Origin of the sequence: Haloarcula limicola, assembly GCF_010119205.1 — an archaeon.
GTDB classification, from domain to species: Archaea; Halobacteriota; Halobacteria; order Halobacteriales; family Haloarculaceae; genus Haloarcula; species Haloarcula limicola.
Genome location: NZ_WRXM01000001.1, coordinates 330,914 through 443,532 on the forward strand (window position 1 = coordinate 330,914; position 112,619 = coordinate 443,532).

Annotated in this window: 105 protein-coding genes, 4 tRNA genes and 1 pseudogene (2 of these 110 running past the window's edge); 51 read left to right on the forward strand and 59 right to left on the reverse strand. The window is 66.4% G+C overall.

From position 1 onward, the window contains the following. Positions 1-642, forward strand: the final stretch of a protein-coding gene (locus GO488_RS01775; protein ID WP_162316093.1) for an ABC transporter substrate-binding protein. It extends 765 nt beyond the left edge of the window; only the last 642 of its 1,407 coding nucleotides appear in the window; its start codon lies off the left edge, out of view; it ends in the stop codon at positions 640-642. Between the two features lie 33 nt (positions 643-675). Here GO488_RS01775 and GO488_RS01780 read toward each other — a convergent pair whose 3' ends face one another. From GO488_RS01780 to GO488_RS01795, 4 genes are read right to left on the reverse strand one after another with little or no spacing between them, the layout of a single operon-like run. Continuing rightward, positions 676-1,431 (reverse strand): ABC transporter ATP-binding protein, encoded by a 756-nt coding sequence (locus tag GO488_RS01780; protein WP_162316094.1) that lies wholly within the window; start codon positions 1,429-1,431, stop codon positions 676-678. Next, positions 1,428-2,270: an ABC transporter ATP-binding protein gene (locus GO488_RS01785; RefSeq protein WP_162316095.1), complete on the reverse strand. Its 843-nt coding sequence runs from the start codon at positions 2,268-2,270 to the stop codon at positions 1,428-1,430. The genes GO488_RS01780 and GO488_RS01785 overlap by 4 nt, the downstream gene beginning before the upstream one ends. Next, positions 2,263-3,549: a branched-chain amino acid ABC transporter permease gene (locus GO488_RS01790; RefSeq protein ID WP_162316096.1), complete on the reverse strand. Its 1,287-nt coding sequence runs from the start codon at positions 3,547-3,549 to the stop codon at positions 2,263-2,265. The genes GO488_RS01785 and GO488_RS01790 overlap by 8 nt, the downstream gene beginning before the upstream one ends. Further along, positions 3,546-4,661, reverse strand: coding sequence for a branched-chain amino acid ABC transporter permease (locus tag GO488_RS01795; protein WP_162316097.1), 1,116 nt, complete (start codon positions 4,659-4,661; stop codon positions 3,546-3,548). Before GO488_RS01795 ends, GO488_RS01790 begins: the two co-directional genes overlap by 4 nt. A gap of 205 nt (positions 4,662-4,866) precedes the next feature. On the opposite strand from GO488_RS01795, the gene GO488_RS01800 reads away from it, so the two are divergent. The 4 genes from GO488_RS01800 to GO488_RS01815 all read left to right on the forward strand — a co-directional run bounded on the left by GO488_RS01800 (position 4,867) and on the right by GO488_RS01815 (position 10,100). Continuing rightward, positions 4,867-7,974: an FAD-binding and (Fe-S)-binding domain-containing protein gene (locus GO488_RS01800; protein WP_162316098.1), complete on the forward strand. Its 3,108-nt coding sequence runs from the start codon at positions 4,867-4,869 to the stop codon at positions 7,972-7,974. Between the two features lie 49 nt (positions 7,975-8,023). After that, complete coding sequence (locus GO488_RS01805) at positions 8,024-9,157, forward strand: helix-turn-helix transcriptional regulator (RefSeq protein ID WP_162316099.1); 1,134 nt, start codon at positions 8,024-8,026, stop codon at positions 9,155-9,157. Between the two features lie 67 nt (positions 9,158-9,224). After that, positions 9,225-9,299: transfer RNA gene (locus tag GO488_RS01810), tRNA-Glu, on the forward strand. Between the two features lie 228 nt (positions 9,300-9,527). Further along, positions 9,528-10,100: a DUF21 domain-containing protein gene (locus GO488_RS01815; RefSeq protein ID WP_162316100.1), complete on the forward strand. Its 573-nt coding sequence runs from the start codon at positions 9,528-9,530 to the stop codon at positions 10,098-10,100. A gap of 12 nt (positions 10,101-10,112) precedes the next feature. Here GO488_RS01815 and GO488_RS01820 read toward each other — a convergent pair whose 3' ends face one another. From GO488_RS01820 to GO488_RS01835, 4 genes are all read right to left on the reverse strand, one after another. Next, positions 10,113-10,298, reverse strand: a complete 186-nt coding sequence (locus GO488_RS01820) for a DUF7576 family protein (RefSeq protein ID WP_162316101.1) — start codon at positions 10,296-10,298, stop codon at positions 10,113-10,115. A gap of 63 nt (positions 10,299-10,361) precedes the next feature. Further along, complete coding sequence (gene glmU, locus GO488_RS01825; protein ID WP_162316102.1) at positions 10,362-11,543, reverse strand: bifunctional sugar-1-phosphate nucleotidylyltransferase/acetyltransferase; 1,182 nt, start codon at positions 11,541-11,543, stop codon at positions 10,362-10,364. Between the two features lie 234 nt (positions 11,544-11,777). Further along, positions 11,778-11,852, reverse strand: a tRNA-Glu gene (locus GO488_RS01830). 244 nt (positions 11,853-12,096) lie between these two features. Then, the gene (locus GO488_RS01835) at positions 12,097-14,061 is read right to left on the reverse strand and encodes a 3-hydroxyacyl-CoA dehydrogenase/enoyl-CoA hydratase family protein (protein WP_162316103.1); all 1,965 of its coding nucleotides are present in this window, start codon (positions 14,059-14,061) and stop codon (positions 12,097-12,099) included. Between the two features lie 114 nt (positions 14,062-14,175). On the opposite strand from GO488_RS01835, the gene GO488_RS20040 reads away from it, so the two are divergent. From GO488_RS20040 to epsC, 3 genes are all read left to right on the forward strand, one after another. After that, positions 14,176-14,469: an acyl-CoA dehydrogenase family protein gene (locus tag GO488_RS20040; protein WP_162316104.1), complete on the forward strand. Its 294-nt coding sequence runs from the start codon at positions 14,176-14,178 to the stop codon at positions 14,467-14,469. Between the two features lie 126 nt (positions 14,470-14,595). Beyond that, the gene (locus tag GO488_RS01845) at positions 14,596-15,036 is read left to right on the forward strand and encodes an Hsp20/alpha crystallin family protein (protein WP_162316105.1); all 441 of its coding nucleotides are present in this window, start codon (positions 14,596-14,598) and stop codon (positions 15,034-15,036) included. A 217-nt stretch (positions 15,037-15,253) separates the two neighbouring features. Next, positions 15,254-15,832, forward strand: a complete 579-nt coding sequence (gene epsC, locus GO488_RS01850; RefSeq protein ID WP_162316106.1) for a serine O-acetyltransferase EpsC — start codon at positions 15,254-15,256, stop codon at positions 15,830-15,832. Positions 15,833-15,878: 46 nt separating this feature from the next. Here epsC and GO488_RS01855 read toward each other — a convergent pair whose 3' ends face one another. The 4 genes from GO488_RS01855 to GO488_RS01870 form a co-directional block, all read right to left on the reverse strand. Next, positions 15,879-16,469 (reverse strand): DNA-3-methyladenine glycosylase family protein, encoded by a 591-nt coding sequence (locus tag GO488_RS01855; protein ID WP_162316107.1) that lies wholly within the window; start codon positions 16,467-16,469, stop codon positions 15,879-15,881. Between the two features lie 243 nt (positions 16,470-16,712). Further along, the gene (locus GO488_RS01860) at positions 16,713-16,934 is read right to left on the reverse strand and encodes a hypothetical protein (RefSeq protein WP_162315763.1); all 222 of its coding nucleotides are present in this window, start codon (positions 16,932-16,934) and stop codon (positions 16,713-16,715) included. After that, the gene (locus tag GO488_RS20175) at positions 16,888-17,361 is read right to left on the reverse strand and encodes a restriction endonuclease (RefSeq protein WP_162316108.1); all 474 of its coding nucleotides are present in this window, start codon (positions 17,359-17,361) and stop codon (positions 16,888-16,890) included. Before GO488_RS20175 ends, GO488_RS01860 begins: the two co-directional genes overlap by 47 nt. Then, positions 17,312-17,497 carry a hypothetical protein gene (locus GO488_RS01870; protein WP_162316109.1) on the reverse strand — a complete coding sequence of 62 codons (186 nt, stop codon included), beginning with the start codon at positions 17,495-17,497 and terminating at the stop codon, positions 17,312-17,314. The genes GO488_RS20175 and GO488_RS01870 overlap by 50 nt, the downstream gene beginning before the upstream one ends. Positions 17,498-17,681: 184 nt before the next feature. On the opposite strand from GO488_RS01870, the pseudogene GO488_RS20145 reads away from it, so the two are divergent. After that, positions 17,682-17,810: pseudogene (locus GO488_RS20145) on the forward strand (DNA-3-methyladenine glycosylase family protein); the annotation flags it as partial. A 747-nt stretch (positions 17,811-18,557) separates the two neighbouring features. Then, a complete protein-coding gene (locus tag GO488_RS01880; protein WP_162316110.1) occupies positions 18,558-19,223 on the forward strand; it encodes a helix-turn-helix domain-containing protein in 666 nt (221 codons plus the stop codon). A gap of 247 nt (positions 19,224-19,470) precedes the next feature. Here the strand turns inward: GO488_RS01880 and GO488_RS19540 are convergent, their stop codons facing one another. The 3 genes from GO488_RS19540 to GO488_RS01890 all read right to left on the reverse strand — a co-directional run bounded on the left by GO488_RS19540 (position 19,471) and on the right by GO488_RS01890 (position 22,284). After that, the gene (locus GO488_RS19540) at positions 19,471-19,638 is read right to left on the reverse strand and encodes a glycine zipper domain-containing protein (protein ID WP_164509601.1); all 168 of its coding nucleotides are present in this window, start codon (positions 19,636-19,638) and stop codon (positions 19,471-19,473) included. A 205-nt stretch (positions 19,639-19,843) separates the two neighbouring features. Then, positions 19,844-21,202 carry a RimK family alpha-L-glutamate ligase gene (locus tag GO488_RS01885; RefSeq protein ID WP_162316111.1) on the reverse strand — a complete coding sequence of 453 codons (1,359 nt, stop codon included), beginning with the start codon at positions 21,200-21,202 and terminating at the stop codon, positions 19,844-19,846. A gap of 158 nt (positions 21,203-21,360) precedes the next feature. Further along, on the reverse strand, positions 21,361-22,284 hold the full coding sequence (locus tag GO488_RS01890; protein ID WP_162316112.1) for a manganese-dependent inorganic pyrophosphatase: 924 nt from the start codon (positions 22,282-22,284) through the stop codon (positions 21,361-21,363). Between the two features lie 130 nt (positions 22,285-22,414). Between GO488_RS01890 and GO488_RS01895 the strand changes: the two genes are divergently transcribed. From GO488_RS01895 to GO488_RS01920, 6 genes are all read left to right on the forward strand, one after another. Then, complete coding sequence (locus tag GO488_RS01895; RefSeq protein ID WP_162316113.1) at positions 22,415-23,446, forward strand: succinylglutamate desuccinylase/aspartoacylase family protein; 1,032 nt, start codon at positions 22,415-22,417, stop codon at positions 23,444-23,446. 280 nt (positions 23,447-23,726) lie between these two features. Then, complete coding sequence (locus tag GO488_RS01900; RefSeq protein ID WP_162316114.1) at positions 23,727-23,969, forward strand: HalOD1 output domain-containing protein; 243 nt, start codon at positions 23,727-23,729, stop codon at positions 23,967-23,969. A gap of 107 nt (positions 23,970-24,076) precedes the next feature. Continuing rightward, positions 24,077-24,472: a succinate dehydrogenase, cytochrome b556 subunit gene (sdhC, locus tag GO488_RS01905; protein ID WP_162316115.1), complete on the forward strand. Its 396-nt coding sequence runs from the start codon at positions 24,077-24,079 to the stop codon at positions 24,470-24,472. Further along, a complete protein-coding gene (locus GO488_RS01910) occupies positions 24,472-24,837 on the forward strand; it encodes a succinate dehydrogenase hydrophobic membrane anchor subunit (protein ID WP_162316116.1) in 366 nt (121 codons plus the stop codon). Before sdhC ends, GO488_RS01910 begins: the two co-directional genes overlap by 1 nt. Positions 24,838-24,840: 3 nt before the next feature. Further along, entirely contained in the window at positions 24,841-25,725 is an 885-nt protein-coding gene (locus tag GO488_RS01915) for a succinate dehydrogenase/fumarate reductase iron-sulfur subunit (protein ID WP_162316117.1), read from the forward strand. A gap of 29 nt (positions 25,726-25,754) precedes the next feature. Beyond that, positions 25,755-27,581, forward strand: coding sequence for an FAD-binding protein (locus GO488_RS01920; protein ID WP_162316118.1), 1,827 nt, complete (start codon positions 25,755-25,757; stop codon positions 27,579-27,581). Positions 27,582-27,591: 10 nt separating this feature from the next. On the opposite strand, the gene GO488_RS01925 is transcribed toward GO488_RS01920, so the two are convergent. Beyond that, positions 27,592-27,912, reverse strand: a complete 321-nt coding sequence (locus tag GO488_RS01925) for a cupin domain-containing protein (protein WP_162316119.1) — start codon at positions 27,910-27,912, stop codon at positions 27,592-27,594. Between the two features lie 85 nt (positions 27,913-27,997). Between GO488_RS01925 and GO488_RS01930 the strand changes: the two genes are divergently transcribed. Next, positions 27,998-28,098, forward strand: a tRNA-Trp gene (locus GO488_RS01930). A 735-nt stretch (positions 28,099-28,833) separates the two neighbouring features. Here the strand turns inward: GO488_RS01930 and GO488_RS01935 are convergent. Further along, positions 28,834-28,918: transfer RNA gene (locus GO488_RS01935), tRNA-Leu, on the reverse strand. A gap of 132 nt (positions 28,919-29,050) precedes the next feature. Between GO488_RS01935 and GO488_RS01940 the strand changes: the two genes are divergently transcribed. The 3 genes from GO488_RS01940 to GO488_RS01950 are packed head-to-tail and all read left to right on the forward strand — an operon-like array spanning position 29,051 to position 31,331. Continuing rightward, complete coding sequence (locus GO488_RS01940; RefSeq protein WP_162316120.1) at positions 29,051-29,557, forward strand: helix-turn-helix domain-containing protein; 507 nt, start codon at positions 29,051-29,053, stop codon at positions 29,555-29,557. A 57-nt stretch (positions 29,558-29,614) separates the two neighbouring features. Then, positions 29,615-30,748 carry an acyl-CoA dehydrogenase family protein gene (locus GO488_RS01945; protein WP_162316121.1) on the forward strand — a complete coding sequence of 378 codons (1,134 nt, stop codon included), beginning with the start codon at positions 29,615-29,617 and terminating at the stop codon, positions 30,746-30,748. Positions 30,749-30,788: 40 nt separating this feature from the next. Further along, positions 30,789-31,331, forward strand: coding sequence for an HAD family hydrolase (locus GO488_RS01950; protein ID WP_162316122.1), 543 nt, complete (start codon positions 30,789-30,791; stop codon positions 31,329-31,331). On the opposite strand, the gene GO488_RS01955 is transcribed toward GO488_RS01950, so the two are convergent. Continuing rightward, complete coding sequence (locus GO488_RS01955; RefSeq protein ID WP_162316123.1) at positions 31,310-31,537, reverse strand: DUF5822 domain-containing protein; 228 nt, start codon at positions 31,535-31,537, stop codon at positions 31,310-31,312. The genes GO488_RS01950 and GO488_RS01955 overlap by 22 nt on opposite strands. Before the next feature lie 88 nt (positions 31,538-31,625). Here GO488_RS01955 and GO488_RS01960 point away from each other — a divergent pair, with 88 nt between their 5' ends. The 7 genes from GO488_RS01960 to bioU all read left to right on the forward strand — a co-directional run bounded on the left by GO488_RS01960 (position 31,626) and on the right by bioU (position 36,694). Next, positions 31,626-31,832 (forward strand): DUF8149 family protein, encoded by a 207-nt coding sequence (locus GO488_RS01960; RefSeq protein ID WP_162316124.1) that lies wholly within the window; start codon positions 31,626-31,628, stop codon positions 31,830-31,832. A gap of 22 nt (positions 31,833-31,854) precedes the next feature. Beyond that, complete coding sequence (locus GO488_RS01965; protein WP_162316125.1) at positions 31,855-32,346, forward strand: GNAT family N-acetyltransferase; 492 nt, start codon at positions 31,855-31,857, stop codon at positions 32,344-32,346. 60 nt (positions 32,347-32,406) lie between these two features. Then, a complete protein-coding gene (gene panB / locus GO488_RS01970) occupies positions 32,407-33,216 on the forward strand; it encodes a 3-methyl-2-oxobutanoate hydroxymethyltransferase (RefSeq protein WP_162316126.1) in 810 nt (269 codons plus the stop codon). Between the two features lie 61 nt (positions 33,217-33,277). Beyond that, on the forward strand, positions 33,278-34,111 hold the full coding sequence (locus GO488_RS01975) for a formate/nitrite transporter family protein (RefSeq protein WP_162316127.1): 834 nt from the start codon (positions 33,278-33,280) through the stop codon (positions 34,109-34,111). A gap of 81 nt (positions 34,112-34,192) precedes the next feature. After that, positions 34,193-34,414 (forward strand): DUF1328 family protein, encoded by a 222-nt coding sequence (locus GO488_RS01980; protein WP_162316128.1) that lies wholly within the window; start codon positions 34,193-34,195, stop codon positions 34,412-34,414. A gap of 73 nt (positions 34,415-34,487) precedes the next feature. Next, complete coding sequence (bioB, locus tag GO488_RS01985; protein ID WP_162316129.1) at positions 34,488-35,603, forward strand: biotin synthase BioB; 1,116 nt, start codon at positions 34,488-34,490, stop codon at positions 35,601-35,603. 2 nt (positions 35,604-35,605) lie between these two features. Further along, complete coding sequence (gene bioU, locus GO488_RS01990) at positions 35,606-36,694, forward strand: (S)-8-amino-7-oxononanoate synthase BioU (protein ID WP_162316130.1); 1,089 nt, start codon at positions 35,606-35,608, stop codon at positions 36,692-36,694. 32 nt (positions 36,695-36,726) lie between these two features. On the opposite strand, the gene GO488_RS01995 is transcribed toward bioU, so the two are convergent. Then, positions 36,727-38,046, reverse strand: coding sequence for a class-III pyridoxal-phosphate-dependent aminotransferase (locus GO488_RS01995; RefSeq protein WP_162316131.1), 1,320 nt, complete (start codon positions 38,044-38,046; stop codon positions 36,727-36,729). Between the two features lie 84 nt (positions 38,047-38,130). Between GO488_RS01995 and GO488_RS02000 the strand changes: the two genes are divergently transcribed. Further along, positions 38,131-39,354, forward strand: coding sequence for an aminotransferase class I/II-fold pyridoxal phosphate-dependent enzyme (locus GO488_RS02000; RefSeq protein WP_162316132.1), 1,224 nt, complete (start codon positions 38,131-38,133; stop codon positions 39,352-39,354). Beyond that, a complete protein-coding gene (gene bioD, locus GO488_RS02005) occupies positions 39,351-40,040 on the forward strand; it encodes a dethiobiotin synthase (RefSeq protein ID WP_162316133.1) in 690 nt (229 codons plus the stop codon). Before GO488_RS02000 ends, bioD begins: the two co-directional genes overlap by 4 nt. A 205-nt stretch (positions 40,041-40,245) precedes the next feature. Here bioD and GO488_RS02010 read toward each other — a convergent pair whose 3' ends face one another. Beyond that, positions 40,246-41,322, reverse strand: coding sequence for a phosphotransacetylase family protein (locus GO488_RS02010; RefSeq protein ID WP_162316134.1), 1,077 nt, complete (start codon positions 41,320-41,322; stop codon positions 40,246-40,248). Next, positions 41,319-43,421 (reverse strand): acetate--CoA ligase alpha subunit, encoded by a 2,103-nt coding sequence (acs, locus tag GO488_RS02015; RefSeq protein ID WP_162316135.1) that lies wholly within the window; start codon positions 43,419-43,421, stop codon positions 41,319-41,321. Before acs ends, GO488_RS02010 begins: the two co-directional genes overlap by 4 nt. 213 nt (positions 43,422-43,634) lie before the next feature. Between acs and GO488_RS02020 the strand changes: the two genes are divergently transcribed. Next, positions 43,635-44,033 (forward strand): DUF8048 family protein, encoded by a 399-nt coding sequence (locus GO488_RS02020; protein ID WP_162316136.1) that lies wholly within the window; start codon positions 43,635-43,637, stop codon positions 44,031-44,033. Positions 44,034-44,259: 226 nt separating this feature from the next. Next, the gene (gene dpsA / locus GO488_RS02025; RefSeq protein ID WP_162316137.1) at positions 44,260-44,808 is read left to right on the forward strand and encodes a DNA starvation/stationary phase protection protein DpsA; all 549 of its coding nucleotides are present in this window, start codon (positions 44,260-44,262) and stop codon (positions 44,806-44,808) included. Positions 44,809-44,869: 61 nt separating this feature from the next. Here dpsA and GO488_RS19545 read toward each other — a convergent pair whose 3' ends face one another. Next, the gene (locus tag GO488_RS19545) at positions 44,870-45,031 is read right to left on the reverse strand and encodes a hypothetical protein (protein WP_164509602.1); all 162 of its coding nucleotides are present in this window, start codon (positions 45,029-45,031) and stop codon (positions 44,870-44,872) included. 92 nt (positions 45,032-45,123) lie between these two features. On the opposite strand from GO488_RS19545, the gene GO488_RS02030 reads away from it, so the two are divergent. The 3 genes from GO488_RS02030 to GO488_RS02040 all read left to right on the forward strand — a co-directional run bounded on the left by GO488_RS02030 (position 45,124) and on the right by GO488_RS02040 (position 46,837). Beyond that, the gene (locus GO488_RS02030; RefSeq protein ID WP_162316138.1) at positions 45,124-45,759 is read left to right on the forward strand and encodes a DUF7547 family protein; all 636 of its coding nucleotides are present in this window, start codon (positions 45,124-45,126) and stop codon (positions 45,757-45,759) included. Positions 45,760-45,829: 70 nt separating this feature from the next. Beyond that, complete coding sequence (locus GO488_RS02035; RefSeq protein WP_162316139.1) at positions 45,830-46,312, forward strand: HTH domain-containing protein; 483 nt, start codon at positions 45,830-45,832, stop codon at positions 46,310-46,312. A gap of 72 nt (positions 46,313-46,384) precedes the next feature. Continuing rightward, the gene (locus tag GO488_RS02040) at positions 46,385-46,837 is read left to right on the forward strand and encodes an HTH domain-containing protein (protein ID WP_338401333.1); all 453 of its coding nucleotides are present in this window, start codon (positions 46,385-46,387) and stop codon (positions 46,835-46,837) included. Here GO488_RS02040 and GO488_RS02045 read toward each other — a convergent pair. Together GO488_RS02045 and GO488_RS02050 are read right to left on the reverse strand one after the other, a co-directional pair. Then, positions 46,816-47,184, reverse strand: coding sequence for a Zn-ribbon domain-containing OB-fold protein (locus tag GO488_RS02045; protein ID WP_162316141.1), 369 nt, complete (start codon positions 47,182-47,184; stop codon positions 46,816-46,818). The two genes, GO488_RS02040 and GO488_RS02045, sit on opposite strands and share 22 nt — an antisense overlap. After that, complete coding sequence (locus GO488_RS02050) at positions 47,181-48,332, reverse strand: thiolase family protein (RefSeq protein ID WP_162316142.1); 1,152 nt, start codon at positions 48,330-48,332, stop codon at positions 47,181-47,183. Before GO488_RS02050 ends, GO488_RS02045 begins: the two co-directional genes overlap by 4 nt. Positions 48,333-48,472: 140 nt before the next feature. Here GO488_RS02050 and GO488_RS02055 point away from each other — a divergent pair, with 140 nt between their 5' ends. Further along, positions 48,473-48,655 carry a DUF7836 family putative zinc-binding protein gene (locus GO488_RS02055; RefSeq protein WP_162316143.1) on the forward strand — a complete coding sequence of 61 codons (183 nt, stop codon included), beginning with the start codon at positions 48,473-48,475 and terminating at the stop codon, positions 48,653-48,655. 1 nt (position 48,656) lies between these two features. On the opposite strand, the gene GO488_RS02060 is transcribed toward GO488_RS02055, so the two are convergent. From GO488_RS02060 to GO488_RS02070, 3 genes are read right to left on the reverse strand one after another with little or no spacing between them, the layout of a single operon-like run. Beyond that, positions 48,657-49,010 (reverse strand): DUF8022 family protein, encoded by a 354-nt coding sequence (locus GO488_RS02060; protein WP_164509603.1) that lies wholly within the window; start codon positions 49,008-49,010, stop codon positions 48,657-48,659. Then, complete coding sequence (locus GO488_RS02065) at positions 49,010-50,590, reverse strand: acyl-CoA carboxylase subunit beta (protein WP_162316144.1); 1,581 nt, start codon at positions 50,588-50,590, stop codon at positions 49,010-49,012. The genes GO488_RS02060 and GO488_RS02065 overlap by 1 nt, the downstream gene beginning before the upstream one ends. Before the next feature lies 1 nt (position 50,591). Further along, positions 50,592-51,335 (reverse strand): beta-ketoacyl-ACP reductase, encoded by a 744-nt coding sequence (locus GO488_RS02070; RefSeq protein WP_162316145.1) that lies wholly within the window; start codon positions 51,333-51,335, stop codon positions 50,592-50,594. A gap of 251 nt (positions 51,336-51,586) precedes the next feature. On the opposite strand from GO488_RS02070, the gene GO488_RS02075 reads away from it, so the two are divergent. The 6 genes from GO488_RS02075 to GO488_RS02100 are packed head-to-tail and all read left to right on the forward strand — an operon-like array spanning position 51,587 to position 59,377. After that, positions 51,587-52,753, forward strand: coding sequence for an alpha-1 4-glucan-protein synthase (locus GO488_RS02075; protein ID WP_162316146.1), 1,167 nt, complete (start codon positions 51,587-51,589; stop codon positions 52,751-52,753). 40 nt (positions 52,754-52,793) lie between these two features. After that, positions 52,794-54,011, forward strand: a complete 1,218-nt coding sequence (locus GO488_RS02080) for an extracellular solute-binding protein (RefSeq protein ID WP_162316147.1) — start codon at positions 52,794-52,796, stop codon at positions 54,009-54,011. Continuing rightward, the gene (locus tag GO488_RS02085; protein WP_162316148.1) at positions 54,008-55,636 is read left to right on the forward strand and encodes an ABC transporter permease; all 1,629 of its coding nucleotides are present in this window, start codon (positions 54,008-54,010) and stop codon (positions 55,634-55,636) included. The genes GO488_RS02080 and GO488_RS02085 overlap by 4 nt, the downstream gene beginning before the upstream one ends. Before the next feature lie 2 nt (positions 55,637-55,638). After that, a complete protein-coding gene (locus GO488_RS02090) occupies positions 55,639-57,666 on the forward strand; it encodes an ArnT family glycosyltransferase (RefSeq protein ID WP_174242479.1) in 2,028 nt (675 codons plus the stop codon). A 26-nt stretch (positions 57,667-57,692) separates the two neighbouring features. Then, complete coding sequence (locus GO488_RS02095; protein WP_162316149.1) at positions 57,693-58,241, forward strand: gluconate 2-dehydrogenase subunit 3 family protein; 549 nt, start codon at positions 57,693-57,695, stop codon at positions 58,239-58,241. Continuing rightward, positions 58,238-59,377: an ABC transporter ATP-binding protein gene (locus GO488_RS02100; RefSeq protein ID WP_162316150.1), complete on the forward strand. Its 1,140-nt coding sequence runs from the start codon at positions 58,238-58,240 to the stop codon at positions 59,375-59,377. Before GO488_RS02095 ends, GO488_RS02100 begins: the two co-directional genes overlap by 4 nt. A gap of 16 nt (positions 59,378-59,393) precedes the next feature. Here GO488_RS02100 and GO488_RS02105 read toward each other — a convergent pair whose 3' ends face one another. From GO488_RS02105 to GO488_RS02160, 12 genes are all read right to left on the reverse strand, one after another. Continuing rightward, positions 59,394-60,107: a dolichyl-phosphate hexose transferase gene (locus GO488_RS02105; RefSeq protein WP_162316151.1), complete on the reverse strand. Its 714-nt coding sequence runs from the start codon at positions 60,105-60,107 to the stop codon at positions 59,394-59,396. Between the two features lie 97 nt (positions 60,108-60,204). Continuing rightward, entirely contained in the window at positions 60,205-61,257 is a 1,053-nt protein-coding gene (gene trmB / locus GO488_RS02110) for an HTH-type sugar sensing transcriptional regulator TrmB (RefSeq protein WP_162316152.1), read from the reverse strand. A 47-nt stretch (positions 61,258-61,304) separates the two neighbouring features. Further along, positions 61,305-62,450, reverse strand: coding sequence for an ABC transporter ATP-binding protein (locus tag GO488_RS02115; protein WP_162316153.1), 1,146 nt, complete (start codon positions 62,448-62,450; stop codon positions 61,305-61,307). Positions 62,451-62,598: 148 nt separating this feature from the next. Further along, positions 62,599-63,960: an ABC transporter substrate-binding protein gene (locus GO488_RS02120; protein ID WP_162316154.1), complete on the reverse strand. Its 1,362-nt coding sequence runs from the start codon at positions 63,958-63,960 to the stop codon at positions 62,599-62,601. Between the two features lie 281 nt (positions 63,961-64,241). Next, positions 64,242-65,306, reverse strand: coding sequence for a glucose 1-dehydrogenase (locus tag GO488_RS02125; RefSeq protein WP_162316155.1), 1,065 nt, complete (start codon positions 65,304-65,306; stop codon positions 64,242-64,244). Between the two features lie 89 nt (positions 65,307-65,395). Next, positions 65,396-66,466, reverse strand: a complete 1,071-nt coding sequence (locus tag GO488_RS02130) for a Gfo/Idh/MocA family protein (protein WP_162316156.1) — start codon at positions 66,464-66,466, stop codon at positions 65,396-65,398. Between the two features lie 41 nt (positions 66,467-66,507). After that, positions 66,508-66,714 carry a DUF8005 family protein gene (locus tag GO488_RS02135; protein WP_162316157.1) on the reverse strand — a complete coding sequence of 69 codons (207 nt, stop codon included), beginning with the start codon at positions 66,712-66,714 and terminating at the stop codon, positions 66,508-66,510. 13 nt (positions 66,715-66,727) lie between these two features. Continuing rightward, the gene (locus tag GO488_RS02140; protein WP_162316158.1) at positions 66,728-67,924 is read right to left on the reverse strand and encodes an ABC transporter ATP-binding protein; all 1,197 of its coding nucleotides are present in this window, start codon (positions 67,922-67,924) and stop codon (positions 66,728-66,730) included. A gap of 4 nt (positions 67,925-67,928) precedes the next feature. Further along, complete coding sequence (locus tag GO488_RS02145; protein WP_162316159.1) at positions 67,929-68,921, reverse strand: carbohydrate ABC transporter permease; 993 nt, start codon at positions 68,919-68,921, stop codon at positions 67,929-67,931. Between the two features lies 1 nt (position 68,922). Next, the gene (locus tag GO488_RS02150) at positions 68,923-69,903 is read right to left on the reverse strand and encodes a carbohydrate ABC transporter permease (protein ID WP_162316160.1); all 981 of its coding nucleotides are present in this window, start codon (positions 69,901-69,903) and stop codon (positions 68,923-68,925) included. A 76-nt stretch (positions 69,904-69,979) separates the two neighbouring features. Then, positions 69,980-71,512, reverse strand: coding sequence for a substrate-binding domain-containing protein (locus GO488_RS02155; RefSeq protein WP_162316161.1), 1,533 nt, complete (start codon positions 71,510-71,512; stop codon positions 69,980-69,982). Positions 71,513-71,744: 232 nt separating this feature from the next. Beyond that, positions 71,745-72,821, reverse strand: coding sequence for a TrmB family transcriptional regulator (locus tag GO488_RS02160; protein ID WP_162316162.1), 1,077 nt, complete (start codon positions 72,819-72,821; stop codon positions 71,745-71,747). A gap of 353 nt (positions 72,822-73,174) precedes the next feature. Here GO488_RS02160 and GO488_RS02165 point away from each other — a divergent pair, with 353 nt between their 5' ends. Next, entirely contained in the window at positions 73,175-73,990 is an 816-nt protein-coding gene (locus tag GO488_RS02165) for a DUF8054 domain-containing protein (RefSeq protein WP_162316163.1), read from the forward strand. Between the two features lie 385 nt (positions 73,991-74,375). Continuing rightward, on the forward strand, positions 74,376-75,014 hold the full coding sequence (gene gfcR / locus GO488_RS02170; RefSeq protein WP_162316164.1) for a transcriptional regulator GfcR: 639 nt from the start codon (positions 74,376-74,378) through the stop codon (positions 75,012-75,014). A gap of 79 nt (positions 75,015-75,093) precedes the next feature. On the opposite strand, the gene GO488_RS02175 is transcribed toward gfcR, so the two are convergent. The 8 genes from GO488_RS02175 to GO488_RS02210 all read right to left on the reverse strand — a co-directional run bounded on the left by GO488_RS02175 (position 75,094) and on the right by GO488_RS02210 (position 86,224). Further along, positions 75,094-76,815 carry an alpha-glucosidase gene (locus GO488_RS02175; protein WP_162316165.1) on the reverse strand — a complete coding sequence of 574 codons (1,722 nt, stop codon included), beginning with the start codon at positions 76,813-76,815 and terminating at the stop codon, positions 75,094-75,096. Positions 76,816-76,891: 76 nt separating this feature from the next. After that, a complete protein-coding gene (locus GO488_RS02180; protein ID WP_162316166.1) occupies positions 76,892-78,607 on the reverse strand; it encodes a glycoside hydrolase family 13 protein in 1,716 nt (571 codons plus the stop codon). Between the two features lie 5 nt (positions 78,608-78,612). Beyond that, positions 78,613-80,277 (reverse strand): glycoside hydrolase family 13 protein, encoded by a 1,665-nt coding sequence (locus tag GO488_RS02185; protein WP_162316167.1) that lies wholly within the window; start codon positions 80,275-80,277, stop codon positions 78,613-78,615. Positions 80,278-80,363: 86 nt separating this feature from the next. Beyond that, complete coding sequence (locus GO488_RS02190) at positions 80,364-81,446, reverse strand: M24 family metallopeptidase (RefSeq protein ID WP_162316168.1); 1,083 nt, start codon at positions 81,444-81,446, stop codon at positions 80,364-80,366. Between the two features lie 87 nt (positions 81,447-81,533). Beyond that, a complete protein-coding gene (locus GO488_RS02195) occupies positions 81,534-82,643 on the reverse strand; it encodes a Gfo/Idh/MocA family protein (RefSeq protein ID WP_162316169.1) in 1,110 nt (369 codons plus the stop codon). A gap of 175 nt (positions 82,644-82,818) precedes the next feature. Beyond that, on the reverse strand, positions 82,819-83,787 hold the full coding sequence (locus tag GO488_RS02200) for a sugar phosphate isomerase/epimerase family protein (protein WP_162316170.1): 969 nt from the start codon (positions 83,785-83,787) through the stop codon (positions 82,819-82,821). 114 nt (positions 83,788-83,901) lie between these two features. Further along, positions 83,902-84,618 (reverse strand): TIGR00266 family protein, encoded by a 717-nt coding sequence (locus tag GO488_RS02205; RefSeq protein ID WP_162316171.1) that lies wholly within the window; start codon positions 84,616-84,618, stop codon positions 83,902-83,904. A 115-nt stretch (positions 84,619-84,733) separates the two neighbouring features. Next, positions 84,734-86,224, reverse strand: a complete 1,491-nt coding sequence (locus tag GO488_RS02210) for a methyl-accepting chemotaxis protein (RefSeq protein ID WP_241692876.1) — start codon at positions 86,222-86,224, stop codon at positions 84,734-84,736. A 104-nt stretch (positions 86,225-86,328) separates the two neighbouring features. On the opposite strand from GO488_RS02210, the gene GO488_RS02215 reads away from it, so the two are divergent. The 4 genes from GO488_RS02215 to GO488_RS02230 all read left to right on the forward strand — a co-directional run bounded on the left by GO488_RS02215 (position 86,329) and on the right by GO488_RS02230 (position 92,366). Further along, positions 86,329-87,531 carry an ABC transporter substrate-binding protein gene (locus tag GO488_RS02215; RefSeq protein WP_162316172.1) on the forward strand — a complete coding sequence of 401 codons (1,203 nt, stop codon included), beginning with the start codon at positions 86,329-86,331 and terminating at the stop codon, positions 87,529-87,531. 50 nt (positions 87,532-87,581) lie between these two features. Next, positions 87,582-88,832 (forward strand): mandelate racemase/muconate lactonizing enzyme family protein, encoded by a 1,251-nt coding sequence (locus GO488_RS02220; protein WP_162316173.1) that lies wholly within the window; start codon positions 87,582-87,584, stop codon positions 88,830-88,832. Positions 88,833-89,024: 192 nt separating this feature from the next. Next, the gene (locus GO488_RS02225) at positions 89,025-91,793 is read left to right on the forward strand and encodes a GAF domain-containing protein (protein WP_162316174.1); all 2,769 of its coding nucleotides are present in this window, start codon (positions 89,025-89,027) and stop codon (positions 91,791-91,793) included. Between the two features lie 57 nt (positions 91,794-91,850). Then, positions 91,851-92,366, forward strand: a complete 516-nt coding sequence (locus tag GO488_RS02230; RefSeq protein ID WP_162316175.1) for a hypothetical protein — start codon at positions 91,851-91,853, stop codon at positions 92,364-92,366. 20 nt (positions 92,367-92,386) lie between these two features. Here GO488_RS02230 and GO488_RS02235 read toward each other — a convergent pair whose 3' ends face one another. The 9 genes from GO488_RS02235 to GO488_RS02275 form a co-directional block, all read right to left on the reverse strand. Then, positions 92,387-93,949 (reverse strand): AMP-binding protein, encoded by a 1,563-nt coding sequence (locus tag GO488_RS02235; protein ID WP_162316176.1) that lies wholly within the window; start codon positions 93,947-93,949, stop codon positions 92,387-92,389. Continuing rightward, entirely contained in the window at positions 93,942-94,745 is an 804-nt protein-coding gene (locus tag GO488_RS02240) for an alpha/beta fold hydrolase (protein ID WP_162316177.1), read from the reverse strand. The genes GO488_RS02235 and GO488_RS02240 overlap by 8 nt, the downstream gene beginning before the upstream one ends. A gap of 75 nt (positions 94,746-94,820) precedes the next feature. Then, on the reverse strand, positions 94,821-95,837 hold the full coding sequence (locus GO488_RS02245) for a 3-oxoacyl-ACP synthase (RefSeq protein WP_162316178.1): 1,017 nt from the start codon (positions 95,835-95,837) through the stop codon (positions 94,821-94,823). After that, the gene (locus tag GO488_RS02250; protein WP_162317515.1) at positions 95,834-97,033 is read right to left on the reverse strand and encodes a branched-chain amino acid ABC transporter permease; all 1,200 of its coding nucleotides are present in this window, start codon (positions 97,031-97,033) and stop codon (positions 95,834-95,836) included. The genes GO488_RS02245 and GO488_RS02250 overlap by 4 nt, the downstream gene beginning before the upstream one ends. 115 nt (positions 97,034-97,148) lie before the next feature. Then, positions 97,149-98,138 carry a branched-chain amino acid ABC transporter permease gene (locus tag GO488_RS02255; protein WP_162316179.1) on the reverse strand — a complete coding sequence of 330 codons (990 nt, stop codon included), beginning with the start codon at positions 98,136-98,138 and terminating at the stop codon, positions 97,149-97,151. Beyond that, positions 98,135-98,833 carry an ABC transporter ATP-binding protein gene (locus tag GO488_RS02260; protein ID WP_162316180.1) on the reverse strand — a complete coding sequence of 233 codons (699 nt, stop codon included), beginning with the start codon at positions 98,831-98,833 and terminating at the stop codon, positions 98,135-98,137. Before GO488_RS02260 ends, GO488_RS02255 begins: the two co-directional genes overlap by 4 nt. After that, positions 98,830-99,645, reverse strand: coding sequence for an ABC transporter ATP-binding protein (locus GO488_RS02265; RefSeq protein ID WP_162316181.1), 816 nt, complete (start codon positions 99,643-99,645; stop codon positions 98,830-98,832). Before GO488_RS02265 ends, GO488_RS02260 begins: the two co-directional genes overlap by 4 nt. Before the next feature lies 1 nt (position 99,646). Then, positions 99,647-101,074: an ABC transporter substrate-binding protein gene (locus GO488_RS02270; RefSeq protein WP_162316182.1), complete on the reverse strand. Its 1,428-nt coding sequence runs from the start codon at positions 101,072-101,074 to the stop codon at positions 99,647-99,649. Between the two features lie 68 nt (positions 101,075-101,142). Then, the gene (locus GO488_RS02275) at positions 101,143-101,847 is read right to left on the reverse strand and encodes a helix-turn-helix domain-containing protein (protein WP_162316183.1); all 705 of its coding nucleotides are present in this window, start codon (positions 101,845-101,847) and stop codon (positions 101,143-101,145) included. A 227-nt stretch (positions 101,848-102,074) separates the two neighbouring features. Here GO488_RS02275 and ppc point away from each other — a divergent pair, with 227 nt between their 5' ends. Together ppc and GO488_RS02285 are read left to right on the forward strand one after the other, a co-directional pair. After that, entirely contained in the window at positions 102,075-104,771 is a 2,697-nt protein-coding gene (gene ppc, locus GO488_RS02280) for a phosphoenolpyruvate carboxylase (RefSeq protein WP_162316184.1), read from the forward strand. A 93-nt stretch (positions 104,772-104,864) separates the two neighbouring features. Then, complete coding sequence (locus tag GO488_RS02285) at positions 104,865-105,314, forward strand: universal stress protein (RefSeq protein WP_162316185.1); 450 nt, start codon at positions 104,865-104,867, stop codon at positions 105,312-105,314. 31 nt (positions 105,315-105,345) lie between these two features. On the opposite strand, the gene GO488_RS02290 is transcribed toward GO488_RS02285, so the two are convergent. Genes GO488_RS02290 through glpA form a run of 3 tightly spaced genes read right to left on the reverse strand, consistent with a single transcriptional unit; the run spans position 105,346 to position 109,698 of the window. Beyond that, the gene (locus GO488_RS02290; protein WP_162316186.1) at positions 105,346-106,713 is read right to left on the reverse strand and encodes an anaerobic glycerol-3-phosphate dehydrogenase subunit C; all 1,368 of its coding nucleotides are present in this window, start codon (positions 106,711-106,713) and stop codon (positions 105,346-105,348) included. Next, entirely contained in the window at positions 106,710-107,981 is a 1,272-nt protein-coding gene (glpB, locus tag GO488_RS02295) for a glycerol-3-phosphate dehydrogenase subunit GlpB (protein WP_162316187.1), read from the reverse strand. Before glpB ends, GO488_RS02290 begins: the two co-directional genes overlap by 4 nt. After that, positions 107,971-109,698, reverse strand: coding sequence for an anaerobic glycerol-3-phosphate dehydrogenase subunit GlpA (gene glpA / locus GO488_RS02300; protein WP_162316188.1), 1,728 nt, complete (start codon positions 109,696-109,698; stop codon positions 107,971-107,973). Before glpA ends, glpB begins: the two co-directional genes overlap by 11 nt. Positions 109,699-110,380: 682 nt before the next feature. Here glpA and glpK point away from each other — a divergent pair. Both glpK and GO488_RS02310 read left to right on the forward strand, forming a co-directional pair. Beyond that, a complete protein-coding gene (gene glpK, locus GO488_RS02305) occupies positions 110,381-111,913 on the forward strand; it encodes a glycerol kinase GlpK (RefSeq protein WP_162316189.1) in 1,533 nt (510 codons plus the stop codon). Positions 111,914-111,916: 3 nt separating this feature from the next. Then, positions 111,917-112,619, forward strand: partial view of a DUF7973 family transport facilitator gene (locus tag GO488_RS02310; protein WP_162316190.1) — the 5' portion only. The gene runs 401 nt beyond the window's last position; 703 of the gene's 1,104 nt are visible here — the first part of the coding sequence; it begins with the start codon at positions 111,917-111,919; its stop codon lies beyond the right edge, outside the window.

Consider the following 112,619-nt stretch of genomic DNA (forward strand, 5'->3'; position numbering starts at 1 on the left):
ATCGACTTCGGCGGATCGGGCGATATCCCGCAGCCGGAACCGTCTGCCAGCGGGAGCGGGAGCGACCGCACTGTCCGGCTCGGCGTCCTACAGCCGGAGACCGGCGACCTCGGGCCGCTCGGCCAGCCGATTCGGGACGCCGCCCTGCTCCCGGCCATCCAGCTCCGGGACGCCATCGACCAGTCGATCGAGACGCAGGTCGGTGACACGCAATCGCAGGCGCAGGCGGCCGTCAACGCGGCCAACTCGCTGGTCAGCGCCGGGTATCCCATGATCACCGGTGCCGCGGGCTCCGAGGCGACGATTCAGGTCGCCCGGAACGTCCTCGTCGACAACCAGGTCGTCGGCTGCTCGCCGGCCTCTACCTCGCCCGCCATCACGGACCTCGAAGACGACGACTTCGTCTTCCGGACGCCGCCGAGCGACGCGTTACAGGGACAGGTCCTGGCACAGGTCGCCACCGAGGAACTGGGCGCGTCCTCGGCCTCGACGCTGTATCTCAACAACAGCTACGGGCAGGCGCTCCAGGAGAGCTTCGCCACCGCCTTCGAGGAACAGGGCGGCTCTATCGTCCAGCAGGTCGGCTTCGAGTCCCAGCAGTCCTCCTACACCTCGCAGTTGAACAGCGCGCTGAACCAGTAGCCGCTTCGGCCGAAAACTGCCCTTCTTTGCGGCTCAGCCGCCGAGGAACTCCCGTCTGACCTGCTGGTCGGCCAGCAGCGTCTCGCCGGCGTCCTGATAGCGGTTCTGCCCCTGGACGAGGACGTAACCGCGGTCACAGCGACGCAGCGCCTCCTTCGCGTTCTGCTCGACCATCAGAATCGCGGTGCCGTCGTCGTTGATGCCGTCGATGCGGTCGAACATCTCCGCGACGAGGTCGGGCGCGAGCCCCGCCGACGGTTCGTCGAGCAGGAGCAAGTCGGGGTCCAACATCAGCGCGCGACCCATCGCCAACATCTGTCGCTGGCCGCCCGAGAGCGTCCCGGCCTTCTGGGTCGAGCGCTCGCCGAGGATCGGGAACCGGTCGTACACCGCCCGAATCCGGTCCTCGGGCACCTCGTCTAAGATGTACGCGCCCATCTCTAAGTTCTCGCGGACGCTCAGCGAGGCGAAGACGTTGTCGGTCTGGGGGACGTACCCGATGCCCTCGTGGATTATCTGGTCCGGCCGGCGCGCGCTGATGTCGGTGCCGTCGAACAGGATCTCGCCGCCCATGTGCGTCGTCAGGCCGAAGACGGACTTCATGACGGTGGACTTGCCCGCGCCGTTGGGGCCGACGACGACGACGTACTCGCCGTCGCCCACGTCCATGTCGACGCCCTCCAGCACCTGTAAGTCGCCGTAGCCGGCGTCCAGGTCGCGGACCGAGAGCAGGCTCTCGGTAGTCTCCGGAAGCGTCGCGTCCTCGGCTCGGGTGGCTCGCTGGCTCATACGTCGCCCCCCAGGTACGCCTCCAGCACGCGTTCGTCGCGCTGGACGGTCTCGGCGTCGCCCTCCGCGAGGACGCGTCCCTGATGCATGACGATGATGTGCTCGCAGTGCTCCATGATGACGTCCATGTCGTGCTCGACGAGCAGGAACGTCAGCCCCTCTCGCCGGAGTTCGTCGATGCGGTCCAGCAGCTTCTCTTCGAGCGTCGGGTTGACGCCGGCGAGCGGTTCGTCCAGTAAGACCATCTCGGGGTCGGTCATCAGGACGCGGGCCATCTCCAGCAGTTTCCGCTGACCGCCCGAGAGGTTGCCGGCGTTCTCGTGTGCGAGGTGGTCGATCTCGAAGAAGGAGAGCGTCTCCCACGCCTCCTCGACCACGTCGGCCTCGTCGCGCTCCACTTCCTCGCGGAGCCCCGGGAGCACCGCCCGGATCGCCGACTCGCCGACCTGTCCCGGCGGCGCGAGCATGACGTTCTCCAGCACCGTCATCTCGGAGAGCTCTCGGGCGATCTGGAAGGTGCGGACGAGGCCGCGCTCGGCCAGCGCGTAGGGCGGGAGCCCGGTGACATCTCGCCCGTCGAACCGGACGGTTCCGGCCGTCGGGTCGTGGATGCCCGTGATGCAGTTAAACGTCGTGGACTTGCCGGCCCCGTTCGGCCCGATGAGGCCGGTAAACGAGCCGGGAGCGACCCGGAACGACGCGCCGTCGACGGCGGTGACGCCGCCGAACTCCTTGCGGAGCCCCTCGACCTCCAGCAGCGGCGAGTCGATGGCCTCGCTGGTCGTCGGCACGTCCTCGCTCGGACCGCGTTCCCTCCCGACCGCCTCGGCGTCACTCATCGGCGTCACCCCCGCTGTCGGCGGGCCGATGTCGCGTCAGGTCGACGCTGGTCGCCGGTTCGCTCCGGTTGCCCAGGATCCCCTGTGGGTAGTTCTGGATGATGTATACGAGGACGACGCCGATGAGGACGAAGCGGAGCGTGCTGACGTTGCTGATCGTGTATGCCAGAAGCGGCGTCGGGTCGAGCGACCCGAGCGCGGCGACGGCCTCGACGACGTTGCCCGGCGCGTTCGTTCCGAACGTCGGGAAGTACTCGCCGAGGCGAGCGGGCAGGTAGAACAGGAGCGCCGAGAACGTCGCCGCGCCGAGGACGCTCCCCGTGTTCGAGCCGGACCCGCCGATGATGAGCGCGGCGAAGACGTAGAACGTGATGGCCGGGCGGAACTGCGCGGGGCTGATGTAGCCCGCGCCGCCGCGGAACAGCGCGCCGGCCAGCCCCATCAGCGCGCAACCGATCATGAACGCCTTGATCTTGAACAGGCGGGTGTCCTTTCCGAGCGACTGGGTCACCGTCTCGTCCTCGCGGATGGCCTTCAAGACGCGACCGAAGGGCGATTTGGCGAGTCGGTTCAGCACCCAGTACGCGCCGACGACCAGCGCGAGCAGCGCGAGGCCGTAGGCGATGTTGACGACGTTCGGTCCGGAGACGCCGAGGCTTTCGGCGATAGCGACGAGCGGCCCTCCGAGGCCGTTGACGACGTCGGCGACCACGTCGTCCGGTGCGGGAAAGGAGATGCCAGTCGCGCCGCCGGTGCCGAACGTCTTGCCGAGCACCTGCACCTCGGAGACGCCCTGCCAGTTGACGAACAGGCGGATGATCTCCGAGAGCGCGACGGTGACGATGGCGAGGTAGTCCGCCCGCAGTCGGAGCGCGGGGAGGGCGGCGAGCGCGCCGACCAGCGCGGCCATCGCCATCCCGCCGAGCAGGCCGAACCACAGCGGGAGTCCGAATCCGGGGACGCCGCCGGCTCCGGGATTCGCGGGCGCGGTCAGGATGGCGGTCGTGTACGCGCCGACGGCCATGAAGCCGGCGACGCCGATGTTGAACAGGCCGGTGTAGCCCCACTGGAGGTTCAGCGCCAGCGTGAGCAGCGCGTAGGCCCCGATTAACACGGTGACGCTGCCGACGAACCCGGCCGCGAGGTTCGCGGACTGGGCCGCGCCGACGGAGAAGGCCAGTATCGAGAGCGCCAGCCAGATGACGAGGACGAACAGGGCGACGAGCGCGGCGTCGGGGAGGGCGAGCAGTCTCTCACGAACGTCCTCGACGGCGCTCATGCCGTGCTCACCCCCCCGAAGATGCCCGACGGTCGCAGGAGCAACACGACGATGAGGACGGCGAAGGCCGCGGCGCGGGTCAGCCCCGACGGGAGCCAGATGAGCGCGAGGCTGTCGACGAGGCCGATGAGGACGCCGCCGGCCATCGCGCCGTAGATGGAACCGATGCCGCCGACGATGACCGCCGCGAAGATGAGCAGGAGGAGGATCCAGCCGAAGTTGAAGGCGATGGTGCCCCGTTCCAGCACGAGGAGGTAGCCGCTGACGCCCGCCAGCGCGCCGCCGAGGACCCACGTCAGGCGGACGACTCGCTCGGTGGGGATCCCGGTGACGCGCGCTAAGTCCTCGTTGTCGGCCATCGCGCGCATCGCCTTCCCGAGTTTCGTCCGCTGGAGCAGGAGGTGAACGGCGAGCATGAGCACCACCGAGACGACCAGGAGGGCGATCTCGTTGTCCGTGACGGTGACGCCAGCGCCCAACTGGATTTGCGCGCCGACCGTGGCGACGCCGCTGGTCTGCGTGCTGAAGACGAAGGCGATGAGATAGCGAAGCGCGAGCGCCACGCCGATCGAGGCGATGAGCAGCGAGATGTTGTCCGCGCCGCGCATGGGTCGGTAGACGAGGCGGTCGACGAGTAACACGACGCCGACGGTGCCGACGGCGGCGGCGATCAGGCCGAGGAGGACGAAGGCGTACGTCGAGGCGGTGCTCAGTTGCCGCCCGCCGTCGAACAGGAACAGGTCCGCAATTGGGGCGCTCGTCGCCAGGTTGGCGAGGACGAAGGCGGTGACCCACCCCGCGAACGCGCCGACCGTCACCGTATCGCCGTGGGCGAAGTTGGCGAAGTCGAGGATGCTGTAGGTCATCGAGAGGCCGATGCCGGCCAGCCCGACGGCCAGTCCGACGAGTAAGCCGTCCAGTACCATCGACGCGAGCGACCCCACGGTCAGCGATCCGCCCATGACGCGGAAGCCGAGCGCGTACACCGTCGTCCCGGCGAGTTTCGTCACGAGATCGGCCAGTAGATAGGCGACGGCGACGGCGACGACGCCGGTCCCGGGTCGCTCGATGGCGACCCGCCGCCCGTCCGCGACTGTGTCAGCGATTCCCATTGTTGGCTGTGCTTCTGCACTCGAACGTAAATAACTCACCGGTGATTTCGGGTCGCTACGCGCCCGGAATCCGGAATCGAGCGGTGGCGTATGACAGCGTATTGTCGAATGGCACGGCTGGTCACCTCGTCGGACTGGGTCGTGTGGAACGTTGACGGTTACCGACAGCCGACAGTATAACGTCGGCCCGGCCGAACCACCGGACATGGGCGCTACCGAGCAGGGACCGAGCGACGACCCGGCGAGCGACGCGCGAGCGGACTACGACTACCAGACCGACGCCGTGATGCGGCCGGGCATGGTCTCGGACCTCGCGGAGCGAATCGCGGGCGACGTCCGGTTCGACGAGTACTCCCGGCAGCTGTACGCCACCGACGCCAGCGCGTACGAGGTGACGCCGGTCGGCGTCGTCTACCCCGAGTCGACCGAGGACGTGGCGACCGTCGTCGGTTACTGCGCACAGCGGGAGACCCCGGTGCTCCCCCGCGGCGGCGGGACGAGCCTCGCCGGACAGGCGGTCAACGAGGCCGTCGTCCTCGACTTCACGCGGCACATGGACGGCGTGAGCGAAATCGACCCCGACGGCCGAACCGCGACGGCGGACGTGGGGGTCCGACTCGGCGACCTGAACGAGAAACTCGCCCCCCACGACCTGAAGTTCGCGCCGGACCCGGCGTGGGGCGATAAGTCCGCGTTGGGCGGTGCGATCGGCAACAACTCCACCGGCGCGCACTCGCTGCAGTACGGCAAGACCGACCACTACGTCGAGTCCTGCGAGGTCGTCCTCGCGGACGGCACCGTCAGCACCTTCGGCGAGGTGGCCGTCGAGACGCTCCGGGAGGACGGTGACCCGGAGGGAGACCTCGAAGCGCGGATCTACGCGGAAGTCGCGCGGATCGTGGACGAGGAGACCGACGCCGTCGACTCGGCGTTCCCGCAGCTGAAACGCAACGTCTCGGGGTACAACCTTGACCGACTCGTCGGCGAGGCCCGCGGCGAGTACGGCGAGGAAGGCACAGTCAACCTCGCCCGGCTGCTGGCCGGAAGCGAGGGGACGCTCGCGGTCGTCACGGAGGCGACCGTCTCGCTCGAACCGATCCCGGAAACGAAGGCGATGGCGCTGTTAACCTACGAGGACCTCGTCTCGGCGATGGAGGACGTGGCCCCAATCCTCGACCACGACCCGGCGGCCGTCGAGGTGCTGGACGACGTGTTGCTCGACCTGGCGGCCGACACCGAGGAGTTCGGCGACCTCGTCGCCGAGATGCTCCCGGCGGACACCGGCGCGGTGTTGCTCGTGGAGTTCTACGCCGAGGACGACGCCGAGGGCAAGCAGAAGGTGGCGGACCTGCTGGCCGACCGAGTCGGCGACGTGGCAACCGAGCGCGATCCGAGCGACGGCGCGGCCGACATCACCGCCGCCGACGTCCGGGCGTTCCACGCCCGCGAGGCCCACGACGACGACGAGCGAGCGCGCTTCTGGAAGCTCCGGAAGTCCGGTCTGCCGATTCTGCTCTCCCGGACCAGCGACGCCAAACACATCAGCTTCATCGAGGACGCGGCGGTGCCGCCGGAGAACCTGCCGGAGTACGTCGCGGACTTCCAGGACCTGCTGGAGGAGGAAGGCACCTTCGCCTCCTTCTACGCCCACGCCGGGCCGGGCTGTCTCCACATCCGCCCGCTCGTGAACACCAAGACCGTCGAAGGCGTCGAGCGGATGGAAGCCATCGCCGACGGCGCGACGGACCTCGTCAGAGAGTACGGCGGGAGCGTCTCGGGCGAACACGGCGACGGACGCGCACGCACGCAGTGGAATCACAAACTGTACGGCGACGAGGTGTGGGGCGTCTTTCAGGACCTCAAGCGGGCGTTCGACCCCGACTGGCTGCTGAATCCCGGACAGGTCGTCGGCGTCTCCGAGTCGGCCGTCGAGTCCGGCGAGGCCCCGCGGCGCGCCCGCACCGTCGACATGACCGAGAATCTGCGCTTCTCGCCGGAGTACGACTTCGAGTACGAGTTCGACCCCGCGCTTTCCTGGCCCAACGAGAACGGGATGCAGGGGATGGTCGAGCTGTGTCACGGCTGCGGCGGCTGTCGCGGCCCGCAGGAGACGACCGGCGGCGTGATGTGTCCGACCTACCGCGCGGCCGACGAGGAGGTGACGAGCACGCGCGGCCGGGCGAACATGCTCCGGCAGGCCATGAGCGGCGATCTGCCGGACGACCCGACCGACGGTGAGTTCGCCTCGGAGGTGATGGACCTCTGTATCGGCTGTAAGGGCTGTGCGAAGGACTGTCCGAGCGAGGTCGACATGGCGAAACTGAAAGTCGAGGTCGAACACGCCCGTCACGAGCGGGAGGGCGCGAGCCTCCGCGAGCGGCTGTTCGCCAACATCGAGACGGTGAGCAAGGCCGGCAGCGCGCTCGCGCCGCTCTCGAACTGGGCGCAGCGGCTCCCCGGCAGCGGCGTAGTGAGCGAGAAGTTGCTCGGCATCGCCCGCGAGCGGGACCTGCCGACGTTCGAGTCCGAGTCGTTCACGGACTGGTGGTCCGACAGAGGGCCGCAGGTGGCGGAGGCCGACGCCGAGCGCCGGGCGCTGTTGTTCCCGGACACCTACAACAACTACAGCGACCCGGCGGTCCTCCGCGCGGCCGTCGAAGTTCTGGAGGCGGCGGACGTGCACGTTCGGGTTCCCGACGACGTGACGGCCTCGGGCCGGGCGGCCCACTCGAAGGGGTTCGTCGACGTGGCCCGCGACAGAGCGGCGAGAAACGTCGCGGCCGTCGCTCCTCAGGTGCGGGACGGCTGGGACGTTGTCGCCGTCGAGCCCTCCGACGCGGTGATGGTCCAGTCCGACTACCTGGACCTCCTCGGTCACGACCACGACGCGGCGACGACGGTGGCCGCGAACGCCTTCGGCCTCTGTGAGTACCTCGACCGGTTCGCGCTCGACGCCGGCGTCGACTGGGAGCCCGACGGGGCGGCGCTGACCTACCACGGCCACTGTCACCAGAAGGCCGTCGGCAAGGACCACCACGCCGTCGGCGTCCTCCGGCGGGCCGGCTACGAGGTGGACCCGCTGGACTCGGGGTGCTGTGGCATGGCCGGCAGCTTCGGCTACGAGGCGGAGCACTACTCGATGAGCAAGGCCATCGCTCGCATCCTCTACGAGCAGGTCGACGGGAGCGCCGGCGAGGCGGTCGTCGCACCCGGCGCGTCCTGCCGGACCCAGTTAAGCGACCGACCGCGGGGGAGTAAGCCCACCCATCCGGTCGAGAAACTGGCCGACGCCGTCGGCGGCGTCAGACGGTAGGGGGACCATTCACAGCGCTTTTATGCTGTCCTCGGGTCATAAGACCTAGATGTCTCGCGCGGCCGCCGCCGTCGTCGTCGCTCTTCTGCTCGTTCCCAGCCTCGCCGCCGGACCCGCGCTCAGCGCGCCCGAACCGGCGAGCGTGCAGACTCCCGACGGCTTCACGGAGACGACGTTCCGCGTGACGGTGTACGAGAACGGCTCCGCGACGTGGGCCATCGAACACCAGACGCCGCTGACCAACGAGTCCGAACAGGAGACGTTCGAGGCCTTCGCCGAGGAGTTCGAGAACAACGAGACGGAGCTGTACGTCGACTTCGTCGAGCAGGCCGGGTTGCTCACGCAGTACGGGACCAACCAGACGGGGCGAGCGATGGGCGCGCGAACGTTCGACCGCTCGGCCTCGGTCAACCCCGTCCAGAGCACGGGGACGGTTCGCATGTCGTTCCTCTGGACGAACTTCGCCAACGCGACCGGCGAGCGGGTCGTCGTCAGCGACGTCTTCCAGGGCGGGTTCTACATCGGACAGAACCAGTCGATGGTCGTCGAACGAGGACCGGGACTGGGGTTCGCGGAGGCCCAGCCGTCGCCGGATTCGCGGAGCCAGCCCGGCTCGCTCGCCCAGAGTGAGACCGTCACCTGGGTCGGCGAGCGGTCCTTCACCGACCGGCGACCATACGTCGAACTCGGGCCGCGAGAGGTCGTGCTGGCGAACGAGCCCGGTTCCGGCGGCGGTTCGCTGCTGGCCGGCGACATGCTGCCCCTCGTCGTCGGCGTCGTCGTCCTCGCGCTCGGAGCCGTCGCCGTCGCGGCGTGGCGTTCCGGTGTCGCCGAAGCCGCTCTGGGAGGCGGAGGCACGGATACCGGGGGAACGCCCACCGAGACGACACCCGGTAGCCGATCCAGAGCGCCGTCCCAACCGGAACCCGAACCGGCGGTCGCCGACGACGAGTTGCTCACCGACGACGCTCGCGTCCTCAAACTGCTCGAAGCCAACGGCGGCCGGATGAAACAGGTCGACATCGTCGACGCCACCGACTGGTCGAAGTCGAAGGTCAGCATGCTCCTTTCGGAGATGGAAGACGACGGCGAGATCAGCAAGCTCCGGGTCGGCCGAGAGAACATCATCAGTCTCGCCGGCGAGGAACCCGACGCCGCCGGCTCCCCCTTCGAAGAGGAGTGAGAAACCCACACAGAGCGCTTCCGAAACACAATCATTATACGTATCTCCGTCCTCCGATTCAATGTACGCTCCGTTGGTGTAGTCCGGCCAATCATATCACCCTCTCACGGTGATGACCAGGGTTCGAATCCCTGACGGAGCACTTCTCTATTCCAACGTGTCGAACGGTGTGTAATTCCAACGTCGAGTGCGACGAAGGGATTCGAATCACGGCGAACCGAGCGCAGCGAGGTTCGGCATCGGGTTCGAATCCCTGACGGAGCATTTCTTCCTAATCGACGTACCGAGCGATAGCAAAGCCGTTGACTACCGAGATCGGGACCGCGAGCGGTTCGTCGATTCTTTCACACGACCCGCCGTCCGTAGGTGTATGTCGACACCCGTCTTGCCGACGCTCGCCGCCGTCGTCGTACTGCTCTGCTGTAGCGCCTTCTTCTCCAGCAGCGAGACGGCGCTGTTCTCGCTCTCGCGAGAGTGGTTGGCGACCGCCGCGACGACGGACCCGCGAGCGGCCGCCGCCGAGGAGGTCTTGGCGGACCCGCATCGGCTCCTCGTGACGATTCTCGTCGGGAACAACGTCGTCAACATCGCCCTTTCGAGCCTGTTGACCGCGGTGTTCGTCGAGCAGTTCCAGTCGAGCGTCGCGGTGGTTCTGACGACGCTACTGGCCACCAGCGTCGTCCTCGTCGCCGGGGAGATCGTCCCGAAGTCCTACGGACTCGGTCACGCGCAGACGTTCGCGCTCCGGGTCGTGACGCCGCTGCGATACGTCGAGCTCCTGTTGTATCCGGTCGTCACCGTCTTCGACGCGTTCACTCGGTGGATCTCGACGCGTATCGGCGGACAACAGACCATCGAGGAGACGTACGACGAAGTGGACGGTCCGGCGGGCGCGACCGACGCCAAACAACGGGGAGGCCGCGACGAGGCGGAGCGTCCGTAGAAGTGAGCCGGTTCAGGACTCGTCCCACTCGGCCTTGCAGTCCTCGCTACAGAAGTGGACGGTCTGGACGCTGTCGTCGGCGATCCACGTCGTTACCCGGTGTGTGACCTCGTTCGCGATCGCATCGCCACAGACCTCGCAGTTCGGTGCCTCCTCCTCGTCGACGTCCTCGTGGTGGTCCGAAGTTGGGTCGACCATCTTACCTGTGCGTCGGTTCCGCCCTACTTAATCCCATAGAATCGCCGCGGATGCGAGGTCGCCCTACCGGTCCCGAGTGACGCTCTCGCCGGGGGTCGTCGTCGCGCCGGGAGAGAGGACGACGCCGGGGTTGAGGCTGGTGTTGATGGCCGTCCGAGCGCCGTCGCCCGCGACGACGCCGAACTTCCGACGGCCGGTCGAGACGCGGTCGCCCTTCACCGTCAGCTTCACTTCCGTGCCGTCGTGGCGGAGGTTCGCCACCTGCGTTCCCGCGCCGAAGTTCACGTCGTGGCCCAGCACGCTGTCGCCGACGTAGGAGACGTGCGGGACGTTCGAATCGGCCATGACGACGGTGTTCTTGATCTCGACGCCGTGACCGATATGCGCGTTCTCGCCGAGCATCGTCGCGCCGCGGACGTACGCGTTCGGCCCGAGGTGAGCGCCCGACCGGACGAGCGCCGGTCCCTCGATGGTGACGCCCGGCTCGATGACCGCGCCTTCCTCGACGACGACGTTGCCGCGGAGCTCCGCGTCGCCGCGGACGTCGCCGTCGACGCGGCGGGTCTGCTCGTCGAGTTTCCACTCGTTGGCTTCGAGCAGTTCCCACGGCCGGCCCACGTCCAGCCATCGGTCGACTTCGACGGCCGTGACCGAGCGCTCCTCGATGACACGGGCGACCACGTCGGTGATCTCGCGCTCGCCGCGGTCGCTAAGTGGGACGTCCAGCCACTCCCGGGCTTCGGCGGGGAAGACGTACGCCCCGGCGTTCGCCAGTTCCGTCGGCGGGTCTTCGGGTTTCTCGACGATATCCGTGACGCTGTCGCCGTCCGTCGAGAGGACGCCGTAGTTCGAGGGGTCGCCGACGCGGAACGCCGCGATAGAGGGGGCGGCGTCGAACAGCGTCGAGATGCTCTCCTCGTCGTAGAGGTTGTCGCCGTTGAGAACCGCGAACGGTCCGTCTAAGTATTCGTACGCGGCGCTGACGGCGTCGGCCGTCCCCTGCTGTTCCTCCTGGACGGCGAAGGAGACCGGCGCACCGCGGTACGTCTCGCCGAAGTACGACCGGACGGCATCTGCCTCGTATCCCACCACGAAGATCAGTTCGTCGGCCCCGGCCTCGATGGCCATGTCGGCGGTGTGGGCGACGAGCGGTCTGTCGGCGACGGGCAGCATGGGTTTCGGCGTGTTCGCGGTCAACGGACGCATCCGTGTACCTTCCCCGGCCGCGAGAACGACTGCTTGCATGTGGTCCGTCTGTCTCGTGGATTGGGGAAATAGCTACTGCCTTCACTCTCTTACTGTTCGTTTCGGCGACATCCGCACTCGGTATCGGTAGGCTGTCGCGAAGTGGTTCGAGCCTCGACGGCTGGACGCCGTCGGTGTTCGAACCCGTCGGCGAGTTAGCTGTCGCCGCTCCCGATTTCGTAACGCCTGAGAACGTCGCGGACGCTCTACTGTTCCGTTACGTCGATAGAAACGTGCTCGGTATGGGATTTGAACCCATGTCCTCGGCTCGAAAGGCCAAGATGATTGGCCGGACTACACCAACCGAGCGCATTCTGGCGTTTCGGGTGCTCCAATTTAACCCCATCGAAATCCCGGCTCTCTGAGGCGCGGTCACACGCGCCGCCTGGTCCGTCTCCGAGGCCGTTCGACGACTGGCGGCGTGCGGTCGTGGAAAACGAATGCGTCGGTATCACCGCGCAGTTCGATCAGAGCTACGCTCTGACAGCGGTCACCTCACTTCCCTTGGAAGTCCGGTTCCCTTCCGAGAGAGCGAGCTCTCTCGACGTTCGCCCTATTTCCCCTGGAAATCGGGCTCCCCGTCGCCCATGAACGCCGTGACGCCCTCCATGATGTCCTCCGTCCCGAAGAGTTGGCCGAAGGCCTGACACTCGACCGCGAGGCCCGCTTCGGTGTCGTCGCGGCCGGCGAGCATCGCGCGCTTGGTGTATTTCTGTGCGATCGGCGGGCCGGCGGCGAGGTCGGCGGCCAGTTCGAACGCGCGGTCTTCGAGTTCGCTGTTGCCGACGACCTCGTTGATGAAGCCGAAGTCGGCCATCTCCTCGGCGTCGTAGCGCTCGGCGGTGAAGATGATCTCCTTGGCGCGGCCCTCGCCGACGATGTTGGGGAGTCGCTGCGTGCCGCCCCAGCCCGGCATGATCCCGAGGTCGTGTTCGGGCTGGCCGAGTTCAGAGCGCTTCGAGGCGACGCGGAGGTCCGCACAGGTGGCCAGTTCCATTCCGCCGCCCAGCGCGTAGCCGTCGATGCCGGCGACGACCGGCATCGGGCACTCCTCCAGTTTGCCGAAGACCTCCTGTCCCTTCTTCGAGAGCTCGACGGCCTCCAGCGGCGACGCGTTGGAGGCCATCGACTGAACGTCCGCCCCGGCGGAGAACGCCTTGTCGCCGGCACCCGTCAGCAGTATCGCGCGGATCTCGTCGTCGTCGCTCAGGATGTCGATCGCGTCCGCGAGCTCGTCCATCAGCTCTCGACTGATGGTGTTCATCCGGTGGGGGCGGTCGAGCTCGATGTGGCCGACCATCTCGCCGACGTCGGCGACGTTGATGTTCTCGAACGTCGCTTCCGAGTCCTCGTCAGCGCCGTAGAACCCGCCCGCTTCGGCGGCCGAGCGCAGGCCATCGGAGACCTCGTAGCGCTCCTCGCCGGTCTCCTCGTGGACGGTCTTGAGCGTCTCGACGAGCGAGTCCAAACCGGCCTTGTCGGCGAGTTTCGCGGGGCCTTCGGGGAAGCCGCCGCCGAGCATGACCGCCTCGTCGATGTCCGCGACGGGCGCGACGTCGTTCTCGACCAGCTTGCCGACTTCGTTGGCCATCACGGCCAGCAGACGGTTCTCGACGTCCTCGCGGCCGGCGTCGGTCGGAATCTCTGCGCCGCCGTCGTCGTAGTCGTAGAAGCCCTTGCCGGTCTTCTTCCCGAGTTCCTCGCTGTCGACTTTCCGCTCTAAGAGCGGACACGGCTCGTAGGCGTCGCCGAGCATCTCGTGCATGTACTCGAGGACGTGCAGGCCAACGTCGTTGCCGACCTGGTCCGAGAGCTCGAACGACCCCATCGGGAGGCCGATGTCGAACTTCGTGGTCGAGTCGACCTCCTCGATACTGGCGACGTCGTCGTGGACGAGCCAGCAGGCCTCGTTCATCAGCGGGACGAGGATGCGGTTGACGATGAAGCCGGGCGAATCCTTGCGGACGCGGACCGGCGTCTTATCGAACGCCTCGGCGAGTTCCTCGATGGTGTCGAGCGTCTCGTCGGCGGTGTACTCCCCGGAGATGACCTCGACGAGCTGCATCCGGACCGGGGGGTTGAAGAAGTGCATCCCGCAGAACTGCTCGGGCCGTTCGGTGACTTCCGAGAGCTCGGTGATCGAGAGGCTGGAGGTGTTCGTCGCGAAGATGGCGTCGTCCTTGGCGTACTTCTCGACGTCGGTGTAGACGTCCTTCTTTATCTCCATCTTCTCGGGGACGGCCTCGATGACGACGTCGGCGTCGCTGACGGCGTCCTCGACGTCGACGAGCGCGGTGACGCGGTCGAGCGCCTGGTCCGCTTCCTCCTGGGTGAGTTGGTCCTTCTCGGCGAGCTTGTTCAGCGACCACTCGATGTTGTCGTAGCCGTCCTGGACGAACTCCTCCTTGATGTCGCGCATCTGCACTCGATAGCCGGCGAGCGCGGCGACCTCGGCGATTCCGTGACCCATGTTGCCCGCGCCGAGCACCGCGACCGTCTCGATGTCCTCGAAATCCATGACATATGTCCCCACTGCCGGCCCACGTTTCAACGTTTCTCTCACCGAAAAACCTCTGTGGAGTTTATCTCAGATTACGAATCATTAACTGAGCGTCACGTGAACACACCTCATATGGACTTCGAACTGTCCGACGAACAGCGTCAGATTCGGGACGAGGTACGGCGCTTCGTCGAGAACGAGATCGCGCCCGTCGCCACGGAGTACGACCGCGAAGAGAAGTTTCCCGGCGAGATCGTCGAGAAAGCCGCCGAGGCGGTCCAGATCCACGGCGGCGCAGGCTACGTCGACGATTTCGACGTCGAACGCTTCTACCGCGACGCGAAGATAACCCAGATCTACGAGGGGACGACCGAGATCCAGAAGAACATCATCGCCCGGGAGCTACTCGGCGAGGGAATGGTGTAGCGTGACCGTCGCGAGCAGCCAAAGCCCGGCTTACCTTCGCGGTAACGCGAGTGCAACGCCGTCACGACGGCCCTTCTCTCCGTACCCACTGGGTAACTAAGCGTCGCCCGGGCCTCTCAGAGGCCGATGACTCGACAGTCACCGCTCGACAACATGGAGACGTGGCTCGACCAGATGAGCAGGCAGTTCGAGGAAGCCGCCCAGCGGTGGGGGACCGGATTAGAGACGTGGTCGACCGAGATGCCGCTCCCCCGGATCGACCTCGTCGACGCGGACGACGAGTTCGTCGTCACCGCCGACCTGCCCGGCTTCGAGAAAGACGACGTCGACGTGTACATCACCGACCAGACGCTCAGTATCGACGCCGAACGCAGCGAAGAGGTAGACGAGTCCGAGGCGAACTACGTTCGACGCGAACGCTCTCAGAAGTCGGTCTCCCGTCGGCTCCGCCTTCCGAGCGAGGTGGACGACCAGGACGTCTCCGCTTCGATGACCAACGGCGTGCTGACGGTCCACGTCGGGAAAGCCGAACCCGTCTCCGAGGGCCACCGCATCGACATCGACTGACGGACCCTCGGCCGTCGAGCGGTCTCTGCGGTCCCCGTCCGAGACACCTTCCATTTTATGCCGCTCCGGCTACGAATATCGGGTATGTCCGCCGGGTGTTCGTCCCGCGACCGAACCGTCCGTGCGACCGCACAGCGCGCCCTCACGATCTGCTGTCGCTGTTGAGGCCTGTTCTCCGCGTCGCACCTGCTTTCGACCACCCGATACCGTATCCACGATGTTCGACATACCCACGATACTCGACACGCTCCACGAGGACGTTCGGACGGCACAGGCGAAAGACCCCGCCGCGACCAGCGCCGCGGAGGTCGTCCTCACGTATCCCGGCCTGCACGCCGTCTGGCTGTACCGCCTCGCCCACGCGCTGTGGGCCGCAGACCACCGCTTCGCCGCCCGGCTACTCTCGCACCTGGCGCGCTTTCTCACCGGCGTCGAGATCCACCCCGGCGCGGACGTCGGTGATCGGCTGTTCATCGACCACGGGATGGGTACTGTCGTCGGCGAAACAGCCGACATCGGCGACGACGTACTCATGTACCACGGCGTCACGCTCGGCGGCGCGTCGATGCGCAGAGAGAAGCGCCACCCGACGCTCGAAGACGGCGTCACCGTCGGCGCGGCCGCGACGCTCGTCGGCCCGATCACTATCGGCGAGAACGCGACGGTCGGCGCGGGAGCCGTCGTCGTCGACGACGTCCCGTCCGAGACGACCGTCATCGGGAACCCGGCGAAACCCGTCGACGAGGCCGAACACGAGCGGGACGGGACGCCCGACCCCGCGATCGTCGACGGCTGACCGCCCGACCGCCCCCGGCGTTCGGGCGGCGACGGACGACGGGGACCTACTCTGACTCGTAATCGGCCCAGATGTACTTCGTGGCCGCCGAACGGTGTGGACGCCAATCCTCTGCTATCTCACGCATCTCCTCACGAGTCATCTCTTCTCCGTCGCCGTACAATTCCTGAATACCGTTCCGTACTGCAAGGTCGCCCAACGGGAGGACGTCGGGTCGCTCCATTACGAATAGCAGGTACATTCGAGCAGTCCAATCACCGATGCCCTTGATTTCCGTGAGGCGTTCGATGATCTCCTCGTTTGAGTGGTCTGACAGCCCCTCACGGGAGTAGTCTCGTTCCTGGAAAGCCTCCGCTGCGTTCCGCATATACTCGACCTTCATCCTCGACAGTCCTGCGTCTCGGAGTTTTTCCTCATCGGCATCCAAGATACTCTCGGGTGTTACTTCCTCGTCAAGCAACTCGAATACCCGTTCTTTCACCGCTGCTGCACTTGCAGTCGAGAGTTGTTGATTGATTATCGAAATACAGAGTCGTTCAAACTCAGTCCAGTTGGGCTCGGCATACGGGTTGTGCTCTTCCAACAGTTCAGCCATTACAGGATCTTCTTTTAGTACCGATTTGGCCTCATCAACCATTCTTCGATGAAGGTTCATTTGTCGTCAGAGGACAAAAGGCCAAGGCTTCACTTAGTCAATCTGTCTTATTCGGCAAATAGAGGCCCCGAAACCCCATGTATCACGATTACATGCGAAATGAGAATATCAGGTCCAGGGGGGACCCCATCCGTCTTGACGGACACCAGAAATGTCAAGCTAATACTGGACCGCAAGGTAGTCATCCGTAGGCTTCCGCCTCGGGAAGAATACCAGTCGCCTACGTTATATCAGTGGGATGGGGACGTTGAAAAGCACTTCAACGACCTTGAGTAGAACGTAAACTCCAACAATCGCCTGAAATGCCTTAATTAGTATATCATTGACACCATCGCCGCCGATGCTGTTTCCTGTCCCGCTAACGTCGCCAAATCGTAGGTCATCGTCTCCTGTCATTATTTTACCAATCGGACGGTTTTCCCTGGCCGTACCAGTCCAGTATCTCACCAGCGTTGTATCGGTGAACTAAGCGAACGAGGTCGTCTCCGTCAATGCACTTGACATTGAGACGGTCGGCCAGTTCCAGCGCGTTTCGAGTGAACGAACTGGTCGTAACTACCGTGACCCCGTCAACATCTTCCCACTGTTGTCGAAGAGCCGCGTACTGCTGGATCTGCTCACTCGATATCTTGTTTCCTTCAGCGTATCGCTTACACTGAACAGCAGTTTTCGCTCCGCCTGTCGGTGGCTGGCCAATTACGTCAAGGCCTTTGTCTGGGCCAGCGTCCATCACTTCTGTTGCCCACCCTTGGCACTCCGACCAAACATCAGCCACGAACTGCTCGAAGTGACGTGGTGGCAGACTTCGGAGCGTCGTTAATGGATCAGAAGAGACTGAACCCATTATCGTCGTTCCAGTTTGGACGGTGTTCATTGAGGGTTTCCTTGGTGTATGACTCGGAACAGTCGCAGTTGGCCGCGATCTGCTTCGGATTGGAAACCCCCATGTCCCACTGCTGGAGAATCTGGTCTTGCAGTTTCGTCGTGTCGTTGTTGCTACCGCCGAACATGCCCAATATGATAAATGATTGCAAATAAATCTATGCAATATAGCTAATAAGTGGACACACTTACTGGCCACGAGGTAGTATCACAGAGGCTACGCCTCGGGGAAAGTCACGGCGGCCACGGTGTCCTAATGGGGCGACGGCAGGACTTCGATGATGAGTTACCTACAATCACCTTGAGGCAGTCGAGGGCTGCGATCGGACGGAGATGGCCGAGTACGCCGAGCGGTGGTCCCCGTATCGGAGTTACGCGACGCTGTACCTCTGGCGAGCCGAAGAGGACATCGCCGAGAGCGTCGCAGAAGTGACCGATTGACGAGAATTGCGAACTACCGGACTGAACTACAGCAGGGTGGTTCCGTCGAGATCCTCACGGGCTGATAGAACTGGCGTGCGGATACGGGTGTACTCAGCAGTCGGGCGCTGCTCCGTCGATCAGTGATACCGAGGGTGGGGACAGTTCGAGACGCCCTCGCAGCGCTCTCCGCGACGATAGCTGTCCTCTTACTCGCCCCTCTCGTTTTCGCTGTTCCGCCGAGTGACGTGCAGAAGGGATCGGGAATGTACGTCCCTCCTGAAGTCGGTTATAAATAGGTTATACGATTAAGCTACAGAACAATGCGCTCGCGGGTCGTCTATCCGGTCGTATGGCACAGAGAGCCCGCTCCGATGAGCGAGACAGAGCCGCTGAATCGAAATTCTACCTCCCCGCAGGGTCCGCCCCGTCGGTCGTAGCCGATCGACTCGAGCGTATCTGGGCGACGCTGTTCGTCCACGGCGTCGAAACGTCGACGTAGCTGCGAACGGATGCGTCGAAACAGCCGTCTCGGGTGAATCGTGGTAATCTCTGATCGGAGCTCCGATCTGACCGACGTACACGAGAGGAAATTACTTGAACGACGTCCTCGTATCCGAAAACCAGGACCGACCGACTCACTTGACCCATCACACGGCCGCTACTACGGCTTCGGTAGTAAGGCGTCCCCGTGTGGATTTTCGTCGAGCGTCTCAAAAACGACCGATTGTGTAGTATCTGATCATCGAAAACAGGCCTCACAGAACAATGACTGATATCAAGGCGGTCGTCCGAGTCGAACACCCTGACATAGTGCTTACAGAGACAGTCACTCGTGCCCGAGGAGCGAAAGTCAAATCGGTGTCAGAGGCGGGGACTGACCCGACATCGGGAAAGTTCTTCTATCACATCGAGTCGTCGGATTTCTCTCAGTTCGAAGACGGATTGCGGAACGATAACACTATCGGCGAGTTCGATCGCGTCATCGAAGCCAGAGACGAAGAGGCGATCTATAGCTTCGAGTATACCGACGAAGCGAAGATCCTCTCGCCGGTGATTTCGGCCGCGAACGGTGTCATACTCGAAATGGAGAACGACGGAGAGGCTTGGATTTTGACGATATGGATACCCGAGCGAACGAATCTGATACGGCTCTGGGACTATGCGCAACAGAACGGCGTCGATATCGAACTGCTGCGCGTCAACGAATACGCCAGTTTAGGTAACACGGACGCTGGGTTGACCGATAGCCAGCGAGAAGCACTCCTGGTCGCCTTCGACACGGGATATTTCGAAGAACCACGGGACGCGACTCTCGGCGAGGTTGCCGCGGATCTGGATATCTCTCAGCCTGCGGCCAGCGGCCTCCTCCGACGTGGAATCAAGCGGCTCATCGTCTCGTCGCTGAAGGACGGTACTGAAAAACCGGATTGATCGACGGCTGCTCGGTGCAGCGACGATGACACGCTGACGGCGCGAATCGTATCTCCGTTAGCGTGATAAGATGTATCGTGACCGACTCGCGCCCCGTATTCAGCACGCCCCCAGAGACCTCACCGAACGCTGTCAGAAGTCGCGTGCAACACTCAGAGGGTGAATGCAGCAAGCCACTACTCTTTGTTTCACACCTGAGAGCTGAATCGGAGGACGGGAAGCATCTGTAGATACGTTGTCTGGTGAGCTACGCCTCCCGTTGATCCCACACGAGACCGAGTGCCGCTCCGAGCGCCATCCCGACTCCGATTCCGAGACCGATATTATCTATGGCTACCCCCACGGCGACACCGAGAGCGAGGCCGACGCCGACACCAAGCGCAACTCCCTGTCCTGTTGTTTCGGACTCAGACATGATGGGAAGAGAGTCCCGTCGGTGGGATAAGCTTACTCTCCGCCACTCCCATCCGATCGAGCCAGTCTTCCGTGACCGACTCGCGCCCTGTATTCGGCAAGTTCGTCCGTGGCTCGAACAGAGCGGCTTCGAAGCGGTGCCGAAACGACGGTTCGGCGCGGCGGTCCGGGTAACTCGCTGGTCGGGGCTCGACTGCCGCCGTCAGCTATTCGAGCGTCGACTCCTCTTCCTCTTCGGAGTCTAAGTCGTCGTACTCGTCGTCCGCGCGTCGGTTGACGTTCACCTGGTAGTGCTTGAGGATGTCCCGGCCCAACAGGAGGGGGTACTCCATGTGCGAGCGGTCCTCGACGCTGGCGGTGACGGTGTGTTGGGTCCCGCCGATCCCGACGACGAGGTCCACGACCGGCCGCGAGCGGCCGGACTTGACGCTCCCGGACTTCACCTTCACGATGTCGAGGATGGGGCCGGTGCCGATGTCCGCGGCGAGCTCGGCGTCGATGCTGGTCCGGGTCGCGCCGGTGTCGGACTTGGCGAGGACGCTCTTGTTGCCCCGCGTCCCGGAGACGACGACCTCCTCGATGTAGCCGATGGTGACGTTCTCCGGGGTCTGCGTGGTCGGCGTCCGCGGCATCGCGGTCGGTCGGGAATCGTCGAGCGTGCCGGTGAGCTGCTCGACCTCCTCGTCGGGGACGCTTCCGCCCGCCCGCTCGATCGCCAACTGCGCGATGTAGGGGGCCGGGCTGACGCCGCTCGCCTTGAACAGGCCGCGGAAGCCGGCGGTCGGGTTGACTTCGAGGACGTAGTAGCCGTCGTTGCCCTGAATGACGTCGACGCCGGCGTAGTCGAGGCCGATGGCGTCCGTGGCGTTCAGCGCGATCTCCCGGACTCGCTCGGGGAGCTGATCGGTCATGTCCTCGACTTCGCCGCCGAGCGCGACGTTGGTCCGCCACTCGCCGTCGGGCGCGTAGCGGTTCATCGCGCCGACGATCCGGTCGCCGACGACGTAGATGCGCAGGTCGTGATGCCGGCTGTCGTCGTGGTCGAGGAACTCCTGTAGGAAGGCGTGTCGCTCCCCGACCTGCGCGTTGACCGGGTCGTCGAGTTCGACCATCCACGTCCCGCCGCCGTGGGTGCCGATCGCCGTCTTGTAAACGGCCCGCTCGCCGAATCGCTCGCGCTCCTCGTTGAGCCGCTTGTTCGACAGCGAGAGGAGCGCGTCGGGGATCGGGATGTCGGCGTCGGCGAGCGCCGCCGCGCTCGCGAACTTGTGCAGCGCCGTCGTCGCGGCGGTGGGCTCGTTCAGCATCGGCGCGAGGCGGTTGAGCGTCAGCGCCAGGCCGATGCCCTCGACCGGATACTCGTCGCTGGAGAGAAGGAGTCGGTTCGCCACCACGTCGACGTCCGGGTCGAGCGTCATCTTCCCGTCGGTCACCGAGACGGTCGTGTTCTCCTCGCGGAGCCACTCGGTGTCGTATCCGAGGCTATCGGCCGCGTTCAGGATAGCCTTCGTCTCCTTGCTCGAATGGAGGCTCAGAACACCGACGGTGATATCTTCGTCACTCATGGTGTGGTCCTTCAGGTGGCAACCGGAAAAACCCTGATGTGTTCCGCTGACCCTGCCAAACGTCACCTCGGCGGTAGGTCGCTGGGCTGGTCAGTAGGCCAGTAGGTCGGCGGTCGGAGGCCGATGGGTCGATAGACGGCCGACTTCGGAGACGGCGCTCAGCTGAGGGCGTCCTCAAGCGGCGGGACGACCTGTTTCTTCCGAGACATGACTCCCGGCAGGAACGCTTCCCGGTCCGTGAACGTCGCGTCTAGAGCTTCTCCGACGGTATCTTCGTGGCCGCCGGCCAGGAGGACAGTCGACTCCTCTTCGAGGAGGTCGGTGACGAGCAAGAGGAGCGTCGCGTACTCGCGCTCGTCGACGACGTCGTCCATCGCGGCGAGGACGGCCTCTCGCTGCTCCAGTACCGTCGCCGGCTCGACGGTCTCTACCTGGCCGATTCCGACCTCGTGTGCGCCGAACTCGAACTCCTTGAAGTCCCCGAGAACCATCTCTCTGGGACTCTTCTCCCCGAGCTTGCTCTTCTGCTGAAGGAGTTCCTTGCCGTACTCCTCGACGTCCAGACCGGCCAATTCGGCCAGTCGTTCGGCCACCGTCCGGTCCCGGTCGGTGGTCGTCGGCGAGCGGAGGACGACGGTGTCGCTCAGGAGGCCGCTGAGGAGCAGTTGGGCCGTCTCCTCGTCGATCGATTCGTCCGCCGCGTCGTACAGCTGCGTGAGGATCGTCGCGGTAGAGCCGACCGGTTCGTTCCGGAAGAAGATCGGGTCGCTGGTCGTCACGTCGCCGATCCGGTGGTGGTCGACGACCTCGACGATCTCCGCCTCCCGCGCGCCGGACACGGTCTGACTGTGTTCGTTGTGGTCGACGAGCACGAGCCGTTCGCCCGCGGCGTCGTCTAAGCGGGACGGCGTCTCGACGCCCGCCCGGTCCAGAACGAACTGCGTCTCGGGATTCATCTCGCCGGCCCGGGCCGGAACCGCGTCCGTCCCCTGCCTCTGTTTCAACCGAGCGTACGCGATCGCGGAGCAGACCGTGTCCGTGTCGGGCTGTTGGTGACCGATGACGTAGAGTGGCTGTGCCATACGGCGACGTACACAGCCGTGCCGCATAGTTCCATCCAAAGTCGGACCCGACCGGGGCGAGCGTCGCCCGGCCCGTGCGCGCGATTCCGCGGTCGGGGGGGTTTTACCACGGGGTCCCCCTTGTACCCGCATGGACGAGGCCGAACCGTTCACGTACGACGGTGGACGGGTTGACCCGGGGGAGACGCAGAACGTGCGGTACACGGTCAGTGAGACGTACATGGGCGATCCGGTCCGGGTGCCGGTCACCATCATCAACGGCGAGCGTCCGGGACCGACTGGCTTCCTCTCGGCGGCCGCCCACGGCGACGAACTGAACGGGATCGAAGTGGTCCGCGAGGTCGCCCACGAGTGGGACCACTCGACCCTCGCCGGCACGCTGATCTGTCTGCCCGTGCTGAACGTCCCGGCGTTTCTCGCACAGGAGCGGTACCTCCCGATTTACGACCGGGACCTGAACCGCTCGTTCCCCGGCAACCCCGACTCGACGAGCGCGAAGCGGATGGCCGACCGGATCTTCCGGAACTTCCTCGAACCCTGTGACTTCGGGCTGGACTTCCACACGTCGACGCGCGGCCGGACCAACATGCTCCACGTCCGGGCGGACATGGAAGACGAGGCCGTCGCGCGGGTGGCCAACGCCTTCGCCTCGAACGTCATCATCTCCTCGACCGGGCCGTCGGGGTCGCTGCGTCGCGAGGCGAGCGACGCCGACGTCCCGACCATCACGATCGAGATGGGCGAGGCCCACCGCTTTCAGCGCCCGCTCATCGACCAGGCCCTCGACAGCGTCCGGTCGGTACTGGCCGAGTTCGGCATCCTCGATACCGAGGTCGTGCGCTGGCCCGGCTGGCGGACCGTCATCGAGAACAGCGACGAGAAGACGTGGATACGCGCCGACGCCGGCGGCCTCGTCGACATGCACCACAGCGGGGGCGAACTCGTCTACGAAGACGAGGTCATCTGCACCATCGGTAACCCGTTCAAAACGGAGAACACGACGATCAGAGCGCCGTTCACCGGGCTGCTAGTCGGCGTCCTCGAAAACCCGCTCGTCTATCCAGGGAACCCGCTCTGCCATCTCGTCCGCCTCGACGACCGGACCCGTCGCGCCGCCGAGCGGAGTCAGACCGTAGACATCGAACGGACGCCGTCGTCGTAGCCGGGCGAGCCGCTCACGTCCCGCGGTCCGCTCGACTGCCGATCTGACGCTGTCGACGGCTGTGCCGATTTTTTGGTAATATTTTACAGATGGGAACAGAACGTCAGGGTAGCCGACGCCCGCCGGTGTCGGAAACTGACGTAGCGTTCGGGCAGCGACGACGAGAAACGGCGTTCAGCAGCTACAGAACGACGCCCCGGAGCGGGGGACTCCCATTCGATGTCTCGGATCGCCCGAGCGGCCTCACGATTCCCGCCGGTGAAGGCGTGAGACGACACGCGTGATCGAGGACGACGCTCTTCCACCGTCAGTTCGCATCGTCGAAGCGTTCGCTCGCTACCGCGATACCGATCCGCTCGCCCTCCCGTTCACGCTGGAGGAAACGATCGACACCGACGCGCTCGACGCGCTTTTCGCCGGCGGGCAGCGCTCCGTCTCGGTGACGTTCACCGTCGACGGCCACCGCGTCGTCGCCCGCGAGGCGGTCAGCATCGACGGCCGGGAATTCGACCGCGACGAGTGAGAACCGCTGACAGGATTTGCCGGCAGAGAAATTCACTCGGGCCGGATTCCGGCGAGACGCGCACGCGGTAGTAACTACTATTTGTCCCCGGACTAACCCCCGAGTGTATGAGTCAGTCTTACAATCGCGGCACCGTCGAGGATTTCGGACGGTGGCGGGAGTTCTCGGCCGGGATGTGGGCCTGGATATTCCACAAGTTCACCGGCTGGGTGCTCGTGGGGTATCTGTTCACCCACATCGCCGTCCTCAGTACGTCCCTCGGTGGTGCGGACCTCTATACGGGTACCCTGCAGGGGTTAGAGGCCCTGCTCGTCGTTCGCTTCCTCGAAGTCGGACTGCTCGCCGTCGCCGTCTTCCACATCCTCAACGGGATACGACTGCTGATGGTGGACCTCGGCGTCGGCCTCGAATCACAGGACGTGAGCTTCTACGCGTCGCTGGTGCTGACCGGCGCGATCGTCGTCGCCAGCATCCCGACGTTCCTCGGGGGGCCACTAGCCTGATGGCCGAACACTACTCCTCCTTCGAGCGCGGCGGCCGTCGATGGCTCTGGCAGCGACTCACGGCGGTGTTCCTCATCGGCGTCCTCGCGTTCCACTTCCTGCTGTTGCACTTTGCCAATCACGCCGCAAACATCACGTTCGCGGGCACCCAAGCACGGATGAGCCAGATCAGCTACTTCGCCACGATGTGGCTCTTCCTCGTGACGGCGACGTTCCACGGCGTCAACGGCGTCTACAACGCGCTGGTCAATCAGGGCATCGACGGCACCCAGAAGAACGCCGTCAAGTGGGTCCTCATCGCCGCAGGCCTGCTGCTTATCGCGCAGGGGACCCGAGTGGCGCTAGCGATGAACGGATTCCTCTAACTCATGAGCACACAGATCGAGAAACAGGAGACGGAGACCGAAGAACAGGAGAGCGAACCGGCCGTCGAATCGCCGGGCGAGAAGCGTCGGGAGCAGAAACGACAGCGCCAGGCCGAACGCGAGGCCCAGCGAGAGACCGAGGAGGCGACCCTCGACGACGAGGAGACGGTCACGCTGAAGGTCTTCCGCTACGACCCCGAGGTCGAAGGCAAGCAGGAACCCCGGTTCGACGACTTCCGGGTCCCGTTCCACAAGGGGATGACGGTGCTGGACGCGCTCATCTACGCGCGGGACCGCTACGACTCCTCGCTGACGTTCCGGCACTCGTGTCGACAGGCGGTGTGCGGGTCGGACGCGCTGTTCGTCAACGGGCGACAGCGACTCGGCTGTAAGACCCAGCTGTCGGACCTCGACGGGCCGGTTCGCATCGAACCGCTCCCCCACCAGGAGGTCGTCAAGGACCTCGTCGTGGACATGGAGCACTTCTACGAGCAGATGCACGCGGTCGAGCCGTACTTCGACGCCGACGAGGTGCCCGAGGGCGACCTAGAAGAGCAGCGCCAGAGCCGGGAGAACCGCGAGAAGGTGAAGATGTCCACGCGGTGTATCTGGTGCGGTGCCTGCATGTCCTCGTGTAACATCGCGGCCGGCGACAACGAGTATCTCGGTCCCGCGGCCATCAACAAGGCCTACCGCTTCGCCATGGACGAGCGCGAAGGCGAGAACCGCAAGCAGGAACGCCTCCGCATCATCGAGCAGGAACACGGCGTCTGGCGATGCCAGACCCAGTTCTCCTGTACCGAGGTGTGTCCGAAGGACATCCCGCTGACCGAGCACATCCAGGAACTGAAACGCGAATCGGTGAAGAACAACCTGAAGTTCTGGTAGTCCTGAACCACACGTAACCACATCACACAATGTACGAACACGACGTTATCGTGGTCGGCGCGGGTGGCGCCGGCCTCAGAGCGGCGATCGCAGCACACGAGGAGGGCGCAGACGTCGCCCTCGTGACGAAACTCCACCCGGTTCGCAGTCACACGGGCGCGGCGGAGGGCGGCATCAACGCCGCGCTACAGGAGGGCGACTCCTGGGACCTCCACGCCTACGACACGATGAAGGGGTCGGACTACCTCGGGGACGCCCCGGCCATCGACACCTTCGCGAAGGACGCCCCCGAAGAGGTCATCCAGCTCGAACACTGGGGGATGCCCTTCTCCCGCGAGGAGGACGGGCGCGTCTCACAGCGACCGTTCGGCGGCCTCTCGTACCCGCGCACGACGTACGCCGGGGCCGAGACCGGGCACCACCTCCTGCACACGATGTACGAGCAGGCGGTCAAGCGCGGTATCGAGGTCTACGACGAGTGGTACGTCACCAACGTCGCGGTGACCGACCACGACGACCCCGAGAAGCGGGAGTGTCACGGCTGTGTCGCCTACGACATCAAGTCCGGCAAGATAGAGGGCTTCCGCGCGAACGGCGGCGTCATCCTCGCCACCGGCGGTCTCGGACAGGCGTTCGACCACACGACCAACGCCGTCGCCAACACCGGCGACGGGTGTGCCATCGCCTACCGCGCCGGCGCGCCGATGGAGGACATGGAGATGATCCAGTTCCACCCGACGACGCTCCCCTCGACGGGCGTCCTCATCTCCGAGGGGGTCCGCGGCGAAGGCGGGATCCTCTACAACGACAACGAGGAGCGGCTGATGTACGAGTACGGCTACGCGAACAACGACGGCGAACTCGCCTCCCGCGACGTGGTCGCCCGCGCCGAACTCACGGAGGTCAACGCGGGCCGCGGCATCGACGACGAGTACGTCCACCTCGACATGCGTCACCTCGGCGAGGAGCGCATCATCGACCGGCTGGAGAACATCCTCCACCTCGCGGAGGACTTCGAGGGCGTCGACGGGCTCGACGAACCGATGCCGGTCAAGCCCGGGCAGCACTACGCCATGGGCGGCGTCGAGTGCGACGAGAACGGCGAGACCTGCATCGACGGGCTCTACGCCGCCGGCGAGACGGCCTGCGTCTCGCTGCACGGCGCGAACCGCCTCGGCGGCAACGCGCTGCCGGAACTGCTCGTCTTCGGCGCTCGCGCCGGCTACCACGCCGCGGGCAGGGACATGAAGACCGCGGAGATCCAGACCGGTCCCTCCGCCGAGAGCGAGGCCGGCGACGTCGAACCGCCGGTCGAACCCGGTGCGATCGACAGGGGCAGCGAGGACGTCGCCGCCGACGGCGCGGCCGTCGAACCGACGAGCGTCATCGAGAACACCGTCGCCCGAGAGCGCGAGCGCATCGAGACGCTGCTCGAGAGAGACGGCATCAACCACGCCGAGGTCCGGGCCGACGTCCAGGAGACGATGACGGACAACGTCAACGTCTTCCGCCAGGAAGAGGGGCTGAAGACGGCGCTGCGCGACATCCGAGAGGCGCGCAAGGAGTACCAGAACGTCGCCGTCTCCGACCCCTCGCGCACCTACAACACGGACCTCATCCACACCATCGAGACGCGAAACCTCCTCGACGTGGCCGAGGCCATCACGCTCGGCGCGCTGGCCCGCGAGGAGTTCCGCGGCGCGCACTGGCGCGCCGAGTTCCAGGAGCGCCGAGACGAGGAGTGGATCAAACACACCATGCTGGCGTGGGAGGACGGCACGCCGCGCCTCTACTACAAACCGGTCATCCTCGAAGGCGACGAGGAGACCTACGAGCCGAAAGAGCGCAGCTACTGAGCGCCGCGGACTACGGCGCGCCGACGAGGACGAACTGGCTCTCCGTCTCGCCGTTCCGGATCTCTCGTTTCGCGTCCGGCTCGATCCGAAGCGCGTCGCCCGCCGACATCGCCACGTCGTCGCCGTCGACCGTCACCGTGGCTTCTCCGTCGACGAGGACGTACACTTCCTCCTGGCCGTCGTCGCTGTGATCGTGGGGCTTCCCGCTCCAGCCGGGTTCGCAGTCGAGGACGCTGACGCCCACGTTCTCGCAGTTCAGTTCGTCTCGGAGGAGGTGAAGCCCCCCGCCGACCGCTTCGGTGTCCGCGTAGTGCTGTTTCGTGTAGCTCACAGCGGGCGTTGGGAGGGATCGAATAAGTATCGCTTGGCCGGCCCCGTCATCTATTTAGTCGCTACGGCCCAAGGTTTCGCTGTCCGGAAGGGTGGCTCAGTGGTAGAGCGCTGCCCGCCAACGTGCCAGAAATTGGCGGCAGTTTCCCTCGCAGGGCTCCGCGTGGTTCGAATCCCGCCCCTTCCATCTTGTGGCGAACAGTCCGTGAGCCACAGATGTAGGTCGGGATTCGAGCACGCAAGTCGCAGCGGTCGAACGGAGTGAGGCCGACCGTCTTGCACCTGTTCGAATCCCGCCCCTTCCACTCTGTCGGGACTCCGTGAGGCGCTCTGTCGCCGAACGACAACGTCCGACAGAGTTGAGTACGCGGAATTCGCGCCCGAAAGTCGCAGCACGAACGAAGTGAGTGACCGTCTCTCGACGTTCGAATCCCGCCCCTTCCATCTTGTGGCGAACAATTCGTGAGCCACAGATGTAGGTCGGGATTCGAACACGGCAGGCGCGCGCAGCGAAGCGAGTACGTCTTGCACCTGTTCGAATCCCGCTCTGCGATCGCGTAAAGCTCCAATAACGCGGGGTAGACGACCAGCGACGGCTGTTCATCTGTGAGTGGTACGGAAAGTAGGGGGTGGGGGGTGCAGGGCACCAGAACGGTGCCGTATCTAATCGGTAAGCGGGGTGCATAAAATATCTTCTTGCCAAATTATCAACAGCGATACTCGGAGGAAAATAGTGGCCGCAGTCGCTCGTTTCCGAGGTCGGCATCGAGAACCGAGATAGCAGTTGCAGACGCTATACGCGCTCCTCGAGAAGGTAACGTCGAAAGGATTGTGCGTGGGTGCTGATCCCGGGTAGGGAGAGCACCTGCATCGTGTGGCGGCATCGCCGCCACGGTGTCGAGGGCGACGCCCTCGCGTGCGATGCGTGGGACCGGATTTGAACCGGCGGACCCCTACGGGACAGCGCCCTCAACGCTGCGCCGTTGGCCTGGCTTGGCTACCCACGCTCGCTCTGTCTTACTGCACTCATTCGTTCCCCGTGGGCCAATAAAAGGGCTTTCGTTTGCGCCGCGCCCCGAGAGGGTGTGTCATTCCCCTGAACCGGACATTTCAAATACGACGAAACCGCTACCGGGGGCATGGCCAAATACTCGACCGGCAGCGGGGGCGACAGCGCCGGTGGGAGCTGCGAACTCTGCGGTGCCGACGGCGGCGACCTGCAGACCGCGAACGTCGCGGGCGCGACCCTCCAAGTCTGTTCGGACTGCGCGCAGAACCACGGCGAGAACGACCGCTCGCAATCGAGCGGCGGCGGCTCGAACGACGAGCGGGACCGCCGTCGCCGCGCCGCACAGAACGCGGCGAAGATACAGGACTCACAGCGAGCCGACACCTCTCACTGGGAGGAGGGCGCGGACTACGACGGCGATCAGCTACCCTATCTCGTCAGCGACTACGGGACCCGCGTCACCGAGGCGCGACAGGACGAGGGTCTCCAGACGGCCGAACTCGCCGAGGAACTCGGTCTCGACGAGAACGACGTGCTCGCGGTCGAGCAGGGCCGGGCGACGCAGGCGAACGTCGGCGGATCGACCATCGCCGCCCTCGAATCCTTCCTCGACGTGGAACTCGCGGACTCCAGGTAACCGTCTCTCGGCTTCTCCCGACACTAGACATTTGGTAGTTCCACCCATACCGCCGGTATGGACCTCTCGCCCGAACAGCGGGCCGTTCGTGAGACCGTTCGGTCCGTCGCTGCCGAGGAGGTACGACCGACGGCGCGCGAGGCCGACCGGACCGAGGAGTTTCCCGAGGACGTCTGGGACAGCCTCGCGGACATCGATCTGACCGGACTGACCACGCCGGAGGAGTACGGCGGCTTCGACGCCGATATGCGGACCTACGCCATCGTCAACGAGGAGGTGGCCCACGGCTCGCTGGCCGTCGCGACCGCGCTCTCGGTCCACTGTCTGGCCACGTCCTGCATCGCTCGCTTCGGCGACGAGTCGGTTCGCGAGGAGTGGCTGCCGGAGATGGTCGACGGTCGGCCCGTCGGCGCGTTCGCGCTCTCGGAGCCGCAGGCCGGGTCGAACCCCCGGGGGATGACGACCGTTGCGCGGCCGGACGGGGACGAATACGTCCTCGATGGGGAGAAACAGTGGATAACCAACGGCGAGCGCTCGGGCGTGGTCGTCGTCTTCGCCAAGACGGACCGCGACGACCCCGACTCCGTCACGCAGTTCCTCGTCCCGAAAGACAGGGACGGCCTCTCCGTCGGCGAGAAGGAGGATAAACTCGGTCTGCGGGCCAGCGACACGACCGGGCTCACGTTCGACGGCGTCCGGATTCCCGAGCGGTACCGCCTCACCGAGGTCGGGGAAGGCTTAGCCGCCGCCCTCTCCATCCTGAACGGCGGCCGCGTCGCCATCGCCGCACAGTCCGTTGGCCTCGCCCAGTCGGCGCTGGACGAGGCGCTCGACTACGCGACGGAACGCGAGCAGTTCGACCAGCGGATCGCCGAGTTCCAGACCATCCGGCACAAGCTCGCGGAGATGGCGACGACGGTGCGAGCCGGCCGACTGCTGACGTGGGACGCCGCGAGCCGGATGGACCGCGGCGAGGACGCCCGGCAGGCCGCGAGCATGGCGAAGTACTTCGCCAGCGAGGGGGCCGTCGAGGTGGCCGACGAAGCGGTTCAGATCCACGGCGGCTACGGCTACACCACTGACTACCCGGTCGAACGACTCTACCGCGACGCGAAGGTGACGACCATCTACGAGGGGACCAGCGAGATTCAGAAGAACATCGTCGCTCGCGCCCTGTTGGACGGACGCTGAGGGCGAAGCACATTTGCGAGGCGCTTCCCTACCTCCGGTCGTGAGTTACGACGCCGTAGTGTACGACCTCGACGGGACGCTGGTGCAGTTGGCGGTAGACTGGGACGCGGTCGCGGAAGCCGTCGCGACGCTTCTCCGAGATCGCGGCGTGGACCCGGACGCGGGCGATCTCTGGGAGCTACTGGAGCTGTCCGACGAGACCGGTCACCGGGCGGCCGTCGAGGCGACCATCACCGACCACGAGCGCGTCGGCGCGCGCGAGTCCGAGCGCCTCGCGTTGGCCGACGGTCTGCCCCACGCGGTACCGGTCGGCGTCTGTTCGCTGAACGCCGAGGAGGCCTGTCGGCTCGCCCTGGAGACCCATAACCTCACGTCGTCGGTCGGTCCCGTCGTCGGCCGCGACACCGTCGGGTCGTCGAAGCCCGATCCCGAGGGACTCCTCTCGGTCGTCGAGCGACTCGACGCCGACGCCGAGTCGACGGTGTTCGTTGGCGACTCCGAACGGGACGCCGAGACCGCCCGGCGCGCCGGCACCGCCTTCGCGTGGGCGAGCGAGTTCGATCAGCGGCGATACCGGGCGTAGAGATAGGCGGCGACGGCCGTCAGGAACCAGATGACCGCGCCGACTCGGACGGCGAATATCGCCCGACTCGTCCAGGTCGGGAGCGCGGTCCCGATCGAGGCGAGGACGACGATCGGTGACCCGACGAGGATGGTCGTGACGAAGGTGACCTGCATCACCCAACCGAAGTCCACGCCGTCGGGGTTCGTCTTCTCGACTGCTGGCACGAACTGGGATTTCTACGGCGTCGACAAGCAACTTCCGATTCGGCCGTCGACCGGACGTTACTTGGGCCGCTCGGTCGAAGCGGCCGCTATGACAGCGGACGAGGAACTCCCGAAGATACCGGTCGTCTGTCCGGCGTGTGAGACCCGGAGTCGCGTCGCCTTCGACGACGTCGAGTCGGCCGTCGCGCGACACAACGAGCAACTGCACGACGGGGACGCGGTCGCCGAAGTCGACCCGGACGTGATGGACCAACTGGCGGACCGCGTGGCCGAGGACCTCGGGCTGTACGAGTGACTCGCTACCGACGGGGTCCGCGGTGATTCGACCGTACGAAGCGGGCGATGCCGGCGATGCGGACGCGCTCTGGGAGTTGAAACGCGCGTTCGAACTCTCGCTGGGGTCCGGTACCGGAGGCGGCGGGAAAGAGGCGACGTACCGCGAGAAACTCGACGCCGACTACCGGGAGTCGTATCTCGCGTGGGTCGACCGCTGCGTCGAGGAGGACGCGCGGACGATCCAGTTGGCCGAGCGCGACGGCGAGGTCGTCGGCTACGTCTTCGTCCTGCCCGAGTCGCTCGCCCACGTCTGGGACGCCGCGGTGCTGAACGAACTGTTCGTCGACGAGAGCTACCGAGGGGACGGTGTCGCCGACGACCTGCTGGAGGCGGCGCTGTCGGTCGCCCGGAGCCAGTCGCTGCCGCTCGACCGACTGGTGCTCGACGTGGATCCCGACAACGGGCGCGCGGCGGCGTTCTACGACCGCTGGGGGTTCGAACCGTGGGGCGAGATGGTCGCACGGGAGCTATGATGCGACAGCGCTCGCCGCTCGACCCGAACACGTAATAGCGCGCCGCGCCCGGCCATGCACATGACCACTGTTCGGGACGTGCGGGCGATGGCCGGTAACGAGCAGATAACGATGCTGACCGCGTACGACGCGGCGACGGCGGACATCGTCGAAGAGGCGGGGATCGACGTGGTCCTCGTCGGCGACAGCATGGGCAACGCCGTCCTCGGCTACGACGACACACTGCCGGTCACTCTCGACGAGGTGGCCTCTCGGGTCGGCGCCGTGGCCCGCGGCACCGACGAAGCGCTCGTCGTCGCGGACATGCCGTTTCTCTCCTTCGGCGCGGACCCGGCCGAGAGCGTCGAGAACTGCGGGCGGATGCTCAAAGAGGAGGGGGCCAACGCCGTGAAACTGGAGTCGGGACCGCACACCGTGGAGCTGACCGAGCGGCTGTCGGACGTCGGTATCCCGACGATGGCCCACCTCGGGTTGACCCCCCAGAGCGTCAATCAGACCGGCTACACGCAGCAGGCGACGGACCGCGAGGAAGCGACCGAAATTCTGGAACTCGCGGAGGCACACGAGGCGGCGGGCGCGTTCGCCCTCGTCCTGGAACACGTCCCGGCGAACCTCGCCGCCCAGGTCACCGAAGCCGTCGAGATCCCGACCATCGGCATCGGGGCCGGCGGCGAGTGCGACGGGCAAGTGTTGGTCTTCACCGACGTCGTCGGACTGGCCGAATCGAGCCCGCCGTTCGCCGCGCAGTTCGGCGACGCGCGGGCGGAGATCCGCGACGCGGTGAGCGACTACGTCGACGCGGTGCGAACGGGCGAGTTCCCGGCCGAGGAACACGGAAACACCGAAGACGAACTGGACGACCTCTACTGAGTTCGCTTCGGCTCGGCGAGAACCTTCAAACGTGGCGCCGTCCTAACCCGGACGACACTCGATGTCTGATACGAGTAGGGGCGGGTCGACTCCCGACGAACAGGCCGAGGGTGAAGACATCCTCGAACTCCAGATACGACGCGGACTGAGCGAGCTAAACCGGCCGACGAGCGGCCTGTCGCTCTCCGCGCTCTCGGCCGGTCTCGACATCGGATTCGGTCCCCTGTTGATGGGCGTCATCCTCACGGCGGCGGACCCCGCGTTCGGCGAACTCCCGAAGCAACTCCTCCTCGGCGTCGTCTACGGCGTCGGATTCATCCTGGTCGTCCTCGGGCGGTCGGAGCTGTTCACCGAACACACGACCCTCGCCGTCTTGCCGGTCTTGAATGGGGACGCGAGCGTCGCCCGACTGGGGCGACTCTGGGGACTCGTCTACGTCAGTAACATCTCGGGCGCGCTCGTCTTCGCCGTCTTCGCCGTGACGATCGGCCCGGCCATCGGCGTCGTCGAGGCGTCGGCGTTCACCGAACTGGCGACGGCGTACACAAAGCTCTCGCCGGGAGTGCTCGTCGGAGCCGGCGTGCTCGCGGGCTGGCTGATGGGGCTGCTGTCGTGGCTGGTCGCGGCGGCCGATAGCACCATCGCCCGGCTCTCGGTGGTGTGGCTCATCACCGCGGCCATCGGCTTCGCGCACCTCCCACACTGCATCGCCGGGACGGTGGAGGTGTTCGGCGGTGTCCTCGTCTCGCCCGAGGTCGGCTACGTCGATTTCCTCCGATTCCTCCTGTTCTCGACCGTCGGCAACATCGTCGGCGGGACGGTGTTCGTCGCGCTCCTGAAGTTCGGTCACGTGGCCCGAAGCGGTCCGTCGACGCGGGAGATACAGTCAGACTGATCCCGCTTCGTCGGGCGATAACCTCGGACTAGCGACGATAACGCCACTATTACGATACGACCGCGCGGCGACGCGTGGGGTATGCTTCCACAACTGTCCGGCGTCGCCGCGACCGTAGCGCCCGCGTTCACGCCCCTGCAGATGGGCGGGGGCGGGTTCCTCTCGCTCGCTATCCTGTTCTTCGTCCTCGCGCTCGTCGCGGCGCTGCTGGGGGCGCGGGGCATCGCCGGCCTCAGCATGGAGATCGCCAAGTGGCTGATCCTCATCTTCCTCGTCCTCGCGGTGATCTCGCTCCTGCTGTGAGCCGATAGGGTCGCCTTTCGTTCGAACCCCGCTCACCCGAACCTTTATTCGCTCGTCAACTGACGTTGGGAACGTGGTTTACGAGACGGGCAACCGAACGGTAGACGACGCGGTCGCACGCGTGTTAGACGGCGAGCGACTCGACCGGCGGGACGGGCTGGCGCTCGTCGCACAGCCGGTCGACGACCTCGCGGCGGGCGCGGACTACGTCCGCTCGCAGTTGGGCGACGACACCGTCGACGCGTGCTCGATCGTGAACGCCAAGGCCGGGAGCTGCGCGGAGGACTGCGGCTTCTGCGCGCAGTCGGTCCACTTCGATACCGGCATCGACAACTACGGCTTCCTCGGCCCGGAGAAGATTCTGGAAGCCGCAAAGCGGGCGGAGCGCGACGGCTCACAGCGGTTCGGCATCGTCGTCGCGGAGAAGGGCGTCTCGAAGGAACAGCGCCCCGACGAGTGGGAGGAGGTGCTCGAAGCCATCCGACTCGTGCGCGACGAGACGGACGTGGAGGTGGACGCCAGCCTCGGCATCCTCACCGAAGAGGAGGCGGCGATACTCGCCGAAGAGGGGCTGAACCACTACAACCACAACATCGAGACCTCGCCCCGCTACTTCCCCGAGATCGTCCAGACGCACTCCTTCGAGGACCGCGTCGAGACGCTCGAAGTCGCCAAGGACGCCGGCATGGACCTCTGTGCCGGCGTCATCCTGGGCATGGGTGAGACGCCGACCGACCGCGTCGAGGCGGCCATCGCGTTGCAGGATATCGGCGTCTCCTCGCTGCCGGTCAACATCCTCAACCCCGTCGAGGGGACACCGATGGCCGAGCGGGGACTGCCCGACATCACGACCGAGGAGGTCATCGAGACCATCGCGGTGTACCGCCTGCTCCACCCCGAGGCCCGCGTGCGTCTCACCGGCGGCCGCGAGGTCAACCTCGACACGGACGGGCAGGTGGCCGCGCTGGAGGCGGGCGCGGACGGAATCCTCACCGGCGACTACCTCACGACCGAGGGCCAGTCGGCGGCCGACGACCTCGAGATCATCGACGAGGCGGGGCTCGAACCCAACACCGAAGCCAACGACTTCGATCCGGAGCGCGTTTCCGAACGCGCCGACGACGCCGGCGATCCGGAGACGGCGGCGGGCACCGCACAGAGCAAATCAGAACTCCAATCAGACGACTGAGCATGAACGACGTACGATTCGCGGTACTCGGAACGGGCGGTATCGGCCGACGAACACTCGACGTCTCGCGGGAGAAGGACGGTCTCACGCCGGTAGCGGCCTGTGACCGCAACGGCGTCGCCGTCGACCACGAGGGCCTCGACGTGCCCGAACTGCTGGAGGCGACGGAGGGCAACATCGCGAGCGGGCCGGAGGACGGCGTGAACGACGATATCGCCACCGACGGCGGGGCGAAAGCCGACGCCGGCACTGCCACCGACGGCGTCAAACAGCACGGCGAGGAGGCGGGCATCGTCGCCAGCGAACAGGGCCGGCCGACGGAGACGCCCATCGATGATATCATAGCGGAGAGCGACGACATCGACGCCGTCCTCGTGGCGCTCCCGAACCTCGAACACGACTTCATCCCGCGCGTCGCAGAGCGCTTCGCCGAGGCCGAGTACGAGGGCGTCCTCGTGGACGTGCTCAAACGGTCGCGCGTCATCGGGATGCTGGACGACCGCGAGGATCGTCTGAAGGAGTCCGGCATCACGTTCGTCTGCGGCGCGGGCGCGACGCCGGGCTTCCTGACCGGCGCGGCCGCCCTCGCGGCCCAGTCGTTCGTGGAGGTCGAGGAGGTCGAGATCTGGTGGGGCGTCGGCCTCAAGAGCGGCTACGAGGACAACCGCGGCACCGTCAGGGAGGACATCGCCCACCTCGACGGCTACGACATCGAGACGGCCCGCGAGATGAGCGAGGCCGAGATCGAGACACTCATCGAGGACCACGACGGCGTCCTGGAGTTCCACGACATGGAACACGCCGACGACGTGTTGCTGGAGCGTGCGGGCATCTGTGACGCCGAGGACGTCCACGTCGGCGGCGTCTTAGACGTCCGCTCGGACAAGAAACCGACGACGACCACCGTCTCCGTCACCGGGACGACCTTCGACGGCGAGACGGGGACCAACACCTTCGAACTCGACGACGTGACCAGCATGGAGGCCAACGTCAACGGCCCAGCGCTCGGCTACCTGAAAGCCGGCGTCCGCAACAACCGCGCGGGCCACTACGGCGTCTTCGGCCCGGCGGACCTGATGCCCGGCTTCTGAGCGGTCACTCTCGCCCTTCGATTTCTCGCCAGTCAGACGCCAGCGGCGTCCTCGAAGCAGGCGACTGCCTGGGCGATCTCCCGCTCTCTGACGTCCAGCGGCGGGAGCAGTCTGAGCGTCTTTCGACCGCAGGGGAGCGTGAGCAACCCCGCGCTCGCGCAGGCGGCGACCATCTCGTCGCGGCGGGCCTTCGTCTCGAACTCGACGGCGACCAGCGAGCCGAGGTTCCGCACGTCCACACAGCCGTCGACGGGGTCGGCGTCGAGCGACGCCGCCAGTTCGTTACCCCGCTCTTTCGCGTTCCGCCGGAGGTTCTGGCTCCCGATGACGTCGATGGTGAGCGCGCCGACCATCGAGGAGAGTAGGTCGCCGCCGCCCCACGTCGATGAGAGGCGACCCGCCTCGTCGGGGAACAGCTCCCCGCGGCCGACGGTCGCACCGACGCGGAGGCCCTTCGCCACCGCGAGGACGTCCGGTTCGATGGCGAAGTTGTCCGCGCCCCACCACTCCCCGGTCCGCCCCATCCCGGACTGTATCTCGTCGGCGATGAGCGGGATCTCGAACTCCCGACAGACGGCGGCCACCTCCTCCATGAACGCCTCGCTGGGGATTCGGTAGCCGCCCTCGCCCTGCACCGGTTCGAGGATGACGTACGCCACCGACTCGGGGTCGATGCTGCCGTCCAGGCCGAGGCGGCGGCGGAGCCACGACCCCCCGGATTCGTCGGGGAAGAACCCACAGGAGCAGGTGCTCGGGTCGCAGGCCCGATCCTCGCAGAACGGCACCGACGAGACGCCGGACATCTCGGGGAACGCCCGGCGGTGGACGGCCTTCGAGCGGTTGAGCGAGAGCGCGCCCAGCGTCCGCCCGTGGAACGCCCCCTCGAAGGTGATACCGTACTCCGCGCCCTCGCGGGCGTCGTAGCAGATCTTGATGGCGTTCTCGACGGCTTCAGCGCCCGTGTTCGAGAGGAACACCGTGTCGTGACCGGTGGGCGCGATGTCGGTCAGCCGTTCCATCAGCTCCGTGGGTCCGGGGAGGTCGCCGAGGTCGGCGTAGAAATCCTGGCCCGCGAACTTCAGCGGGTCGACGAGGTCGAACTCGTCGAGGCGGTCGAGCAGATGCGGGTTGTTGTAGCCGAGGGGGGCGGCGGCGACGTGGGACGTGAAATCGAGGAGGACGTTCCCGTCTACGTCGGTACAGTAGGGGCCGATAGCGTCGGCCGTCGGGTCCCAGACGAACTCGTAGACGTGCGTGCTCGGCGCGGCGACGGCGGCGTGACGGCTGGCGCGGTCCCGAGCGCGCGGTCCCGGGAACGAGTCGACGACTGGTTCGGCTGTGTCGCGGTCCATGCCCACTAGTGTCACACCGCGGACGTAAAACCGTATCTGCGGAAAGCTGCAGTCATAAGGGGGTTCGCTCCGACGGTGCTGACGATGACTCACGGGTTCGACTTGGACGCCCGGCTGCAAGCGCGGGCAGACGACGACCTCCGCCGGCGACTGGAAGTCGCCGAGAGCGTCGGCGACCGGACGCGCCTCGCGGACGACCCCAAGGGCGACGCGCCCGAGTTCGGCGACGAATCGGTCGTCTTCGCCGCGAACGACTACCTCGGACTGACCGACGACGACCGCCTCCAGCGCGCGGCGGAACTCGGCGCTCGCACGGTCGGGACGGGCGCGGGGGCCTCCCGCCTCGTCACCGGCGATACGGTCGCCCACCGGGCGCTCGAACGCGACCTCGCCGACTGCAAGGGGACCGAACGCGCCCTGGTCTTCTCGTCGGGCTACGCCGCGAACGTCGGCATCGTCGACGCGCTCTCGCCGGACGTGGTCTTCTCGGACGAACTCAACCACGCCTCGATCATCGACGGCTGTCGACTCGGCGCGGGCGAGACGGTGGTGTACGACCACTGCGACGCCGACGACCTCCGGGCGAAGATGGAGGAGCGGGCCGATGACGGAGCCGCGGCGGCAGACGGGGACACGGCCGACGGGCGGTGGCTGGTCGTCACCGACTCCGTGTTCTCGATGGACGGCGACGTGGCCCCGCTCTCGGCGCTCTGTGACGCTGCCGAGGAGCACGGCGCGTGGCTCATGGTGGACGAGGCCCACGCCACGGGGCTGTTCGGCGAGCGCGGGGGCGGCGTCGTCCAGCGCGAGGGGCTGAGCGACCGCGTGGACGTGCAGATGGGGACGCTCTCGAAGGCCCTCGCCAGCCAGGGCGGCTACGTCGCGGGGGACGAGGCGCTCGTCGAGTACCTGCTCAACGCCGCGCGCTCGTTCGTCTTCTCGACCGGGCTCGCGCCGCCCGCCGCCGCATCGGCCCGCGAGGCGCTCCGCATCGCCCGCGAGACCGACCAATCGGACCGACTGTGGTCGAACGTCGAGACGCTTCGGAACGGCCTCGAAGCGATGGGCTACGAGGTGCTGGGCGAGACTCATATCCTCCCGGTGCTCGTTGGCGACCGCGCCGACGCCCTCGAACTCGACGAGCGCCTGCGCGACCGCGCCGTCGTCGCGCCCGCCATTCGGCCGCCGACAGTGCCCGAGGGAACCTCGCGCATCCGCGTCGCGCCGACGGCCACGCACACCGATCAGGAACTGCAGCGGTGTCTCGATGCCTTCGAGGCGGCCGGGGAGGAGGTGGGTCTGCTGTGAGCGACGAGACGACCGGCGACGCGGGCGACCTCTTCGTCGTCGGGACGGACACCGGCGTCGGCAAGACCGTCGTCACCGCCGGACTGACTGGGTGGCTCCGCGAGCGGGGGCGGGACGCCATCGCGGTCAAGCCCTGCCAGACCGGCTACCCGCCGGACGACGACGCCGCGTTCGTCGCCGAGGCCTGCGGATCAGAGGCGGCCGCGACCTGTCTCAGACGGCTCGAGCCGCCGCTCGCACCCGCCGTCGCCGCCGACCGGACCGACGCCGACCTCGCCTACGGCGAGATTCGCGAGGGCGTCGAAGCCGCCGTATCGGCCCACGGGACCGCCGTCGTCGAGGGCATCGGTGGCCTACGGGTGCCGCTGGCCGACGGTAGGGAAGTGCTGGACCTCGTAGCCGATATCGGCCTGCCGGCCGTCGTTGTCGCCCGGTCGGGGCTGGGGACGCTCAACCACACCGGCATGACCGTCGACGCGCTTCGCGGGCGCGGCGTCCCGGTTCGCGGCATCGTCCTCAATCAGTACGAGGGCGCGACGACGGCCGAGCGAACGAACCCCGAGGTGCTGGAAGACATGACCGACTGTCCGGTGTGGCCGCTCCCGCCGCTCTCGCTCTCGGACCCGTCCGCCGCTGTCACGGGCGTTCGAGAGCACTTGCCGGCGACCGTCTTCGACGGTCTATAGCCGCGGCTCGCGGGCGTTCTCCGGTCAAAGGGTAGAACGGGGAACGGGGTTCCCCGAGCGTGTGACACTACGGAGCCTCTCGGCTCCACAGTGAGATAGTGCGTCGGACAACTTAAAACTCAGAGGTGCGTTTCGTCTGGAGATAGCGACAGTAACGCGGCGAAACGCCGGTTCTAGCCGTTCGGAATCGCAGCCGAAACCGGGGCTACTCGTCGAAGCCGAGCAGGGAGGTGACGTCGACGCCGTCGTCCAGTAACGCCTGCATTCGCTCGACGGTTTGCTCGTTTCGCGTCCGGCCCGAGCGGAGGACGTCCTCCATCCGGTCGATGGTAGTACGGGTGTCCGACTGGACCAGCAGGATGGGGACGTTCTCCTCCTCGGCGCGGCCGAGGACGGCGCTCGCCGGGCGGAACCCGCCGGTGAGCAGGAGCGCCTTGATCCCCGATGCTTCGAGCGCGGCGGTCTGGACCTCCGAGCGGTCGCCGCCGGTGACCATCACGGCGTCGCGAGTCCGACGGAACTGGTCCAAGGCGGTGTTGCCGCCCATCGCTCCGACGGTGAACCGTTCGACGTGGACGTCCGTCGAGGCCTCGTTGGTGAGGACGTCCGCGCCGAGGCTCCGCGAGAGGTCCTCGACCGTGATGCCCGCGAGTTCCTGCACGCGCGGGAGCGACCCGAACACCGGCACGCCGCGGCCTTCGAGGAAGGGGAGCACGTCGTCGGTCAGGTCGTCCATCGCCGCGTCGGCGACGCCGTTGAACAGCACGCCGGCCAGTCGGTCGCCGAGCGTTCGGGCGGCCGCGAGCACCTCGTCGGTGTCGCCCGCGTCGGTGTACCCGCAGACGAGGAGGACGCGCGCGTCGAGCGCCTCGGCGATGTCGGCGTCCGTCAGGTCGACGATGCCGCCCGTGTCGAGGCGGTCGCTGCCCTCGACGACCATCAGGTCGGTCCCCTCGGCGAGCGCCTCGAAGTTCTCGACGATCCGCTCGCGGAGCTCTGTGGGGTCCTCGCGGCCGCGGATGGCCTCCTGGACGAACGTCGGCGAGTAGACGATGGGCTCCATCTCGTGGATCTCCGCGTCCAGTTCGAGGAGTTCCCGGGCGAGCATCGGGTCCTCGTCGCGGGTCTTGCCCACGGCGCTCTGGAGGCGCGTCCCCTTCGGTTTCATGTAGCCGACCTCGCGGCCCGCCTCTCTGGCCGATTTCGCGAGCGCGAGGGCGATTGCGGTCTTGCCGATACCTTCCTCAGTCGACGTGACGAGTAGCGTGTTCGAGTCGGTCATAGTTCCTCTTGGTCGATGGTGAGTCGCAGGTCGACCGCCTGCACCCCGTCGGGGGTCGCGACGAGCGGGTTGATGTCCAGTTCGACGATCGCCGGGAAGTCGGTGACGAGCTGCGAGAGCCGCTGGACCGCCTCGACGAGGGCGTCCTCGTCGACCGGATCGCGGCCGCGCGCGCCCCGGAGCAGCGGCGCGGACTCGATGTCGTCCAGCATGCCTCGGGCGTCCGATTCGCTCACGGGCGCGACTCTGACGGTGTTGTCTTCGAGCACCTCCACGAAGATTCCGCCGAGGCCGAACAGCAGCAGCGGCCCGAACTGCGGGTCGCGGTTCATTCCGAGGATGGTCTCCGTTCCCGAGTCGAGGTCCACCATCTCCTGGACCTGGACGCCCAGTATCGCGGCGTCACGCTGGTAGTTCCGGGCGCGAACCACTAAGTCTTCGTAGGTGTCTCGGACCTCCTCGGGCGGGACGCCGACCTCGACGCCGCCGATGTCGGACTTGTGGAGGATGTCCGGGCTGACGATCTTCATCACCACGTCGTCGCCGATGTCCTCGGCCAGTTCCTCGGCCTCCGTGGGCGAGGAGACGACGCCGCCCGCGGGCGTCGGGATGCCGTAGGCGTCGAGCAGTTCCATCGCCTCGACGCCGAGGCGGTTGGTGTCCCGCCGGGCCGCGGACTCCAGTATCTCGCGGGCGCGCTCCCGGTCCACGTCGAACGCCGCCGGTTCCTCGTACTCCCGGGACTGTATCTCGTCGTACTCCCGGAGCGCGTCGAGGCTCTCGACGGCGCGGGCCGGGTCGAAGTAGTTGGGGATGCCGGCCTCGCTCAAAATATCTCTGCCCGCTCCCACGGACTTCCCGCCCATCAGCGTCGTGGCGATCGGCGTCTCGTGGGCCCGCTGTTGGGAGACGACGACCTCGGCGAGTTCCTCGAAGGAGAGCACCGCGGTCGGACAGGCGACGACGACGGCCATGGCGACGTTGTCGTCCTCCAGAACCGTCGAAAGCGCCGCCTCGAAGCGCTCGGCGGGGGCGTCGCCGATGATGTCGACGGGGTTGTAGATGTTGGCCTCCTCTGGCATCGTCTCGCGGAGCGCGTCGAGCGTCTCGTCCTCGAACGAGGACAGCGAGAGGTCGGAGTCGCCGACGGCGTCCGTCGTCATCACGCCGGGACCGCCGGCGTTCGTGACGATGGCGATCTCCTCGCCGTCGGGCAGCGGTTGGCCCGAGAGGATCTGCGCGAAGTCGAACAGCTCCTGTACGGACTCCACGCGGAGCGTCCCGGCCTGTTCGAGACCCGCCTCGTAGGCGCGTTCGGAACCGGCCATCGCGCCGGTGTGAGACGCGGCGGCGCTGGCCCCCGCGTCCGTGCGCCCGGACTTGACGAGGACGATGGGCGTCTCCTGCGTCACCTCGCGGGCGGTCTGAACGAACGCTTCCCCGTCGTTGATGTCCTCCAGATAGCCGAGGATGACCTCGGTCTCGGGGTCGTCACCCCACTCGGCGATGAAGTCGTCCTCGTCCAAGATGGCCTTGTTGCCGAGCGAGACGATGTCCTTGAAGCCCACGTCGCGCTCTGCGGCCCAGTCCAGTACGGCGGTCACGAACGCCCCGGACTGGCTCATGAAGGAGATGTCTCCCTCGGTCGCCATCTCGTTGCCGAACGTGGCGTTCAGCCCCCGCGGCGTCGACATGACGCCGAGGCTGTTCGGCCCGACGAGGTTGAGGTCGTACTCCTCGGCGGCCTCCCGCAGGTCGCGTTCGCGGGCGGCCCCCTCGCTGCCGGTCTCCCCGAACCCGGCGGTGATGACGACGACGTTGCCGATCCCGGCCGCGCCCGCGTCGCGGATGGCCTCGACGGCGACGTCGGGCGGGACCACGACGACGGCCACGTCGATTCCCTCGCCTTCGACGTCGGCGACCTCGTCGTAGCATCGAAGCCCCAACACGTCGTCCTTGTAGGGGTTGACCGCCACGACGTCGCCGTCGAACGATTCCAGCAGGTTCGACGTGATGGCGCGGCCGACCGACCCCTCCGAGTCGGTCGCCCCGATCACGGCGACCCGTTCCGGCGCGAACAGCGTCGAGAGTCGTCCCATTCCTCTATTCGTGAGTTGTGTGGCCGACTGCAAATATCTGCCGGGCCGTTCCCGTATATCGGGAATATAGGGGGTTAATCGGGTAGTTTCCGGGGGTTCGGTATCGGCAGTCGAACGCTCGGCCGCGGGCGTCGAGGACCTCGTCTACGAGTGGCGGGCGACGAGCGGTCCGCGAGCGAGTCGCTTTTGCGCCGGAGCGTTCTACGGCCGACAATGACGGAGAACGAGCCGAACTCGCCGTTCGAAGACGACGTGATACGGGCCGTGGCATCGGAGAACGACGTCGAAGAGAGTCAGCTCCGCGACGCGCTCGAAGCGCACCAGCGGGTGATGGCCGACAATCCGGGCGTCGAGGACCTCGTCTACGAGTGGCGACGGCAGTACGACGACCCGGTGCTCGCGCGGACGCCGGAGACGTTCTTCGTCGCGGTCCCGCCGACGGTCTGGGAGGAGTACGGCGACTTCCTGGGTCTCGACGACTACGTGTTGCGCGCGCTCAGCGCCGTCCATCAGGAACAGACGCTGCGAAGCGACGCCGTCGACCTCTCGGGGATGGCCGACGGTCACGCTGCCCTCGTCGTCTCCCGAACGACTGACGGGGAGCGGCGGTAGGGGCCGCGTTACCGGGATGCTACTCTGTCAGTAAATTGGGAGGGACTGACGAGAGACATCCGTACTCGGCGGCGACGAGCGCTCTGTCGCCGGTTTCGCTCTCAGCCTGTCCCGTAGAGAGCGGAAATTGCCTGTCGATATGGCCAACGATTCTTTTGGGTTTCCTAAAAAAACTTCACTCGACAGGAGGTTTTAAGTGTCGCCCGCGAGTATACTACGAATGCCTATGGCAACTCAGGAACACGTCCGAAGGCAGTTCGGTGACGTCGAGGACAACGAACTCCGTCTGGAGAAGGACAAAGCGGAACAGGTCATCGACGCGCTGAATCAGGACCTGGCGGACACCTACGTCCTGTACCACCAGCTCAAGAAGCACCACTGGAACGTCGAGGGCGCGGAGTTCCGCGACCTGCACCTCTTCCTCGGCGAGGCCGCGGAGCACGCGGAGGAAGCCGCCGACCTGATCGCGGAGCGAGCGCAGGCGCTCGGTGGCACGCCCGTCTCCGGCCCCGCCGCGCAGGAGGAACACGCGAAGGTCGAGTACGAGGGACAGGACGTCTACGACATCCGAACGTCGCTCCGCCACGACCTCAGAATGTACGGTGACATCGTCGAATCGCTGCGCGACCACATCGAGCTGGCGACGAACCTCGGTGACCACGCGTCCGCGCAGATGCTGCGCGAGATACTCGTCGAGGTCGAAGACGACGCCCACCACATCGAACACTACCTCGAAGACGACACGCTGGTCTTCCCGGAAGCGATGGATCGATAGAGTCGCTCGCTCTCGCTTCGAGACGTCCCGCCGATTCGCCGATTCGGACTGCCAGAGTAAGTTACCGCCAGCACTCGACCGTGAGGTCGGTCGCGATCCAGCCCTCTCGGTTCCCGTTTTCGGTGAAAACCGTCTTCTCAGGGCCGCTCCCGTGCGCCGTGACGGTCGGCCGCTGGTCGTCTTCGTCCGCGGAGACAGAGACCTCGTCCGTTTGCGTTGGCATTGATAGCGATTAGGCTACCCTAAAGCAAAAAGGGTTTTGGTTGGCCTAGTCGCCGCGGCGGACTTTTGTACGCCTCGCCACAACGTGGGGACATGAGCGCCAGTTCCGGTGACGACGTCACCGCCCTGTTGACGGACCTCGTCAGGACCCTCCGAAAGCTAGAGACGGAGGTCGAACCGACCACCGAGAGCGGCGTCCCGCGGCCGCCGACGCCCTCGGAACTGCTCCGGTTCACGAGCGACGTGACCATCCCGGCCGCGATCCTCGTCTTGCAGACCAACATCGAGGCGCTGAAGCTCCTCCGCCGGGCGCTTCGGATGGCGGACGGTCGGCCGGCCACGAGCGAGTCGGCGACGGACGAGGTCCGCCAGCGCGCGACCCGGCTGAGCAGGGTGACGCTCTCTCGCCTCGACGACGCCCTCACGGACCTGCAGGGCGCGATGGAGGGCCGTCCGCAGGACGAGGAGGCGCGGGAACTCCTCGACGAGGCCCGACGGCTCCGCGCGGACCTCGACGACCGACTGGCCGAACGGCCCGAGGGGAACCGGAACGGCGGTACGTCCGACGATCCGTCCGACGACACGGCCGACGAGGCGGACGAAGTGGACGTGCCCGTCGACGTCGACGCCGAACTGAAGTCCATCAAAGACGACATCGACGGCGTCGACGAAACGGGCGACGATGAGGAGGGAGACGACGGCGCTGACAGCGCCGACGACGGACAGTAGCCGCCGGCCCTAACAGATTAGACAATAAACATAATGTTTTATTATGTTGTAGGTCTACCTCTCGGTACCGATGCCGAAAACAGAGTGTCCAACGACGCGTCGGGCGGAACTGTTCGTCAGGAGCGACCTCCCGCGGCCCTCCCGGGAGCGCCGAGCGGCCGTCGAGGAGCGACTCGGCCAGCTACAGCGCCGGGGCGTCCTCGACGGGTTCGAGACGACGACCTGGCGGAAGCGCGTCCCGGTCGAGGGCGACGAACCGCGACCGGAGCGCGACCGGTACAACGAGTTCGCCGAGTGGGCCAGCGAGACGGGCGCGTGTCTCGCTCCCTCTTTCGATACCCGACTGTGTTACAGCACGGAGACGGGCGAGAAGCGGACGGAACTCGTCCTGCCAGTCCTGTGTCTCGCCGTCTACGAGGACGGGGAACTGGCACAGGTCGCGCCCGTCGGCGCGGGCGGACAGACGCGCTCTATCGACGCGTTTCTGGCCGAACTCGCCGACGGCGGAACTCGGACGGCGGTCGACGCCGCGACGGTCACGACCGCGAACTGACGATGCGTGGACCGTTCACCGATACGGCTATCTCCGTACTCAGCGTAGGACACTCATTCGGTGTACGATACCATGACCCGCACTCGTCGGTTAGCTGTGTACGTGCGCTCTCCCGTCTCTGACGCGACGGAGCAACGCCAGACGGCCGCGTTAGCGCGCGCTGACTCGCTCCGCCAGCAGGGGCTCGTCGACGACGTGAGCGTCACCTACTGGAACCGCCTTTCGACCGGAGCCGACGCGAACGAAGCCGCCGACATCGCCGCGATGGAGGCGTGGGCCGACGCGCACGGCTGTTCGCTCGCGCCGGCGTTCGACCGCCACGACCGCTCCAGCGCCTTCACCGGCCGCGACTCGGTCGTGACGCTGCCGGTGATCTGTCTCGTCGTCTACGAGGACGACGAAATCGCCGGCGTCTATCCCCACGCCGGTCCCGAGGGGCACTGCACCGTCGCGGACGGACTCGACAGAGTCGAGAGCGCGTTACGGTGCGGCGAGAACCTCGCCTACACCGGATCCCAGCGGTAACCGCCCCACTCCTGGCTCTCGGGGTTCTCGCTCTTGAGGCCGACCTCGGGGTCTCGCAGTTCCTCGACGTGGACGGGTTCGACCTCGTCGCCCGTCTCGACGTCTTCCGTCGTCACCTGTCCGAGCGCGCGAACGGCCTCGCCGTCCACGTCGAACTCGACGATGGCGAGCGTGTTCGGCTGCCGGACGCCAGGCGGTGTCGCGGTCGACTTCGTCCACGTGACGACCTCGGCGGTCTGTCCCGAGAGGTCGTGGGTCTCCTCCTGCGGTTCGCCACACTCCGGACAGCGCGGGTGCGTGGGATACGAGACGTGACCGTTCGGACATTCGCCCGCTTCCAGAGTCATTCTGCGGCCTCCATGATGGTGGTGATGACGCAGTTGCCGAAGCCGCCGACGTTACACGCCAGCGCGGTGTCGGCCTCGACCTGTCGCGGACCGGCCTCGCCGACCAACTGTTCGTATATCTCGACGCCCTGTGCGACGCCGCTCGCCCCCAGCGGGTGGCCCTTGGATTTCAGGCCGCCGGAGGTGTTGATGGGCAACTCGCCGTCCTTCTCCGTCGCGCCGTCCATCGCCATCTCCCACGCGGTGCCCTGGTCTGCGACGCCGATACCCTCCAACTGGAGGAATTCGAGAATGGTGAACATGTCGTGGAGTTCGGCCACGTCCAAGTCGTCGGGACCGAGACCGGCCATCTCGTAGGCCTGCTTGCTCGACTCGACGACGCCGCCCATGACCGTCGGGTCGTCGCGTTCGTGGACGACCTGTGTATCCGTCGCGCCAGCAACGCCCGAGACGACTGCGTACTCGTCGGTAATCTCTTTGGCTCGCTCCTCGGTCGTGAACATCATCGCGGCGCTTCCGTCCGTGATGGGACAGAAGTCGTACAGCCGAAGCGGGTCGGCGATGATGGGCGAGTCGAGCGCTTTCTCCATCGTTATCTCCTTCTGGAACTGCGCCTTCGGGTTGTCGACGCCGTTCTTGTGATTCTTGACGGCGACGCGGGCGAGCGACTCCCGGGGCGCGTCGAACCGTTCGAGGTAGTGCCGCGCGGTCAGCCCGGCGAACGAGGGCAGCGTCACGCCGTGTTTGTACTCCTCGGGGTGGGTGATCGAGGCGATGATGTCCGTCGCCTCGCCGGTGGTCTTGTGCGTCATCTTCTCTCCACCCACCAAGAGCGTCATGTCGCTGGCTCCGGAGGCGACCGATTGCCACGCCTCGTAGATACCCGCCCCGCCCGACGAGGAGGTCTGGTCGACCCGTTCCGCGTACGCCGGCAGGACGCCGAGGTCGTGAGCCAGCATGTTCATCACGCCCGTCTGGCCCTCGAACTCGCCGCTGGCCATGTTCGAGACGTACAGGTGCTCTACCTCCTTCGGTGTCACGTCGGCGTCGTCGAGACACTCCTCGCCCGCCTGCGAGAGGAGTTCCCGAATCCAGGCGTCACGCTGCCCGAACTTCGTCATCGACGCGCCGATCACTGCGACTCCCATGCATATGCACACTCAGGGGGGTCGTGTATTCGTTACGGTCGTCACAGTTTCCGCTGAGAGTCCACACCGCGTCGACCCGTCGTCGGTGCTCGCCGGGAGTCCACACAAAGTATATCCGTGACTGCTTCGCACACCGACCCATGCAGGAAGCGTGGCTTCAGCTACAGTGTCCCGCCTGCGAGGAGGACTGGGAAGAGAAAGTCGCGGACCTCTCGGGCCCCGAGTCGTCGTTCGAGTGCGACTCCTGCGGGGAGACGCGCCCCCTCTCGGAGTTCATGCAGACGAGTCGAGACCTGGAAGTGCTGCGGGAGTTCCACGCCTAATTCAGTAGCGCGCTCGCGCCGCGGCCTTCCACTCGTCGCCCCGCTCGACCCCGTCGGGGCGACGCCGTTTTCCGAACCGCGCCAGTCGGCCGGCCAGTTTCCACTCGTCCACGTAGTCAGCGCTCTCCTCGGCGGCCGCCGCGGCCGCGGCGGCGGCCCGTTGGCGGTCCGAGAGATGCGCGCCGATGGCGGCGCTGATGGCCGCGGCCTCGGCCGTCGTCGCGTCGTCGGGAAGCGAGACGGCGAGGTCCCCGTCCGCCGGTAGCGTGACGGTCGGGATCGGCTCAGACTCCGCTCCCGTTCCCTCGTCCCCGCTCTCGCTCGCGTCCTCGACGGAAGATTCGAGGGACGACATCACAGCGGGATGTTGCCGTGATCCTTCGGCGGCGTGTCCTCGCGCTTGCGCTGGAGCAGGTCCAGGTCGTCGATGAGGCGCTTGCGCGTGTCCTTCGGTTCGATGACGTCGTCTAAGTAGCCCCGTTTCGCGGGACCGTAGGGGTGGGCGAACTCCTCGCGGAAGTCGTCCATCAGCTCCTGGCGCTTGGCGTCGGGGTCGTCGGCGTTGGCGATCTCCTTCCGGTAGAGGATGTTGACCGCGCCGCGCGGCCCCAGCACCGCCATCTCCGAGCCCGGCCACGCGTAGTTCACGTCGCTGCCGAGGAACTTCGAGGACATGACGATGTACGCGCCGCCGTAGGCTTTGCGGACGACGACGGAGAGCAGCGGTACCGTCGCCTCGGCGTAGGCGTAGATGAGCTTCGCGCCGCGGCGGATGATGCCGTTGTGCTCCTGGTCGGTGCCGGGCATGAAACCGGGCACGTCGACGAACGTGAGGATGGGGATGTTGAAGGAGTCACAGAACCGGACGAACCGCGCGGCCTTCTCGGCGGCGTCGATGTCCAGGGTCCCGGCGCTGACCCGCGGCTGGTTGGCGACGACGCCGACCGACTGGCCGTCCATCCGGCCGAAGCCGGTGATGACGTTTCGCGCCCAGTTGCCGTAGACCTCGAAGAAGGACTCCTCGTCCACGATGCGTCCGACGACCTCCTCCATGTCGTAGGGCTTTCGCGGCGCGGAGGGGACGATGTCCGTGAGCTCGGGCACCTCGCGATCGGGCTCGTCCCACGGCGAAACCCGCGGCGGGTCCTCCATGTTGTTCTGCGGGAGATACGAGAGCAGGCGGCGGATGTTCTCTAAGACCTCCTCTTCGGAGGGATACGAGAAGTGCGCGACGCCGGACTTCGTGGAGTGCGAACTCGCGCCGCCGAGTTCCTCCTTCGAGACCTGTTCACCGGTGACCGTCTCGATGACGTCCGGTCCCGTGATGAACATGTGGCTGGTGTCCTGCACCATGAACGTGAAGTCCGTCAGCGCCGGGGAGTAGGTGGCACCGCCGGCACAGGGTCCCATGATGGCCGAGATCTGCGGGATGAGGCCGCTGGCCTTCGTGTTGCGCTCGAAGATCTTGGCGAAGCCGACCAGCGAGTCGACGCCCTCCTGGATGCGCGCGCCGCCGGAGTCGTTCAGCCCGATGACGGGGACGCCGTTCTCGATGGCCTTGTCCATCACCTTACAGATCTTGTCGGCGACGACTTCGCCGACGGAACCGCCCAGCACGGTGAAGTCGTGCGCGAAGAGGAACACCTTGCGGCCGTCGACTTCGCCGTAGCCCGTGACCACGGCGTCGCCGGCGTAGCGCTTCTCCTCCATCCCGAAGTTCGTCGAGCGGTGTTCGACGAAGGGGTCGACCTCGTAGAACGTCCCGTCGTCCACGAGGAAGTCGATGCGCTCGCGCGCGGTCATCTTCCCCTTCTCGTGTTGGGCTTCGATGCGTGCCTCGCCGCCGCCGAGTTCCGCCTCTCGGCGCTTCTCTCGGAGCTCCTCGACGGGGTCGGGCGTTTCCGTCTCGTCGTCTGGTTCTTCCTGTTGACTCATGTTACCACTCCATGCCGCCGTTGACGCCAAGCACCTGGCCGGTCATGTAACTGGACTCCTCGCTGGCGACGAATCGGACGATGCCCGCGATGTCGTCGACGGTGGCGAAGCGGTCCAGCGGGATCTCGCGCAGAATCTTCTCCTGGACGCGTTCGGGCACCTCCTCCAGCATGTCGGTCTCGACGAACCCCGGCGCGACGCAGTTCGCCGTCGATCCGGTGTGAGCGAGTTCCAACGCGAGCGTGCGCGTGAATCCGAACAGGCCGGACTTCGTCGTGGCGTAGTTGGCCTGCCCGATGTTGCCCTGCTGGCCGACGACGCTGGAGATGTTGATGAGGCGGCCGTGTTCGGCTCCCTTGATGTCGTCGTAGAAGGCGTCGGTGCAGTTAAACACGCCCCCGAGGTTGACGTTCATGACCGTGTCCCAGTCCTCGCGGGTCATGTTCTCGAACTTCTTGTCGATCGTGATGCCGGCGTTGTTGACGAGAACGTCCGCCGGACCGAACTCGTCGGCCACTCGCTCGCGCATGGCCTGCACTTCCGCGGCCTTGGCGACGTCGGCCTGTGCGGCGATGGCGTCGCCGCCGTCCTCGCGGATGGATTCGACGACTGCCCGCGCTTCGGCCTCCGAGGAGCGATAGTTGACGACGACGTTCGCGCCGTGTTCCCCGAGGTCTTTCGCGATGCCGCGCCCGATACCTCGTGACGATCCGGTGATCACACACGTCTGGTTGTCGAGGTTCATAGTTCCGTGGCACGACCCCGCTCGTTTCGTACACTCATCTCTCGACTAGGGAGGCAAAGCACAGCCAGATAATAGTTCGCCTTATACAACGTTAATCGCCGTCGCGTGAATATTATGGCCTTGGGTAGCCTTCACAATATGGCGTCGCAGATACACGTCCACGTGGGCAAGAGATAGAGGGCCTGGCAATTTTTGTTTGGCCGGCCTAAAACGACAGCCTCTTTAGGGCAGCCTAAACAGTTCCGGACAGAATGAAACAGGACATCTGTGTCGTGGTACCGACGATTCGGAACCACGAGTGCATGCGCGCGTACTTCGAGAACGCTCGCCGTCACGGTTTCGACCTCGATAGGTTGCACGTCGTGCTCGTCACCGAGGACTTCTGTGACACCGACGCGATGCGGGAGATGCTGGACGAGGAGGGCGTCGAGGGGAGCGTCTTCGACGGCGAGGCCCGCGAGACGTGGTTCGCCGAGCGCGGTCTCGAGGAATACTCGCACCTGATCCCGGCGGCCAGTCACGCACAGACCTCCTTCGGACTGCTCTATCTCTGGGCCGAGGAGCGATTCGACTACGGCGTCTTCATCGACGACGATACGCTCCCGCACGAGGACGTGGACTTCTTCGGGACGCACATGGAGAACCTCGCCTTCGAAGGGACTATCGAGGCCGTCGGGTCAGACGAGGACTGGGTGAACGTCCTCTACCAGAACGAGGACGACCACGGGCTCTATCCCCGCGGATACCCCTACGCCGCGATGGACGAGAGCGTGGAGACAGCGGACACACGCGTCGACGACGTCGTCGCCTCGCAGGGACTCTGGACGAACGTCCCGGACTTAGATGCCGTTCGCATCCTGATGGACGGTGACCTACAGGGACAGGCACAGACTCGCACCAGCGCCGAGGACTTCGGTGAGGACTTCGTCGCCGCCGAGGGGAACTACCTCACCGTCTGCTCGATGAACCTCGCCTTCCGCCGGGAGGTCGTCCCGGCGTTCTACCAGCTGCCGATGGACGACAACGAGTGGGACGTCGGTCGGTTCGACGACATCTGGTCCGGGCTGTTCCTCAAGCGAGCCTGTGACGTCCTCGATAAGACCATCTACAACGGCGACCCGCTCTGTGAGCACAACAAGGCCCCGCGCTCGACGTTCTCGGACCTGACCAACGAGGTCCACGGCCTCGAACTCAACGAACACGTCTGGGAGATACTCGACTCGGTCGGCGAGGGCGCGGAGTCCTACGCCGAGGTGTTCGAGGCGATGGGTCGAGCGCTCGCCGACGGCGACTTCGCCGACTGGGAGAACGGGGCGTTCCTCAATCACTGCGGGGAGTACATGCTCGACTGGCTGGACTGTCTCGACGCGATCGCGGCGGCCGAGACCGGACCGGTCCCGGCCGCGGCCGACGACTGAAACGCAAGCCATTTAGGCAAACCTAAAACATACCAATACAATGACCGACGCCACGGACCACTCCGGACGGAGCGGATCTACGTCTTCCCGCCGGCGATTCCTCGCCCTCGGCGGTGCAACGGCCGCGGCAGGCCTCTCGGGCTGTTCAGCCATCTCCGACCTCTTCGGCGGCGACGGCGACGACGGGCGTACCACCGGCTCACAGCAGGGCGCGGAGATCGACGTGCCCTCGCTGACCGAGTTCCGGGGGTCGGGGACGCTCGTCGAGGGCCGACCCGCGCCGGGCGGCACCTCCATCGAAGACCTCCCCGACCTCTCGGGGTCGCTGAACCTCTACATCGGCGGCGGCGAGGGGGGCATCTACTTCCAGTTCGTCGAGATGCTCCAGGAGATCTACCCCGACTTCGACGTGTTCGCGAGCAGCGCGTCCTCCTCCTCGCTGGCACAGACTGTCGTCGAGGAGGTCAACGCGGGGTCGCCACAGGCGGACGTCTTCTGGTCCATCGACGCCAGTTCGCTCGGCTACGTCGCACAGAACGACGCCTACGAATCGCTGCCCGACGACGTGGTCGAGCCGGTCCCGTCGGACTTCCAGGGCGACGACAACGCGTGGGTCGGGGTCGCCGGCCGCGCCCGCAGCGTCCCGTACAACACGAACGAGCTGAGCGAGGGCGACATCCCGAACAAGGTCGCCGAGTTCCCGAACACGAGCGCGCTGCAGGGGACGATGGGCTGGGCACCGACCTACGGCGCGTTCAAGTCCTTCGTCACCGCGATGCGACTGCTGCGCGGTCCCGACGCGACTCGACAGTGGCTCGTCTCGATGCGCGAGGCCGGCACCGAGCGGTTCCCCAACGAGTTCGTCGTCTCCAACCAGGTCGCCGACGGCGCGCTGAACGCCGGCTTCGCCAACCACTACTACGCCCTGCGCGTGAAGAACCAGCGCCCCGACGCCCCCATCGACCTCGCGTTCACCGAGAACGACGCCGCCTCGCTGGTCAACGTCGCCGGCGCGCTCCGCATCCAAGGGACCGAGAAGGACCAGCTCGTCAACGACTTCGTCAGGCACCTGCTGTCGGCCGAGGCCCAGGAGTTCTTCACCACCGTTAGCTTCGCCTACCCGATGATCACCGGGGTCGAACCCGTCGGCGGGCTCCCGACCATCGACCAGTTGAACCCGCCGGATATCCAGCTCTCGAAACTGGCGGAGCTCGAACCGACGCTGCAACTGATGCGCGAAGCGAACGTTCTCGGATGAGCGTCCGCGAGCGCGTCACGGCCGCCCGCGAGCGGGCCACCGACGGCGACGAGACGGCGCTCGGTCAGGGGCTGACTCTGCTGGCCGGAGCCATCGCCGCCGCGGTCGTCCTCCCGCTCGGCTGGCTGGTCGTCGACGCGTTCGGCCTCGGCTCGCGGGCCCTCGAACTGCTGGTCGCCGGCCAGACGATACGGGTACTGCTCCGGAGCGTCGCGCTCGTGGGCGTCGTCACGGCCGCGAGCGTCCTGATCGGGGTGCCGCTGGCCGTCCTCACCGTTCAGGGAGACCTCCCGTTCAGCCGCTTCTGGACCGTCGTCGTCGCGCTCCCGCTCGCGGTGCCGAGCTATCTGGGCGCTTTCGCCGCCGTCTCGGCGTTCGGACCCCGCGGGCAACTGGCGAATATCCTCGCTCCGCTCGGGATCGAACAGGTCCCGACCGTCTACGGGTTCGTCGGTGCCTCGGTCGTCCTCACGCTGTACACGTACCCCTACGTCTTCCTCACGACCCGGGCCTCGCTGCTGTCGCTCGACGCCTCGCTCGTCGAGGCCGCTCGGACGCTCAACGCCGGCCGGTGGGAGGCGTTCCGCCGGGTGACACTCCCGCAGATACTCCCGGGGATCGCGGCCGGAGCCCTGCTCGTGGCGCTGTACACCCTCTCCGACTTCGGGACGCCGAACATCATGCGCGTCGAGGTGTTCACGCAGTTCATCTACGCCCGCTACAACGGCTTCATGCGGGACTACGCGGCGCTCCTGTCCCTGCAACTGTTCGCCGTGACGGCGGTGATCCTGGCGATCGAGTCCCGCGTCGGCGCGGACGACTCCGGGGCCTACGCCTCCGGCGGGGACCGCGGGGCGTTCGACCTCGACCTCGGTCTCTGGCGGTATCCCGCCGCGATACTGCCCGCGGCCGTCGGCCTCGTCGCCATCCTGCTCCCGGTCGGTATCTTCGGCGTCTGGTTCCTCCGGAGCGGGCCGGGGTACGCCACCGGCTCGATGGCCTTCTCGTGGAGCTACGGCTGGAACTCCGTCTACGTGGCCCTGCTGGCGGCCGGCGGATCCGTGCTGGTCGCGCTCCCCATTGCCCTGCGGTCGGCGGCCTCTTCCTCCCGGCTGGCCTCGCTGGCGGACCGCGCTCCGTACGTCGGGTACGCGACGCCGGGCATCGTCCTGGCGATCGCGCTCGTGAGCTTCAGCCTCGACGTGCTGCCGGCGCTGTACCGGACGATCCCGTTGCTCGTGTTCGCGTACGTCGTCCGGTTCATGCCCCAGGCCATCGGCTCCATCCGCACGTCGGCGCTGCAGGTCGATAGTCGGTTCGTCGAGGCCGCCCGGGTACTCGGCCGGTCGCCGTTGGGCGCTTTCCGCTCGGTGACCCTCCCGCTGGTGCTGCCGGGCATCGCGACTGGGGCCGCGCTGGTCTTCCTCACGACGATGAAGGAACTGCCGGCGACGCTCATCTTGCGGCCGCTCAGGTTCGACACGCTCGTGACCTACATCTGGCGGGTCCAGGAGGCCGGGCTGTACGGCGCGGCGGCGGTTCCGGCGCTGGTCCTCGTGGTCGTCTCCGGGCTCTCGATGGCGGTCATCCTCGCCCAGGGGAGCGGTCCCGGAGCGGACACCTGAACATGTTCCAACGGATCCGTCGGTCGGAGTGGGCCGCGGCCGTCGGCCTGGCCGCCCTCGGCGCGCTCGTGGTCGCCGTCGTCTCGACTCAGTTGTTCCCGTATCACTCGCTGAACCACGACGAGGGCGTCTACCTCCAGCAGGCCGCGATGCTGCTGGAGGGGCGGCTGTTCCTCCAGTCGCCCGTCGAGGGGGCGTTTCGCCCGTGGTTCTTCGTCGAGAGCGACCGGGGGATGTACTCGAAGTACTCGCCGGTGGCTCCCGCGCTGTTCGCCCTCGGGAAGCTACTGGGGGGCTATCGCGTGGCGCTGGTCGGCATCGCGGCCGGGAACCTCCTGCTCGTCGTCGGCGTCGTCCGGGAGGTCTTCGACTACCGGACCGGGCTCCTCGCCGGGGCGTTCGTCCTCGCCTCGCCGCTGTTCCTCGTCGACTCGTCGGTGTTCCTGCCCTACGCGCCGACGACCCTGCTGAACCTCGCGTTCGCCTACGCGTACCTCCGGGCCGACCGGGCCGCCGACGGCCGGCGGTGGGCGGCCCTCGCCGGGGTCGCCGTGGGGCTGGCCTTCTTCTCGCGGCCCTACACGTCGGTTCTGTTCGCGGCACCGTTCATCGCCCACGCGCTCTGGACGCTCGCGACCCGGTGGCGGACGACCCTCCCTCGGCAGGCGATTACCGCCGGGCTCGGGACCGCCGGCGTCGCCCTCACGCTGGGGTACAACGCCGTCGTGACCGGCTCCCCGTGGGTGTTCCCCTATCAGGCGTTCGCCCCCGAAGACGGACTGGGCTTCGGCCACCGGGAGCTACTCGGCCACGAGATCGTCTACACGCCGGAACTGGCCCTGCGAGCGAACCGATTGGTACTCGAGCTGTTCTTCACCGAGTGGGTCGCCGGCGGGCTGCTGGGGACGGCGCTGGCCGTCGTCGGTCTCGCGTACGCGGCCCGCGCCGACGTCGAACCGCGGCGAGTCGTGTTGGCCGGCCTGTTCGTCAGCGTCGCGGTCGGGAACGTCTACTTCTGGGGGAACTTCAACGTCCTCGGCGATCTGGACGTCGCCGGTGACGGCCTCGTCTCCGCGCTCGGCCCCTACTACCACTTCGACCTCCTGTTGCCGACGGCGGCCTTCGCCGCTCGCGGGGCGGTCGGCGGCTACGAGTCGGTCGGCCGGGCGCTCGACGGCCGATTCGGGGACCGCTCCCGACGAATCGCACTGGCGGCGGTCGTCCTCGTGAGCGCCGCCGCCCTCGGGGGCGTCACCGCCGGGAACCTCGCGGAACCGGTCGAGGACAACGCGGAGGTGACTCGCACCTACGAGGACGCATACGAGCCGTTCGAGGGCGGACCGCCGGCGAACTCGCTGGTGTTGCTGCCCGACCCCTACGGGAACTGGCTCAACCACCCGTTCCAGTACCTCCGGAACGACCCCGGCTACGACGGCCGGGCCGTCTACGCCGTCGACGACCGCCCCTTCGCCGTGACCGAGGCGTTCCCCGACCGGCGGGTCTACCGATACGTCTACCGGGGAGCGTGGGCTCCGCCCGGGGGGTCGCCCGACGCGGCGCGGCTCCAGCGCGTCCGCGATGTCTCGGGTCGGCAGGTCCGCCTCGATGCGACCGTCGGCGTTCCGAAGGGCGCTATCGGCGTCACCGTCCGCGTGGCGACCGACGACGGGAGCGCCTACTACGTCGTCCCGGACGCGGGCGAGACGGCCGATCTCTCGCTGACCGTCGAGGACGGAAACGTGACGGTTGCGGGTGGCCCGCGCCGGGTCCGGAACGGGACCCTCTCGGTATCGGGACGGGACACCGTCCGGACCACGATATTCGTCGACTACGCCGGCGGCGGCGGGTTCGCGTACCGACTGGACCTCCCGGTCGACGCCGACGGCGACGGCATGCGGGCGCTCACCCCGCGCGTCGAGTGGTGTCGGAACGCCCGGGCCTGCGGCGGGGCCGCGGCGTACGTGCCCGAGGCCGTCCCCAACGGGGTCTCCGTCGAGACGAACCTGACGGCGAGCGAGCGGAAGCGATAAGTTTAGGCTCTCCTAATCGGCCGCGTATGCAACTGACTCGTCGGGACGCGCTCGCGGCGCTGTCGGCGGCCGGCGTCGCCGTCGGCGGTGGCGGGGCTGTGCTGCTCGGGGCCGACGACGGCGACGGGGACCGGGACGACGGCGACGGTCCGCTCGACGACGGGAAACTGAAGACGCTGGCGGCCGCCGGGGAGGTCCTCTACCCGGAGGCCGTCGAGGGCGTCGAGGAGTTCGTCACCCGATACGCGGAGGGGCGCGCTCGGAACCAGCCCGACCACGCCGCCGGGATGGCCGAGGCGGTCGCCTACGTCGACGACTACTGTCGGTCGTGGTTCGATCGGCGGTTCGCCGCGCTCGACGGGTCGACCAGGGAGTCGGCGCTCCGCCGGATGAACGCCGACGCGGTCGAGCCGGACCCCGAGGGCTCCGACGTACAGCGCGTGCGGTACTACGTCGTCAACGAACTGCTCTACGCGCTGTACAGCTCGCCGACCGGCGGGGAACTCGTCGGGATCGAGAACCCACAGGGCCACCCCGGCGGGACGACGAGCTATCAGCGGGGGCCGGGGCAGTGACGGCACAGCACCAGCCCGACCTCGGAGCCTCGGAGTTCGACACGGTCGAGGCGGCGGTCGACGACCCGGAGCGGACCGTCCTCGAGATAGACGGCATCACCAAGGACTACGGGCAGGAAGTGGCCGTCGACGACCTCTCGCTCTCGGTCAGGGACGGGGAGCTCCTGACGCTGCTCGGTCCCTCGGGCTGCGGGAAGACGACGACGCTGCGACTGCTCGCGGGTCTCGAACGCCCGACCGCGGGACACATCGACATCGCGGGCGAGCGGGTCACCGGCGACGGCGAGGACGGGTTCCGCCAGCCCGACCAGCGGGACGTGGGCATCGTCTTCCAGGACTTCGCGCTCTTTCCCCACCTCTCGGTCGCCGAGAACGTCGCGTTCGGGCTGACGGATCTCGACGAGACGGCGACCCAGCGCCGGGTCGACGACCTGCTCGAACTGGTGGACCTGACCGACCACCACGACAAGATGCCCGGCAACCTCTCGGGGGGGCAACAGCAGCGCGTCGCCCTCGCCCGCTCGCTCGCGCCCGAACCGGACGTGCTCCTCCTCGACGAGCCGTTCTCGAACCTCGACGTCCGCCTCCGCGTCGAGATGCGCGAGGAGGTCCGCAGGATCCTGAAGCGGGCCGGCGTCACGGCCGTCTCCGTGACCCACGACCAGGAGGAGGCGCTCTCCATCAGCGACCGCGTCGCCATCATGAACGACGGGACAGTCGCGCAGGTCGGTGACCCGGCCGAGGTGTTCGAGAACCCCGAGAGCCGCTTCGTCGCGAGTTTCCTCGGGCAGGCGAGCTTCCTCTCGGGCCGCGTCGCGGGGACGGCCGTCGAGACGGGACTGGGGTCGCTGGACGTCGACCGACTGAACGGCTCCGTCGACGCGTACGACGGCGCGACGGTCGACGTGCTCGTCCGCCCGGACGACCTCCGCGCGGTGCCGACCAGCGAGCCGAAAGCCGACGGCTACGTCGTCCACCGGCAGTACAACGGCCCCTCGTTCGTCTACCGGGTCGAACTCCACAGCGGCGACGTGGTCCACTGCATGCACAATCACGTCGAGACGTTCGCGGCCGGCGAACCGGTCGCGGTGCAGCTCGCGGCCGACCACGACTTGGCCTGGTACCCCGCGGAGTAGTCCCGTATCGGCGGGTTCAGCGGAACCGCTCTTCGAACGCCACGCGCACGATGGATTTGGCGATCGCCGCACCGCCGGAGAGAGGATCGAGCTTCGTCTCGCCCCTGCGCTCGTCGTACTCGATGGGACGCTCGCGCACGTCGTACTCGCGCATCAGCGGCCGCATCAGCAGCTCCGCGGAGAGACCGGTGTTCTCGGTCCACTCGATCTTCCGGACGACCTCGCGGCGATAGGCGCGCATCCCCGTCGTCGTGTCGTGGACGCGTTCCCCCATCAGGACGCTCGCTAAGAGCGCGAACAGCTCGTTGCCGAGCTTGTTCATCCCCGGCATCTCGTCGGCCCCGTAGTAGAGCCGGTCACCGCTGACGACGTCCGCGCCGTCGTTTACCTCCGCGAGGAAGTCCGGCAGCCGCTCCATCGGATAGGTGTCGTCGCAGTCCGTCGTGACGATAACCGGTCGGTCGGGCGTCAGCACGGCCTCGCGGACCGCGACGCCGTATCCCCGTGGCTCCTGTTCGATCACCGTCGCACCGTGCTCTCGGGCGATCTCGGGCGTCCGGTCGCTGGACCCGTCGACGCAGACGACTTCGGCTCGGCCGTCGGTCACGTCGGCGATGTCGGAGAGGACGGTCCCGATGGCGTCCGCTTCGTTGTACGTTCCCATCACGACCGCGAGGTCGTCGAACGTGAATCCGTCGTCAGTGGCGCGCTCGGCTCGCTGCGTGCTCATTGGAGAGAACTCTCTGCTGGCCCCTCTTGAATTTTTAGGTTCGCCAAAATCAAATGGCGGCTACGCCTCGGTGGGTACCGACCGCGTCGTTCCCCGATTAGACGGACGGCGGCTCGTCCCGGGCGACCTGTATCTCGTAGGCTTCGATGTCCTCGTAGGCCGCCAACTGCCCGCCGACGTCGACGGGGCCGTCGGTCGTCTCGACGACGAGCGTCGCCACCTCGCGGTTTGGACCGAACGACACCTCCCCGACTTTCCCCTGGACGACCCAGTGGTCGCCCGTCTCGACGTCGCGTCCCTCGATGGTCGCGTAGAACTCCTCGTCGAGCGCCGCCAGATCGGAGATACACCGCCTGATCGTCCCGTAGCGACGCGGGAATGGAATACCCATACCGTTCTCGGCGATGACGTCCGCCGTCGTCCAGAGAACGGTGTTGAGGAAGCCGGAGACCAGAAAGCCCAGCTCGGAGCGATTGAAGATGACGCCGTATCGGTCGGCGTCGCCCCGGATCGACTCCCGCGTGGCGTACATCGAGTAGTTGCCGTCGGCGACCGCGACGACGGGCGTCGTGATCCCCCGCCGCCCCTTCACCGTCGTCGCCACCGAGAGGTAGTCGAACTCGTCCGGGTCGGGGGCCTCTTTCGCCGGCGAGAGGAGTATCTCGGTGGCGATCCCCTCCTCGCGTCGCGCGGCGAGCTGTGACTCCAGCCGGTTCAACAGCGATGGCGTCAGCGACAGCGTCAGCTCGTACTCCGCCGCGTCGATGATGTCTTCGAGGTAGCGGAGAATCGTCGGTCGGGACTTCACCAGCGAGACGGCCTCCGGTTCGCGGGCCGGCGCTGTGTACCGCGAGGAGAGGTCCTCGACGAGGTCGTCGAGCGACTGCTGGATGTCGCCGAAGGCGTCTCGCGGGTCGATGGCGAGCACCTTCATCGGTCGCGACTCCTTGAGTTCGACGAGCCCCACGTCGCTGAGGCTCCGGACCGTATCGTACACTCGCGGCTGTGGGATGTCGGTGTTCTCCGCGATCTCCGACGCCGTCAGTTCGCCGTGCTGGAGCACGGCGAGGTACGCGGCGATCTCGTATTCACCGAGGTCGAATCGCGTGATTACTTGCTCGAGTGAAGCTTCCAAGTCGTCGCCTGACATACCCGGAGGTTTATCGGACGGCTACAAAGAAGTTCGGCCCTGCGTGCCTATTGCACGCGGGGCGAGCCGGCGGCCTCGAGTTTCCGGTTGTGTAACGCCTCGCCGGTCTCGCGGTCGAAGAGGTGGACCGCGGACTCCGGGAAGCGCGCGACGAGTCGCTGTCCCGCGTCGACGCTCTTCATCCCGTCGAGGACGGCGGTGAAGAGGTTCTCTTCGGCCCGCTCGTCGCCCTCGAAGACGAGGTGGATGACGTTCTCGTCGCCCATCGGCTCGACGACGTCGACGGTCGCTCTGTAGTCGTGCTCGGAGTCGACGCTGGAGCGCAGCTCGACGTCTTCCGGTCGGATGCCCAACACGAGGTCCGTCGTCCCGCCCAGCGAGGAGATCGTCTCCTCGGAGAGGTCGTACTCGAACTCGTCGGTGACGAGCGTCGACCCCCGCAGCTCGGCGTCGAAGAAGTTCATCGACGGCTCGCCGATGAACCCCGCGACGAAGAGGTTGTTCGGCTGGTGATAACACTCGAGCGGCGTCGCACACTGCTGGAGGACGCCGTCGTTGAGGATCGCGACGCGGTCGGACATCGTCATCGCCTCCACCTGATTGTGCGTGACGTACACGGTGGCGACGCCGATGTCGTCCTGCAGTCGCTGGAGCTCGGTCCGCATCTCCGCGCGGAGCTTCGCGTCCAAGTTCGCCAGCGGCTCGTCCATGAGGAAGACGTCGGGGTCCCGGACGATGGCGCGACCGAGTGCCACGCGCTGTTGTTGCCCACCAGACAACTCGTCCGGACGCCGGTCGATGAGTTCCGGGATGCCGAGCATCTCGGCGGCCTCTTCGACGCGCCCGTTTATCTCCTCGTCCGAGAGGTCGGTCGATTCCTCCAGTCCGAACGCCATGTTCTCCCGGACGGACATGTGTGGATACAGCGCGTAGGACTGGAACACCATCGCCGCGTTCCGCTCTTTGGCCGGGATGTCGTTGACGACTTCGCCGTCGAGCCGAATTTCCCCTTCGCTAATCTCTTCGAGACCCGCGATCATCCGGAGCGTCGTGGACTTCCCACAGCCGGACGGGCCGACCAGTACGAGAAACTCGCCGTCGGCGATGTCGATGGAGACATCGTCGACGGCGACGATCTGCTCGCCGTCGTCGTCGAATACTTTCGTTACGTTGTCGAGTGTAAGACTTGCCATCGCTTAGTTCCCCCATTGAGGGACTGTAGTTTACCGCACACTGCCACCCGATCGCTCGGGTCTATACCGTCTGAAACGCCCGCTGGCCGACGTATATAGCTACCGCTTGCCCGATAGCGATAAATGAACGAAGGTCGGTCGGCGGGCGTTACTGGCTGTACGCGTTGGCCAGCTGACTGATGACCTCGTCGTTCGAGCCGCCGGAGATGAACGAGGAGATGGCGGAGTTGACACCCGAGGCGACGGCGGGCGGTGCCGCGAGTCCGTGGGCCAGCGAGCGCGGCTGGGCGCTGCTGTTCTGGAAGTCCTCGATCTGGTCGGAGGAGAACTCGTTGAACGGCTCGGTCGAGGCATCCTTCCGGGGCGGAATCGCGCCCTTGCCGGGGCAGAAGATCTCCTGTGCCTCGGTCGTGCCGGCGAACTGGCACCACTTCGTGGTCGCGTCCGGCGACGGGTTGTTGACCGGGTAGGGGAACGAGTCCATGTTCAGGGAGTACGACCCGGCGGTGCCCGGGAAGACGACGTAGTCCCACTCCTCGCCGTACTTCAGGTCGTTCGTGATGTAGGTGCCGGCCGCCCAGTCGCCCTGGTGGATGAAGCCGGCCTCGCCGTTGATGACGCCGTTGTTGGCCTCGGTCCACGAGATGGAGCCCGCGTCGCTCGGGTAGTACTGGCTGTACTCGCGGACGATGTCGAGCGCCTGCCCGAGGGAGTCGGAGTTGGCGTTGATCTTGCCCTCCTCGAACGTCGCGGCGTACGTCTCGGGGTCCGTGACGCCCAGGTACACCGTTGCGAAGAGCTGGACGGTCGACCACGGGGAGTTGGTCTGGTGTGCCATGCCCGTGTATCCGGCGTCGCTGACGGCCTTGAGCGCGCCGGTGAGATCCGACGGCGTCTCGAGGCTCGACGGGTCCACACCGGCGTCCTCGATGACGCTGACGTTGTAGAAGACGTTGTTGAGGCGGTGAATGTTGAGCGGGACCGTCACGTAGTTCCCGGCCGGCTGCGCCGCGGCCTTCGGGCCGGCGAGGTAGTTCTCCTTCATCCCGTTCTCGCTCCAGACGGACTGGCCGATGTCCTTGAGGAGGTTCGCGTCCGTGTACGGCTTCAGCGCCGCACCGGGCCACTGCTGCCAGGTGCTGGGGTGGTTGCCGTTCTGGATGCGGGTTCGGATGTTGGACTGGAGGTTCGAACCGGCTCCGCCGGCGATGAGGTTCTCGTCGAACTGAACGTTGGGATACTTCTCGGTGAAGGCGTTCATCATGTCCTGAATCGCTTCCAGTCCGTCGCCCTCTCCCCACCAGTGAGCGACTTCGAGCGCCTGCGTCTGCGTTGCACCGCCGTCGCCGCCGTCGCCGCTGGTACTGCCCCCATCGCCGCCGTCGCCGTCGGTACTGCCGCCGTCGCCGCCGTCGCCACCACAGCCGGCGAGCGATGCAGCACCTGCGGCACCGGCGATTCGAAGCGCGTTCCGTCGTGTGAGCCGTTTGTCAGAGTTGTCGTCAGTCATGGTTGCACCAATACCTCACTATTTCGTATCGAGGATTCGCACTTAATACTTCTGTATGACAACAGTCGCTGTTTTACCTACCCGAAACCGGGACCAATTCGGCCGCAGTATGGCGTTTTTCTGTAGGATTACAACTGACGGGATATTTCATACGATGTTATATGTCAGGAAACGCTCGATTTATTGCGCAGCCGCGGCGCTGGATTTTGAGGTGCTTAACACCGACGATCGGTATATAATAATTCAGATACGAAAGACGGTATCAGAAAGCGAGTAAATCGTTACAGCGTGTCGAACTCGACGACCGCCTTGATCTGTTCCGCGTCGTCGGCGAACGCCGGCTCGACCGCCTCGGGCGTCGCGATCGTCGTGACGAGCGCTTCGAGCAGCCACTCCGGCATCGATTCGAGCGTGTCGACGGCGTACTCGAAGTGCTTGATGTGGGAGTTGACGGTGCCGATAAGGCACTTGTTGTGTAACACCAGTTCGTTGTGTAGCGACCCGCCGTCGACTTCGAAGTCCCAGGGTTCGGGGATGCCCAGCAGCGCGCCGACGCCGTTCGGCGCGAGCGCGTGGACCGTCTCGATGACGTGGGGCGCGAACCCGGTGGCCTCGTAGATGTAGTCGATGGGCTCGTACTCGTCGGGGATCTCGTCGACGGACGTCTCGCGCGAGTCGACGTAGGTCGCGCCGAGCTCTTCGATGATGTCGATGGTCGGGTCCGGTCGGTCACGGCGGCCGACGCAGTAGGTGCGGTCGTACTCCCGTCCGAACATCCAGAGCGTCAACAGGCCGAGCGAGCCGTTACCGAGCACGCAGGCGGCCTCTGGCCGCCATTCGAACGGCTCTCGCGTCGCGTACGCGTGTTCGTTCGCCTTCTCCGTGATGGAGATCGGTTCGACGAAGAAGCCGTACTCGGCGAGTTCATCGGAGACGGGGACGAGGTAGTCCGCGGGCGACGTGAAGTACTCCGCCATGTAGCCGTGTCCACCCACGATCCCCCGCTCGACGTACTCGCCGGCCGGTGCCATGTCCGGCTCGCCGCGGCGGAAGTACTCGTTCGTCTCGCCGTCCGGTTTGCGCCGGACCGTCGGGACGACGACCTGTCCCACCTCCAGGCCGGTCCCGTTCGGCTCCTCGACGACGCCGACGGCCTCGTGGCCCAGAACCATGTAATCCTCGCCCTCCGGAAACCCACCGTGTGACCCGGCGATGACTTCGTGGTCTGTCCCGTCCACGCCCACCCGAAGCGTGCGAACGAGCGCTTCGCCCTCACCGGGTTCCGGACGCGGCACGTCCAGAAACTGCGGTTCGTCGACGTCGCGGGTGACACCAATCGCTTTCATAATCTACCGGACAGTGAGAGCACTGATGATTAAGTCTTTCTTCACCATTATCGTCGCTGGATATGAGGGGTAGATACGGCGTGGTGGCGCTATTCGACGGCGACGGCACGGCCTCGTTCGCTGGAACGATAGATGGCGTCCATGACGCGCTGGACGGTCAGCGCCTGTTCGACCGTGTTGGTTCCCGGAGGTTCTCCAGCGGCGACGGCCTCCAGAAAGTGTTCCTGTTCGAGCGCGTGGGGTTCGTCGTCCCCGGTCTCGATCTCGGTCGTTCGGTGGTGCATCGTCCCGGTCGTCGCCGTCTCGTACAGTTCGAGCGAATGGTCTTTCAGGTCGAGCCCGGCTCCGGCCTCCGATCCGCGGACGTAGTACTGCTGGCTTCCGGGTCGGTTGCTCGCCCACGCGACTTCGAGCGTGATGGTCGTTCCGTCGGCGCAGCGGACGAACGCGCTCGCCGAGTCGTCGACGCTGAACTCGCTCGCCCCCCGGTCTTCGCCCCACATGTCGAGATAGGAGTAGTCGTCTCTCGTGCCGAACTGCGCGCGGGTCTCGCCGCTCACTTCTACCACGTCGGGATAGCCGAGCAGATACAGCGAGAGGTCGATCGCGTGTGCGCCGATGTCGATGAGCGAGCCGCCGCCGGCGATGGGTTTCCGCGTGAACCAGGACCCGCGTCCGGGGACGCCGCGCCGCCGGATGTAGTCGGCCTCGACGTGCGAGACCTCGCCGAGCGTCCCGTTCCGTTCGTACTCGACGAGCGTCTGCACCGGGTTCGCAAAGCGGTTGTGGAAGCCGACCATGCAAAAGCCCTCGGCGTCGGCCGCCGCGTCGGCGATGCGTTCCGCGCTTTCGAGCGTGTGTGCCAGCGGTTTCTCCACGAACACGTCGCGGCCCGCGCCGAGGGCGTCGACGACGTACTGTTCGTGGAACTTGTTCGGCGTCGTCACGAGGACGGCGTCCACGTCGGCGTAGAACTCGTCGGGGTCCTCGTACACCGTCGCGCCGTACTCCTCGGCGAATATGCGTCGCGCGTCGGCGTCGACGTCCATGCCGGCGGCGACGAGGTCGTCCAGGCCGGCGTTCCGCAACCGGTCACAGTGGAGGTGGGCGATGTTGCCGAGGCCGACGAACCCCAGACGAATGGTCGATAGGTCGCTCATGATGGTAGGTAAGGGACGAACGAGACGAAAGCTCTCCCGACTCAGTACAGCTGCTGCTCGCGCTCTTCGCGTTCTTCTTCGCGCTGCTGTTCCGCCTTCTCGGCGCGTCGCCCGCGGCGGTACTTGACGAGTCCCGGGATGATCTTGTTCTTCAGATCGAAGACGAACGACGCGATGCCGTACGCCCAGAAGAAGAACAGGACTACCATCCCGCTCCAGTAGACCGTCGCCGCCAGATGCGTGCTCATCGGTAGGGTTAGATCAGTCGTCGGATTCGGCTTCGCTTCCGGTGACGCCGCCGCCGCTCTCGGCCGGGCCGAGCTTGTGCACCAGCGCTTCGCCGGACGCGGTGTCGAAGAGGTGGACGTTCCGCCGGTCGATGACCACCTCGATGTCGTCGTCCTCCTCGATGTCGGCGTCGGGATCGATGCTCATCAGCAACTGGTCGTTCGTCGTCTGCTCCTGGGTCATCGACGTCTCGCCCTCGCCCAGCAGCATGTAGGTGAAGATCTCGTCGCCCATCGGTTCGAGGATGTCGACCGTCGCCGAGATGGGCGAGGACGGGTCCGCGATCTCGTCGCGCTCCCGGCTGGGGTGGATGTCCTCCGGTCGGATGCCGACCGTCAGCTCGTCGCCGACGCCGACGCCCTCGACGCTGGCGGGGTCGAACGCGAGTGAGAAGTTCGGCGTCTCGATGGCGTTCTCGGTGACGTTCCCCGAGACGAAGTTCATCGACGGCGACCCGATGAACCCCGCGACGAAGAGGTTCGACGGCTCGTTGTAACAGGTCAGCGGCGGGTCGATCTGCTGGAGCGCCCCGCTGTTGAGCACGGCGATGCGGTCCGAGAGCGTCATCGCCTCCTCCTGGTCGTGGGTGACGTAGATGATGGTCGTGTCCAGTTCCTTGTGCAGGCGCTGGAGCTCCGTCCGCATGTGGACCTTCAACTTCGCGTCCAGGTTCGCCAGCGGCTCGTCCATGAGGAACACGTCGGGTTCCCGGACGATGGCGCGGGCGATGGCGACGCGCTGGCGCTGCCCGCCGGACATCTCGTCGGGCATCCGGTCTAACATCCCCTCTAACTGGACGATGTCGGCGGCCCGCTCGACCCGGCGGTCGATCTCGTCCTGGGGGTAGTCCCGCAGGCGGAGGCCGAAGCTGATGTTGTCGTAGACGTCCATGTGCGGGAACAGCGCGATGTTCTGGAACACCATCGCGATGCCGCGGTCCTTCGGCGGGAGGTTCGTCACCTCGCGGTCGCCGATGTACACCTGTCCCTCCGTGGGGATGGTGAGGCCCGCGATGGTCTCCATCGTCGTCGATTTGCCGCAGCCGGAGGGACCGACGAAGCAGATGAACTCCCCGTGGGCGACGTCTAGGTTCATGTCGTCGACCGCGGTGACCGTCTCACCCTGGTCGTCGTAGCGTTTCGTGACGTGTTCGAGTCTGACTCGTGCCATTGTATTACTCCTTGAGCGCGCCTGAGGTCAGTCCGCTGACGATGCGTTCCTGCGCGACGATGACGAGGATGACCACCGGGAGGACCCCGACGATGCTCGCCGCCGCCATGAGATTGTACTGCGTGGTGTACTGGGTCTGATAGCTGAGTATCCCGCCCAGAATCGGCGACCACTTCGTCGCCTCCGGTGAGGTGGCCATGATGGAACTGAAGAAGTACTCGTTGTACACCGCGATAAAGGTGAGCACCGCCGCCGTCGCGACGCCCGGTGCCGAGAGGGGCATGATGACCCGGAACAGCGCGCCGAGCCGGGTCGTTCCCTCGACTCGGGCCGCGTCCTCCAGTCCGTCGGGGATCTGGCCGTAGAACGTCGTGAGGATGAAGACGGACAGCGGCATGAACAGCGAGCTGAAGGGCAACACCATCGACCCCGGTGTGTTCAGCAGCCGCGGGGCCGTGAACAGCCCGATGTCGGTGAACGGTATCACTACCGGTGCGTTCCCCGCGAACACCTTGAACAGCGGGATGACGAACGCCGCCGGCGGGAAGTAGCTGATCGCGAGGATACCGAGCATCAGCGCCGCTCTCCCGGGGAAGCGCAGACGACCGAAGACGTAGCCGGCCAGGCTGGCGATGAACAGCACGATGATCGTGGTCGTGATCGCCAGCGCGAAACTGTTCAGCATGTAGAGGTGGAACGGCACCTGCTCGAAGACGGTGATGAACGCGCCCGGATTGAACCCCTTCGGTACCGGCAGCGGGAACGTCCCGCTGACGCCGAAGAGGTCCACCGCCGGGAGGAAGCTCCCGGCCAGCAGGTTCCCCTCGGGGGTCACCGCCAGCACGAGCAGCCAGTAGAAGGGGAACATCGTGGTGACGAGGAAGAATAGCATCGCTGCGTAGAACAGCGCGCGGTACACCCGTTCGGGGTTCTGGATGGCGCTCTGGGTCCAGCGCTCCAGCGGCCCACCGTCCGAGTCTTCGGTTTTCGTAGCCATGTTATATCGCGTCCTCCCCTTGCCACACGATGAGTCCCATCACGACGATTCCGATGATGGCGGCGGTGACGAAGGCGATCGCCGCCGAGACCCCTTCTCGGGTGTTGAACGTCGCGACGACCATACACGACAGCGACGGCACCACCGTACAGCTCGACACCGTCGGGATGATGCCGTAGATCCGCATCACCTGCACGGAGCGGAACAGCACGGCGACGCCGATGGTCGGCAGGATGAGCGGGAAGGTAATGAGCTTGAACTGCTGCCACTTGGTCGCGCCCGAGACCTTCGCGACGTCGTAGAGGCCGCGGTCGATGCTCTGCAATCCGGCGAGGATGAGCAGCGCCATGAACGCCGAGGTCTTCCAGATGTCTGAGACGATGATGATGAACGTCGCGCTGGCGGTGTCGTTCAGGGTGTTGGTCGGCGCGAGCAGGCCGAGGTCCGCGAGCGGCGGCGTGGCGAAGCCGACGTTGTTGTTGAACATCAGGAAGAAGATCATCCCCTGAATGACGATGGGCACGGCCCACGGGATGATGATGGCCGCGCGAACCCAACGCCGGCCGTAGAAGTCCTGGTCGAGGATGAGCGCCTGGCCGAGTCCGATGATGGTCTCGAAGGCGACGCTCACGACTGCGATGATGAGGGTGACGACCAGCGCGCTGTTCAGCATGCTGGTGAACTCCAGGCTCGCCGGGAGGAACGTCGTTCCGCCGGGGAGGTAGCGGTTCTTCTCTCCGGTGAACAACTCCACGTAGTTCTCTAGCCCGACGAAGCTCGTGCTCGAGAGGTCGACGGAGAGGGCGTAAAGCGACAGCTCGAAAGTGCGCAACAGGGGATAGAGGGCGACCATGCCCAACAGGAGGAACACGGGTGTCAACAGTAGATACGCGTACTGCGTGTCGCTCAGGTTCTCCATCCACCGCATCAGGTCGACCAGCGCGCCCGAACGTTGGGACTCTCGGCCGGTCTCGGTGCTCATCCGTTCCCGCCTCCTCGTGGCTCAAGCATCATAATCAATAATCAAGTGGGTTTATTGTAAAGCTAGCCCGCGGTTCTCACGACGATTCGGTGCTTTCGAGGCTGCTCTGGAGCGCCTGCATCGCCTGTTCCGAGGAGACTTCCTGTCCGACGGCGCGGTTCGCCTGTTGGGCGATCTTGCTCGTCTGGTTGCTCCAGACGGCGGTCACCGGTCGCGGCATCGTGTTCTCCCCGGCGACCTTGAGCGTCTCCATGTAGCGGCCCACGACGGGCACGTTCTTGGCCTCTTTAGAGTTGAACAGTTCCGGCCGCGGCGGGAGCCATCCCTGGATCGAGAGCAGTTTGAGCTGGAAGTCCTTGTTCATCGCCGCGCGGATGACCTGCTGGACGGCCTCCTTCTGGCCGCTGTTGGGGTTGACGGTCATGTGCCAGCCGCCGAGGGCGGCGGTCGTGCCGCCGGTGCCGGGCTGGGCGGCCTCGCTCTCGGGGACGGCGTACGGGATCGGCATCGCGCCGAGGTCCTCGCCGAGAGCCGGCTCTTCGGTCTCCTCCGGGTCGCGGCCGCAGAGCGCGAGCGAATAGGGCCAGTTGCGGTGGAAGATGGAATTGCCCTCCGCGAACGGCGCACGCGAGGACTCCTCGGTCCACCCGAGGATGTTCGTCGGCGTGAAGCCGCCGCCGTAGTCGCTGAACTGACCGCCGAAGTCCTCGTCGTGGACGAACTTCCGCATCATGTTCAGCGAGTTGATGACCTCGGGCTGGTTGACCGTGACCGGCCGGCTGCCGACCGGGCCGAAGAGGTTCTCGCGGCCGCCGAAGTACGCGCCGCCCCACGAGGACATGACCTCGTTGAACGTACAGCAGGCGGTCCCGACATAGATGTCCCACTGGGTGGTGAACCCGTAGTCCACGTCGGCGTTGTCGTAGATGTCGGCGGCGATGTTCGACCACTTCTTCCACGTCATCGGCTCGGTCGCCCAGTTCTCCGAGTCGGGGTTGTACCCCGCCTCGTTGGCGAGGTCCTTCCGGTACTGCATCGTCGGGAAGTCCGGGAACACCGGGACGCCGTAGAGGTTGCCGTTCTGGGGGTTACGCGCCGTGTCGGTGAACGCCGAGAAGTACTCGTTATCGACCGTCGACAGCATCTCCTCGGGGAGCATCTCGGTGAGGTTCTGGATCTGCCCCCGCTGGATGAAGATGTTCGTCCAGCCGTTGTCCATCAGGAACATGTCCGGGTCCGTCTCGCCCGCGCTCAGGAGCCGGTTGTAGTTCGCACGGGCCTTCCCCGTGTCCTGGTCCCGCGGGACGAACTGGATCTCGATGTCCTGCGAGAGGCCGTTGTCGTGGAGCGCCTGCTTGATCGCGTCGCCGTTGTTCTGGACGGCGACGGGGTCGAAGCCCCACTGCACCGTCGTCGCCTGCCCGCTGCCGCCGTCGCCGGTCGAACCGTTGCCGGTCCCACCATCGCCGCCGCCACCGTCGCCCCCACCGACGAAGTCCGCACACCCTGCTAGTCCCGCGACGACGCCCGTCGCACCCGCCGCTCGAACGAAGCGACGCCGTGAGACGCCTGACGATCGGTCACTGTCGTGCGTGCCATTTTCCGGCATATCTATTCGGTGATTACCGGCGCCGTACTTAAATGTTATCCATAATTAACCACAGGTGTTGTTAATAGCCTGTGGGGGCACCGGCAAATACCATTATTACTGATATATTAGGTTCAAATCGAACAATCATTATATAATGTTTCGGTAATGACAAAGACCGATTTGCGGCTCCAGCCCGCTCAAACGCGACAACTGTCGTATAGTTTTCTCGTGCGTTCCGAGAGCGCACTGTTCACTGGTGTCGCACGTCGGTGACGATGATCTGGGTCGCCTCGATTTCCTCGATGACCGCGCCCCAGCCGCCGACTTCGTATCGGTCGCCGTCGACTTCGAGCGTCGCGCTGATTCGCCCGGCGAGTTGAGCCAGCGGTATCGGGTCCTTCCGTCCCATCGTACTGCCGGTGTAGTCCACCCCGACGATGGTCCCGGAGAGGTTCACCCGCTCGTTGGTGTCCGTGTCGTAGCCGCGGACGGTCGCCGAGATGGTCGCCCCCTCGTCCAAGAGCGGTTCGATGTCGCGAATGGCGTGGCGGAGGTCGACGTACGACGTGGGCGTCTCCGGCGTCCGCTCGGTGTAGACGGTGTCCCAGATCTCCCACAGGCAGGTGATGAAGAACCAGTGGAAGACGTAGGTGTGCGTGCGGTCGTTGACGAGGACGCCGTACTCGCTGACGGAGTGCCGATGCGGCGCGAAACAGGTCCACGTCCGGTCGATCAACACGAGAAACGGCGACGGGATCTTCCGATGGCGCGCCTCCGTACACGCCCGCTCGATGTCGGCCACGTCGGGTATCTCCTCGTCCGGACCCGTACAGATGCACAGTTTGATGTTGACGCCGCGTTCGAGGGCGTCGTGTAGCTCCGGGGCCAGTTCGTAGAACTGGTCGGTGTTCACCCCCAGTTGGATCTGGTGCTCCGCGGTTTCGATGAGCTCTCGGGCCCGGTTGAGAACGGTGTCGAACCGCTTGACGATGCTGACCTCGTGATCGGAGATCTCCGGTTGATTCCAGCGGTCTTCGATGCTCTCGGCGGCGTTCAGGTACTTGTCCGACCGAGAGCGGAGGTCGTCGAGCACGTCGTCCGGATTACGCGCCCGCGCGGTGAGACTGTCCTGCTGGAACGTCTCGATGTACCCCTTCGATTCGAGGTCCCGAAGCACGTCGTAGATCCGCGGGTCGGGAACGTCGCACGATTCGGCGATATCCGTCGCCGAGGCCGTTCCCAACCCGAGTAGCGTCACGTAGGCCTCCGCCTGATACGGCGAGAGACCGGCGTCTTCCAGTACCGTCGTTAGTTCGTCGTCGTCCATTGTTCGGGTGTGTCAGGTGCGTATCTGCCAGTCGGTCGTCGCGCCGTCTCCGACTCGCGTCCCGTCTGTTGCGGCTTCCCGTAGATACTTCGACGCTTCGATACGACGGGACGCCGTCGGTACCGCGGTCGCGGCCGCCGAATCGACCGCCGCCGACGAAGCGGTCGGGAGGGACCGCTCACGGACCGGGCGAACTGACGCGCTGTCGCCGCTGTCCGCGCCGACCGATTTCCCCGACGCGCCGGCTCCGCGGCTGTCATGCCACTATCTAACAACACCTGTTGTTAAATATCTTGGTGGCACGGCCCGCGGCGGGGGAACGCTAATGTCCCGTCGTCGTAGAGCTATGCGTGATGTCGGCGTTAGACGCCCTTCGAGGCCCGGAGCACACCGGCTCGAACAGATGTTGGCCGTGTACCGCCCTGAACCTGCTTCTCGTCGGCGCGTTCGCCTGCTGGTTGCGGTTCCGCGACCGTCGAGTACTGGGGACGCTGGTCGCCGCCGGCGGCGTCGCGGTCGTCTACCTCCGTGGATACGTCGTCCCGTACACGCCGGCGTTCGCGCCGAAGCTGGTGGCCGCCTCGCCGCTACCGAACGAGTGGTTTCACGACGAGCGGTCTCCGCAGCCGGCCGACGGGAAGTCGTCGCTCGCCGCGACCGATCTCGACGGCGAGACGGTCCTGCAGGAACTCGTGACGGCTGGCGTCGTCGAAGCGGTCGACGACCGACTGCTGGTCGCCGAGGACGTAGACGGCCCGTGGCACGAGGAGATGCGGTCGCTGGCGGCGCTCTCCGTCGACGGACTGGCCCGCGAGATTGCTCGTTCGCTCCCCCACGTCGACGAGACCGATTCACTCGTCGCCGAGGGTCGATCGTGGGTCGTCGTCGGTCCCGGGGAGGGCGAACTGGTCGCCCGGCCGGTTGCCGTCGCGGAGCTGGCCGCCTACCGCGTCCTGGCGGACTACCTCGACGACGAGTCGATCCGGCTGGCCGCAGCGCGCGCACTGCGGATGTTCCTCGAAGAGTGTCCGGCGTGTGGGACGGGGCTCGTCGAGACGTCGGAAGTCTCCTGCTGCGGGGGATACGCGAAACCGCGGCAGACGCCCGACGAGGTGCTCGCCTGTCCGAACTGCGACCAGCGACTCTACACCTTCCCGAGCGGGGAGTAGCGGTCACGCTGTGGGCGTGATCGGGTGCGGCAGGAGATGTGCGTCGGACGGGAGGTCCCGTCCGAAACGCGGGTCGGTGACAACCATGCGTACCGGCCTGACGAACCGGCAGTCGGTGGGGAGAGTGGGCCGGGTGGTGCGACGGATATGGGGGGAGGAGGGCCGATGCGATGGCAGATGACCCTCCGTCGAGCCGCCGATATCGTTCGGTCGTGAACGACTGACGGACTGTCGCCGCCACGGGGTCGATGAGACGCCCGAACGCCGACGGCCCGCGTGACACGACCCAGCCGGAGATGAGTAACAACGACTGTTGTAAAAAGTTTCCGGCACGACTCCGACCCAGAGCATGGGCTATTAAGCCCTACCACTCGGAGATGGAGGTATGAAGAACATCGACGATCTCGTCGAAAGCGCCGCGGACCTCGCGGAGCGGGGTCTCTCCAAGGGGGAGATCGCGGACGAACTGAACGTCTCCCGGGAGACGGCGAGTTGGCTCGTAGAGCGCAGCGGGACCGGTACCGAACCGAAGGCCGCGCCGACCGGCGGCCCCCACGACATCCACGTCGACTGGTCCGCCATCGGCCGCGACAGCAGCCGTCTCCACCACGTCGGGAGCGCGATGGCCGACCTCCTCTCGAAGCAGGGCGAAGACGTCGACCTGACCATCGGCATCGAGAAGGCCGGCGCGCCGATCGCGACGACCGTGGCCCGGGAACTCGATACGGACCTCGGGACGTACGCGCCGACGAAACACCAGTGGGACGACGACGACAGCGGCACGAGCGACGGGACGTTCTCCCGGAACTTCGCGCAGATCCGCAACCGCGACTGCTACGTCGTCGACGACACCATCACCAGCGGAAGTACGATGACCGAAACCGTCGAAGCCATCCGCGAGCAGGGCGGCAACCCCGTCGCCTGCGTCGTGCTGGCCGACAAGCGCGGCCTCGAGGACGTGCGGGGCGTCCCGGTGTACTCGCTCCTGCAGGTCATCCGCGTCGGCAGCGACGACGACGAGTAGCGTCGGAAGGGCCGGAATACGTCTCTACCGGACGGTTTTCGGGTGTATAGCGGTAAATTCCACCGACAGCTGCGGCGCTCTATCGACTGCGGTCGTAGATTCGCGCCTCGTAGGGGGCAAGCGTCGTCGCCGATGCGTTCCGGTCGTCGTAGTTCCCGAACACCACGCGGCCGTCGGCGTCGAGGACGTCTCCCAGTCGCTCGCGTTCGCGTTGCCAGTTCAGGACGACGAGCATCGACGCCGATCCCAGCGTCCGCCGGTGGGCCCAGACGTCCGGGTGTGACTCGTCGGGCAGGACGTACTCCGTTTCGCCGTAGACGAGGACGTCCCGCGCCTCTCGCAGGGCGATGAGGTCGCGGTAGTAGTGATAGACCGAATCGGAATCGGCCACCGCGCGGTCCGCGTTGACCAGCGGGTAGTCGTCGTTGACCTGAATCCACGGGTCGCCGTCGGTGAAGCCGGCGTGCTCCGAATCGTCCCACTGCATCGGCGTGCGGGCGTTGTCCCGCGACCGATTGCGGACGAAGGGAGCGACGGTCTCGTAGGGAACCCCGTGTTCCGACAGCAGGCGGTCCACCTGTCCGCGGGCTTCGACGTCGCGGATGTCCTCCGGACTGTCCCAGTCGGCGTTCGTCATCCCGATCTCGTCGCCCTGGTAGAGGAACGGCGTCGCCTGCTGTGTGAGGAGGAACGTCGCCAGCAGTTTCCCGGACTCGCGGCGGTACTCGTCGTCGTCGCCGAACCGAGAGACGAGGCGAGTCTGGTCGTGGCTGCCCATGTACAGGCAGTTCCACCAGTCGCCGACGCCCTCGTCCCAATATCGGATGGCCTCCTGCAGGTCCGCGAGGTCCATCTCGTTGAGCATCGCGTCGAGGTCCGCGTCGTCCGTCGTCGCGAGCGCCTCGGTCCCCACGTAGTCGGGGCTCCACTTCCCTCCGGGGCCGTAGGTCACGTCCATGTGGTCGAAGTGGACCACCACGTCGACGCCGTCCTCGTAGTACTTCTTGGCCTCCTCGGGGTCCGCACCCGGCGTCTCGCCGATGAGAAGCACGTCGTAGTCGCCGTAGGTCTCGGCGGCCATCTCCCGCATGAACTCGTGGATTCTGGGGCCGTTGAAGTACAGGTCCATGTCGAACCAGTCGTCGCCGGCGTCGGCGTCGGGCAGCCCGTCCGGTTTCGAGATACAGGAGATGGCGTCCATCCGGAAACCGTCGATGCCCTTCTCGAGCCAGAAGTTCATCATGTCGTAGACGGCTTCTCGGACGGCGGGGTTCTCCCAGTTGAGGTCCGGTTGCTTCTCGTCGAAGAGGTGGAGGTACCACGCGCCGCGCGCCTCGTCGTAGGTCCACGCCGGGCCGCCGAACAGCGAAATCCAGTTGTTCGGCGGCTCCGTCGGGTCGCCGTCGCGCCAGATGTACCAGTCGTCTCGCCCGCCGCTCGGGTCGCGAGACTCCCGGAACCACGCGTGCTCGTCGGAGGTGTGGTTCACGACGAGGTCCATCACGATGCGCATCCCGCGGTCGTGGAGCGCGTCGCGGAGGCGCTCCCAGTCGGCCATCGTCCCCATCTCGTCCATGATCGCCCGGTAGTCGCGGATGTCGTAGCCCATGTCGGCGTTGGGCGAGTCGTACACCGGACAGAGCCACACCACGTCGACGCCGAGTTCGTCGAGGTAATCGACGCGTTCGTGTACCCCTCGGAGGTCCCCGATGCCGTCCCCGTCGCTGTCGGCGAAACTCCGCGGATAGATCTGGTAGACGACGGCTTCTTTCCACCATTCGCGGTCGATGTCAGTACTCATGGCCCTCGTGAGTGGGATTGTATATCATGACCCTCTCGTAGCCGGACACTCGTCCGGTCGGAACAAAAAGGCACGCTCAACGAAGCTCGTAGACGCGGGCCTCGTACGGCGCGAGCGTGACCGTCGTCGGGTCGTCGTCGTCCCGGTCGTAGTTCGACAGCAGGAGCGACGCCGTCTCGAATTTGACCGGGACCTCGACGGTCTCCTCGTCGCCGAAGAAGTTGAGGACGACGAGCAGCCGTTCGGTCCCCTCGGCCGTACCGAGCGTTCGCGTGTAGACGTAGACCGACTCGTGGTCGGGCAGGAGGTCGCAGTAGTCCCCGTAGACCAGCGCGTCGTGGCTGTCCCGTAAGTCGAGGAGGTCCCGATAGTAGTTGAGGACGGAGTCGGGGTCGTCCTCGGCGTCGCCGACGTTGACCTCGTCGTAGTTCGGATTGACCTGAATCCACGGGTCGCCCTCCGTGAACCCGGCGTTCTCGGAGGGCTCCCACTGCATCGGCGTGCGGGCGTTGTCCCGGGACCGATAGGAGATGGTGTCCTGGATGTCGGTGTACTCGTCGTAGTCGTCGGTTTCCAGCAGCGCCTTCGCGTGGTTGATGGCGTCGACGTCCCGCATGTCGGCGATCGACGTCCACGGGGAGTTGGTCATCCCGAGTTCCTGTCCCTGATAGATGTAGGGCGTCCCCGAGAGCGTCAGCGAGAACGTCCCGAGCAGTTTCGCCGACTCCCGGCGGTAGTTGACCGGGTCGCCGTACCGGGAGACGACGCGCGGCTGGTCGTGGTTCTCCCAGTAGATGGCGTTCCACCCCTCCTCCGCCAGGCCGTTCTGCCAGCGGCTCGTGATCTCTTTCAGCTCCTCGAGGTCCCACTCCCCGATCGCCCAGCGCTGGTTCTCCGCGTAGTCGAGCTTGGTGTGCTGGAAGTGAAACGCCATGTCCAGCGGGCCGTCGGTACCCGTGTACGACTTCGCCTGCTCGACGCTCAGCTGGGGCATCTCGCCGACGGTCATCACGTCGTAGTTCGAGAGCACCTGCTCGTCCATCGCGTCCAGATACTCCGTTATCCGCGGGCCGTCGATGAAGTGCTCGGAGCCGACCCACTCGCTGTCCGGGTCGCCGTCGGGCAGCCCGTCGGCCTTCGAGAGCAGGTTGATGACGTCCATCCGGAAGCCGTCGATCCCCTTCTCCAGCCACCACTCGATGGTCTCGAAGACGTCCCGCCGAACCGCCTCGTTCTCCCAGTTGAGGTCCGGCTGGGAGGTGTCGTAGAGGTGGAGGTAGTACGCCTCCCGTTCCTCGTCGTAGGTCCACGCCGAGCCGCCGAAGAAAGACTGCCAGTTGTTCGGCGGGCCGTCGCCGTCGCCTTCCCGCCAGATGTAGTAGTCCTCGTACTCGGGGTCTCCCCGCCGGGACTTCTGGAACCACTCGTGGTCGACCGAGGTGTGGTTGACCACGAGGTCCATGACGAGTTTCATGTCGCGGGCGTGGATCTCCGAGAGCAGTTCCTCCCAGTCGTCCATGGTCCCGTACTCGTCGTCGATAGACTGGTAGTCGCTGATGTCGTAGCCGTTGTCCCGTTGGGGGGAGTCGTAGATCGGGTTGAGCCAGATGACGTCCGCACCCAGCGACGACACGTAGTCGAGGCGGTTGATGAGCCCCGGCAGGTCGCCGAAGCCGTCGCCGTCGCTGTCGGCGAAGCTCCGCGGGTAGATCTGGTAGACGACCGCCTCCTTCCACCACGCTCGCTCGTCGTCCGCTACTCCCCCGTTGGTTCGTGTTTCGTACGTTGTCATCTCTATCACTCCAGTTCGTAGACGCGGGCTTCGTACGGTCGCAGCGTCAGAACGCCGTCGGTCGTCGGGACCTCGTCGTAGTTAGCGACGACGACCTCGCCCGCTCGTTCCGCGTGGTCGAGCGTCGCCACCGTCTCGGTGTCGTCGAAGTTCAGGACGACGAGCACCTCGTCGGTGCCTTCGTCCGTCGTGAGCGTTCGACGGTAGGCCCATAACTCTTCGTGGTCCGGTATCAGGAGCTGATAATCGCCGTAGACGAGGACGTCGTTCTCGTCTCGGACGTCGACGAGGGTCCGGTAGTACTGCAGGATCGAGTCCTCGTCGCGCTCGGCCGCGGCGACGTTTATCTCATCGTGGTCGGGGTTGACCGCCAACCACGGTTCGCCGTCGGTGAAGCCGGCGTGCTCCGACTCGTCCCACTGCATCGGCGTGCGAGCGTTGTCGCGAGAGCGGGCGCGGACGATGTCCTGAACCTCCTCGAACGCGTCGATCTCGCCGGCCTCCATGGCCTCCTCGACCTTGCCGATCGACTGGAGGTCGTCGAGCTCGTCGAGGCTCGACCACGGGTAGTTGGTCATGCCGATCTCCTGGCCCTGATAGACGTAGGGCGTCCCCGAGAGCGTAAAGAGGAGCGTCGCCAGCAGCTTGCCCGACTGCCGTCGGTACTCGCCGTCGTCGGCGAACCGCGAGACGATGCGCGGCTGGTCGTGATTGGTGAGATACAGCGAGTTCCAGCCGTCGAGTTCGGTCTGCCAGTGGGACATGACCGCTTTCAGATCCGGCAGGTCCCACTCGGCGGGCGAGAGCCAGCGGTCGCCCACGTCGACGAACATGTGCTCGAAGTGAAACAGCATGTCCATCGGCCCCTCCGCGGAGACGTAGTCGCTCGCCGTCTCCACGTCGACGTCGACGCACTCGCCGACGGTCATCGTATCGTAGTTCTCGTAGGTCCGCTCGGCCATCTCCTCCAGATACGCCTGCGCGTTCGGCCCGTTGGCGAAGTGTTCGATGCCGGTCCAGTCCTGCTCGGGGTCGCCGTCCGGGAGACCCTCCGGCTTGGAGACGAGGTTGATGACGTCCATCCGAAAGCCGTCGATCCCCTTCTCCAGCCACCAGTTCATCATCTCGTAGACGTCCTCGCGCACCTCGGCGTTGTCCCAGTCTAAGTCCGCCTGCGTCCGGTCGAAGAGGTGGAGATACTGCTCGCCGACCTCCTCGTCGTGCTCCCACGCCGACCCGCCGAACCCGCTCTTCCAGTTGTTCGGGGGCCCCTCGCCGTCGCGCCAGTAGTAGTACCCGCGGTAGTCGTCCTCGTCCTCGCGCGACTTCCGGAACCACTCGTGGTCGGTCGAGGTGTGATTGACCACGAGGTCCATGACGAGGCGCATGTCGCGGTCGTGGACTTCCGCGAGGAGTTCCTCCCAGTCGTCCATGGTCCCGTACGCCTCGTGGATGGCCCGGTAGTCGCTGATGTCGTAGCCGTTGTCCGCCTGCGGCGACTCGTAGACCGGATTGAGCCAGATGACGTCCGCACCCAGCGACTCGACGTGGTCGAGGCGATCGATGACGCCCTGTAGGTCGCCGACACCGTCGCCGTCGCTATCGTTGAAACTCTTGGGGTAGATCTGGTAGACCACCGCCTCCTTCCACCAGGTGCGCTCTCGGTCCATAGTGCTGGCTAGTCTAATCCCCTACTTAAATCTGTGGCCTCTACAACAACGGGTGTTGTAAATGACATCCCGTACCAATGACCGGCTCAGCGAGAGAGCACGCCGTGGCGAGAGAGTTCGAGGTCGTAGCCGACGGCCGAGACGTCGCGAGTCGGCCACTCGCCCGTCTCTGAGAGCAGTTCGACACCCCCGCTCGTGACGAGATGGGTGTCCTCGCTCTTCGACCCCGCTATCGTCGGGTTGTAGGCGTATCCCTGTGGCACCGTCACGGGCGCGTCCCCGTCCGGCGTCGCGACCCACTCGCGGCCGGCGAACCCGGCCGCGCCGCCCTGGTGGTGGTTTCGCCACTCGCCGTCCCACCCGACGGCGTCGTAGGCGTCCCGAATCGCTTCGAACACGTCGGCGGCCGTGCCGCCGTCTTCGGCGACGGCTCGGGTCGCAGCGAGCGCCGTCGTCTCGACGCGCATCGCCTTCCGCGTCCGCTCTCCGAGCCACTCGGGCGGGTCGAACGCCACCGTCCGCGTACAGCTGGTGTGCAAGCCGTCGCGCTGGGCAGTCACCGACAGCAGCGCGTACTCGCCCAGCGGTTCGTCCTTCGGTGTGTAGTGGCGATACCGCTGGGCGCGCGCGGCGCTCCCGACCAACGCCACCGGCGACTCGACGCCGCGAGCGAATAACTCGTGACGCAGGTCGGCGGCGACGGCTCGTTCGGTGTCGTCGGGACTCGCTCCCCGCGCCACGGACTCTATCGCCGCGGCGGCGTCGGCGCTCAGGTCGCGGTACCGCTCGATCTGGCGGTCGGTCAGCGGCTGGCGGAGTTCGCTCGCGTCGACCGACGCGAAGTCGGCCACGTCGAAGTCGGCCGCGGCCGGCGTCGGACTCACCGACGCGACCGCCTCGGCCAGCGACGTCTCGTACCACTCGAACGTCTCGATCGTGACCCCCTCGTTGAGCTCCTCGTCCCGGAGCCGACTCGCCTCGATGTTGTTCGTCACGACGGTCACGCCCTCGCCGTCGTAGCCCGCCGCGGCGACTCCCATCGTGCCCTCTCGATCGACGACGCTGTCGCCGCCGCCGGTCAGCCACGCGAACCCGTTCGGCCCCGCGAACCACACCGCTCGCAGGTCGTTCTCAGCTAGATACGCATCGAGACGGCTAGTCAGTGACATACCGGCTCAAGCGAGGAGACGAGTGAAAAACCAATCGGCTGGCGACACGACTCGCCGTCGGTCGCGGCGTTCCGGGGCGACGGGGGGCTACTCGACGCCGACCCACTCGCGGCCGTCGTCGCTGCGCTCGACGGCGTCGAGCACGCGCTGGACGGCCAGCCCGTCGGCGAAACCGGGCTCGTACGCGCCGCCGTCGGCCACCGCCGAGAGGAACTCGTAGTTCTCGTGGACGAACGTGTGCTCCCAGCCGATGACGTGGCCCGGCGGCCACCAGTGGTCGAGATACGGGTCCTCGGGGTCGGTCATCAGGATCGTCTCGTACCCCCGGCCGTCCTCTCGCAGCAGTTCGAGCTCGTTCAGCCGTTCGAGCGAGAACCGCAGGCTCCCCTTCGTCCCCTCTATTTCGATGGTGTGGTTGTTCTTGTTGCCGTTGGCCATCCGCGTGGCCTCTAAGGTCCCCATCACGCCGTTCTCGAAGGCGACCTGCGCGGAGTAGGCGTCGTCCACCGTGACCGGTCGCGTTTCGTTTTCGTCCTCCAGCGGCCGCTCGTCCACGAACGTGCGCAGGTGGCCGCTCAGCTCCTCGATGTCGCCGACGAGGAACCGCGCGAGGTCGACGGTGTGCGCGCCGAGGTCGCCGAGCGCGCCGCTGCCGGCCATCTCCTCGTCGTTGCGCCACGACCACGGGGCCTCGGGGTCGGTCAGCCAGTCCTGCAGATACCGCCCGCGGAAGTGTCGGATCTCGCCGAGTTCGCCGCTCTCTAACAGTCGCTTCGCGTACTGGATAGCCGGGATGAACCGGTAGTTGAAGGCGATGCCCGCCGGTACATCCGTTCCGGCCGCGGCGTCGGCCATCCGCTCGGCGTCGTCGAGCGTCGGAGCCAGCGGCTTCTCGCAGAACACGGGGGTCCCGGCCTCCAGCGCGGCGATGGACGGTTCGGCGTGAACGTGGTTCGGCCCGAGGTTGTAGAAGACGTCGACCTCGTCGATCACGTCCCGCCAGTCGGTCGCCGTCCGCGCGAAGCCGAGGCTGTCGGCCGCCTCGGCGAGCGCCTCCTCGTCGCGGCCGACGACGACCTCGCGGTTGAGCTCGGGCGCGTCGTCGAAGAACATGGGCAGCCGCGCGAACGCGTTCGCGTGCGCCTTGCCCATGAAGCGATACCCCAGTACGCCGATGTCGAGTGGTTCTGTCGTCATGCGTTCATTTCCGATTTTGGACTGCGAGCGAACGGAGTGAGCGAGCAGCCTTTTTCGCCCACGTTTTTGGGCCGAGCGGTGCGCGCTGCGCACCCGAGGCCGAAAAAGGTGGCAGTACGCCGATGTCGAGTGGTTCGTCAGTCATTGATGTCTGCAGGTGCTGTCTCTCCGCGCGCTACTCCGCCCAGTACGCGTCGCCCGGCGTCGTCTCGAAGACCGCGCGGTCGAGCACGTCGACGGCCTTCTCCAGTCCCTCGCGGCCGCTGGTCAGCGAGTCCTCGTGTTCGATGGAGAGCGTGCCGTCGTAGCCCACCATCCGCAGGGTCGAGACGACGTCCTTCCAGTGAGCCTCGCCGTGGCCGTAGCCGATGGAGCGGAACAGCCACGAGCGGTCGGCCTCCTCGGTGTAGCCGGTCGTGTCGAGGACGCCCTTCTCGCGGGCGTTCTCCTCGTAGACCTTCGTGTCCTTGGCGTGGAAGTGATGGATGGCGTCCTCCTCGCCGAGCAGTCGAATGGCGGCGGTCACGTCGATACCCTGCCAGTACAGATGCGAGGGATCGAAGTTCGCGCCGATGCGCTCGTTGGTCGCCTCGCGGAGTTTCAGCATGCCGTGCGGTTCGTAGACGAGCATGTTCGGGTGCATCTCGATGGCGACGTCGACGCCGTGGTCGGCGGCGTAGTCGGCGATCTCCGACCAGTACTCCGTGGCCACCTCCCACTGGTAGTCGTGGGCGTCGGCGTGCTCGGTCGGCCACGGTGCGGTGATCCAGTTGGGCACCTCGTCGTTCGGGCCGCCGGCGGGCAGCCCCGAGAAGGTCGTGACCGCGTCGACGCCGAGCTGGTCGGCCAGTTCGATGGCCTCCCGCAGTTCCGTGTCGGCCTCGCTCGCTCGGTCGTCGTCGGGGTGGAGCGGGTTGTTGTGCGTCGCCAGCGCGCTCACCTCCATGTCGTGTTCGTCGAGCGAGTCTCGGAGTTCGGCTCGCGCGTCGTCGTCGTCGAGGTACTCCTCGCGTGGGAGGTGATCGTCGCCCGTGAACCCGCCGCAGCCGAGTTCGACGGCGTCGACGCCGATATCGTCCAGATACGAGAGCGCGTCTTCGAGGGACTGGTCGCCGAGCGGCACAGTCAGGACACCGACTTGCATGGGAGACACTGCGGAAATGAAGGTAATAAATCCTTGCCGAATACCGCCCGCGGTCGAATGGGTCCAGAACCGGACGACATCGCACCGCGGGGAGGCGATAGTCGCCGTCACCGCTCAGAAGAGGTCTTCGACGCCGACGCCGTCGTCGTTGTCGTCCCGGCCGCCGGAGGCGATGTCGGCGGCGATGGCCGAGGTGAAGGCGTCCATCCCGCGGGTCTGATACCACACCTTCCCCGGGCCGGTGAAGTCCATCACGACGCCCTCGCCGCTCAGGAGCGTCGACTTCAGGCCGCCGATGCGACGGGCGTCGAAGTCGGTGGTCCCCTCCCACGCGACGACGTGGTCGTTGTCGATCGTGTAGCGTTCGCCCTCGGCTAATTCGACGGTCTCCAGCCCGCCGAACGCCTCGACGAAGACGTGCCCGCTCCCTCTCAGCGCCAGCGGCGTGACGCCGACGCCCGACAGCATCGACTTCAGGCCGCCGAACTCGGATTCGATCTTCACCTCGGGCGAGGACGCCAGATAGGACCCGTCGACGGCGTACAGCGTGCCGTCGTCCATCTCGTGATGGTGGACGTCGCCGGGCGTCGGCGGCGCGAGCGTCACTTCTCCCCGCCCGCCCTCCGCGGTGAACGTGTTGGCGACGAGCGACTCGCCGCCCAGCATCGACTTCGCCGAACTGAGGATGCCGTCGTTGCTCTTCGACGTGGCGATGGCGACGTCGTCCGACATCGAGACCATCGCTTCCGGTTCGGCCTGTATCGACTCTCCGCTTTCGAGTGTTACCTTGACGAGCGTATACGCCGGTTGCTGTGTGAATTCGAAATCCATGTGTGTACCCCACTACCTCCAATACCCGTAACCACTCGGACATAATTAAGCATTCCTGTGAGACTAATTAGATGGGGGAATGGGAAAGAAGATGTCGAGAACGACCGGACTCCGCTCAGTCGTCGGTCTCGTATCGCTCGAACAGCGTCGTGAGCTGCTTCGCGCGCATGGTCAGCATCCGCGCGTTGACGTACATCTCGCCCAGCGCGAGGTTCTGCTCCTCGGCGATGGCGGCGACGTGTTCGGCCTCCTCGACGTTCTCGCGGGACGTCTCGGCCACGTCGTCGGCGATGGAGGCGACCTCTTCGCTACTGGCCGCCTGGTCGTCGGTAGCGTTGCTGATCTCCTTGACGCCGGAGCTGGTCCGCTGAACGTGTTCCATGATCGATTCGAGCGCTTCGAGGCCCTCGTCGACCGCCACCTGCCCGTCCTCGACAGAGTCCTGCATCTCCGTTATCTCCTCGACGGCGTCGTCAGTCTGGTCCTGGATGTCCTCGATGAGGTCCTCGATCTGGTCGGTAGCGCCCTTGGTCTCCTCGGCGAGGGTCTTCACCTCGTCGGCGACGACGCCGAAGCCGTTGTTCTCCGCGCCCGAGGAGGCGTGGGCGGCCTCGATAGAGGCGTTCAGCGCGAGGATGTTGGTCTGTTCGGCGATGTTGTCGATGAGGTCGACGATCTGGCCGACCTCCTCCATCCGGTCGTTCAGCGCCCGGACCGTCTCGACCACGTCGTCGGTCCGCTCGACCGTCGTCGCCATCGTCTCGTGTGCCTCCTGTCCGGCCTCGATCCCCTCGACCGTCCGGCGCTCGGTCTTGTCGGCCATCTCCGTGACCTCGTTCGAGGAGGCCGCGATCTCCTCGATGGTCGCGGACATCTCGGACATCTCGCTGCTGATGGTCGAGATCTGCCGGTGCTGTTCGTGGAAGACGTCGGCGATTCCCTGGACGGTCCCGGCGACGCTCTCGGAGGCCTCCTTGACGGCCTGGGTCGCCGCGGTCACCTGCTCCGAGGACCCGGCGACGTCGTCGGAGAACTCGCTCGCCGTCTCGATAGTCTGTTCGAACGCGGTCGCCATCTCGTTGAACTCCGCGGCGAGTTCGTTGAGCGAGGCCGACGGCGTCTCCTCGCTCATCCGCTGTCGGAGGTCGCCTTCGCCCGCCGCGTCGACCGTCGCACGGTACTCGGCGAGGTACTCCGAGAGTTCGTCCGACGAGAGGTCGTCTGCCGCCACGACGCCGCCGTCCGTCGTCGCCGTCGGTCGCTCCGGCCGCGACGGAGCGGCTACGGGCCGCTCGGCGAGTTCGGTTCGCGCGAATGCGGCGTCCGCGACGAGCGCGTCCCGCGTCGCTCGGGCCGATTCGAGTTCGTCGGTCAGCCGGTCAGTCTCCGTTTCGAGCGCCGCACGCTCGGTCTCCCCTTCCGCCAGCGTCTCACGGAGTCGCCGCACGGAGTAGAGAGCACCCGCCGCCGCGGCGACGAGCCCCGTCCCCGAGAGAACCGGTACCAATCCCGACGGAGCGAAGCCGACGACACCCACCTGATACAGGGCATGGAGGAACTGCCCCAGTACCGCCCCTGACATCCGTTCACTCACTGCCTCGTTCATACGATTCCATTTCGAGATGGGTTATATAAATCATCGTGCCCGGAGAATCATGTCTGAGAACGGGCGGGGTAGTTTCTTAACGGCGCGGTGGAGAGGGTACCGGTATGTCACGCTCTTCGTCGGCCCGCGGTGGGGCGGGAAGCGGTGTCGAGTTGCTGCATCGGCTGGTCGGTGGCGACGGCGGTGCGGCCCTCGACGCGCTCCTCGACGGATTCGAACGGCGACATCCCGACGTGTCTCTCGGCGACGTCACCGACGAGAACCTCAGTCTGGAAGTCAAGAGCCGCATCCTCAAGGAGAACCCGCCGGACGTGTGGATCGAGTGGCCCGGCAAGAACCTCAAGCCCTACGACGACGCCGGCGTCCTGGGCGACGTCTCGGCGGTCTGGGAATCAGGGACGATGGAGCGCAACTACCTCGAGGGGCCGAAGGAGGCCGCGCGCTTCGAGGGGACCTACCGCGCCGTGCCGATCAACATCCACCGCATCAACAACCTCTTTTACAACGTCTCGCAGGCGGAGGCCGTCGGCGTGGACCCGGCCAGTCTCGACAGTCCGCGTGCGCTCGCGGAGGAAATCGATCGAATCGGCGAAGAGACGGAACGCCTCGGAATGCTGTTCCCGATGAAGAACCCGTGGACGGTCCTGCAGATGTGGGAGACGGTGTTGCTCGGCGAGCACGGGCTCGATACGTACGTCGGCGTCACCGACGAGTCCGCGTCCGCACACCGCCGGGCGATCGCCGACGCGCTGGACATCGTCAAACGGTACGGCGAGGCGGCGCCCGAGGACAGGCTGTACACGTCGCTGACCGACGCGAACGCGCGGTTCACGCGGGGCGAATCGGTGTTCTTCCACCAGGGCGACTGGGCGGCCGGCGAGTACGCCGACGCCGACGGATTCGGCTATCGAGACGACTGGGACCACGTCCCGTTCCCCGGGACCGACGGCCTGTACGCGATGAACATGGACTCCGTCGTCTCCGCCGCGGAGACGGACAATCCCGAGGCCGTCTCGACGTTCCTCGGCTACGTCGGCTCCGCCGACGGGCAGAAGCGATTCAACCAGCGGAAGGGGTCGATACCGCCCCGTACGGACGTCGATACGAACGCGTTCACGCCGTTCTTACAGGACCAGCAGACGGCGTTCCAGCGCTCGCAGGCGCAACCGCTCTCGATCACGCACGGACTGGGCGTCCGTCCCGCACAGCTCATCGAACTGAAGACGGCGATGTCGACGTTCGTCTCGACGTGGGACGTCGAGGCAGTCGCGGACGACGTCGTGGCGGCGTTCGACACGCGGGCCTAATCGAGACGATTTCCTCTACACTTTTGTAACGGGCGTAGGAAGCCCCATCCATGGGACTGGCGAACGACGTAGACTACGCTGACTTGCACGACCCCAACGCCGAGTACACGATGCGAGAGCTCTCCTCGGAGACGATGGGCGTCACCGCGAAGCGCGGCGGCGGCCGCGACGTCGAGATCACCGACGTCCAGACGACGATGGTCGACGGGAACTTCCCGTGGACGCTCGTCCGCATCTACACCGACGCCGGCGTCGTGGGCACTGGGGAGGCCTACTGGGGAGCCGGCGTCCCGGAACTCATCGAGCGCATGAAGCCGTTCGTGGTGGGCGAGAACCCGCTCGACATCGACCGCCTCTACGAGCACCTCGTCCAGAAGATGTCCGGCGAGGGCAGCGTCGAGGGCGTCACCGTCACCGCGATCGCGGGCATCGAGGTCGCGCTGCACGACCTCGCCGGCAAGATCCTCGAAGTGCCGGCGTACCAGCTGCTGGGTGGGAAGTACCGCGACGAGATGCGCGTCTACTGCGACTGTCACACCGAGGAGGAGGCCGACGCCGACGCCTGCGCCGAGGAGGCCCGCCGCGTCGTCGACGAACTGGGTTATGATGCCCTGAAGTTCGACCTCGACGTTCCCTCGGGGCTGGAGAAGGACCGCGCGAACCGTCACCTCCGTCCGGGCGAGATCCGCCACAAGGCCGAGATCGTCGAGAAGGTCACCGAGGAGGTCAAAGACGAGGCCGACGTGGCCTTCGACTGCCACTGGACGTTCTCCGGCGGCTCCGGCAAGCGGCTGGCCGACGCCATCGAGGACTACGACGTCTGGTGGCTCGAAGACCCGGTTCCCCCGGAGAACCTCGAAGTGCAGGAGGAGGTCACGAAGTCCACGAACACGCCCATCACGGTCGGCGAGAACCGCTACCGCGTGACCGAGGAGCGCCGCCTCATCGAGAACCAGGCGGTCGACATCATCGCGCCCGACATGCCGAAGGTCGGCGGCATGCGCGAGACGCGGAAGGTCGCGGACGTGGCAAACCAGTACTACGTCCCGGTGGCGATGCACAACGTCTCCTCGCCGGTCGCCACGATGGCGAGCGCCCACGTCGGCGCGGCCGTCCCCAACTCCCTGGCCGTCGAGTACCACTCCTACGAACTCGGCTGGTGGGACGACCTCGTCGAGGAGACGGTCATCGAGGACGGCTACATCGAGATCCCCGAAGAGCCGGGCCTGGGCCTCACGCTCGACATGGACGCCGTCGAGGAGCACATGGTCGACGGCGACACCCTCTTCGACGAAGCGTAGTGAAACGACTCGTCGAACCCGCCGAGTTTCGCCCGGCGGTGTTCGATGGAGCGTAACCGGCCGAATTCGGGCTTTTTCCGGATTGTCGGATACAGCCCCGTCAGGCCTCGTTCGGTGGGTCGAGGCGACACGCGATTATCACGCGTTGTAACGCGACGGCAGATTCTTGTTGGCTCCAGAGAATGAACGTGCATGAGCGAGACGATCAGCGTCCTCCAGGTCGACGACGACCCGGCGTTCGTGGAGTTAGCGGCCGAGTTCCTCGAACGGGAGGACGACCGTCTCCGCGTCCGAACCGCGAGGTCCGCAGGTGAAGGACTGGCGGCGCTGGACGCGGAACCGGTAGACTGCATCGTCTCAGATTTCGAGATGCCGGAGACGAACGGACTGGAGCTGCTCGACGCCGTCCGCGAGGAGCATCCGGAGTTACCGTTCGTCCTGTTCACCGGGAAGGGGTCCGAAGAGGTCGCGAGCGAAGCGATCCGCCGGGGAGCGACCGATTACCTGCAGAAACAGAGCGGCACCGAACAGTACGCGCTGCTGGCCAACCGCGTCCGGAACGCCGTCGAGACGTATCGCTCGGCCCGGCATGCCGCCGAAGAGGAGCGCATCAGTACCGTCGTTCGAGAGGCCAACCGGGTGTTGGTGCGTGCCGGATCCTGTGCGGACATCGAGGCGCGGATCTGCGAACTCATCAGTCGCGCCGACCCGTACCAGTTCGCGTGGATCGGCCGTCTCGACGACGAGACGGACCGTATCGAGCCCAGCAGTTGGGCCGGCGGCGGGGGGTATCTCGACGATATCACGGTCACGGCCGACGAGACCGATACCGGGCTGGGCCCGGCCGGGACCGCGCTCCGCGAACAGCGATTCGCCGCCACGCAGGACGTGAAATCGGACTCCGAGTTCACGCCGTGGCGCGAGGCCGCCCTGGAGTACGGCTTCCGTTCGGTCGCCGGGATTCCGCTGACCTACGATTCGGAGCGCCACGGCGTCCTCGTCGTCTACGCCGATCGACCGCGCGCCTTCGACGAGACCGAAGCGCAACTGCTCACCGAACTCGGCGACGACATCGCCCACGCGCTACACGCCCAACGGGTCCGGACCGACCTCGAACGGACGACGGTACGCCTCGAAGGGCTCTTCGAGAACTCGCCGGACATGATAAATCTCCACGACGGGGACGGCACTATCGTCGACGCGAATCCGATGCTCTGTGAGAAGCTCGGGTACTCGGTCGGCGAACTAGTCGGCACTAAGATCTGGGAGATCGACGACCAGATCACCCCCGAGGAGGCCCGCGAACTCTGGTCCAGTCTGGCCCCCGGAGAGCGCCACGAACTGCAGAGCGAGTTTCGACGGTGCGACGGCTCGACGTTCCCCGTCGAAGTCCACCTGCGCCGTCTCCGTGACGAGGGCGACGACCGTTTTCTCGTCACCAGCCACGACGTCTCCGACCAGCGAGAGCGCCAACAGCAGTTGGAGGCGCGGTCGACCGCCATCGAGTCGGCGACGGACGGGATGGCGATCTTAGACGAGGACGAGGGGTACACCTTCGTCAACCAGGCCCACGCCGACGTGTACGGCTACGACTCGCCCGAGGCGTTCTACGGCGAAAACTGGCGAATGTGTTACGGGAGAGCGGAGGCCGAACGCTTCGAGCGCGAGGTCATGCCGATACTGGCCGCCGACGGGGAGTGGATCGGGAAGGCGACCGGCAGACGGCGGAGCGGTGAGACGTTCATGCAGGAGATCTCGCTGACCCAGCTCGACGACGGTGCGATCATCTGCGTCGTTCGAGATATCAGCGAGCGAGAGGCCCACCGAAAGCGCCTCGAACAGCTACAGCGTCGGACGCAGGCGCTGATGACGACCCAATCAGTCGAGGAGACGGCGGCCGTCGCCGTCGACGTCGCGGACGACGTGCTCGGCGCGGAACTCAGCGGGTTTCACGAGTCGAGTGAAGACGGGCGACGGCTGACGTTAGTCGCGCAGACCGACGGCCACGGCTCGACGTTCGAGTCGTCCCACGCGTACGAACGCGACAGCGACGACCCGGTCGATTCGGTCGTCTGGGAGGCCTTCGATCGGGGGACGCCGTACTACGTGGACGACTGCGCCGAACACGAGCGGTTGGCCGGGAACACCCCGGCCGGCAGCGTGATTATCTGTCCGATCGCAGACCACGGCGTGTTCGTCGTCTCGGCCGCGGAGCCGAACGCGTTCGACGAGACGGATCACACGCTCGCCGACATCCTGGCCTCGACGTTCACGGCGGCGCTTCAGCGGGTGGACCGCGAGTCGCTCCTGCGCGAACGGGAGCGCGAACTGACGAGGCAGAACGAGCGGCTGGCGGAGTTCGCGAACGTCGTGAGTCACGACCTGCGGAACCCGCTCAGCGTCCTCGAAGGCTCGCTGGAACTGGCTGAGGAGACGGGCGATCCCGAACACTTCGAACGGAGCCGGCAGGCACTCTCACGCATGGAGCAGCTCATTGACGACGTCCTCGCGCTCGCCCGACAGGGCGGGGACGTAGACGAGCTCGACGCGGTCGAGGTCGAGACGATAGCCGAGGCGTGCTGGCGAAACGTGGCGACCGGCGAGGCGTCGCTCCGCGTCGAACGCGGGGGCAGTATCCGGGCCAGCGAGAGCCGGTTCAAACAGCTCGTCGAGAACCTGTTCAGGAACTCGGTCGAACACAGTGACCGACCCGTCACCGTAACGGTCGGCGTCCTCGACGGCGGACGGGGGTTCTACGTCGAGGACGACGGCGACGGCATCCCCCCGGCGGAGCGCGAACGGGTCTTCGAGAGCGGCTATTCGAACGCCTCGGGCGGGACCGGGTTCGGCCTCGCGATCGTCCAGCGCATCGTCGCGGCCCACGGCTGGGAGATCGCCATCGAAGAGAGCGACGCGGGCGGCGCGCGCTTCGAGGTGACCGGCGTCGAACCGGTCGAGTAGCGCCGGCGCTCGCGGAGCTCCGATAGCCACATGTCTCAGCCCACCCAACGTCGACGCGTGTCGATCGCCGCCCTGAACTCGCTCTCCAACCTGCTGGTCACTATCGCCGTCGGCCCGGGGATCGTCACCCACGAGTACGCCCACTACGCCGCCTGTAAACTGACCGGCGTCGCCGTGCTCGGGCTACCGGCGATGCGACCGACGGCCGACGACGCCGTGCTGGAACACGAGTCGGTGTCGGCGTTCGGCCCGGACTTCGCCATCGCCGTCGCCCCGTTCGTCGCGAACTCCCTGTTCGCGCTCGCCTGTTTCGCCGCGGCGAGCGCCGTCATCGGACCGCTGGGCTGGCTCTGCCTGTGGCTCGGCGTCGCCTTCGGGTTCACGTCGTTTCCGAGCGACGCCGACACGGAGACGCTCTTTGCGACCGCCGCTGAACTGCCCCGGACTACCCGCCCGGTCGGCTACCTGCTCGCCGCGCCGGTCAGGGCCGCGTCGTGGTCGGTACTGCTGGCCGGGGTGCTGACGTTCGGCTGGACGAGCGTGCTGTTCGCGGCCGGGAGCGGGATGACGTAGAACGCAGTCCGACCGATGCGCTACTCCCCGAACCGCTCGGTGACGGCCTCGCGGTCTATCTTGTCCGGACCGCTGGTCGGCATCGACTCGACGAACGCGAGATGTTGTGGGTGTTTGAACCGGGCGAGTCGGCCGTCGAGGAACGCCCGGAGGTCGTCGAGCGAGAGCGACTCCGCGCCGGGAGCGAGTTCGACGACGGCCTTTCCGACCTGTCCCCACCGCTCGTCGGGGACCGGAACGACCACGACCTCCGAGACGGCGTCGTGGCCGGCGATGGCGTCCTCGACTTCCGCGGGGTAGACGTTCTCCCCGCCGCTGACGAACATGTGCTTCTTGCGGCCCTCGATGTGGAAGTAGCCGTCCTCGTCCACGCGCGCGAGGTCGCCGGTGGCGACCCACCCGCCGCCGAAGGTGGCCTCGGTCTCCTCGGGGTTGTCGAGGTAGCCGGCGGCGGCGTGGGGCGAGCGGAGTTCGAGTTCGCCGACCGCGCCCTGTTGGACTTCCTCTCCTCCCTCCACGACTCGCGCATCGACGTGCATCGCCGGGACGCCGACGGCGTCGGCTCGCTCGCGGGGCCACCCCTCCGGCATGGCGAAGTTGTTCGGGCCGCACTCGGTGAGGCCGTACCCCTGTGAGAGCTCCACGTCGCGGTCCCACCACGCCTCCATCACGGACTGGCGACAGGGGCCGCCGCCGGACTTGGCGAAGCGAAGCGTCGAGAGGTCCGTGGTCTCCCACTCGTCGTGGTCGGTCATCATCCGCAACACGGCGGGGACTGCGACCAGGACCGACCCGCCTTCGTCCTCGATGACGCGCAGGAGGTCGCCGGGGTCGAACTCGCGGGCGACGACGACGGTCCCGCCCATGTGCCAGAGCGGGACCGTGAGGACGTTCCAGCCGCCGGTGTGGAACATCGGGAACACCATCGGCGTCACGTCGTCGTCGCGCAGCCCCCACGCCGTGATGGTGTTCACGGAGTTCCAGACGATCCCGTGATGGGTGACGACCGTCTCCTTCGGCGTCCCCGTCGACCCGCCGGTGTGCAGCAGGAGATGCGGGTCCTCGGGCGAGAGCGCCGCCGTCTCGACGGGCGAGGCGTCCTCGGGGAGCGCGTCGGCGTAGGTCGATATTTCTCCCCTCTCTTCGCTCGAACCAGCCGCCTCGACGGCCAGCAGCGTCGTATCGAGGTCGTCCGTCTCGTCCAGCGCTTCCCGCACGTCGGCGAGGAAGGGCGTCTCGACCACGAGCAAGCCGGGGTCGACGCGTTCGAGCAGTTCGCTCAGTTCCGGCGGCGCGAGGCGGTGGGAGAGTGGCGCGAGGACGCCGCCGGTCTTGCCCGTGGCGAAGAAACAGTCCACGACGGCCGGGCGGTTGCGCGAGACGACGGCGACGCGTCCGCCGTCGGCGACGCCGTGCTCGCGCAGCAGTCGCGCCGTCCGGTTCGCCCGCCGGTCCAACTCGGCGTAGGTGAATCGGTCGCCGGTCGTCGCGTCCACGAGGCCCTCCCGGTCGGGCGTCAGCGAGGCCCGCTTCTCGCTCCACGCGCCGACCCACGCCTGCGGTCCCGCGGCGAACTCAGACATCCTCTAAGAACTCCGTGAGCAGCCGGTTCACCTCGTCGCGGCGCTCGACGAAGAGGAGATGGGGCGCGCCGTCGAGGGAGACGAACTCCGCGTCGGGCAGGTCGCCGGCGAGCCGCTCTCCGTTCTGTATCGGGACGACGCGGTCGGCGGTGCCGTGGAGGACGAGCGCCGGCACCCGAATCTCGTCGAGGCGGTCGTGCACGTCGAAACCCTCGACGGCAGCCCCCTGCCACTGGCGGGCCTGGTCGCTGGCGTCGCTGTCGAGCCGCCAGTCGACGATCCGTTCGAGGAGGTCCTCGTTCTCCTCGGCGAACTCGTCGGTCAGCGCCGGGGCCATCTTGTAGCGGATCGCCTCCCGCTCGTCCATGTCGCCCGGGTCGCCGTACATCCGCTGGACTGTCGTCTCTGGGGTCGGCACCTCCTCGGGACCGCCGGGAGAGGTACACATGAGCGTCAGCGACGCTACTCGATCGTCGTCGAGCGCGAACTGCATGGCGATCATCCCGCCCATGCTCGCGCCGACGACGTGGGCCGACTCCACGCCCGCGTCGTCTAGGACCGCCGCGAGGTCGCCGGCCATCTGTTCGATGGTGTAGGGGCCCTCGGGCTCGCTCGATTCGCCGGTCCCGCGGTTGTCCCACAGAATCGTGTCGTAGTCGTCGGCGACGGCGCGGCGCTGCCACCGCCACATCCAGCGGCCGTAGCCCAATCCCTCGACGAAGACGACCGTCTCGGCGTCGGCGGGTCCCTCGCGTTCGTAGGCGAGGCGGACGCCGTCGTTGCGTGCGTCTGGCATGGACTACCCTACTCTCGGAACGCCCTTCAAGGGGGGCGTTACCATGTGAACGTCCGGGTGAACTGACCGGTGCGGCTACGCCGTCCCCCACTCCAGTACCGACGCGGCCCACGTGTAGCCGGTCCCGGCCGCAAGACAGAGAACCACGTCGTCGGGCGCTAACTCCTCTCTGACCGCGTCGAGCGCGAGCCCCTGGTCGCAGCTCTGGACGTGGCCGTACTCGTCGAGGTAGAACTGGTCGTCGGCACCGAGGCCGAAGTCCTCGCAGAGGATCTCGTGGAACGACCGCTTCATGTGGGTGATGGCGGCGAAGTCCACGCTCTCGCGGTCGTAGCCGGAGCGAGAGAGCGCGTCGTCGGCCACCTCCCGGAAGTTCGGCAGGCTGACCTCGCCGAGCCGGCGCTTCATCCGTTTGTGGTCGGGGACGCGAAGGGTGTGCTCGCCGTTGGCCACCGTGTCGTGGCTCGGCGGCCGACGGGTGCCGCCCGCGGGCATGATCACGTCCTCGCTGAAACTGCCGTCGGTCAGGGAGGCGCTCGCGCGGACGCGGGCCACAGCGCGGTCGGGCGCGTCGGCCTCTAAGACCAGCGCCGTCGCGCCGCTCCCGAAGTTGAACATGAAGGAGGTGTCGGGGTCGTCGTAGTCCACGAGGTCCTCCTCGCGGCTGGCGGCGACGAGGAGGATTCTATCGAGGCCCGCGTCCGTTTCGAGGAGGGCCTTCGCCTCCCGCAGTGCGACGGGGAGGCCGGCACAGAGCGCGTAGCTCTCGGTGGCCGACGCGCCGTCCGCGCCGAGGGTGTCGGCGACGGCCGCGGCGGCGTTCCAGACGACGTAGTCCTTGAACTCGCTGCCGTGGTAGCGGACGGCGTCGAGTTCGTCGGGGCGGAGGGCAGCGTCAGCGAGGGCGTCCTCGGCGGCGGCGACGCACATCTCCGCGGGGTGGTCCTCGTCGGGCGGGCAGACGTGCTTCCGCTCGACGCCCATCTTCTCGACGACCACCTCCTCGGGGATGCCGGTCCGTTCGGCGATGTCCGCGCCGGTGAGCACCACGTCGGGGAGGTAGGTGCCCAGCCCGGTGACGTGGACGGTCACTGCTCGTCACCTCCGGCGTCGTCGGACGGGGGGTCGGGGCTCGGATCGCCGAACGCGTTGGCCGAGACCACCGCGAGCTTGCCGCCGGCCCGCTGGCGGATCGTCCCCAGCAGGCCGTCGGGCACGTAGAGGACGAACAGGACGAAGACGAGGCCGACGTAGAGGGCGGCGTGGCCGTTCAGCAGCGTGTCGATGAGCCCGCCGAAGGTCATGTCGCCGACGACGGGCGTCCCGAGCGTCTCCTCGCCCAGGAGCGCGCGGAGGTACGGGAGGAGACCGCCGCCCTGCCCCGAGGTCGAGAGGAACTCCCGGATCGTCTCGTCGAACAGGCGGCCGAACAGCGGCCCGGCGAGGGTGCCGAAGCCGCCGATGATGCTCGCCAGCAGGGCGTCGCCGGTCGTCAGGAAGTAGAAGGCGTTCTCCGGACTCGCCGAGCGGCGGAAGCCCGCGAACAGGCCGCCGGCGACGCCGGCGAAGAAGCCGCTGATGGCGAACGCCGCCAGTTTGTACCGGTAGGTGTCGTAGCCGATGGCGACGGCGCGCTCCTCGTTCTCGCGGATGGCGAGCATCACCTGTCCGAACGGCGAGTGGAGGATGCGCTGCATGGCGAAGTAACAGACCAGCACCACCAGGCCGACCATGTAGTAGGAGACGGCGGTGCTGCCGAGCGTCTGGCCCAGCAGCGACACCTCGTCGCCGGTGAGGATGCCGATCGCGAGGTTCAGCTGGTCGACGCCCGGAACGCCGATCTCGAACCCGGCGGAGTGGGCTGACCCGACGGAGGGGCCGTCACGCGGGTTCGTCGCCACGTAGTCCCACCCGCGGACGAAGACGTACACCACCTGCGCGAACCCGAGCGTTATCATGGCGAAGTAGACGCCCGAGAGGCGGAAGGAGACGAGGCCGACGAGGACGGCCAGTACCACGGCGAGCAGGCCCGCGACGAGCAGCGACGCCATGAACGGCGTCCCCGACCCGAACAGGGGGACTGCGCCGTTGGCGATTAGGATGACCGTGTACGCGCCGGTGCCGTAGAACGCGGCGTGGCCGAACGAGAGGTAGCCCGTGTAGCCGCTGATGAAGTCGAAGGACATGGCGAACAGGCCGAAGTACAGCACCGAGGTCATCGTCTCGACGGTGGGCAGCAGCATCGTGGCCTCGTAGCTCACCGCGGAGTTGACGAGGAAGTGATAGATGGAGGGATAGACCAGCAGCGCGAGGACGACCGCCAGATGCGGGACGTGCGCTCGGAGGTAGTCTACCGGCCAGTCGGTCCCAGTCGCGGCGGCGGACTGGGTCTCGGTGTCGGTGCTAATGGCCGCCCACCCCCTCGACGCCGAAGAGGCCCTGCGGCCGGACGATGAGCGTCACGACCAGCACGAGGAACAGGACCAGTTCCGGCAGGCCGGTGAAGGTGACGTAGTTCTGGAACCACCACGTCATCACCGAGTCGGTCATCCCGACGACGAGCGAGGCGGCGACGGTGCCCCGGAACGTCCCCAGGCCGCCGACGATGACGACGATGAACGCCGGCAGCAGCGTCTCGGCCGCCAGCGGGACGCTCGCGCCCCACGAGACGTCCCACATCAGGAGCGTCCCCGCCGCGCCCGCGAGGCCGACCCCGAGGGCGAAGACGACGGTGAACACGCGCCGCACGTCGATGCCGAGCGCCGAGGCCATCTCGGCGTCCTCGCTCCCGGCCCGGATGTAGAGGCCGTAGCGCGTCCGCGTGAGGAAGCCCCAGATGAGCGCGACGGTGAGCAGGCCGAGCAGTATCTCGAAGACGGCCAGCCACCGCACGTCGATGGGGCCGAGCGCGGCCGGCTGGCGCAGGAACTGGGGCTTCGTCGCCAGCGCCGCGTTCCAGTCCGACAGCGGCTGCATCCCGTAGATGCCCAGCACGATGCGGACGATCTCGTCGATGACGAGCGTCAGCCCGAACGTCAGCAGGATCTGGTAGATGGGCGGCCTGTCGTACAGCGGTCGGATGACCTGCGTCTCGATGGCTCCGCCCAGCAGCGTGAGCGCGCCGAAGACGGCGACGATGGCGACGAAGAACAGCGCGAGGCGACCGACTGTCCCGGTCGCCTGCGTGACGGTCAGGACCATGACGAGCCCGCCCAGATATGCGCCGACCATCGTCAGCGACCCGTGCGCGAAGTTCAGCACGCCCATCAGCCCGAAGATGAGCGTCAGCCCGCTGGCTATCATGACGTACAGCGCCGACTTCGCCAGCCCTTCGACGAAGACGCTTCCCAGCTCCGAGAGCGTGAGGAAGTCCGCGAGCGCTTCGAGTATCACGCCGATAGATACCTCCTGAAGCGCTCGTCGTCGGCCGACACCGCGTCGGTGTCGCCGTCGTCGACGACCCGGCCGTTGTCCACGATGTAGAACCGGTCGGCGAGGTCTAACGCCAGCGGGAGGTTCTGTTCGACCAGCAAGACGGTGGTGTCCTCGGCGGCGCGGGCGAGCGCCTCGCCCACGTCGGCGACGATCTGCGGGGCCAGCCCCTCGCTCGGCTCGTCCACGAGCAACAGGTCGTTCTCGCCGACGAGGCCGCGGGCGATGGCGAGCATCTGCTGTTGGCCGCCCGAGAGGGTGCCGGCCTCCTGCTTGCGTCGCTCTTCGAGGATGGGGAACGACTCGAAGGCCAGTCCCAGCCCCTCCCGAACGCCGTCGGCGTCGGGGATGGCCGCCCGCAGGTTCTCCTCGACGGTCAACTGCGAGAAGATGCGCCGGTCCTCGGGGATCCACCCGAGGCCGCGGCGGGCGACCTCGTGGGTTTCGAGGCCCACGAGCGAATCGCCGCGGAACCGAATATCGCCCTCCCGCGGCGGCGTCAACTGGAGGATGGAGCGCAGCGTCGTCGTCTTGCCGACGCCGTTGCGGCCCACGAGCGCGACGACTTCGCCCGCCGAGACGGAGAGGTCCACGCCCTCGAGGATGTGACTGTCGCCATAGTAGGCGTGGACGCCGTCGAGTTCGAGGAGGGTCACGCGACGCCTCCCGAGTCGGTCGATTCGTCGTCCGTCGCGTCGCCGGTCGCCTCGTCCAGCGTGCCGGGTTCGTAGCCGCCCAGATACGCCGACTGCACGTCCGGGTTCGCCCGCACGTCCTCGGGCGGGCCGTCGGCGATGACCGCGCCCTGATGGAGGACGACGACGCGGTCGGAGACGTCCATCACGATGTCCATGTTGTGTTCGACCAGGAGGACCGCGTGGTCGTCGGCGACGTCTCGGATGAGGTCGCGCACCTCGTCGACGCTCTCGGAGGAGACGCCCGCGTTCGGTTCGTCAAGCAGGAGCACCGACGGGTCGCCGGCCAGCGCGATGGCGACTTCGAGCTTCCGCTTGGCCCCGTGGCTGAGCGTGCTCGCCGGGTCCTCGGCTCTGTCGGCCAGTCCGACCCGCTCGAGCTTCGCGTACGCCCGCTCGGTGTACCCCTCGAAGTGGTCGACGTTGCGCCAGACGGTCAGCGAGTCGTCGCCGGCGGCCTGCTCGGCCACGCGGACGTTCTCCAGGACCGTGCGCTCGGGGAAGACGTTCGTCACCTGATACGAGCGGTGGACGCCCCGCTGGGCCGTCTCGTGGGGCGAGGCGTCGGTGATGTCCTCCCAGTCGTCGCCGTGGCGCAGCGAGACAGTCCCGTCTGTCGGTTCTAACACCCCGGTCAGGAGGTTGAAGAACGTCGTCTTCCCGGCCCCGTTGGGACCGATGAGCGAGCAGAGTTCGGTCCCCAGTTCGAAGTCGACGCTGTCGACGGCCGTCAGCCCGCCGAAGTCCTTGGTCAGGCCCCGCGTTCTGAGCATGTTACAGCGAGCAACCCATCTGGTCGCTGTCTTTCGGAATCGTGGTCTCGCTCTCCTCGATCCGGGCCAGCGGCTCGCTGGGCATGATGGCCGCGCCCCAGTTCTCCGCCCACTCGTCGGTGGTCGGGATCGGGTCGGCGACGGTCATCGCGGAGCGGGCCTGGTTGTTGTACTCCTGGAAGGTGTACCCGCCCTCGCCCTTCGGCGTGTCCGTGACGGTCATCCCCTTCAGCGCGTCGGCGACGTCCGCGCCCGCCGTCGAACCGCCCTCGGTGACGGCCTGATGGATGGCCGACGCGCCCGTGAACGTCCCCGAGGTGAACAGGTCCGGGACGACGCCGTAGGTGCTGGTGTAACGATCGACGAACGTGGAGTTGACCTCGTTGTCGTACTGGTTCCAGTGGTACCGCGTCGTGAACGGACCGAGCCGCGCGTTCCGGATCTTCTCCTTGGTCAGCGGTTCGCCGAGGACGTTCTGGAGGGTCCCGCCGACGACGCTGTTGGTGATGCGCGTGGCGAACCCGCCGAAGACGCGGAAGGAGTAGTCCCCCGAGAGGAAGGCGTTGAACATCAGCGGGAGGGTGGCGACGGTGAAGCCGCCGACGACGCCCTCCGCGCCGGCCTCCTCTGCGTTGTCGAGCAGCCCGCTCCACTCCTCGTACCCCCGCTCGACGAAGCGGGTGTCGAGGATCTCGACGCCCTCCTGCTGGAGGACGGCCTTGTAGTTGTTCACCACCGCGCGCCCGAAGGAGTAGTCCGCGCCGAAGAGGTACACCTTCGAGACGTCGGTCTCGTTGGCGACGTACTTCCCGCCGGAGCGGGCGTCCATCGCGGTGGTCTCGCTGGCGCGGTAGACGAGGTCCGAACACGTCTCGCTGTTGGCCGTGATGCCCGCCGACGCCGCCGGGCCGACCATCATCGGGACGCCGGCCTGACTGACGACGTTGCCGATGACCCGCCCGGCCGCGCCCGAGGAGGAACAGCCGAAGAGCATGTCGACGTCCTGGTTGCTGACGAGGTTCGTCGCGGCCGTCTGTGCGGTGTCCGCGGCGAATTCCGTGTCGCGGATGTAGAGCGTGTACTCCACGTCGCCGACGGTCATCGAGAGTTCGCCCGTGCTGGACTGCTCCGGCGGGCTCCGGTCTGCCTTGTACGACAGCCCCGAGAGGAACCCCCACAGCGACTGCTTCCCGTAGTACGAGAGGTCCCCCGAGAGCGGCTGGAGCACGCCGATGCTGATCGATTGTGCGCTGTCCGACCCGCCCGTCGAAGTGCCGTCGCTTGTCATGTCTGAAGTTCCGCCGCTGCCGTCACCACCGTCGCCGCCGTCGCCACCGTCGCCGCCGTCTTCGTTTACACAGCCACTGAGGCCGGTGATTCCGACACCGAGCGCACCGAGTACGCGCCGCCGTGTGATGTGGTCTCGCATACAGATGTAAGTACACGAACGATTACCATAGTGTGTCGCGTTCACATGTTAACGCCGGCGAGCGAGCGTCAGGAGTCGATATCTTCGAGCGCGTCGACGACGCGCTCGATCATCTTGCGCTCGCCTCGGCGGAGGTTCTTCGAGACGGCGGGTTTCGAGACGCCGAACTCCTCCGCCAGCGTCCCGAGCGTCGCGTCGCGGGGGCTCTGGAAGTACCCGGAGGAGACGGCCTCTTCGAGCGTCTCGCGTTCGGTCTCCGAGAGGTCGCGACACCCCTCGATGAGCGTCATCGCCGCGCCCGCGTTGCGTGCCACGTCCTGCAGCTGCGGCAGGCTGGCCGGCGAGCGCTCGATGACGTCGAACTCGTTGTCGCGGTCGAGTTCCGAGAGCGTGTCGTCGGCGTCCCGGCCCCGGTCGAAGCCGACGTGCCACACTTCGCTGCCCGCCTCGATATGGAACGGGCCGGTGATGTACCCCCCGTTGTCCCGGATCGTCTCCATCGCCGTCGTCTCGACCATGACCGTCCGGATGTGGGCGGCGGCGTCCTGCCGGCGCAGCAGGGAGACGTCGTTCATGTTCGGGTGGTCTCGCAGCGTCGAGAGCCCGTGGTCGAGTACCTCTCGGTCGTCGGCCTCGACGACCATCCGCGTCTCCAGTTCTCGTTTGGCGGTGTCGAAGTCCCAGTGGACCGCCGCGAACGCGACACCATGGTCCGCCGTCGTGTCGATGAACGGACAGTCGTACTGCTCCATGTCCATGGCGATGTCTATCATGGGCTGTCCACGCTACCGAAGTTGGTATCTCCATAATGATAAATTATTCTTCCCACGACGGTATCAAAACGGTCCGTGCGAATCGCTTCGACAGCTAGGTATGGTGTCACGAACCGCCGTCGATTTCCGCCTCCACGCCCCTTCTATCACGAATTACTACGGACTATAGCGGCGTCCTGCTATGCCGTTTCAATAGTGTTTTAGGCCTCCCCTCGGGAGAGACTGGTATGACTTTGCACGCCAGAGAGATAAGTCAGGACGTGCGGGAGTTAGGGGAACTCCTCGGTGAAATCGTAGAGGCACAGTCGTCGACGGAAGCGTTCGAGATCGTCGAAGACATTCGGACGTCCTCCATCGAGTACCGGCGCGGCGACGCGGACGACCGAGAGAGCGTGGGGCAGACGCTCGACCGCCTCAACCCCGAGATGGAGGACATCGTCGCGCGAGCGTTCACGACGTACTTCGAACTCATCAACCTCGCGGAGGAGCGCGAACGCGTCCGCGAGATCCGCGAGGGCAGTCAGGAGGGCGTCTTGGAGGACAGCGTCCTCGACGCCGTCAAGCGACTCTCTGACCGCGACGCCGACGCCGAGGAGGTCGAACAGGTTCTCGACGACGTGCTCATCCAGCCGACGTTCACCGCACACCCGACCGAGGCCCGGCGGAAGACGGTGAAGGCGAAGCTCCGCGCGGTCGCGAACGACCTCGAAACGCTCGACGAGGTCCGTCTCACCGACCGCGAGGAAGAGACCGTCGAGCGCGACCTCGCGGCCGAGGTCACGAGCCTCTGGCAGACGCCCCAGGTCCGCGACCGCCGCCCCGAGGTCACCGACGAGGCGCTCAACGTCCAGTGGTACCTGGAGAACGTCCTCTTCGAGGTCATCGACGAGGTCTACGACGAGCTCGAAGACGCGCTGGACGAGGAGTACGCCGAGGACATCCACGTCCCCAAGCTCTACGAGTTCCGCTCGTGGGCCGGCTCCGACCGCGACGGCAACCCCTTCGTCACGCCGGAGGTCACTGAGGAGACGCTCGAACGCCAGCGCGACACCGTCCTGCCGCTGTACCGCGACAAGCTCAAGGAACTCTCCGGCGTGCTCAGCCAGGACGCCTCGAACATCACGACCGACGCCGCCTTCGACGAGCGCCTGAGCGAGCACAAGACCCGGCTCCCCGGCGCCGCGAGCGAGGCCGAGGAGCGCTACCCCGACGAGCCGTACCGCCAGAAGCTCAAGCTGATGCGCGAATCCGTCCTCCGGGTCAGCGACGTCCGACAGGGCGGCTACGACGGCTCCGGAGAGCTACTCACGGACCTCCGGACCATCGCCGAGAGCCTGCGCGAGAACGAGGCGGAAGTCGTCGCCGAAGCCCACGTCGACCCGCTGATTCGGAAGGTCGACACCTTCGGCTTCGCGTTCGCCAGTCTCGACCTCCGGGACCATCGGAAGATGCACACCGACGCCATCGCCGAGGCCGTCGACCGACAGGGCATCGACTACGTCGGGATGGACGAGGACGAGCGCGTCGAGTTCCTCACCGAGGCCGTTTTGCAGGACGACCCCATCGTCGACATGGAGGACACCGAGGGGCTCTCGGACGACTCCACCCGCGTCTTCCGCCGCTTCCGGAAGACCGCCGACTGGCAGAACGAGTTCGGCGTCGACGCCATCGACACCTACGCGATCAGCTGGTGCGAGGAGCCGAGCCACGTGCTCGAAGTCCTCTTCCTCGCCGATCAGGTCGGCATCGTCGACCTGCCGGGCTACTGCGGGCTGGACATCGTCCCGCTGCTGGAATCGGAGTACGCCCTCTCCGGTGCCCGGCGCATCATGGGGACGCTGTTCGACAACGAGGCCTACTCGAAGGCCCTCGACGCCCGCGAGGGCATCCAGGAGATCATGCTGGGATACTCGGACTCCAACAAGGAGAACGGCTTCCTGGCCGCTAACTGGTCGCTGTACAACAACCAGAAGCGACTCGCCAACATCACCGACGACTACGACGTGGAGATGCGCCTGTTCCACGGCCGCGGCGGCTCTATCTCCCGCGGCGGCGGCCCGATGAACGACGCGATGCTCGCGCTGCCGAACGAGACGGTGACCGGCCAGATCAAATTCACCGAGCAGGGCGAGGCCATCGCCGAGAAGTACGCCAACCACGACATCGCCGAGCGCAACTTAGAGCAGATGCTCAACGCGCAGGTTCGCTCCCGCCACAACTCGATGCACGAACCCGTCGAGGAGATCCCCGACGAGTGGGCCGAGGCCATGGAGACGGCCGCCGACGCCGCCCGCGAGGAGTATCAGGACCTGCTGGAGACGGACGGCTTCGTGGAGTACTTCGAACAGGCGACGCCCATCACCGTCATCGAGAACCTCAACATGGGCTCGCGGCCGGCCTCCCGCAGCGAGGACCGCAGCGTCGACGACCTGCGCGCCATCCCGTGGGTGTTCTCGTGGACGCAGGCCCGCTGTATCATCCCGGGCTGGTACTCGATCGCCACCGGGCTGAACGCCTATCTCGACGACGGCGGCGACATCGAGACGCTCAAGGAGATGTACGAGGAGTGGCCGTTCTTCCGGACGAAGCTCGACAACGCCTCGCTGGCGCTCGCCCGCACGGACATGGACATCGCCCGCCAGTACGCCGACCTCGCCGACGACGACCTGCGCGAGCGCATCTTCCCGCGCATCGAGGAGGAGTACCGCGAGACGGTCGATCTCGCCCTCGAGATCGGCGGCCGCGAGGGTCTACTCTCGCGCGACTGGCTGGAGGAGAACCTCGAACGGCGGAACCCGTACGTGGACCCGCTGAACCTCCTGCAGGTCCGCCTGCTGGCGCAGTCACACCTCACCGAGACCGAGAAGCGGACGCTCCGCCTGACGGTGCAGGGGGTCGCGGCCGGCATGAAGAACACCGGATAACGCCGGCTCCGACGCTCGTTCGGTGCGCCGCTCCGTTACAACGGGCGTAGTAGTCACCGAAGCCTTTACTTTCGAGCCCTGTGGAGGGCCGCTATGGCACTAGAGAGGATTCTCCTCGCCGTCGGACCGAACGACAAGGACCGCATCGACGAACTCGCCGCGGCCGTCACGGACATCGCCGGTCCCGCGGGGGCCAGCGTCGTCATCGCCCACGTGTTCACCGACGACGAGTACGACAACGTCGTCGACCGACTGGAGTTCGCCTCCGCCAGCGAGGCCGACCCGAACGAGGTCGCCGACCGACACACGACCGTACGAGAACTCGAAGATCGCTTCAACGACGCTGGCATCGACTACAGCGTCCGCGGTGCCGTCGGCAACCACGGCCAGCAGATCGTCGATCTCGCCGAGGAAGAGAACGCGAACCTCGTCGTCGTCGGCGGCCGCAAGCGCTCGCCGACGGGGAAGGCCGTCTTCGGCTCCACGGCACAGGAAGTCATGCTGAACGCGCCGTGTCCGGTCACGTTCGTCCGCGGCGAGTAATTCCCGAAAAAATCGTCTTCTCGCTTTCGCGCTAGGCCACCAGCGCCGACTCCAGCAGCTCCAGCGGATGCCGGATCTCGTAGCCGCTGCCGTGCTCCATCTGCATCGCACACGTCGGACACTCGGTCATGCCGGTCGTCCCCTCGGCGTCTTCCATGTGGTCGAACATCTCGTCGCCGATCTCCATGGACTTCTCGTACTTCTCCTCCTTCCAGCCGTAGGTGCCGGAGATGCCCGAACAGGACTCGCCGACGTCCTCGACGCCGACGCCCTCTAAGTCGCGGAACAGCTCGACGGCCTGTCGGTCCAGCCCCTGGTTGCGGGCGTGACAGGGGGCGTGGTAGGCGAACTCGCGGGCGAGGTCGCCGGAGACGTCGGCCGACTCTACCTCACCGCGGAGGTCCTCGTGGATGCGGAGGTACTCGACGGCCTCGAAGGTGTTCGCGGCCACCTCCTCGATGCCGTCGATGTCGAACAGCTCGGGGTACTCCTGTCGGAGCGCCATCGAACAGGAGGTACACGAGGCGATGGCGTCGTAGCCCTCCTCGACGAGGTCGGCCATCGAGGAGACGTTGACCTCGGCGTGGCGGCGGGCGTCGTCCAGCATCCCGTTCGCGAACATCGGCGTCCCCGAACACTTCTGTTCGGGCGCGACGACCTCGTAGCCGAAGTGCTCGTAGACGCGGACCATCGCCTTGCCGACCTCGGGCGTGTTGTAATTCGAGTAACAGCCGTGGAAGTACGCCACCTTCTTCTCGGCGTCCGCGGGGTCGCCCAGCCGCTCGCGGGCGCGCCGGGCGTTCCGCCGCGAGGCGTCCGCGCCGCCGCGGTCGGCCCACCACTCGCGGAATGTCTGCTGTGCGAACTCGGGGAAGTCGCGCTCGCTGGTGATGCCCATCGTCTTCTCCATGACCCAGCGGGCGGGACCGAAGTTCATGGCGAAGTTCGCCACCTTCGGGGCCTTGCTCGCGAACCACGCCGAGGTCCGGTAGTTGGCGAGGATCCGGTTGCGGACGTACTCCACGGAGAACTTGTCCATCTGCTCGCTGACGTACTCCCCGCGGGCGGTGTTGTGCATCTGCGAGAGCGGGACGCCCGACGGACAGGCGTTGTCACAGCGCATGCAGTTCGAGCAGTCCATCACCGAGTCGTCGATATCGTAGCCGTCGTCGGTCTGCTTGAGTCGCCACTGCTCGGGGCCCTGGAACTTCGGGCCGGGGAAGTCGTCGTCCACCTCCGCGACCGGGCAGTTCGTATCGCAGATCGAGCACTTGTAACAGGCGTCCGCGCCCGGCCGCAGGTCGAAGTCGTCGCTCTCGGGGAACACTTCGGTCGGCTCGAAGTCCTCGCCCGTGTTCGGTGCAACTGGGTCGAAGTCTGGGGATTCTGCGTCGCTCATCGTAGTTCCTCCACGGCGTTCGTGCCCGCCGCGTAGCCGGTCGCAATCGAGACGCCGCCGCCGGACTTCTCCGCCGCGAAGTCGTAGCCGCCCAGCACGCTCCCGGCGGCTCGGACGTTCTCGAACTCCACGTCGCCGTCGGCCGAGAGCGGCTGCATCCGCCCGTCCGTCTCGACGCCGAACCCGGCGAAGGGGTGGTCGCCGAACACCTCGGTGTCGAACCAGTCGTAGCGGTCGGCCGGGTGGGGAACGTGACAGTCGAATATCGGTTCGCTGACGCCCTCGCGGTCGGATTCGATGCCCTTCCCGACGAGGCCGCCGGTAGCGAGGACGAACTGCTCGGCCGCGTAGGGGATCTCCGCGCCGTTCTTCTCGACGAAGACGCGCTCTACGTGCTCGTCGCCCTCGTAGGAGACGACCGGATTCCCGGTCTCGATGCTCGCACCGGCTTCGTCGAGAGCCGCGAAAAGCCGGTCTTCGAGGCGGAGACCGGGCAGCGACGGCGGTCCCATCGGCACCTCGAAGACGTCGACGCCCATCTGCTCGCTCAGCGCCGCCCGGATCGCGGCGGGGTGGTCGTCACCGAGGACCGCCGGGAAGCCGACGCGCTCCTCGTCCTCGATGAGCGGGTTCACTCGCTGGGCGAGCGCTTCGCGGGCCGGTCGCTTCCGGCCGCGGACCGCCACCTCGCTGTCGGTATCGAGCAGTTTCGCGTATCGCGTCACCTTCGCGTCGGCGCGCAGGTCGCCCGGGAACTGAATCGTCTCCCCGCGCACGTCGAAGGGGACGCCCGCCGCTTCGAGGTGCGAGGCGACGTGAGGCGCGTCGAAATCGGTCATCGACTCGATGCCGACCAGCAGCGCGTCCCGGTCGTCGCTCGCCAGTCCCGCCGCCGCGCTCCGTGGGTATCGGGCGGTCGGTTTGACGGTCCCGCCGTGGGTCGGCAGGAGCGCGTTGGTGTCGGTGTGTCCCCCCTCGTAATCGGTCACGTCGTCGAACAGCGCCATCGCCTCGCGAACCGTCTCGACGCCGACGGTGCTGTAGGGATGCGAGTCCGGCAGGTCCGTCATCGCCGCGTACGGGTCGGTCAGCGGTCCCTCGCCGTCGGGCGTGTAGCCGAGCAGATCGACCAGCCCGGAGGCCTGCCGGAGCGTGCTCTGCTTGTAGGAGAGCAGGCGCACGTCCGCGCCCTCGCGGGCGGTGGCGAGCGCGCTCGTCAGTCCCGCGAGTCCGCCGCCGACGACCAGCACCTCCGACTCAATCGCCATTCCGTCCTCCGTCGGCGGCGACGTTCGCCGCGCCCGCGGCGTCGCCGTGGTCGACGCCCGTATCGAAGGCGGCGAAGTCGACCGGATCGCCTCCGGCTGGGTCGTGGTCGCGGTTCTGCGTCGTCGCGTGCAGGGCGTAGTTCAACATCGCTTGGGAGAGCTGCTGGCCCCACAGCGCGTGGCGCTGACCCTTCCAGCGCTCCTGGAGCAGTTCGTCCCACGCCCGTCGGACGACCCCCTCCTCGTACTCGGGGTGGAGCTCGCTCGCCATCCGGTGACAGCAGATGCCCCCCTGGCAGTTCCCCATCGACGCGCGGGTGCGGATGCGGACGGCGTTCAGGTCCGACCCCGACTGCCCGATGGCGTCCTGAATCTCGGCGCGAGTGACGCCCTCGCACTCACAGACGGTGGGATTCGGGCTGTCGGTCTTGAGCACCTCGTCGGCCCGCGAACCGAGGCGTTCGACGCTCCGGCGACCGATGGGCGAACGGAGACCGAACTCGTCCATGTAGTCGCGCAAGACCGAGAAGTCCTCGCTGCCGGGCAGCGGCTCCTCGGCGGTGCGACAGTCGGCGTCGATGCCGAACTTCCCGCAGACGTGGTCGGATATCTGCTCGCCCATCATCCGGTAGGTGGTGAACTTCCCGCCGACGATGCTGGTCATGCCCGGCAGGTCGTCGCGCTCGTCGTGGTCCAAGAGGAAGAAATCGCGCGTGATGTCGGTCGGGTCCGTGCTGCCCACGTCCGGCGGTTCATACAGCGGCCGGACGCCCCAGAACGACCGGATAGTTCGGGCCTCTTCGAGCATCGGAACGAGCTCCGACAGCGTCTCGATCATCAGGTCGACCTCCCACTGCTCTTCGGGGTAGTCCTCGGGGTCCTCGACCTCCTCGTCGGTGGTACCGAGGATGGCGGTCGTCTCGTGGGGGACGACGATGTCGGCGTCGCCCTTGGGCCGACAGCGGTTGATGACCGTATCGACCTGTCGGACGTTCATGATCGTCATGACGCCCTTCGAGGGGCGGACCGCGATGTCGACGCCGGCCATGTCGCCGATTCGGCCGGCCCACGCGCCCGTCGCGTTGACGACGTAGTCGGCTCGAATCTCCTCTTTGCCGCCTTCCTTCCCGTGGACCCGCGTGCCCGGCCCGGAGGTGTGTTCGACTTCGAGGCCGACGACCTCGCCGCCCTCTACGAGGAGGTCCGTCACCTTCGAGTGGGTCTCGATGCGCGCGCCGTGTTCCTGTGCGCTGCCGGCGTTGGCCACGACCAGACGGAACGGATCGATGGCTCCGTCTGGGACCACGATGGCCTTCTCGATGTCCTTCGCCAGATGCGGCTCCATCGAACGCGCCTCCTCGCGGGAGACGACTTTCGCCGGAATGCCACATTCCTCACAGCCCGACAGTTTCTCCTGAAAGTACTCCTCGCTGTCCTCGGGTCGCTTGACGAACATCCCGCCGGTCATCTCCACGCAGTGACTGGCGATGTCACGGAGGACGCGGTTCTCCTCTATGCACTCGGTCGCGCTGGCCTGGTCCGAGACGGCGTAGCGACCGCCGCTGTGGAGGAGGCCGTGCATCCGCCCGGTCGTGCCGTGCGTGAGGTTGCCCTGCTCGACGAGCGTCACGTCGAGACCGCGCATGGCGAGGTCGCGGGCGATGCCCACGCCGGTCGAGCCGCCGCCGATGACGGCGATGTGTGGTGTCGATCCCATCTGCTATAGTCGGCCTTCGATTCGCACGCACTTTATTTTACCGTTGAACCCCCTCCCTACAGTAAATTTCATCGGTAATCGTGACTATTTCGTCGTCGACGGTCGTGATAGAGAGGTGCGTTCACAGATATCACGAAAACGATCGGGATGACATGAAGCGGAGTCAGAGGACACGAAACGGCGCAGTACGAGGCTATCTCGATTCGGAGCCGCTCGTCGACACGGGCGGAGATTCGTTACTACCGATTTCCTATCGCCGATAACTGACGGGGATCTTCATCGGTACCGCGATCCGCCGTAGACGCCGCTCACTCTCTTCGAACGTGCCGTTCGGAAAGTACGGTCCGATGTTCAGTGCTTGGAAGAAGCCAGCGTCTCTCGACTGCGTGAAATTACCGGGTCGCCCGCATAGACGTTCGGGACCCAATCGACGGTCGGACCGACGATTCGAAGGTCGACGACGAGCCGATCTCCGCCTGTAGTTCGCCTCTGGAGCCTGTGCCACGAGATATTACCTTCGTGAGTTACTACCTTCGCTCGGAAAGTGAGAAAACGACTGCTCGTCACGAATATTTTATGCGTAGCCGGCAGTTAGCAGTAATCTTTATAATGATTCACCATATTGTTTACCAGCAAGGCAAGGCCTCTGGTAAATAAGGTCTGCCCGACGGAGTACACACGAATGTCAGACACGTACGTCGCGTCGATCGATCAGGGAACGACAGGCACGCGGTTCATGGTGTTCGACCACAGCGGACAGGTCGTCGCCAACGCCTACGAGAAACACGAGCAGATCTACCCCGAGCCCGGCTGGGTCGAACACGACCCCCTCGAAATCTGGGAGAATACGCAGGATGTCGTCCGGCAGGGACTCGAAGACGGCGGCATCGAGGCGAGCCAACTCGAAGCGCTGGGCATCACCAATCAGCGCGAGACCACCGTCGTCTGGGATAGAGAGACCGGCAAGCCCGTCCACAACGCCTTAGTCTGGCAGGATCGCCGGACCACCGACCGCGTCGAGGAACTGCAAGAGGCCGGAAAAGTCGACGAGATCCGAGAGAAGACGGGGTTAGAGGCGGACGCGTACTTCTCGGCGACGAAGACCGAGTGGATCCTCGATAACGCCGAACCGCTGAAGATGCAGAGCGCCCGCGGCGAGAGTCTCCGCGACCGCGCCGAGGCCGGCGAGCTCATGATGGGCACCATCGACGCCTGGCTCATCTACAACCTCACGGGCAACCACATCACCGACGTCACCAACGCCTCCCGGACGATGCTCTACGACATCCGGGAGATGGAGTGGGACGAGGACCTTCTCGAGGAGTTCGGCGTCGACGAATCGATGCTCCCCGAAGTACGACCCTCCTCGGACGAGGAGTACTACGGCCACACCGACCCCGACGGCTTCCTCGGCGAGGAGATCCCCGTCGCCGGCGCGCTCGGCGACCAGCAGGCCGCGCTGTTCGGCCAGACCTGTTTCGACGAGGGCGACGCGAAGAACACCTACGGCACCGGGTCGTTCTACCTGATGAACACCGGTAACGAGGCCGTCGAGTCCGAGCACGGACTGCTGACGACGATCGGCTTCCAGATGTCCGGCGAGCCGGTCCAATATGCCCTCGAAGGGTCCATCTTCATCACGGGCGCGGCCATCGAGTGGCTCGAAGACGTGGACCTGATCAACAACGCCGCGCAGACGGCCGAACTCGCTCGTTCGGTCGACTCGACGGACGGCGTCTACATGGTCCCGGCCTTTACCGGTCTCGGTGCGCCGCACTGGGACGGACGCGCACGCGGGACGATAGTGGGGATGACTCGCGGGACCCGCAAGGAACACATCGTGCGGGCGACCCTGGAGTCCATCGCCTACCAGACCCGCGACGTCGCCGAGGCCATGGAGGCCGACTCCGGCGTCGAGATGACGTCGCTGCGCGTGGACGGCGGGGCGGTCAAGAACAACTTCCTCTGCCAGCTCCAGTCCGACATCATCCAGACGGACATCGCCCGGCCCGAAGTCGACGAGACGACCGCGCTCGGATCGGCCTACGCCGCCGGGTTAGCCGTCGGCTACTGGGAGACCGTGGACGAACTTCGGGACAACTGGCAGATCGACCGCGAGTTCAGCGCCGAGATGGACGCCGAGGAGGCCGACAGGATGTACGGGCGCTGGGACGACGCCGTCGAGCGCTCGCTCGACTGGGCACGGGAGGAGTGACCGATGTCTGGTGAGCTACTCCTCCAGATTCCGGTCATCGGCGTCGAGGTGTCGCGGTTCGTCGCCCTCCTGCTCGCCGCCTTCGCGGGCGGTGCGTTCGGGGCTGCGCTCGGCGCGCTCCCGGCGTTCTGTTTCACGGGGTTCATGGTCATCGCCGGCGAGGCGGTGAACATCCTCACGGCCGAACTGGGTTCGGTCGGTGATATCCCCGCCGGTGACATCGCCGTCGGCATCACCGGCAGCGTCGCGTTCGGACCGGTGTTCGGCCCGCACGTCGCCTTCGCCGGCGGCGCGGCCGCGGCCGCCTACGCCGCGAAGAACGACGGGATGCCCGACCCGGCGGACGGTGACTACCACCCCGCGAAGGACATCGCCTACGCGCTCGGGACCCGACCGGACATCCTCGCCGTCGGCGGCGCGTTCGGCATCTTCGGAATGCTCGTCGCGCGAATCTCCGGCGGACTCGCGCTCCCGTGGGACCCGATCGCGATGGGCGTCGTCCTCTCTGCCGTCGTCCACCGACTCGCCTTCGGGTATCCCCTCATCGGCAAGGTGCGCGGCAGCGGCGTCTTCGACATGACGCCCTTCGAAGGCGGGAAGATGCGGATGGAGCAAGTCGAGGGCGAGGAGGTCGCGACCGACGGCGGATACGCCGCTCAGCGCCCCGCAGTCGAGCCGTGGCTCCCGCACCAGTATAAGTGGGCGG

Bases quoted from the DNA above. Each gene is read 5' to 3' on its own strand.
- GO488_RS01790 (WP_162316096.1), bottom strand. From the start codon at position 3,549: ATGAGCGCCGTCGAGGACGTTCGTGAGAGACTGCTCGCCCTCCCCGAC.
- GO488_RS01960 (WP_162316124.1), top strand. From the start codon at position 31,626: ATGACAGCGGACGAGGAACTCCCGAAGATACCGGTCGTCTGTCCGGCG.
- GO488_RS02160 (WP_162316162.1), bottom strand. From the start codon at position 72,821: ATGGACGACGACGAACTAACGACGGTACTGGAAGACGCCGGTCTCTCG.
- glpK (WP_162316189.1), top strand. From the start codon at position 110,381: ATGTCAGACACGTACGTCGCGTCGATCGATCAGGGAACGACAGGCACG.
- GO488_RS01780 (WP_162316094.1), bottom strand. From the start codon at position 1,431: ATGAGCCAGCGAGCCACCCGAGCCGAGGACGCGACGCTTCCGGAGACT.
- GO488_RS02140 (WP_162316158.1), bottom strand. From the start codon at position 67,924: ATGGCACGAGTCAGACTCGAACACGTCACGAAACGCTACGACGACCAG.
- GO488_RS01805 (WP_162316099.1), top strand. From the start codon at position 8,024: ATGTCTCGCGCGGCCGCCGCCGTCGTCGTCGCTCTTCTGCTCGTTCCC.
- GO488_RS02240 (WP_162316177.1), bottom strand. From the start codon at position 94,745: ATGCCAGACGCACGCAACGACGGCGTCCGCCTCGCCTACGAACGCGAG.
- panB (WP_162316126.1), top strand. From the start codon at position 32,407: ATGACCACTGTTCGGGACGTGCGGGCGATGGCCGGTAACGAGCAGATA.
- GO488_RS02095 (WP_162316149.1), top strand. From the start codon at position 57,693: ATGCAACTGACTCGTCGGGACGCGCTCGCGGCGCTGTCGGCGGCCGGC.
- GO488_RS02090 (WP_174242479.1), top strand. From the start codon at position 55,639: ATGTTCCAACGGATCCGTCGGTCGGAGTGGGCCGCGGCCGTCGGCCTG.
- GO488_RS01815 (WP_162316100.1), top strand. From the start codon at position 9,528: ATGTCGACACCCGTCTTGCCGACGCTCGCCGCCGTCGTCGTACTGCTC.
- GO488_RS02210 (WP_241692876.1), bottom strand. From the start codon at position 86,224: ATGAACGAGGCAGTGAGTGAACGGATGTCAGGGGCGGTACTGGGGCAG.
- GO488_RS01880 (WP_162316110.1), top strand. From the start codon at position 18,558: ATGACTGATATCAAGGCGGTCGTCCGAGTCGAACACCCTGACATAGTG.
- GO488_RS01940 (WP_162316120.1), top strand. From the start codon at position 29,051: ATGGCCAAATACTCGACCGGCAGCGGGGGCGACAGCGCCGGTGGGAGC.
- GO488_RS01885 (WP_162316111.1), bottom strand. From the start codon at position 21,202: ATGAGTGACGAAGATATCACCGTCGGTGTTCTGAGCCTCCATTCGAGC.
- GO488_RS02020 (WP_162316136.1), top strand. From the start codon at position 43,635: ATGACGGAGAACGAGCCGAACTCGCCGTTCGAAGACGACGTGATACGG.
- GO488_RS02270 (WP_162316182.1), bottom strand. From the start codon at position 101,074: ATGCGAGACCACATCACACGGCGGCGCGTACTCGGTGCGCTCGGTGTC.
- epsC (WP_162316106.1), top strand. From the start codon at position 15,254: ATGTTCGACATACCCACGATACTCGACACGCTCCACGAGGACGTTCGG.
- GO488_RS02085 (WP_162316148.1), top strand. From the start codon at position 54,008: ATGAGCGTCCGCGAGCGCGTCACGGCCGCCCGCGAGCGGGCCACCGAC.
- GO488_RS02010 (WP_162316134.1), bottom strand. From the start codon at position 41,322: ATGACCGACTCGAACACGCTACTCGTCACGTCGACTGAGGAAGGTATC.
- GO488_RS19540 (WP_164509601.1), bottom strand. From the start codon at position 19,638: ATGTCTGAGTCCGAAACAACAGGACAGGGAGTTGCGCTTGGTGTCGGC.
- GO488_RS02030 (WP_162316138.1), top strand. From the start codon at position 45,124: ATGAGCGCCAGTTCCGGTGACGACGTCACCGCCCTGTTGACGGACCTC.
- GO488_RS02215 (WP_162316172.1), top strand. From the start codon at position 86,329: ATGTCACGCTCTTCGTCGGCCCGCGGTGGGGCGGGAAGCGGTGTCGAG.
- GO488_RS02080 (WP_162316147.1), top strand. From the start codon at position 52,794: ATGACCGACGCCACGGACCACTCCGGACGGAGCGGATCTACGTCTTCC.
- GO488_RS01835 (WP_162316103.1), bottom strand. From the start codon at position 14,061: ATGGATTTCGAGGACATCGAGACGGTCGCGGTGCTCGGCGCGGGCAAC.
- GO488_RS02185 (WP_162316167.1), bottom strand. From the start codon at position 80,277: ATGGACCGAGAGCGCACCTGGTGGAAGGAGGCGGTGGTCTACCAGATC.
- GO488_RS02135 (WP_162316157.1), bottom strand. From the start codon at position 66,714: ATGAGCACGCATCTGGCGGCGACGGTCTACTGGAGCGGGATGGTAGTC.
- gfcR (WP_162316164.1), top strand. From the start codon at position 74,376: ATGAAGAACATCGACGATCTCGTCGAAAGCGCCGCGGACCTCGCGGAG.
- GO488_RS01785 (WP_162316095.1), bottom strand. From the start codon at position 2,270: ATGAGTGACGCCGAGGCGGTCGGGAGGGAACGCGGTCCGAGCGAGGAC.
- GO488_RS02205 (WP_162316171.1), bottom strand. From the start codon at position 84,618: ATGGATTTCGAATTCACACAGCAACCGGCGTATACGCTCGTCAAGGTA.
- bioU (WP_162316130.1), top strand. From the start codon at position 35,606: ATGAACGACGTACGATTCGCGGTACTCGGAACGGGCGGTATCGGCCGA.
- glpB (WP_162316187.1), bottom strand. From the start codon at position 107,981: ATGGCGATTGAGTCGGAGGTGCTGGTCGTCGGCGGCGGACTCGCGGGA.
- GO488_RS02165 (WP_162316163.1), top strand. From the start codon at position 73,175: ATGTCGGCGTTAGACGCCCTTCGAGGCCCGGAGCACACCGGCTCGAAC.
- GO488_RS02150 (WP_162316160.1), bottom strand. From the start codon at position 69,903: ATGAGCACCGAGACCGGCCGAGAGTCCCAACGTTCGGGCGCGCTGGTC.
- GO488_RS02060 (WP_164509603.1), bottom strand. From the start codon at position 49,010: ATGTCGTCCCTCGAATCTTCCGTCGAGGACGCGAGCGAGAGCGGGGAC.
- GO488_RS02145 (WP_162316159.1), bottom strand. From the start codon at position 68,921: ATGGCTACGAAAACCGAAGACTCGGACGGTGGGCCGCTGGAGCGCTGG.
- GO488_RS01915 (WP_162316117.1), top strand. From the start codon at position 24,841: ATGAGCACACAGATCGAGAAACAGGAGACGGAGACCGAAGAACAGGAG.
- GO488_RS02035 (WP_162316139.1), top strand. From the start codon at position 45,830: ATGCCGAAAACAGAGTGTCCAACGACGCGTCGGGCGGAACTGTTCGTC.
- glmU (WP_162316102.1), bottom strand. From the start codon at position 11,543: ATGCAAGCAGTCGTTCTCGCGGCCGGGGAAGGTACACGGATGCGTCCG.
- GO488_RS01855 (WP_162316107.1), bottom strand. From the start codon at position 16,469: ATGGTTGATGAGGCCAAATCGGTACTAAAAGAAGATCCTGTAATGGCT.
- GO488_RS02220 (WP_162316173.1), top strand. From the start codon at position 87,582: ATGGGACTGGCGAACGACGTAGACTACGCTGACTTGCACGACCCCAAC.
- GO488_RS02190 (WP_162316168.1), bottom strand. From the start codon at position 81,446: ATGTCACTGACTAGCCGTCTCGATGCGTATCTAGCTGAGAACGACCTG.
- GO488_RS01795 (WP_162316097.1), bottom strand. From the start codon at position 4,661: ATGGGAATCGCTGACACAGTCGCGGACGGGCGGCGGGTCGCCATCGAG.
- sdhC (WP_162316115.1), top strand. From the start codon at position 24,077: ATGAGTCAGTCTTACAATCGCGGCACCGTCGAGGATTTCGGACGGTGG.
- GO488_RS02200 (WP_162316170.1), bottom strand. From the start codon at position 83,787: ATGCAAGTCGGTGTCCTGACTGTGCCGCTCGGCGACCAGTCCCTCGAA.
- GO488_RS01800 (WP_162316098.1), top strand. From the start codon at position 4,867: ATGGGCGCTACCGAGCAGGGACCGAGCGACGACCCGGCGAGCGACGCG.
- GO488_RS02000 (WP_162316132.1), top strand. From the start codon at position 38,131: ATGACTCACGGGTTCGACTTGGACGCCCGGCTGCAAGCGCGGGCAGAC.
- GO488_RS02065 (WP_162316144.1), bottom strand. From the start codon at position 50,590: ATGAGTCAACAGGAAGAACCAGACGACGAGACGGAAACGCCCGACCCC.
- GO488_RS20040 (WP_162316104.1), top strand. From the start codon at position 14,176: ATGGACTTCGAACTGTCCGACGAACAGCGTCAGATTCGGGACGAGGTA.
- GO488_RS01895 (WP_162316113.1), top strand. From the start codon at position 22,415: ATGGACGAGGCCGAACCGTTCACGTACGACGGTGGACGGGTTGACCCG.
- GO488_RS02275 (WP_162316183.1), bottom strand. From the start codon at position 101,847: ATGATAGACATCGCCATGGACATGGAGCAGTACGACTGTCCGTTCATC.
- dpsA (WP_162316137.1), top strand. From the start codon at position 44,260: ATGGCAACTCAGGAACACGTCCGAAGGCAGTTCGGTGACGTCGAGGAC.
- GO488_RS02235 (WP_162316176.1), bottom strand. From the start codon at position 93,949: ATGTCTGAGTTCGCCGCGGGACCGCAGGCGTGGGTCGGCGCGTGGAGC.
- GO488_RS02125 (WP_162316155.1), bottom strand. From the start codon at position 65,306: ATGAAAGCGATTGGTGTCACCCGCGACGTCGACGAACCGCAGTTTCTG.
- GO488_RS01820 (WP_162316101.1), bottom strand. From the start codon at position 10,298: ATGGTCGACCCAACTTCGGACCACCACGAGGACGTCGACGAGGAGGAG.
- GO488_RS02175 (WP_162316165.1), bottom strand. From the start codon at position 76,815: ATGAGTACTGACATCGACCGCGAATGGTGGAAAGAAGCCGTCGTCTAC.
- GO488_RS02195 (WP_162316169.1), bottom strand. From the start codon at position 82,643: ATGACGACAGAACCACTCGACATCGGCGTACTGGGGTATCGCTTCATG.
- GO488_RS01845 (WP_162316105.1), top strand. From the start codon at position 14,596: ATGACTCGACAGTCACCGCTCGACAACATGGAGACGTGGCTCGACCAG.
- GO488_RS02180 (WP_162316166.1), bottom strand. From the start codon at position 78,607: ATGACAACGTACGAAACACGAACCAACGGGGGAGTAGCGGACGACGAG.
- GO488_RS02120 (WP_162316154.1), bottom strand. From the start codon at position 63,960: ATGACTGACGACAACTCTGACAAACGGCTCACACGACGGAACGCGCTT.
- GO488_RS01910 (WP_162316116.1), top strand. From the start codon at position 24,472: ATGGCCGAACACTACTCCTCCTTCGAGCGCGGCGGCCGTCGATGGCTC.
- trmB (WP_162316152.1), bottom strand. From the start codon at position 61,257: ATGTCAGGCGACGACTTGGAAGCTTCACTCGAGCAAGTAATCACGCGA.
- GO488_RS20175 (WP_162316108.1), bottom strand. From the start codon at position 17,361: ATGAACACCGTCCAAACTGGAACGACGATAATGGGTTCAGTCTCTTCT.
- GO488_RS01945 (WP_162316121.1), top strand. From the start codon at position 29,615: ATGGACCTCTCGCCCGAACAGCGGGCCGTTCGTGAGACCGTTCGGTCC.
- GO488_RS02225 (WP_162316174.1), top strand. From the start codon at position 89,025: ATGAGCGAGACGATCAGCGTCCTCCAGGTCGACGACGACCCGGCGTTC.
- GO488_RS02130 (WP_162316156.1), bottom strand. From the start codon at position 66,466: ATGAGCGACCTATCGACCATTCGTCTGGGGTTCGTCGGCCTCGGCAAC.
- GO488_RS02075 (WP_162316146.1), top strand. From the start codon at position 51,587: ATGAAACAGGACATCTGTGTCGTGGTACCGACGATTCGGAACCACGAG.
- GO488_RS02285 (WP_162316185.1), top strand. From the start codon at position 104,865: ATGGCACTAGAGAGGATTCTCCTCGCCGTCGGACCGAACGACAAGGAC.
- ppc (WP_162316184.1), top strand. From the start codon at position 102,075: ATGACTTTGCACGCCAGAGAGATAAGTCAGGACGTGCGGGAGTTAGGG.
- GO488_RS19545 (WP_164509602.1), bottom strand. From the start codon at position 45,031: ATGCCAACGCAAACGGACGAGGTCTCTGTCTCCGCGGACGAAGACGAC.
- GO488_RS02040 (WP_338401333.1), top strand. From the start codon at position 46,385: ATGACCCGCACTCGTCGGTTAGCTGTGTACGTGCGCTCTCCCGTCTCT.
- GO488_RS02155 (WP_162316161.1), bottom strand. From the start codon at position 71,512: ATGCCGGAAAATGGCACGCACGACAGTGACCGATCGTCAGGCGTCTCA.
- GO488_RS01890 (WP_162316112.1), bottom strand. From the start codon at position 22,284: ATGGCACAGCCACTCTACGTCATCGGTCACCAACAGCCCGACACGGAC.
- GO488_RS01975 (WP_162316127.1), top strand. From the start codon at position 33,278: ATGTCTGATACGAGTAGGGGCGGGTCGACTCCCGACGAACAGGCCGAG.
- GO488_RS02290 (WP_162316186.1), bottom strand. From the start codon at position 106,713: ATGAGCGACGCAGAATCCCCAGACTTCGACCCAGTTGCACCGAACACG.
- GO488_RS02105 (WP_162316151.1), bottom strand. From the start codon at position 60,107: ATGAGCACGCAGCGAGCCGAGCGCGCCACTGACGACGGATTCACGTTC.
- acs (WP_162316135.1), bottom strand. From the start codon at position 43,421: ATGGGACGACTCTCGACGCTGTTCGCGCCGGAACGGGTCGCCGTGATC.
- GO488_RS02070 (WP_162316145.1), bottom strand. From the start codon at position 51,335: ATGAACCTCGACAACCAGACGTGTGTGATCACCGGATCGTCACGAGGT.
- GO488_RS01980 (WP_162316128.1), top strand. From the start codon at position 34,193: ATGCTTCCACAACTGTCCGGCGTCGCCGCGACCGTAGCGCCCGCGTTC.
- GO488_RS02055 (WP_162316143.1), top strand. From the start codon at position 48,473: ATGCAGGAAGCGTGGCTTCAGCTACAGTGTCCCGCCTGCGAGGAGGAC.
- GO488_RS01995 (WP_162316131.1), bottom strand. From the start codon at position 38,046: ATGGACCGCGACACAGCCGAACCAGTCGTCGACTCGTTCCCGGGACCG.
- GO488_RS01870 (WP_162316109.1), bottom strand. From the start codon at position 17,497: ATGTTCGGCGGTAGCAACAACGACACGACGAAACTGCAAGACCAGATT.
- GO488_RS02115 (WP_162316153.1), bottom strand. From the start codon at position 62,450: ATGGCAAGTCTTACACTCGACAACGTAACGAAAGTATTCGACGACGAC.
- GO488_RS02045 (WP_162316141.1), bottom strand. From the start codon at position 47,184: ATGACTCTGGAAGCGGGCGAATGTCCGAACGGTCACGTCTCGTATCCC.
- GO488_RS02265 (WP_162316181.1), bottom strand. From the start codon at position 99,645: ATGCTCAGAACGCGGGGCCTGACCAAGGACTTCGGCGGGCTGACGGCC.
- GO488_RS01920 (WP_162316118.1), top strand. From the start codon at position 25,755: ATGTACGAACACGACGTTATCGTGGTCGGCGCGGGTGGCGCCGGCCTC.
- glpA (WP_162316188.1), bottom strand. From the start codon at position 109,698: ATGGGATCGACACCACACATCGCCGTCATCGGCGGCGGCTCGACCGGC.
- GO488_RS02050 (WP_162316142.1), bottom strand. From the start codon at position 48,332: ATGGGAGTCGCAGTGATCGGCGCGTCGATGACGAAGTTCGGGCAGCGT.